The following is a 115,343-nucleotide window of genomic DNA, read 5'->3' as shown; positions in this document are numbered from 1 at the left end:
GGCGCGCTCACGGTCGGCGAGAACATCGGCGACCTCGGCGGCCTGACCATCGGCCACACCGCGTACCTGATCGCGCTCGCGGGCGAGCCCGTGCCCGTCACCGAGGACGGCATCAGCGGGTCGCAGCGGCTGTTCCTCAACTGGGCGTACTGCTGGCGCACCAAGCGGCGCAAGGAGCAGGAGCAGCAGTACCTGACGATCGACCCGCACTCGCCGCCGGAGTTCCGGGCGAACATCGTGCGGAACCTTGATGAGTTCCACGAGGCGTTCGCCACGGAGGCGGGGGACGGGTTGTGGCTCGAGCCCGCGGATCGCGTGCGGATCTGGTGAGTTGATGTGCCGCGGGGCCGGACAGTTCTTGCCGTCCGGCCCCGCCGTTTCGGGGCTCCGCCCCGGACCCCGCTGCCTCTCGTGGAAGAGCGGGTCTAGTTCCGGCTTGACCTCAAGAACCCCAGCGTCGCCGCCCATGCCTTCGCCGACGACTCCGGGTCGTACACCTCCGGGCGGCCGTCGTTGAAGAAGGCGTGGTCCGCCGGGTAGACGCGGAAGTCCGCGTCGATGCCCGACTGCTCCTTGATGGCCTTGCGCAGCCCGTCGAGGGTCGCCACCGGGATCGCCTCGTCCCGCTCCCCGTAATGGCCGAGGATCTCCGCCTTCAGGTGCGAGAAGTCGGGGAGTTCGCCCTGGATGACGCCGTAGAACGGGACGGCCGCGCTCACCCGCGGGTCCTTGGCCGCCAGGTACAGGACGAAGCCGCCGCCCATGCAGAAGCCGACCGCGCCGACGGTGTCCGAGGTGACCTCGGACAGCGACAGGAGATGGTCGACCGCGCCGGACAGCAGCTCGACGCCGCGCTCCACCGGCAGGTCCTGCATCATGCGGAACGCTTCGCCGGATTCGTGCGCCACGTTCCCGCCGTACAGGTCGGGCGCGAGCGCCACGAAGCCCTCGGCGGCGAGGCGGTCGGTCACGTCGGCGATGTGGTCGGTCAGCCCCCACCACTCCTGGATGACGATGACGCCGGGACCGCTGCCCCCGGGCGGCAGCGCCAGATAGCCGTGTGCGGGCGTGCCGTTGCTGTCGAACGTCACGTTCTGATGGGCCGGACGGCCGGTGGAGCGGGGGGTGTCGGGGGTGTCCGCCACGAAGTGCCTCCTGAGCTGACTGGGCTGAGCTCGATGATCGGGTCCCACGATGCCACTGCCCGCGTCCGGACGTGCGCGGGGGCCGCCGTCTCCCTGCGGACGGCGGCCCCTGTGGCGGGATACGGCGGTGGTCACATGTGGACGACCGGTGCCGCACCCGGATCCTGCCGCACGGCCCCGCGCCGGTACAGCAGGAAGGCGATGACCGCGCCGGCGGCGAAGAAGCCCGCCGACCACCAGAACGCGGTCGTGTAGCTCTCGATCGTGGCCTGTGCCTGGTTCAGCTTGTCCGCGGGGTTGCGGCCCGCGAGGTAACTGGTGGCGGCGCTCGCCGCGAGCGTGTTCAGCAGGGCGGTGCCGATCGAACCGCCCACCTGCTGCATGGTGTTGACCGTCGCGGAGGCCACCCCCGCGTCCTCGGCGGCGATGCCGCTGGTGGCCAGTGCCATGGCGGGCGGCATCACGGCGCCCAGGCCCGCGCCGATCAGCAGCAGCTGCGGCAGCACGTGCGTGGCGAAGCCGGAGTCCAGGCCGATCCCGGTCAGCCAGGCCATACCGACCGCGGCGACGGCGAACCCGGCGGGAATGACGATCTTCGGGCCGATCCGCGGCACCAGAACCGTGGTGGAGATCTGCGCCATGACCATCAGAGCGGCCATCATCGGCAGGAACGCGACGCCGGTCCTGGTGGGGCTGAAGCCGAGGTTCAGCTGCAGGTAGTACGTGAGGAACAGGAACACGCCGAACATGCCCGCGCCGGTGATCAGGACGGTGACGAACGAGGCGGCCCGGTCCCGGTCGAGCAGGACGCGCATCGGCAGCAGCGGGTGCTTGGCCCGCGTCTGCCACCAGGTGAAGGCGGACAGCAGCACCGCGCCCGCGGCCAGGAAGCCCCAGGTCTGCGGGGAGCTCCAGTCGTGCGTCTCCGCGTTCGAGAACCCGTAGACGAGGGAGAAGAGCCCGGCGGAGACGAGCACCGTGCCGGGCAGGTCCAGCTTGGCGCCCGCGGCGTCGCGGTGGCTGCTCAGCAGGATCCAGCCGCCCACGAAGGCGGCGACGGCGAAGACGAGGTTCACGTACAGCGTCCAGCGCCAGTCGAGCGCGTCGGTCAGGAGGCCGCCGAGCAGCAGCCCGACCGCGCCGCCTGCCCCGGCGATCGCGCCGTAGACGCTGAACGCCTTGGCGCGCTCCTTGGCGTCGGTGAACGTGGTGTTGAGCAGGGACAGCGCGGCCGGGGCGAGCAGCGCGCCGAAGACGCCCTGCAGCGCGCGGGCCGTCACCAGCATCCCGAAGCTGGTGGACGCGCCGCCCAGTACGGAGGCGCCGGCGAAGCCCGCGACGCCGATGAGGAAGGCGGGCTTGCGGCCGAAGAGGTCGGCGATGCGGCCGCCGAGCAGCAGCAGGGAGGCGAAGGCCAGCGCGTACGCGGTGACGATCCACTGCCGGTTGCCGTCGGTGAAGCCGAGGTCCTGCTGGGCGGAGGGCAGCGCGATGTTCACGATCGTCGCGTCGAGCACGACCATCAGCTGCGCGATGCCGATGATGCCGAGGATCCACCAGCGCCTGGCCGAGACCTTCGGGTCGGGCGGAGCCGACGTGCCGGTGGCGTCGGCCAGTGTCGTCTGGGACATGTGGGGCCACTCCAGGAAAGCGAACTTTAAGAGAACGAAACGGTTTCGTTCTCGGCTTGATGAGCGTACGACTCTCGAAGCGAAACGGCAACGTTTCGCTTGGGAAGTGGGGAGTGATGAGCGCAACACGCATGGAAAGCGCCGGGAAAACACCGGTGCCCGGCGCTCCCACGAGGGGAGGCCGGGCGCCGGGAGGCCGGAACGGTGAAGCGTCAGTCCTTCTGCTGCACCGTCTGCAGGGCCGTGATGCAGACCGAGATCGCCTTCTGGAGCTCTTCGAGACGACGCACCATGTCGTCCTCGTAGATGTCGTCGATCTCCTGGACGTCGTCGAACGTCAGCTCCTCGAAGGCCTTCGTGGCCTTCTGCAGGCTGCTGTAGAACTTCGCGCGCCGTTCCTGCACCCGCAGCTCGGGGTCCGACTCGACGGCTTCCGCGACGAGCGTGCGCACGCTGTCGTAGGCCTCGCGGGCCCACTCGCCCGCCTCCTCGTCCTCGTCGAGCTCGTCGATCAGGGACAGGTGGCGCTCGGCCTCCTCGCGCAGCTGCCGCGGGGCCTCGATCTTCTGCCCGGCGGGCGTCTTGACCTGGCCCTCCTCGACGATCTTGCGCACGTACTCCAGGCGGTCGCCGGTCTTGGACTCCTCGGCGACGGCCTTCTTCATGTCGTCGGTGCGCACGATGTCGCGGGCCAGGCCCGAGCGGAGCACCGGGTCCTCGCCGAGGCGGTCCATCAGCGCCTTGCGCGCGGCCTCCGCGGTGCCCGGGTCGGCGAGGATCGCGGCCCGCAGCGCCGTCGGGTTCTCCGCGACCTCCAGGGCCTTGGTCGGACGGATGCCCTCCGCCTCGGCGGCCTCACTGATCGCCTGGCCGCGGACCGAGGCGGCGCCGGACCGGGAGACGTAGTACGACAGCCAGACATCGGCGTCCGGAAGCTCGACGTCGGCGCCCGGGGCGAGAGCCTCGAACTGCGGGACCACGCCGTCGTCCGCCGCCCTGTCCCACGCCTTGTAGAAGCGCATGACGCGGTCGGCCGAGCAGCCCGCCAGCTCGGCGAACTTCCGCGCCGAGACCTTGGGCGTCTCACCGGCCGGCTGGCCGCCGGGACGCACACTGCGGGCCACCTTCAGGGCGAAGGTCCAGCCGCCGGTGCGGGCGTAGACGCCGAACTCCTGGGCGTCGCGGGCGATGGACTCCGGTACCTCGCCGGAGACGTCGTCGTCCTCGTCCTCGGCCTGGGCCCCGACCTCGGTGCCGGCGGCCGGGGGCTGCCAGAAGTTCTCGGGCGCGGACGTGGCGGCGGCGCTGTCGGTCGTGCCGGTGGTGACGGAGGTGTCAGGTGTTTCGGATGTGCCGGTCGAAGGGGTCCACGTGTCGGCGGTGTCCCCCGGCTCGGCCCTCTCCTCGTCCGCGTCGGACTGGCGCGCCTCCGGCACGTCCGCCGCGGGGGTGGGCTCCGCGACGGTCGTGTCCCCGGCGTCCTCGCCGGACGGGACGGCTGCCTCGGACGAGTCGATGGCTACGGTCACGTAGGTGCTCCTGGGTGATCGGGCGCGTGCAGGTTGACGCGACACTTTACCGCTCCGACCGGGATGATTTACGCGTGTCACACCGCGCCCGGCGTGGCCCCGTCACCGGGCCCGCCGGTCGCAGCTCCCCCTCCTGCGCCCGGCGGGCCCGGGCCTCCACCGTGCGCCCCTGCGGGAGAACGAGGGCACGGGAGGCTCTGTGCGGCAGCATCTCAGTGAGAGCCTTCGGCGGGAGCGGGCCGAGTGACCCTTGTGGTGGGCCGAACGGCCCGCGTTCGCGTGCCCATCGAGTGCCCCTGCGTCACAGCGCCCCCTGCTCCCGTAGTTCACCGATCGCCGCCGCGTCGTAGCCGAACTCCTTCAGGACCGCCTCCGTGTGTTCGCCCACCGCCGGGACCGGGTCCATCCGGGGCTCCACGCCGTGCAGCCCCACCGGGGGCAGCAGCGCGCGGACGGGGCCGCCCGGGGTGGCGACGTCCCGCCAGCGGTCGCGGCCGGCCAGGACCGGGTGGTCCAGGAAGTCGGCGACGGTGTTGAGCCGGGCGTTCGCGACCTTGGCGCGTTCCAGGAGGGCGACGGCCTCCTGTGCGCCGAGTTCGGCGAAGCGGGCGGTGACGATCGCGTCGAGTTCGGCGCGGTGCGCGACCCGGGCCGAGTTGCGGTGGAAGCGCGGATCATCGGCCAGAGAGGCGTCGTCCAGGAACTCCGCGCAGAAGGAAGCCCACTCCCGTTCGTTCTGGATGGCCAGCAGGACCGTCTTGCCGTCCGCCGCGTCATAGGGGCCGTAGGGGGCGATCGTCGGGTGCGCTGCGCCGACCCGTTCCGGCTGCCGGCCCGAGTGCGCCGTGTAGTACGCGGGGTAGCCCATCCACTCCGCGAGCGCCTCGAACAGCGACACCTCCACCGCGCGTGCGGTGCCCGTGGCCCGCCGCTCGTACAGGGCGGTGAGGATGCCCGAGAACGCGTACATCCCGGCCGCGATGTCGGCGATCGCGATGCCGACCTTGGCCGGGGCGCCGGGGGCGCCCGTCACCGACAGGACGCCCGTCTCGCACTGCACCAGCAGGTCGTACGCCTTGCGGTGCGCCCACGGCCCGTCGGCTCCGTAGCCGGAGATGTCGCAGACGATCAACGCCGGGTGGCGCTGTGCCAACTCGCGCGCGGAGAGGCCGAGTCGGGCCGCCGCGCCGGGTGCGAGATTCTGCACGAAGACATCCGCTCCCGCCAGCAGCCGCTCCAGGACCGCACGGCCGCCGTCGGTCTTGACGTCGAGCGTCACCGAGTCCTTCGAGCGGTTCAGCCACACGAAGTGACTGGACTGGCCGTGCACCGTTTCGTCGTAGCCGCGCGCGAAGTCCCCCGCGCCGGGCCGCTCCACCTTGATCACGCGCGCGCCGAGGTCGGCGAGCTGGCGCGTGGCGAACGGCGCGGCCACCGCCTGTTCCAGGCTGACGACGGTGACGCCCTCAAGGGGCAGGCGGGCGGCGCTCATTCGGGGTCCTCCGTGCTCGGGCGGTGTCGTCGTGCTGCACGCTATGCGACGCCCGCGCCCGGGGCGGCGGGCCCCTACCCGCCCTCGGCGACCCGCGCCGACCAGCGCTGCTCGACCCTGGCGAGGCGCCAGTAGGCGATCGCCGCCGCCCACACCACCACGAACAGGCCGACGATGACGTAGCCGACGTTGTCCATATCGAGGCCGGCTATCCAGCCGGTCAGCGCGTCGGTGAGGTCGAGCTTCTCGTGCAGGACGCCGACGAGCTCGATGGTGCCGATGAAGAAGGCGACCGCGATCGACAGACCGGTGATGGTGAGGTTGTAGAACACCTTGCGCACCGGGTTGGAGAACGCCCACTGGTAGGCGAAGTTCATGAACGTCCCGTCGAGCGTGTCGAACAGGCTCATGCCCGCGGCGAACAGCAGCGGCAGGCACAGGATCGCGTACCACGGCAGACCCGCCGCCGCGCCACTGCCCGCCATCACCATCAACGTCACCTCGGTTGCCGTGTCGAAGCCGAGGCCGAAGAGGAAGCCGAGCGGATACATCTGCCCCGGGCGGGTGATCGATTTGGTGAAGCGGCCGAGGATCCGGTTCATGAACCCCCGTGAGGCCAGGTGCTGTTCCAGCTCCCGCTCGTCGTACGAGCCCTCGCGCATCGCCCGGAAGACCTTCAGGATGCCCAGCAGGGCCACGAGGTTGAGGGCGGCGATGAGGTACAGGAACGTACCCGAGACGGTGGTGCCGACGACGCCGAGCACCTGATGGGTGCTGGACTCGTCGTTCAGCAGGGTGCCCGCGAGGGCCGCGCCGCCCGCCACCAGGGCGGCCATCGCGACGACCACGCTGGAGTGGCCGAGCGCGAACCAGAACCCCACGGAGACGGGCCGCTTGCCGTCCGCCATCAGCTTGCGGGTCGTGTTGTCGATCGCGGCGATGTGGTCGGCGTCGAAGGCGTGCCGCATGCCGAGCGTGTACGCGGTGACGCCGAGGCCGATACCGAAGGCCTTGTTGCCGACCTCGTAGTGCTCGGGGACGACGAGGAGGAACAGCACGCCGAACGCGACGACGTGCAGGGCCGCGATCACCGCGATGAGACCCGCGGTGCGCACGGTGTCCTCGCGGCGCCAGCGGAAAGTGGCAGGGGGGTGCGGGCCGGTGGGCCGCGCAGGGGAGTTCCCGGGCAGGGTCATGCCTTGATCACGCTCCAGCACCTCGTGGAATCACTTTGTGAGATGCCGCGGCCGGTCTCCTGGCTTACGGGCGTGCCACGCCGCTCCTGCCTTCCCAGCGGCCCTGCGGCAGCCAGTGACGTGTGGAGCGGTGCGCTTCGCGCCGGCCCGAGGGCGGCGCGAAACCCGATCACAGTGGCGAGGGCCGCTCCGGACTTGACCCCTGGGGGCCGTCACCGGTCTTCCCGAGCACCACGGCCCGACCACCCTAGTCGACGCACTCCCCGGCGCCGCGGGCGGCTATCGCCCCCGGCGCTCGCGCGACCGCCCGATCTCCTCGTAGGCCTTGTCGCTGCCCTCCCAATGGGAGCCCTCCACCGACTTGCCGGGCTCCAGGTCCTTGTAGACCTCGAAGAAGTGGGTGATCTCCAGGCGGTCGAACTCGGGGATGTCCTCGATGTCCTGGATCGAGGCGTGGCGCGGGTCATGGGCGGGGACACAGAGGACCTTCTCGTCCGGTCCCTTCTCGTCGCTCATCACGAACATGCCGATCGCCCGGCACTCGATGGTGCAGCCGGGGAACGTCGCGTCGTCGGTCAGCACGAGCGCGTCCAGCGGATCGCCGTCACGGCCGAGCGTGCCGTCGATGTAGCCGTAGTCCGCGGGGTACTGGGTCGAGGTGAACAGCATCCGGTCGAGCCGGATACGCCCCAGCTCGTGATCCATCTCGTACTTGTTCCTGGAGCCCTGCGGTATCTCCACGATCACGTCGAACGCGTCGCCGCGCGCCTCGCTGCCGCCCAATGTGGCCTCCTTGCCCCATTGCCGCCCGCTCAGATGCCACCGAGTGTGCGCCGTGCGGGGCGAGGGCGGAACCCCTCGGACCGCGGGGTGTCAGATCTCGGGGGTGATGGGGAATACCAGTTCGGGGCGGTCCCATGCGACGGCGGGCGGCCGCGCGAGCGCGGTCCCGGTGCGCAGCGCGCCCACGCTCCGGTAGAAGCCCTCGGCGGGCGGATGCGAGACGACGCGCACGTGGTCGAGGTCCGCGGCGCGGGCCTCGTCCCGCATGTGGGAGACGAGCAGCCGCCCGATGCCGAGGCCCTGCGCGTCATCGGCGACGAACATCAGGTCCAGCTCCGGCGGGGCGACGATCAGGGAGTAGAAGCCGAGGACCCGGTCGTCCGCGCGGGCGGCCGCGACGAACACCCGGTGCGCCTCGATGTAGTCCGGGCCCACCCGGTAGTCCGCGACCATCGCCGTGTACGGGGCCTCGTAGGCGCGGGAGGCGCGCACGAGCCGGGTGAGGCGCCTGGCGTCGCGCGCCGTGGCGCGCCGCACCGTGACGGCAGGGCCGCTGCCGGCGCGCGTAATGCTCGAGGTCATACAGCGAGTATTACGCATCCGGGGGCGGGGTCAGCCCGTGGGTACCGTCGAGTGGACCTGGCGCAGGAACGCGGCGTTGTCGGGGGTGCGGCGCAGCTTGTCCAGAAGTGCCTCGTAGGACGACTGGCCCTCGCGGCCCTGGAGGGCCCGGCGGAGTCCGCGTACAGCGGTCGACTCGGGGGCGGACAGCAGGAGTTCCTCGCGGCGCGTGCCGGACGGGGTGATGTCGACGGCGGGGTGGACGCGGCGGTCGGCGAGCGCGCGGTCGAGGCGCAGCTCCATGTTGCCGGTGCTCTTGAGCTCCTCGAAGAAGTAGTCGTCGGCGCGCGAACCCGTGTCCACCAGGGCTGTGGCGAGGATCGTCAGGGAGCCGGCCTCCTCGGTGTTGCGGGCCGCGCCGAACAGGCGCTTCGGGCCGATGAGCGCGGCGGCGTCGACGCCGCCGGACAGGGTGCGGCCGCCCGCTGACGCGGCGTTGTTGTGGGCGCGGCACAGCCGGGTGAGGGAGTCGAGCAGGAGCACCACGTCGCGGCCCTGCTCGACGAGGCGCTTGGCGCGCTCGATGGCGAGCTCGGCGAGCGCGATGTGGGCCTTGGCGGGCTGGTCGAACGTCGAGGCGTACACCTCGCCGCGCACGGAGCGCCGCATGTCGGTGACCTCCTCGGGGCGTTCGTCGACGAGCACCACCATCAGATGGGCCTCGGGGTGGTTCACGGCGACCGCGGCGGCGAGCTGCTGCAGCAGGACGGTCTTGCCGGTCTTCGGCGGCGCGACGATCAGGCCGCGCTGGCCCTTGCCGACGGGGGCGAACAGGTCGACGACGCGGCCCCCCAGGCCGCTCGCCGGGCTCTCCAGACGCAGGCGTGCGCTGGGGTGGAGCGGGGTGAGGTCGGCGAAGCGCGGGCGGCCGCGGAGGGCGCCGACGGGGGCGCCGCCGACGGCTTCGACGTGGGTGAGCGTGTGCGGCTTCGCGCACAGGCCGTCCACGAAGTCGCCCTTGCGCAGGCCGAGTTGACGGATGAGAGCGGCGGGTACCTGGACGTCGCGGGACGTCGGGATCAGGTCGCCCGCACGCAGGGAGCCCTGCCCGTTCGCGCCGATGTCGAGGACGCCGGCGGCCTGGACGGGGGCCTTGGGTGTGGTGGAGGCGCGCGGCCTCCCGGTGGTGGTGCTGGGCTTGTCCAGCTCTCCCAGAACGGTGCTGGGCTTTTCCAGAGTGGTGCTGGTCATGGTCGGTCACGGTCCTTTCGCGGACGCTGTTCGTACGCGGGCAGATAAGGGGGGAGGGGATCCGGCGACAGGACGGGGCGGTATGTCACGCCCCGTGGGACGGGCAGGACGGCCCGTGGCCGGGAGGGAACCTGGCAGCGCAGGGGCGGGAGGAACCCGCCGAAAACCTGTTGACCAGGGATGACGCACGCTGTGGCGCAGACCGGAAGAGGTGAGCGCTCAGGCGCTGGGAGACTTGCGAGAGAAGGAATCGGCACCGGCGCCGCAGAAGGGGCGTACACACGTGCCACATGCACAGTAACACCCGACCCCGGGTGCGGGGCAAGAGCGGATTTCCGCGGTCTGCCCACCTATGCTGATCCGCGATGTTCACACCCCAGGGCCCCACCCTTCGCGAGCTGGCCGTTCAGGCGCTGTCGTCGGTCGAGCGCGGCTACGACCTGCTCGCGCCCAAGTTCGACCACACGCCGTTCCGCACCCCCGACATCGTGCTCGATCCGGTCGCGCGGGCACTGCGCGAATTCGGGCCCTACGAGAGCGGGCTCGACCTGTGCTGCGGGACCGGGGCGGGACTCGGTGTCCTGCGCGAGGTGTGCGCGGGCCGCGCTGTGGGCGTCGACTTCAGCGCGGGCATGCTGGAGGTCGCGCGCGACGGCGAACCGACGGCCTCCTGCGTCCGCGGGGACGCCCTCGCCCTGCCCTTCGGGCCCGTCTTCGACCTCGTGGTGAGCTTCGGCGCGTTCGGTCACTTCCTCCCGGGGCAGTATCCCGGCCTGTTCACACAGGTGTGCCAAGTGCTGCGCCCCGGGGGGCAGTTCGCGTTCCCGCTGCCGGCGCCCGCGCGGCCGGGGTCCCGCGGCTACTGGGCGATGCTCGGCTTCGACGGGGTGATGCGCCTGCGCAACGCCGTGTGGCGGCCGCCGTTCGTCATGTACTACCGGCCGTTCCGACTGAGCGATGTGCGAAGGGAGTTGGACCGGGCCGGGTTCGACGTCGCGCTGCGCGCGCTGTCCGAACTGGGCGAGCGGCCCGACGGCAGCCCGCGCTGCCGGCTCGTCGTGGCCACGCGCCGCTCGTAGAGGTTTCTCCGCGGCGCTCAGATGCCGCGGACGAACTCCAGCAGGTCGGCGTCGAACCGCTCCTCGTACTCCCCGTTCAGGCCGTGCGGAGCACCCTCGTACACCTTCAGCGTCGCGTCCTTGACGAGCTGCGCGGTCTTCGGCGCGGCCGCGGCGATCGGCACGATCTGGTCGTCGGAACCGTGCGCGACGAGCGTCGGCACGTCGAACCGGCCGAGGTCGTCGGTGAAGTCCGTCTCCGAGAACTGCCGCACACAGTCGTACGCCGCCTTCACGCCCGCCCGCATGCTCTGCAGCCAGAACGCGTCCCGGATGCCCTGCGACACCGTCGACCCCGGCCGGTTCGCGCCGTAGAAGGGGGCGCTCAACTCGCGGTAGTACTGCGAGCGGTCGCGCCGCACACCGTCGCGGATCGCGTCGAACACCGCCCGCGGCGCGCCCTCCGGGTTGGTGTCCGTGCGCAGCATCAGCGGCGGCACCGCGCCGAGCAGCACCGCGCCCGCGACCCGGGCGGTGCCGTGCCGGCCGATGTACCGGGTCACCTCGCCGCCGCCGGTCGAATGACCCACCACGACGGCGTCGTTGAGGTTCAGGTGCTCGATCAGCCCGGCCAGGTCGTCGGCGTACGTGTCCATGTCGTTTCCCTGCCAGGGCTGCCCCGAGCGGCCATGGCCGCGCCGGTCGTGCGCGACGGCCCGGAACCCGCTCTCGGCGAGCAGCCGCAGCTGGTTGTCCCAGGCGTCCGCGTCGAGCGGCCAGCCGTGGCTGAGGACGACGGGCCGGCCCGTACCCCAGTCCTTGTAGAAGATGTCCGTGCCGTCGGTCGTGCGGAACGTGGGCATGTGAACTCCTCTGCGCAGGTGTGGTGTCGTGCTTCACCAGACGCCCCGGATCGACCGCATCCCGCGTGTCATCGGTGGACATGTACGGATACTGGCAGGCATGCGCGGGCGGCGGAAGGAGTCGGCGCCATGATCTGTTCACTCCTCGGGGGCCGGGAACGGGAAGCGCACCTTCGTCAGCTCCTCCGACACCTCCCACAGCCGCCGTGCCACCTCGGTGTCAGCGGCCCCCGGCGCCGGCTCCACCCGGATCGGCGCGCCCCGCATCTCGCCCCGGCCGTCGGGGCCGATGAACTCGCCGCCGCGCAAACCCGGTTCGGTCGCCGCGTACAACTGCGGCAGCGCGCCGTGCTCCGCGGGCTGGGCCAGCGGTCTCGCCAGACATCCGAAGATCAGCCGTGGCAGCCGGGCCGTGCCGTTCGTCTGGAGGCCGGTAGCGCTGTAGCCGGGATGCGCGAGCACGCTGCGTACGGGGGAGCCGCACGCGGCCAGGCGCCGGTGCAGTTCGAGACCGAACAGGGCGTTGGCCAGTTTCGACTGCCGGTAGAACGCCATCGGCACGTAACGGCGTTCACCCTTCAGGTCGTCGAAGTCGACGCGCCCCTTGCGGTGTTCGAGCGAACTCACCGTCACCACCCGCGGATCCGGCGCCTGGGCCAGCAGATCGAGCAGCAGCCCGGTGAGCGCGAAGTGCCCGAGATGGTTCGTCGCGAACTGGACCTCGTGGCCCTGCGCGCTGAGGGTGCGAGGTGGCGCCATCACTCCGGCGTTGTTGACCAGTACGTCGAGGTGCGGATGGTCGGCGCGCAGTCCGTCGGCGAAAGCGGCGACCGAGTCGAGATCGGCGAGGTCGAGCCGGCGCACCTCAAGGCGCGCGTCCGGCTGTTCCGCGGTGATCGTCGCGACGGCCGCCCGCCCTTTGTCCGGATCGCGTACGGCCAGGACCGTCCGCGCGCCGCGCCGGGCCAGGGCGCGCACGGTCGCCAGGCCGAGCCCGCCGCCCGCCCCCGTGACGACGGCCACCCGCCGCGACTGGTCCGGAATCCGCTCGGTGTTCCACGTCTGCTGTTTCATGCGGCACAGCCTGACGTCGGTGGCACTTGGTGTCAAGATGCGCCTGAGTGTCAGAGACGGCATGGGGTGTACGCTGTGGGGGTGAGTACGCGAACCGACCTGAGCCTGGCCCAGCGAAAGCGACAACTCGTCTCGGACGAACTGACCGAGTCCGCCCTGCAGTTGCTCGCGCTGAAGGGCTTCGACGCGGTCACCGTCGACGAGATCGTCGCGGCCGCGGGGGTGTCCAAACGGACGTTCTTCCGCTACTTCGCGTCCAAGGAGGACGTCGTCGTCCAGTTCCTGGCCGACATGGGCGCGGACATGCGCGCCGCGCTCGCGGAGCGTCCGGCCGCCGAGACACCGGCCGACGCCCTGCTGCACACGGTCCGGGTGCCCGTCACCACGTGTGCCGCGGATTCCGAACGGGCGCTGCGCGTGGTCCAGTTGATCCTTCGCACCCCGGCGCTGCACGCCCGCTTCCTGGAGCGTCAGGCCCAGTGGCGCGACGACCTCGCCGCGGAGCTCGCGGCGCGTGTCGGCCTGGATCCCGAGGCCGACCTCTACCCGCGCCTCGCCGCGGGCACGGCGCTCACCGCCTTCCACGTGGTGCTGCAACGCTGGAGCGCGAGCGACGCGGCCAAGGACCCTGTCGCCCTCCTCGACGAGGCCTTCACCGTCGTCGCCCGCGCCCTGGACCGGCCTCAATAGGCCTTCGTCCCCCATGGGCCGGGGCACGGCAACCGGAGCATCTGGGATACCGTCCCTCTCACTTCGCGCAAGTGATCACTCCGCGCGATGCGGTCGTCAAGAGCAAGTGAGAGGGACGTCGTGCAGAGTCAGGGGCGTGGGCGCAGTGCCGGCTGGTGGGTCACCTTCGGGGTGATCGCGTTCGGGGCGCTGTTCCTCGTCATCGGAGTGGTCCTGACGGGCGTGTCGATCTCGTACGCGGCCGACGCCGAGCGGGCCCGGGGCACGGTGACGGACGTCGAGTGGCGCACCAGTCACAGCACCGGCACCCACCGGAGCCGGTCGTCGTCCAGCAGCACCATGGCGTACCCGGTGGTCGAGTTCACCTCGGCGGACGGCAGGACGAGGACGTTCGAGAGTTCGGGGGGTTCCAACCCGCCCTCGTACGAACGGGGGGAGCGGGTCGACGTGCTGTACCGCGCCGATTCCCCCGAGGACGCGCGGATCGACGGATTCGTCTCGATGTGGCTGCTGCCGCTGATCTTCACCGGGATCGGGCTGCTGATCACGGGAATCGGGACGGCTGTGGCGATCACGAGGCGACGGCGTTCCCGGGCCGCGTGAGGATGGCGCGGAGTTCCGCGACGGGGATCTTGGGGTGGCGGTCCGCCGTGAAGAGGCCGTTGGTCTCCTGCTCCGTATCGGTGAACTGGGTGTAGCAGAAACCCGCGAGTCCCGAGTCCACCGCGGCCCGCACCAGAGACGCCAGCCGGTCGGCGAACTCCTGCTGCGTGGCCACCGTGTCGTAACCGAACCACTCGGCGCCTTCGGCCGGTTCGAAGGTCGCGCCGCCGAACTCGCTCAGGACCACGGGCTGTCCTTGGTGACGGACGCCGTCCAGGGTGAGACGTTTCGCGCCGGGCCACTGCTCGACGACTTCGCCGTGCCGCAATGAGACGGGCCCGTACCGCTCGTTCAGGACCTCCGCGCGCTGCGTGTAGTCGTGGACGCCCCAGATGTCGGCGGCGGAGATCTCCCAGCCGTCGTTGGAGACGGCGGGGCGGGACGGGTCCAGAGCCTTGGTCAGGTGGTAGAGCGCGTCCATGAAGTGGCGCTGGGCCGGGACGACCGCGGGGTTCGGGACCGACCAGGACTCGTTGATCGGCACCCAGGCGACGATCGACGGATGGCTGAGGTCCCGCGAGATCGCCTCGGTCCACTCGCCGACCACCCGCTCGATGGTCGTGGTGCCGAAAACGTAGGCGGACGGCATCTCCTCCCACAGCACCAGGCCGAGCCGGTCGGCCCAGTAGAGGAAGCGCGGGTCCTCGATCTTCTGGTGGATGCGCAGCCCGTTGAGGCCGATCTCCTTGGCCAGTTCGGCCTCGCGGCGCAGCGCGTCGGCCGATGCGGACAGATGCGTCGCGGGCCAGTACCCCTGCTGCAGCGCGAGGCGCAGGAAATACGGCTTGTGGTTGAGCAGGAAGACGCCGTTGTCCCAGCCGATGTCGCGCAGACCGAGGTAGGACGTGACGTGGTCGACCGGGGTGCCGTCCGCCGCGTCGCTCAGGACCACCGTCGCGTCGACGAGATGCGGGTGCTCCGGGCTCCAGAGCAGCTCGTCGAGTTCCTGCCCGTGGCGCAGCGCGGGCACCGCGACGTCGAGCGCCGTCTCCTGACCGTCCGTCAGCATGCGCTGCTCGGCCAGCACTTGTTCGCCCCTGGTCAGCCGCACCGTCAGGTGCAGAGGGCGTCGCGGCCACCGGCCGAGGTGCACCCGGCAGCGTACGAGGGCGTGGGCGACGTCGGGCGTCCAGTGCAGGGCCGTCACGTGCTCGTCGGGGACGTCCTCCAGCCACACCGGCTGCCAGATTCCCGAGGTGCGGTGGTACCAGATGACGTGCGGGTCGCGGCGCCAGTCCTGCTTGCCGCGGGGCTGCGCGGCATCGAGCGGCCGGTCCTCGGCCCGGACCACCAGGACCTGCTCACCGTCCCGGTCGACGGCGTCGGTGAGATCGCAGGAGAAGCCGGTGTGCCCGCCCTCGTGCCGGCCCACCGGGCGGCCGTTGAGCCAGACCTCGGCCCGGTAGTCGACGGCACCGAAGTGCAGCAGGAGACGGCGGCCCTCCGCTGGGCGGGGCACGTCGATCGTGCGCCGGTACCACAGCACGGGGTGGAAGCCGGTGTCCCGTATGCCGGAGGCCTCGGACTCGGGCGGACAGGGGACGGTGACGGTACGGGTGAAGGGGGCGGTGACGTCGGGGTCCATCCAGCGGGCGGCCCGGCCCAGCTCCTCGTCGTCGTGGGCGAACTGCCAACTGCCGCTCAGATCGCGCCAGTCGGGATCGCGGACCAGCTGCGGCCTCGGGTGTCCGGCGACGTCCAGGTGGGTGTGGGGCATGCGAAGACTCCGATGGTGTCGTCCATGTTCAGGGCGGGTGCGCGGCGGCAGCTGCTCAGGTTTGCTCGCTGTCCCGCTCGGCGCGGAGCTCCACCACGGTCGCGGCGAACGCCAGCGGGCCCGGCAGCAGCGGCACGAGAAGCGGCATCGACCAGGCGAGGAGTGCGGCCAGGACCACGGCGCCGGCCAGGAGGAGAGTGCCGCGCGGGTCGGCGGCCGAGCGCAGCAGCGCCGCACGCGGGGACAGTCGGTGCGGGGCGCTTCGCGCGGTGGAGCGCAGCCCCACGACCGCGGCGCCCAGCGCGAGCAGGGCCAGGGCGGGTCCCATCAGGCCCGCGCCGGGCAGCGCGCCGCGCACCAGCGCGGCGTCGACCAGCAGGACCGCGAGCAGCAGCGGGGGGAGCAGACCGGCGGCCAGGCCGCGTGCGGTGAGGTGCGCCCGCAGCTGTCCGACGTAGGCGCGCGCACTGATCTGCACGCCGGTACGGGCGGTACCCCTGAGAGTTGCGGTGGCGGCGCGGAAGGCGGCCGGGAGCGTGAGGACGGGCAGCGCGGCGAGGCTGGTGAGCAGCCCGACGAGCAGCATGTCGGCGAAGAGGGCGAAGCCGGAACCGAAGACCTCTCCGGGTTCCCGGCGCTCGCGCGGTGGAGCGGGTGCGTGGGTCATGGCGGCTCAGCCCTTCAGTCCGGAGGTGGCCATGCCCTGCACCAGGTAGCGCTGGAAGACGAAGAAGAACAGCACGATCGGCAGCACGGAGATCACCGACATCGCGAACATGGGCCCGTACGCGGAGGTGCTGGACTGGTCGACGAAGCTGCGCAGCGCGAGCGTGATGGTGTACTTCTCCGGCGCGAACAGATAGATCATCTGCGTGAAGAAGTCGTTCCACGTCCAGATGAACGTGAAGATCGCCGTGGTGATCAGCGCGGGCCGGGTCAGCGGCAGCGTGATCGACCAGTACGTGCGGAAGGGGCCGCAGCCGTCGATCCGGGCGGACTCCTCCAGTTCGCGCGGCAGTCCGCGCATGAACTGGACGATGAGGAAGACGAAGAACGCCTCCGTGGCAAGGAACTTGGGCAGGATGAGCGGCCAGTACGTGTCCACCAGACCGAGCCGGTTGAAGATGATGTACTGCGGGATCAGGACGACGTGGTGCGGCAGCATCAGCGTCGCCACCATGAAGGCGAACATCACCTTGCTCATCCGGAAGCGCAGCCGGGCGAAGGCGTAGGCGGCCAGGGAACAGGACAGCACGTTGCCGACGACGGCGCCCACCGCGATGAGCAGTGAGTTGCCGAGCAGGCGCGTGACGCTGATGCCGGAGACTCCGTCCAGGGCGGTCGTGTAGTTCGACCACTCCAGGTGGCTGGGCCACAGGTCGAGGCTGGTCACGACCTCGTCGGCCGGCTTGAGCGAGGTGGCGAGCAGCCAGGCCAGCGGGTACAGCAGGACGAGCAGGCACACCGCCGCCGCGGTGTGCGGCAGCCACCGCTTCATGGTGATGTTCATCGGCCCTCCTCGTCCGCGTAGAAGACCCAGGACCGGGACGTCCGGAAGAGGATCAGGGTGATCGCGCCGATGGCGATCAGCAGTATCCAGGCCATCGCCGCCGCGTAGCCCATGTGCGAGGCCGTGAAGCCGCGCTCGTACAGGTAGAGCGTGTAGAACATCGTGGAGTCGGCGGGGCCGCCCTTGCCGCCGCTGACGGCGAAGGCCGGGGTGAAGACCTGGAAGGAGTTGATGATCTCCAGTACCAGGTTGAAGAAGACCACCGGTGACAGCATCGGCACGGTGATGGAGAGGAACTGCCGTCGGCGGCCCGCCCCGTCGAGCGCCGCGGCCTCGTACAGGTCGGGCGAGATCTGCTGCAGCCCCGCCAGGAAGATCACCATGGGCGCCCCGAACTGCCACACCGTCAGCAGGACGACGACGTACACCGCGAGATCCGGGTTGCCGACCCAGCCGCCGCCGTGGATGCCCAGCGAGTCCAGGACGCCGGAGATTGTGCCGCCGTCGTTGAACATCGCCCGCCACACCAGCGCGATGGACATGCTCGCCCCGAGCAGGGAGGGCGCGTAGAACGCGGAGCGGTAGAAGGCGCGGCCCCGGCCGAGGTTCTTCAGGAGCATCGCCACACCGAGGGCGAGGCCCAGCTTCAGCGGGACGGCCACGACGACGTACAGCATCGTGGTGCCGACCGACCGCCAGTACCGGGGATCCTCGGTGAGCATCTCGGTGTAGTTGCGCAGGCCCACCCAGTGCGGCGGGTCGAACAGGTTGTAGTCCGTGAACGACAGGTACAGGGACACCGCCATCGGCACCAGGGTCAGCACGACCGCGCCGATCATCCAGGGCGAGAGGAACACGTAGGCGGGCCACTGCCGTTCACGCACCTGGCGCCGTTTGCGGGCCGGCGGGCGCGGGTCGCTCCCGCTGTCGGCGCGCGCGGGCGCCCTCGTCGAGACCGTGCTCATGACCTCAGCTCCCGGTTCGCCACGTCGATGAGTTCGCGTGCACCCTGCCGGGGCGTCGCAAGACCGAACATCACGCGCTCGTAGGCGCGGCCGAAGCCCGACTGGATCGCCAGGTCACCGCGGGGCGGCGCGGTCGGCGGGATGTCCACGCCGTACTTCTCCAGCCGCTGCGCGTAGTCGTAGATCTCCCGCTCCGGGCCCTTGAGCGTCTTGGCGACGCGGGCGGCGATCGTCCGGTTGGGCGGGGTGGACCGGGAGAAGCCGAGGATGTCGCCCGCCCGCGTGTCGTTGAGGAGGAAGTCGATCAACTGGGCCGATTCCTCGGGGTGTTCGCTGTGCGCGCCGATTCCCAGGAGCATGCTCGGCTTGAAGTACACGCCCTGGCGGCCGTCCGTCGTGGGGACCGGGGCGAAGTGGACGTCGTCGCCGAGCAGCGCCGGGTAGCCGGGGAACGGCGCGTCCCAGGTGAAGTCGGCGGCCGCGAGGCCCCGGCCCATCGGGCAGGTCTCCGTGCTGATGGCCTGCGTGCTGTCCCTGGCCTGAGCGATGGCACCCTCGTCGCGGAGCTTGCTGAAGAACGACCAGAAGGCGGCCAAGTCGTCCTCGGTGAAGCCGAGTTCGGTCTGGTTCTTGTAGAGGGCCCCGCCGCGGCCGCGCAGCCAGTCCTCGAACACGTCCTCGTTGCCGCCGCCGTCGTTGGCACCCGTGAAGGGCCGCCCGTCCGGGGACTTCAACCCCAGGGCCGCGATCCTCCGGTTGGTCCGCGCCCACTCCTCCCACGTCCAGCTCGGCTGCGGAGTGGGGATGCCGGCCTTCTTGTAGACGGACGCGTCGTAGGCGTAACCGGTGATGCCGCGCCCCATGGGCAGGGCGTACTGCCCGCCCTTGTACGTGCCCGTGCGCAGGAAGTCCCTGTCCATCTCGGCGGTGCGGATCGTCGCGTCCTTGATGGCGTCGTCCAGCGGCAACAGCGCCTCGCCGCCCGCGTACTGGGAGACCTGCCGGTAGTCGAGCTGGACCACGTCGGGTACGCCGCCGCCCGCGGCCTGGGTGGCCAGTTTCTGCAGGTACGAGCCGAACTCCCCGTTCGAGGTGCGGACGGTGACACCGGGATGTTCCTTCTCGAAGAGCCGCACCGCCTGCTCGGTGCGCGCGGCGCGGTCGTCGTTGCCCCACCAGGAGAACCGGAGGGTGACGCCGCCCGAGGCGCTGCCGCTCGCGGTGGAGCACGCGGAGAGCGTGGAGGTCAGGGCCGTACTGAGGCCGGCGGCGGCCGCGGCCAGGAAGGCGCGGCGGGAGGCCGGTCGGCGCAGGCCGCTCGGGGGCTCGGGCATGAGGACCTTCCAGGGGTGACGGGTGTGTGGACGGGGTCGGTTCGGGGGGATGTCAGATACCGGGGTAGACGTCAAGGCGGCCGCACATGCCGAAGCGTCCGCGGGCCGTGGGGCCGGTCGCGGCGACCCGGGCCTCGGCCAGGTGCCGCTCGTCCTTGCCGCGCAGGGCGGCGAGTTGGGCTCCGGTGGCCGTCGCGGCGGCCAGGGCGCCGTCCCGCCAGCGCTGCTCCCAGGCATCGAGGCGGGGGCGCACCAGAGCGGCTGCGGCCCGCTGGAACTCCGCCAGTGGACCCGGGTCGCCGCCCTCGGTGGCGTCGCGCAGCTCCACGAACCGGCGGGTCGCCAGGTCGCGGCGGGCGCGGGCGACCGCCACCTGCTCCGCCTCGGGAACGTCGGCGGGGATACGGACGGCGTCCGCGTAGGTCCCGGCGTCGGTGAGCAGGCCGGGCGGCAGGGTGAGCACCGCGTCACCCGCCTCGGGCAGCCCGCTGTTCTGCATGACGACGGTGATCTCCAGGCCGCCTTCGTCGACGAGGCGGTGGATCGTGCCGGGCGTGAACCAGGCCACGGTGCCGGGCTCCAGGGGCGTCTCCCGGTAGCCGGAGACGGTCAGTGTCTGCACGGCGCCCCGGCCCGCCGTGACCACGTACCCCTCGCTGCACGCGAGGTGCAGGTGCGGGGTGCCGCCGCCGGGCCGGCCGTCGACCGTCGGCCAGTCGTAGACCCGCAGCCGGGACACACCGACCGCGGCGGGGAAACCGGGATACGTCGCCGGGGTGCTGTCGTGCGGCGCGCTCACCACGCGTGCCCCGCGAGGTGGGCGGTGACCTGCGCGCGGTCCCAGGCGGCGTCGGCGACGGTCACCCGGTAGGCGCGGGAGAGGGTGTCGCCAGGGTCGAGGACGAGCTCCTCGTGGAACGCCCAGGACGGCGCGACCGCGGCGAACGGGTCGCTGCGCACGAACCAGTGCGCCGGGTGCGTCCCCTTCTCGCCCGCGTGGTCGTTGGCCGTGGCGTGCTCGAAGACGACCGTGGCGTGGCCGTCGCGCCCGTCGTGCTCTCCGACATACGCGAGCCAGGGCGCCTGACTGCCCATCAGGTCGCCGCCGTCCGCCTCCGCGGTGAAGACCCGGCCGTCGCGGAAGGCGCGCGGGCCGCGCCAGAACAGTCCGGTGTACCCGGCGGCCGGCCTGCCATGGGTGGTGGGGCTGCCGAAACGCAGCGGCTCGTCGCGCCGGTTGGTCACCGCCGAGGTCCAGGTGAACGACCAGCTGCCGGCCTGCGCGTCGAGGTCGCGCACCTCGATGCGACGCTCCTCCTCGGCCCATAGCCCACCGTCGTACGGGTGCCAGGTCAGGCGCTCGGCGAGCACGGCGCCGTCGCCCGCCGCGGAGACCTCCTCGAAGGCGACGTGCGCCATCGAGCCCACCTTCTCGGGCAGGGCGAGGTACCCGTCACCGTGCACGTAGGTGTTGCCGCCCCACAGGTTCTGGCCCGACAGGTGCGAGGCCGTCATCTGCAGGCCCTTGTGCCACCGGTGGTCGTTGGGGCGGTAGTCCGTGACGAGCGCGCCCGACAGGGTCCTGATCGGGTGGAGGTAGGGCTTCGGCGCCTCCCATGCGGCCTCGGGCCGGTACACGTAGGCGAACAGCTCGGTTCCTGTGGCCTCGTGGGTCACGGTGATGCGGTCACCGTGGGCGTGGGTGAGTGCGAGCGTCATGCGGGGGTCTCTTCCTTGCCGGGGGTAACGGGCGCCCAGCCGGGGGCGCCGCCGTGCAGGTCGGTGTAGAAGGGGTCGCCGGGGCCGATGTCACCGGCGTGGACGGGGGTGTCGGTGAAGGCGGACTTGTACAGGGCCGTGATGAACTCCAGCGTCCGCCGGGCGCCGTCACCGCTGGTGGCGTGGCGGCGGCCCGCGTTGATGTCGGCGACAAGGAAGCGGAGTTGGGCCAGGTGCGAACTGGGCTCGTCGGCGCCGAAGTCCCGCCAGGCGGTCACGGTCTCCTCGGGGACGCCGGGGGCCGGGGTGATGCGCCAGTCCGCGTTGCGGTAGCCGTACAGATGCGTGAGCTCGATCGTGGCGTGCTCGCAGTCGATCCGGATGCGGCTGACCTCGTCCGGGCTCAGCACACTGTTGACGACGGTGCCCAGGGCGCCGTTGGCGAAGCGCACCTGCGCGGTCGACACGTCCTCGGTCTCCACATCGTGCACGAGCCGCGCGGCCATGCCCCGCACCTCGCTCCAGGGGCCCATCAGATCGAGCAGCAGATCCGTCTGGTGGATTCCGTGCCCCATGGCGGGGCCGCCGCCCTCCGTGGCCCAACGGCCGCGCCACGGCACCGAGTAGTAGGCGGCATCGCGGTACCAGGTGGTCTGGCAGTGGGCCACCAGCGGGCGGCCGAACGCGCCGGACCGCAGCAGCCGGCCGACATGGCGCGCGCCGGATCCGAAGCGGTGCTGGAAGACGATGGACGCGTACGGGTCCGCGTCACCGCCCGGCTCGGCCGCCCGGACGGCGTCGAGGTCGGCCAGCGACGGGCAGGGCGGCTTCTCGCACCACACCCAGGCCCCTGCCCGCAGCGCGGCCACGGACTGCTCCCGGTGCACGGCGGGCGGCGTGCACAACACCACGAGATCCGGGCGCACTTCGGCCAGCATGGCGTCGAGGTCGGTCGCGGCGTACGGGATTCCCGCCCCGTCGGCGAACGCGCGCACCGCGCCCGCGTCGACGTCGACCGCGGCGACGACGTCCACCTCGCCCTCGGCGGCCAGCTCGTGGAGCGCCGGCAGATGACTGGAGCGCGCGATGCCTCCCGTGCCGACCACGGCCGCGCGCAGTGGGGTGTTCGAGCGGAGCGGAGACATGCGGACCCTCTCAGGAGTGGGACGGATGCGGTGCTGCGGGCAGCGGCAGCGGGCAGCACCGGCTTGCGCACATGCCCCCGGAGAGGACAGCGACAGCAAGCGCTTGCCACCTGTTCCAACGTTGTAACCGTCGTGTCTCCGTGGGGTCAACCCATCGTCGCGAACGAAATGGAATCCGCCCCAGCTCCTTCAACTGGCCTGCCTTCGTGCATAATCTGGGAAAACTCTGGTGATAGGGGCTGGTCGGTGGCGGCTGTGACGCTCAAGGACGTGGCGGAGCGCGCCGGTGTGTCGATCAAGACGGTGTCCAACGTTGTACGTGATGCCCCGCGGGTGTCCGAAGCGACGCGGGCCCGCGTGATGAGCGCCGTGCGCGAACTCGGCTACCGGCCGAACGCGTCGGCGCGACAGCTGCGGACCGGGCGCAGCGGACTGATCGGTCTCGCGGTCCCGGACCTGGCCACGCCCTACTTCGCCGAACTCGCCCACCACGTCAGGGCGGAAGCCGCCGCGCTGGGACTCACCGTCCTCATCGAGGAGACCCTGGGCGACGCGACCGAGGAGCTGCGGCTCGCGACGGGCGTCGGCGCGTCCCTGCTCGACGGCGTGATCCTGTCACCGCTGCGCGTGTCGCTGGACGAACTCGCCCGGGTCGCCGACACGTTCCCCCTGGTCCTGCTGGGGGAGCGGAACTACGAGCGCGATCGCATCGTGGCCGACCATGTGCTGATCGACAACGTGGCCGCGGCGCGCGAGGTCACCGCACATCTCGCCGGTCTCGGCCGCACCAGGATCGCCGCGATCGGCGTGGACCAGCACGCCTCGGCGACCAGTCGGCAGAGGCTGGAGGGCTTCCAACTCGCGCTGCATGAGGCTGGGTTGACGTACGACCCGCGACTCGCTCCCGGCATCAGGGAGTTCGACCGCCGCAACGGGCTGCTCGCCATGCGCGTGCTCGTGTCGCTGCCCCCCGGATCGCGCCCGGACGCGGTCTTCTGCTTCAGTGACATGCTGGCCGTCGGCGCTCAACAAGCGTTGCACGAGGCGGGGTTGAGAGCACCCGACGACGTGGCTGTCGCCGGGATCGACGGTTCGGAAGAGGGCCTGTACAGCACTCCGCCCCTCACGTCCCTCGTCCCCGACATGTCGGCCATCGCCTCCATGGCGGTGAAGTGTCTGGCCGCACGCATCGTCGCGGAGGAGCCCTTGCCCTTCGAGGTGTACGTCGCGCCGCATTGGCTGCGCGTCCGGGAGTCCACCGACGGGGTGCGGCGGCCAATCTCCGCCTGAGGGTCCTGCCGAGGGCCCTATGAGGGGCACGCGCTGTTCGTGACGGTGACCACCCAGCCGTCACCCGGGTTCCCCTTCGCGGCCGCGTGCCGGTCGGTGACCCGGACCTCGACCGGGTCCCGGGCCGGTTGCGCCTCGCCCGTCGCCTGCGCCGGACAGCGGAGCTCTCCGTCGTGATCCGCCCGCCCGCGGTGTGCCGCGCGTGGCCTTGCAGGCCCGTTCGTTATGCGTACGTGACCTTGTGCGGCTCGTCCCATCACAGGGGCTTCCCAGCCTGAAGCCATGCGCCATGCCAGGACGCCCTCCGCCCAACGCCCCTCGGGGACCGCTCCGTTCGCGACTTCGGGCGGCCGCCCCGCCCCGCCCCGCCCCGTGCCTGCCGCCCGCCCGCCGGATGCGCCTGCTCTGGCTGACCGCGTTCGCGCTCGTGGCGGTGCTGACCCTGCTGGTGGTGTGCGGCAACGACGGCGCCGCCCGGTCGGCCGCGGGGCCGGGCACCCAGCCCCGGAAGACCCGGGAGGCCCAGGAGACTCCGGAGCAGGCCGCGTCGCAGCCGCCGGACGACGTGGCTCCTTCCCCCTCCGCTCCCCCCACCGCGGAGAGCGGACCGGGATCGTTCGTCACCGCCACGGCCTCCGGTGAAGCGGTCGGCACGGGCACCATCCGGCGCTACAAAGTGGAGGTGGAGGTCGGCACGGGTGTCTCGGTGAACAGCGCCGCCGCGGAGATCCACGGCATCCTGGGCGACCGGCGCGGCTGGACCGCCAATGGCCGGGACGGCTTCCGGCTGGTCGCCTCCGGCCCGTACGACTTCGAGGTGAAGAGCGCCACGCCGGACACGGTGGACCGGATCTGCGGTGCGGCCGGGCCGCACACCCGCGGGGAGGTCAACTGCGATGTCGGCGACCAGGTCATCGTGAACCTCAAGTGCTGGAACACGGGCTCACCGCAGTTCTCCGGACCCCTGCACGAGTACCGGGCCCTGATCATCAACCACGAGGTCGGACACCGCATCGGCCACGGCCACGAGACCTGCCCGGGGCCCGGCCTCCCCGCGCCGGCGATGATGCAGCAGATCGACGGGCTGCGCGGCTGCCGCGCCAACACCTGGCCGTACGACAGCCACGGGAAGTACCTCGGGGGACCCCGCGTGGCGTGAGCGGCGCTCTCCTGCCCGCGTCCCCGCCCGGCCGAGCGGGTCCCCGTGACCGCGTGCCGACGGCGTGCTGCCGGGCCGGTGCGCAGGGCGCCCGTACTACGCTGCCCAGGTGACGACCCCCGCCGAGCACCAGGAATCCGAGCCGGCCGCACTGGACACGGACGCCGTGCGGGCCGGCCGGCCGGCCAACCAGGGACGGCGGGTCGCGGCCCGCAACCGGGCCGCCCTCATCACCGCCGCGCGCGAGGTCTTCGCCGAGCAGGGCCTGAACGCCCCGCTGTCCGCCGTCGCACGCCGCGCGGGCGTCGGGCAGGGCAGTCTCTACCGGCACTTCGCCGACCGGATCGCGCTGGCCTCCGCCGTCCTGGACGAGAACGTCCAGCACATCGAGCAGGCCGGTGCCGAGCCCGGCGCGAACCTCAAGAGCGTGCTGGGCGTGGTCACTTGGCACATGACACGTTCGACGGCCTTCGTCGATCTGCTGCGTGTGCGCGGCGACGGCGAGGAAGCCCGCGCGCTGGCCGGGCGTGTCCACGGCGTCCTGGCTCATTGCCTGCCCGTCGGCCACAGCCTCTCCGCCGACGACCTCATGCTCGCGGTCGCGATGGTCTCGGGAGCCGTCGCCGGCCCCACCCTGGCCGAGCGGGAGCGCATCGCCCTGAAGGCCTGGCGGCTGCTCGGCGTCGAGGTGGGGCCGGTGCGGCCCTTCGAGGCCGCGGTCGAGGAGTGAGGGTCAGCCGCCGTTGGACTGGCGGATGCCCTCGGCCAGAGCGGCGAACTTGTAGACGTACCCGCCGGCGGGGCCGCTGACGGTCATGTACGCCGCCGTCCGCCCCGGCGCGATCGCGACGTTGGTGGCCGACCGCAGCCCCTCGGCCTCCTTGGCCGGAATCTCGACGGTGGCAAGCCGCGCGCCGTACTTGCTGTAGACGGCCATGGCGGGGCGGCCGTGCAGCGCTTGGTAGAGGTTGCCGTCGGCGTCCACGGCGATGGAGTCGGTCTGGGCCAGGCCGCCGTCGACGTGAATGGCTTCGTGCCGGGACGTCACCGTCGTCCTGCCGGCGTCGAGCAGCAGGTAGGAGATGGTGTCCTTGGCGAGTTCGCTGATCCACAGGCCGTGCAGCCCGGGGTCGAACATGACTCCGTTGGGCTGGGCGAGTCCGTCGGCCAGGACGGTGGTCTTCTTCCCGTCGCGGTCGATGCGCACGATCCGGCCGTCGGTCTCGTCCGGTTCCGTGCCGTGCGCGTCGCTGACGTACAGGTTGCCGTCGTCGTCGAAGGCGATGTCGTCGGGCGTCATGGTGGAGCCGCCGACCTTGCCGGAGAAGAAGGTGCGGGGGTCCGAGCCGTCCGGCGCGATACTGACGACGGAACCGGTGGCGAAGTCCGTCAGATACATGCGGTGGTCGTACGGGCTGACCTGCGCGGAGGTGTAAGCGCCGGTCTTGTCGGTGTAGACACCCCGGTGCTTGCCGGTGGCCACGTCGACGGAGATGACCTTGGGCTCGCCGGCGGGCGCGGTGACGTCCACGACGTGCAGATCGCCGTGCCCGTCCAGGACCGGGCCCTCCAGCAGGGTCATGCCGGTGGCCTCGTGCACGTCGGTCACGTGCGAGACCTGGGTGGCCCGGATGCTCCTGCCCTCACCGGACGGTGCGGGGCTCCCGGCCGGGGCGCCGGTGGACTCGGTGCCGCAACCGGTCAGCGCGAGGAGACCGGCGGCGGCCAGACCCGCCAGGGTGCGCGGCGCGCGGTACGTGGTCATGCGGAGGTGTGCTCCTTCCTGTCGCCCGGCGAGGCCGGACGGTGTGGCGTGCGGGAGGAAGTGCTGAGGGCGCGGGGTGCGGGCCCGGGGCGCGGGCCGCTCAGGCGGCCGACCAGCCGCCGTCGGACGGCAGGATCGCGCCATTGATGTTCACCGCGTCCTTGCTCAGCAGGAACGTGATCGAGGCCGCCAGCTCCTCGGCCATGGCCAGGCCGGGGATCGCGACCCGCATCTTCGCGGTGCGCGCCGAGCCGTACGGGGCGGGGGCGGGGACCGGGATGCCGGTGGCCACCGCACCCGGGGCGACGGCGTTGACCCGTACACCGGTGCCCGCGTACTGGTAGGCCGACGACTTCGTGAGGCCGACCAGGGCGTGCTTGGAAGCCGTGTAGGCGGCGCCGGCCGCCGAGCCGCGCAGCGCGGCCTCGGAGACGATGTTGACGATCCGGCCGCCGCCCGCGGCGAGCATGCCGGGCACGACGGCGCGCATCAGACGCATGGGGCCGTCGACGTTGACGCGCATGACACGGTCCCAGACCTTGTCGTCGACCTCGTGGACGGCGGCGTCGTCGTCCATCACGCCCGCGACGTTCGCCAGACCGTCCACGCGGCCGCCCGCGGCGGCCAGGACGGCGTCGGCGGACGCGGGCGCGGTGATGTCCGCGGTGACGGGGACGACCGCCTCGCCCAGGTCGGCGGCGAGGGCCGCGACATTTTCGGAGATGTCGACGGCGATCACGCGGCCCCCCTCGCGCACGATGCGGGAGGCGACGGCCCTGCCGATGCCGGAGGCGGCACCCGTGACGACGACGGTCTGGCCGTCGAAACGGCCGGGCGTGACCTGCTCCGACCACGGTTCGGGGGCGCCGATCTCGACGCCCGGGGCGGGCTCCGCCGCCGAGTCGGCGGCGGCCGGGGGAGCGGTGGGCAGGCCCTCCGGAATCACGCCGGTCCTGGCGGCGGTGACCAGGACGTCCACGAGTTCCGGCGGGAACTTCCCGCCGGACATCTTCACGAGCTGCTCCAGCGGCAGGCCTAGGGCGGGGGAGAGGGCCTGCTCGCTCTGGCCCTGGGAGGCCAGCATCCCGCGCAGGATCTGTCCGGCGGCGGGATCCGCCAGCCAGTCGCGCAGCGGGGAGGTGGGGGTGACGTCCGACATCGGGGGCCTTTCGTGTCGAGTCGACTCGTGGCGCGGGTGCGGCCGTGTGGCGCGACCTCATCGCTACCGGACAACGGTGTCCGGTTGTTGGGTTACGGTACCGGGGGCCGTGCGGGACGCCCAGGGCGGGCGCCGCCCACACCCGTGCGGCGCCCGACGTTCGTCCCCCCACGAGAGGAACCCGGCCGATGACCCTGCCGCACTGCGACTCCCCGCCCACCCCGCAGGAGACGGCGGCGCTGCGTGAGCGCTACCGCGTCGAGCGGGACCGCCGGGTGCGTCCCGAGGGTCCGGGCCAGTACCGGGCCACCACCGCCGAGTTCGGCTACTTCGCCACCGACCCGTACATCGGTGAGGCAGCGGAGCGCGAGCCGCTGCACGACGTGGTGGACGTCGCGATAGTCGGCGGCGGCTTCGGTGGGATCCTGGCCGGTGCGCGCCTGCGCCGGCAGGGCGTGGCGAAGGTGCGCGTGGTCGAGAAGGGCGGCGACTTCGGCGGCACCTGGTACTGGAACCGGTACCCGGGCATCCACTGCGACATCGAGTCGCACATCTACCTGCCGATGCTGGACGAGACCGGATACGTACCCGAGTGGAAGTACTCCCCGGGCGAGGAGATCCGGCGGCACGCGGTGCGCATCGCCGAGCAGTCCGGCCTGTACGAGGATGCTCTGTTCTCCACCGCCGTCACCTCGCTGACCTGGGACGAGACCGCGCATCAGTGGGTGGTCGCCACCGACCGCGGCGACACGTTCCGCGCCACCTACGTGATCACCGCCACCGGTACGCTCTCGGAGCCCAAGCTGCCCGGCATCCCCGGGATCGAGGACTACAAGGGCCACACCTTCCACACCTCGCGCTGGGACTACGGGTACACCGGCGGCAGCCCCGAAGGCGGTCTGACGGGCCTCGCGGGCAAGCGGGTCGGCGTCGTCGGTACCGGCGCCACCGGCGTGCAGGTCATCCCGATGCTGGCCGAGGACGCGATGCGCCTGTACGTCTTCCAGCGCACCCCCTCCGCCGTGGACGTACGCGGTCAACGGCGCATGACACCGCGGGAGGTCGACGCCGACCGGCCGGGCTGGGCGGCCGCACGCCGCGAGAACTTCCTGCGCATCGTCTCCGGGGAGGAGGCCGAGGAGGACCTCGTCACCGATCGCTGGACGGAGTCGGCCGGCCTGCTGGAGAAGCTGCTGCCCAGCTTCCGCCGCGACGGCGAACCGGACTTCGAGGCCGCCTACGAAGCCGCCGACCACGCCACCATGAACCGGATCCGCGCCCGGGTGACCGCCGAGGTGACCGATCCCGCGACCGCCGCGGCCCTCCAGCCCTGGTACCGGTACGCGTGCAAGCGCCCCACGTTCTCCGACAAGTACCTGCCCGCGTTCAACCGGGACAACGTCGTTCTCGTGGACACCGCCGGGACCCACGGCATCGAGCGCATGACCGAGCGCGGCGTCGTCGTGGGCGGCGTGGAGTACGAGGTCGACTGCCTGGTGTTCGCCACCGGGTTCTCCGTCGGCGTCTCCGGTGTCACCTCGGGGAAGCTGCCCGTCGCCGGCCGCGACGGCGTCCAGCTCTTGCAGGTGCTGGCGGAGCGGGGCCCGCGCACCCTGCACGGTTTCACCAAAAACGGGTTCCCGAACCTGATCCAGCTGGGCTCGATGCAGAACGCCAGCAGCGTGAACTTCTCCCACATCCTGGACGAGCAGGCCGTGCACGCCGCCGCCCTGGTCGTCGCAGCCGAGGAGAAGGACGCCCTCCTGGAGCCGGCCCCCGAGGCCGAGGACGCCTGGATCGACGTCTGCGCGCGGGACGCCCCCGACCACGCGTGGTTCCACGCCGAATGCACCCCCGGCTACTACAACCGCGAGGGCCGCGGCCGCCCGAACGGTCCCACCGCCTACCCGCACGGCGCCGTCGCCTTCCACGACCTGCTGCGCCGCTGGCGCGAGGAGAACATCGACGAAGTCCTCCAGGCCAAGACCAGGGCCGAGGGCCGGTAGGCGCGGGCCGCTCCCCGTCGGCGGATCGCGCGTGAAGAGGGCGCCCCCTGCACATGCAGGGGGCGCCCTCTTCACGCGTGTGGTCACCCGCCCGAGGCCACCGTTCTGAGCTGGTCCAGCGACTCCCGCAGGAACTCCGCGAGCGGCCGCTCCCCGTCACCGCCGATCCAGCGCTCGAACCCGACCTTGAAGACGGCGACACCCGCCTCGGCGGCGAGGCTCGCGGCCGGCTCCTCGACGCCGCGCCCGCGCAGCGTGGTGGCGAGCGCGGCGGACAGGGACGCGAGCTTGATCAGCTCGCGTTCGCGCAGTTCCGGACTGGCCGCGATGACGGCCTGGCGCTGCCGGGCGTGCTCGTAGCGGTCCAGGAAGACGGCGCCGACGGCGTCCAGGGTCGAGGCGACCGCGTCGATGGGCGCGACCGTGTCCTCGGTACCGGCGAGGGTGTCCACGAACAGCTTCTCGAGGATCGGCGCGCCCCCGAACAGCACCTCGCGCTTGTCGGCGTAGTGCCGGAAGAACGTCCGCTCGCTGAGGCCCGCGCGCTCGGCGATCTGCGCGGCGGTGGTCTGCTCGAACCCGCGCTCGCTGTAGAGGTCGAGGGCCGCCTGCTCCAGGCGGCCGCGCGCGTTCGGTTCCCATCGGCTCATGGCCCCGATCCTATGTGATGACGGTGACTGACATCAGTGCTAGGGTCTATGACAGTCACTGACATCGATAGGTCCTTTGAGGGGTCTTCTCATGCGTGTATTCGTCACCGGTGCGTCCGGCTGGATCGGTTCGGCCGTGGTTCCGGAGCTCATCGGCGCAGGTCATCAGGTGGTCGGACTCGCCCGCTCGGACGCCTCGGCCGGGGCCCTCACCGAGGCCGGCGCCGAGGTGGTCCGCGGCACGCTCGACGATCTCGACACCTTGCGCGGCGCCGCCGCCGAGTCCGACGGCGTGATCCACCTGGCCTTCAAGCACGACATCGCGTTCAGTGGCGGCTTCGATGCCGCCGCGGACGCGGACCGGCGCGCCATCGACACGTTCGGCGAGGCGCTGGCCGGCTCCGACCGCCCCTTCGTCCTCGCCTCCGGGCTGCTCGGACTGACGCCCGGGCGGATCGCCACCGAACAGGACGGCCGGGCGGGGGCCTCGCCCGGCGCCCACCCGAGCGGCCCTGCCAAGCGGATGGCCAACGCGCACGCGGCGGCCGCCCTCGCGGACCGCGGCATCCGCTCGTCCGTGCTCCGTCTCCCTCCCACCGTCCACGGCGACGGGGACCACGGCTTCCTCTCCGCCGTGGTCGCCGCCGCGCGCGAGAAGGGCGTCTCCGCCTACATCGGGGACGGCGCCAACCGCTGGCCCGCCGTACACCGTTCGGACGCCGCGCACCTCTTCCGTCTGGCGCTGGAGAACGCGCCCGCGGGCTCCACCCTGCACGCGGTCGCCGACGAGGGCGTGCCGATCCGGTCCGTGGCCGAGGTGATCGGGCGCCACCTGGACCTGCCGGTCACCTCGGTCTCTCCGGAGGACGCGGCCGGTCACTTCACCTGGCTGGCCACGTTCCTCGGCCTGGACAGCCCCGCCTCCAGCGCGTACACGCGCGAGCTCCTGGGCTGGCGGCCGACGCAGCCCGGCCTCCTCGACGACCTCGACAAAGGGCACTACTTCGCCACGGCGAGCGCCTGACGTGATGCGCCCCGGCGCGTTGGTTCGAGGAACGCGCCGGGGCGATGCGCGTACGCCGGATGTGCAACCAGTCCCGTCGCCACGACGCGTGGGGGCCGACGTACGCGCATCGAGAGAAACGAGTCCCGATATGCCATGTTCCGCCAAGGACGCCCATGCCACCCGGAACGGTTGTGCGCGCCGCGCCCGGCTGACGGTCTCCGCGAGTCCACCATCCGACGCACACCTGGCGTTCACCGAGTTCGCCAACGGGGCCTGTGGCGCCCCTGGTTGATCACGCGGGAGGCGCGTGCGCGGAGCGCCCCGGGACGGCGCGGTCGAACGGTACGTTTCTTTCCCTTCCGTACCAGCGAAAGAGAGCCCCCATGCTCCTCACCGCCGCTCACGTCCTGGCCGGGGCCGACCGCCACCCCCTCGCCGACGGAGCAGTACTCGTCCGCGAGGGCACCATCGCCGCCGTCGGACCGCGCGAGGAGGTCGAGCGCCTCACCCGGCCCGGCGAACCCCGGCTGGCCCACCCCGCCGGCACCCTGCTGCCCGGCCTGATCGACGCCCACGTCCACCTCTGTTTCGACGGCGGCACCGACCCGGTCGCCACACTCCAACAGCAGGACGACGAGGCGCTGTTCACCGCGATGAAGGCCCGCGCGCGGCAGTTGCTGAGCGCCGGCGTCACCACCGTCCGCGACCTCGGCGACCGGGGCGGCCTCGCCGTGCGCCTCGCCGCGTCCGTCACCGCGGGAGAGGACCCCGGCCCCCGGATCGTCTCCGCGGCGACGCCCGTCACGCCGCCCGGCGGCCACTGCTGGTTCCTCGGCGGCGAGGCCACGGGCAGCGACGAGGTACGCCGCCTCGTACGGCGCAACATCGAGGCCGGCGCCGAGGTCATCAAGGTCATGGAGACCGGCGGCGGCCTCACGAAGGGGGGAGCACAGAGCTGGGAATCGCAGTTCACCCAGGACGAGTTGACGGCGCTCGTCGGCGAAGCGCACCACGCGGGACTGCCGGTCGCCGCACACGCGCACGGCGCCGAGGGCATCGCCGCGGCGGTCGAGGCCGGCGTCGACACGATCGAGCACTGCACCTGGATGACGCCCACCGGGATCGACGTCCGTGCGGACGTGCTCGCCCGGATCGTCGAGCAGGGCATCCACGTGTGCCCGACGGTCAGCCCGCACTGGCGGATGCTGCCGCAGATCTTCGGCGCCGAACGCGCCGAGGCCATGTTCGACGCCGTACGGCAGATGGCCGGGGCCGGGGTACGGCTCATCGCGGGCACCGACGCCGGGGTGCAGCGAGCGGGCTTCGACGGCCTGCCGGGCAGCCTCACGTTCTACGAGCACCTGGGCCTGCCCGCCGAACGCGTCCTCGCGATGGCCACCACGGAAGCCGCACACGCCCTGGGAGTCGGAGACGAAACAGGGCAGCTCACGCCCGGTTTCAGCGCCGACCTGCTCGTGGTCGACGGGGACCCGCTCGCCGACCTCGGCGCGCTGCGATCCGTCGCGGCCGTGGTCGCGGCGGGCAGGCACTACGACGCGGAGCCGATCTGAGGCCGTGACCTTCGACCGCTCTCCAATGACCGTGCGTCACGCACGGCCACCCGACCGTGCATCCACGTCGTGCTGATCCTGTGCATCTTTGCAGGCTGCTCCATGGAACCCGGACGAGGCCTCCCATCTCGCTCCGGGCACCGGCCGCCCGCGTGATAGCACGGAGTGATCAGACTCGAAGGAGACGTCGACATCATGGGTATCTTCAGTCGTCGCCCGACCGCGACCCTCGAACCGGCGCAGGCTGTCGGCCCCGATACGCCGTTCCCGGCGTCCGCGGCCGCCGGTGCCGCGCTCGACCCGGCGCTGCGCGCCCTGACCGGGCAGTGGACCGTCGACCGCCCGCACAGCCGCATCGGGTTCTCCGTGCGGCACGCGATGGTCACGACGGTGCGCGGCGCCTTCGCCGAGTACGAGAGCGCGCTGTACTTCGACGGCGCCCGGCCCGCCGAGTCGCGGGCCGAACTCGTCATCAAGGTGGCCAGTGTCGACACGGGTGTGGAACAGCGGGACGCGCACCTCATCGGCAAGGACTTCTTCGACGCGCAGCGCCACCCGGAAATGGTGTTCCGCAGCACCTCCACGGTCCACGAGGGCGGCGAGACCTTCCGCATGGCGGGCGATCTGACCATCCGTGGCGTCACCCGGCCCGTCGATCTGCAACTCGACTACCTCGGCTCGGTCCTCGACCCGTTCGGCTTCGAGAGGGCCGGCTTCGACGGCACCACCACCATCGACCGCACCGACTGGGGCCTGGTCTACAACCAGCGCCTGGAGACGGGCGGCGCCATGGTGAGCGAGAAGGTCCGGCTGCAGTTCGACATCTCCGCGATCCGGGCCACGCCGCTGGCGTAGCACCACGAAGTAACCCCGGGCGCCCCCGGTCATCGGGGGCGCACTGCGTATGCGTTCCGTCGACTGTCCCTGGTCAGGGACAGATTTCATGCGTCCGCAATGATCCGACGTCCATCTGCCTGCTAGACATGGTCAGGTGAGTCCTCCCCGTTCCGTGGCGCACCCCCCAGCTCTCGACAACGCCGTCTGGGCCGCCCTCACCGGCCCGCACCAGCACTTCGCCCAACGGCTGGGCCGCGCCGCCCGCTACCCCTCGGACGTGTACGGGTTCGCCGCGCTCGCCGACCCCGCGGACCCGGCCGCGTGGGCGGACCTGCACGCACTCGTCGGCCCGTCAACGGCCGTACGGGTCAAGGGAATCGACCGGGTGCCCGCCGGGTGGGAAGTGATCGGCGGCGGCCGCGGCGTCCAACTGGTCGACGTCTCCCTGCGAACCGGACCCGCCCCCGAAGCGGTGCCGCTCGGCCTCGGCGACGTACCGGAGATCCTGGAACTGGTCGCCCGCACCCGGCCGGGCCCCTTTCTCGCGCGGACCGTGGAACTCGGCACCTACCTCGGCATCAGGCAGCACGGGCGACTGATCGCGATGGCCGGCGAACGCCTGCGCCTGCCCGGCTGGACCGAGATCAGCGCGGTCTGCACCGACCCGGCCCACCGAGGACGAGGCCTGGCGACCCGGCTGGTCCGCGCGGTCGCCGCGGGCATCAAGGCACGCGGGGAGACGCCCTTCCTGCACGCGGCGGCGGCCAACAGGACGGCGATCCGGCTCTACGAGTCGATCGGCTTCAGCCTGCGCACCCGTACCCGCATCCTGCACGTGCGCACGCCGGGCACATCGCCGAGAACATCGCCAGGAACAGACAGCGGGACGCGGCCGTTGTGAACGAGGAGATGCGCCGGGCAGGTTGCGCCCGGCACGGCGGACGGAGGCGGGGCATGCGACGCGAGCCCTGCCCGCACGTCGTGAACCCGCGTCGCCGCGTGCGCCTTCACACCCGGCCGTACATCGATCTGCAGCGCGTGGCCGCCGCGCTCTGTCGCCCCTGAGCGACGCTCCAACGGCCGCCGACCGCGGCCCCGTCCCACGGCGCTGCTCCCCGCCGCCGCGCCCCGCGCTCGTCACGCGCCGGGCCGGGCGGTCTCGTACGGACCCTTCAGGAAGGCACAGCTGTGTCCTCAGCATCCACTCCTCCGCTGCACCTCGCCGCCGCCCTCGACGGCACCGGCTGGCACCCGGCCTCCTGGCGCGAGCCGGTGGCCCGGCCCCGCGACCTGTTCACCGCCGGGTACTGGGCGGACCTGGTCGCCGAGGCCGAGCGCGGCCTGCTCGACTTCGTCACCTTCGAGGACGGGCTCGGCCTGCAGTCCTCCCAGCGCTTCGCCCTCGACGGCCGCAGCGACCAGGTCCGCGGCCGCCTCGACGCCGTGCTGCTCGCCGCGCGCATCGCACCGCTCACCCGGCACATAGGCCTGGTGCCGACCACGGTGGTCACGCACACGGAGCCGTTCCACATCTCCAAGGCCATCGCCACCCTCGACTACGTGAGCACCGGACGCGCGGGGCTGCGGGTCCAGGTCTCCGCCCGCCCGAACGAGGCCGCCCACTTCGGCCGCCGCGCGATCCCGCTGCTCGACGCCCAGGACATCAAGGACGCGGGGGAGTTGGCGTCCGACCTCTTCGACGAGGCCGCCGACTATGTGGAGGTCGTCCGCCGCCTCTGGGACAGCTGGGAGGACGGCGCCGAGATCAGGGACGAGGCCACCGGCCGCTTCGTCGACCGCGACAAGCTGCATTACATCGACTTCCATGGCCGTCACTTCAGCGTGAAGGGCCCCTCCATCACTCCCCGGCCGCCCCAGGACCAGCCCGTCGTCAGCGCCCTCGCCCACCAGAGCGTCCCGTACCGGCTGGTGGCCCGCCAGGGCGACATCGGCTACGTCACCCCGCACGACGCCGACGAGGCCCGCGCCATCGTCGCCGAGATCCGCGCCGAGCAGCAGGCGGCGGGCCGCGCGGAGCAGCCGCTGCACGTCTTCGGTGACCTCGTCGTCCTCCTCGACGACGATCCCGCCGCCGCGCACGCGCGCCGTGAGCGTCTCGACGCCGTCGCCGGAACCGCGTACACCAGCGACGCGCGCATCTTCGCGGGATCACCGGCCCAACTCGCCGATCTCTTGCAGGAGTTGCAGTCGGCAGGGCTGACCGGTTTCCGGCTGCGGCCCGCCGTGCTCGGCCACGACCTGCCGGCGATCACCCGCGGCCTCGTCCCCGAACTCCAGCGCCGGGGCGCCTTCCGCCGCGCCTACGAGGCCGACACCCTGCGCGGTCTGCTCGGGCTCGCCCGCCCCGCCAACCGCTACGCCGCGACCGCGACCGCCTGAGCCGGACGGAGAACGTACGACATGAGCAAGCCGCTGAAGCAGATCCATCTGGCCGCCCACTTCCCCGGGGTCAACAACACGACCGTCTGGAGCGACCCGAAGGCCGGCAGCCACATCGAGTTCAGCTCGTTCGCGCACTTCGCACGGACCGCCGAGCGCGCCAAGTTCGACTTCCTCTTCCTCGCCGAAGGCCTGCGCCTGCGTGAACAGGGCGGCCAGATATACGACTTGGACGTCGTCGGCCGACCCGACACGTTCACCGTCCTGGCCGCGCTCGCCGCCGTCACCGAACACCTCGGACTGACCGGGACCATCAACTCCACGTTCAACGAGCCCTACGAGGTGGCCCGCCAGTTCGCCAGCCTCGACCACCTCTCCGACGGCCGCGCCGCCTGGAACGTCGTCACCTCCTGGGACGCCTTCACCGGCGAGAATTTCCGCCGCGGCGGATTCCTCCCCCAGGACGAGCGCTATTCCAGGGCGAAGGAGTTCCTGGCCACGACCGGTGAACTCTTCGACTCCTGGCGTGGCGACGAGATCCTCGCCGACCAGGCCGCCGGCATCTTCCTGAACGATGTCAAAGCGGGCTCCTTCGTCCACACCGGCCACCACTTCGACATCCAGGGCCAGTTCAACGTCCCGCGATCCCCTCAGGGACGCCCGGTGATCTTCCAGGCCGGCGACTCCGAAGAGGGGCGCGAGTTCGCCGCGTCGAGCGCCGACGCGATCTTCAGCCGGTACGCCACCCTCAAGGAGGGCCAGGCCTTCTACACGGACGTCAAGAGCCGCCTCGCCGCGTACGGCCGCCGCCCCGACGAACTGAAGATCCTGCCCGCCGCGACCTTCGTACTCGGTGACACCGACGCGGAGGCCGAGGAACTCGCCCGCGACGTGCGGCGCCGGCAGGTCAGCGGAGCCACCGCGATCAAGCACCTCGAATTCGTCTGGAACCGCGACCTGACCTCGTACGACCCGGAAGGGCCGCTCCCCGACATCGACCCGGACGTCAGCGAGCAGCACATCGCCAAGGGGCGGGCCCAGGTCCGTATGTACCGCGACCCGCCTGCCACCGCCCGCGAGTGGCGCGAACTCGCCGCCGCCAACAAGTGGTCCATCCGCGACCTGGTCATCCACACCGGCAACCGGCAGAACTTCGTCGGTACCCCGGCCACCGTCGCCCACGCCATCAACGAACTCGTCCAGGCCGACGCCAGCGACGGCTTCATCCTCGTCCCGCACATCACCCCCGGCGGCCTCGACACCTTCGCCGACCAGGTCGTCCCGCTCCTCCAGGAACGGGGAGTCTTCCGCACCGAGTACGAGGGCCCCACCCTGCGCGACCACCTCGGCCTCGACCACCCCGACGCCGGGTGACGGGGGCGGGGCCGGGTCGCGCCGCACAAGGTTGCGACAGGGCGGCCATGCAGGGCTGTTGACGACCGGCGCGCCTGGCCCCGCGGCCGGGTCCGATGTCTCCGGTGGGCGCGGCCGGGCTCGTCGTCTCCGGCGTCGGCCGCTCCGGTCCTCCCCGGCGCTTTCCGGTGCTGCGTGACGGTTCCGGCTGCCTCGGTCCCGCCTGGTGGGTTCGGTCGCTTCCGGCCGACCCGGCCGCCCGACCCGTGCGTATGGCAGGTCCATGAAGGGTTCGTTGCAGCCGGATGCCAGTCAACCCCATTGTCTTGACCGGGAATTGGCCCGTGGATAGCTTCGACGGCATGTGGATCTGCCGGCGGTTCCGGAAACGACGGGCCATCGATCTGATGCGCGTCGCCACCGCGGTGTGTAGCTGACCTCCGTCCTGACTTTCTCGCGCCGAGGTCAGTCGAGCCGCGTTGAGTCGCGCCGAGTCATATCGAGATCGCCCCGTTTCCCTTTACGCGCCTTTCCGGCCCTTTCGACCCCGTGTGAAGGCGTGCCCCTCGTCCCGTGAAGGCACGAATGATTCCACGTACCTGCATGCCCATGTCCCTGCGCGTCGGCGCACTGGCCGCCGTCGCCGCGTCCTTTCTGCTGACCGCGTGCGTGAGCAATGACCGGTCCACGGCGGCCAGTGCGAATGTCGCGGCGAAGAAGATTCCGGCCAAGCTGTCCGCCGATACCTCCCTCACCGTCGGAGCGCCCGACCTCAAGGTCGCCCTGGAACTCTCCGGACAGATCGACAAGTTGCCCTTCAAAGTGAAGTGGGCCAACATCAGCGGCGGTCCGCAATGCTCCGAGGCATTCCGCGCCGACGCGCTGGACATCTGCTCGGCCGCGGAGATCCCGTCGATCAATGCCCACTGGACCGGCCTGGACACCAAGCTCGTGGCGGTGAAGTTCCGCAAGGATCCGATCGCGGACCCGATCTACGAGCTGGGGATCGCCCCGGGTGCGCACATAAAGTCGCTCGCCGACCTGCGCGGAAAGAAGATCGCCTACAGCCCGGGACAGGCGCAAGGGGCGCTCGTGCTGAGGATATTGAAGAAGGCCCATCTCACTCAGCGGGACGTCCACCTCGTCGAACTCGCCAGTACCGGCGACGTCTATCCCACAGCCCTGGGAAACCGGCAGGTGGACGCCGCACCCATCGCCGACGTCAATGTCAAGCGCTATCTGACGAAGTACGGCAGGGACGGCGGCATCACCATCAAACACGGGCTCCGTGACGATCCGGGGCACTTGTGGGCGCTCACCGATTCCGTCGGCGACGCACAGAAATCCGCTGCGGTCCGAGAACTCATCAAATTCTGGGCACGCGCGCAGATCTGGATCGACGGGCACCCGAAGCAATGGATCGACGGATATTACGTCAAGAATCAAGGGCTGAGCCGTGAGGACGGCGAGTACCTCGTCAAGAGGTCCGGCCAACCTGATTTCCCGGCCGACTGGACCGCAGCCATCAAGCGGCAGCAGCAGACCGTCGACCTGCTGGCGAAAGAGCAGAAGCACAAGACGTTCGACGCGGGAATCCTCTTCGACCGCCGGTACGAGCGCGTCGCCGCCGATGCCACGGCCGGTGAAAGGAAAACTCCATGAGCACCACGGCCCTTGAACAGCGGGCGGCGACCGCGGCGCCGACGGGCGGGGCCGCCCCTTCCCGCCCGCCGGCGCGCAGGCGCAGGAGACTGGGACCCGGCCGCCCCGTCCCGTACGGCTGGGCGATCGGCCCGCTGCTGCTGCTCGTGGTGTGGGCGGCCGGCTCGGGCGCCGGACTCATCGACGCGCGCAGCCTGCCCGCCCCCTGGACCATCGCCGGAACGGCGCGCGACCTCATCGCCGACGGCCGGCTGCAGTCCAACTTCGCGACCTCCGCCCAACGCGCGCTGCTGGGCCTGGTGTTCGGCACCGCGGCGGGACTGCTGCTCGCCCTCGTCTCCGGTCTGAGCCGCCTCGGCGAAGGGATCGTCGACGGGCCGGTGCAGATCAAGCGGGCGATCCCCTCGCTCGCGCTGATCCCGCTCCTCGTCCTCTGGTTCGGCATCGGCGAGACGATGAAGGTCATCACGATCGCGCTCGGCGTCTTCGTCCCGATCTACATCCACACCCACAACGGGCTGCGCACGATCGACAACCGCTATGCCGAACTCGCCGAGACGGTACGCCTCGGCAGGCTCCAGTTCGTCCGCCATGTCGTCCTGCCGGGCGCCCTGCCCGGATTCCTGCTGGGGCTGCGCTTCGGTGTGACCGCCGCCTGGCTGGCGTTGGTCGTCGTCGAGCAGGTCAACGCCACCAGCGGCATCGGCTACATGATGGAACTCGCGCGGACCTACGGACAGACGGACGTCATCATCGTCGGTCTCGTCGTGTACGGACTCCTCGGGCTCGTCTCCGACGCCCTGGTACGGCTCGTGGAGAGGAGGACCCTGTCATGGCGACGGACACTGGCGGGCTGACCGCGACCGGGCCCCGGACCGGGGACGGGACGGATCACCCCACGGTCCGCATCGAGAATCTGGTGCGCACCCTCGGCGGCCGCCACGTCCTCGACGGCCTCGAACTCGCCATCGCCCCGGGCGAGTTCGTGGCGCTCCTCGGCCGCAGCGGATCCGGCAAGAGCACCTTGCTGCGAGCCCTCGCCCGGCTCGACCACGACGTGCCGGGCAGCGGTGAACTCGTCGCCCCCGATGATGTGTCGGTGGTCTTCCAGGACGCGCGGCTGCTGCCGTGGAAGCGTCTCCTCGACAACGTCGTCCTGGGCCTGAGCGGACCCGACGCCGTCCAGCGTGGCCGCACCGCCCTCGCCGAGGTCGGACTCGAAGGCCGCGAGCAGGCGTGGCCGATCGAGCTGTCCGGCGGCGAGCAGCAGCGCGTCTCGCTCGCCCGCTCCCTCGTCCGCGAACCCCGGCTCCTGCTCGCCGACGAGCCGTTCGGAGCGCTCGACGCCCTCACCCGTATCCGGATGCACACCCTGCTGCGGCAGCTGTGCGAGCGGCACAGGCCCGCCGTCCTGCTGGTCACCCACGACGTGGACGAGGCGATCGCGCTGGCCGACCGGGTGGCCGTACTCGACGAGGGCCGGATCGGGGTCGACATCCCCGTGGAGCTCCCCGCACCGCGCCGCAACGGCAGCCCGGAGTACGCGGCCCTGCGCGACCGACTGCTCGTACGCCTCGGCGTGGAGACCGCCGCGGAGGACGACGCGGCCTGACCGGCCGCACCGCCCCGCACTTCCCTCTCAGCCACGACCCGCACCGCACAAGGACACCGCACAAGGACACCGCACAAAGAGGAGAAGACGACCATGACCACCACCGTCGCCCCTTTCCACATCCTCAGGGCAGGTCCGCGCTTCGGCGCCGAGATCACCGGCGTCGACCTGACCGGGCCCGTCGACGAGACCACCGCCGACGCGCTGCGGCAGGCGTTCCGCGACCACAAGGTGCTCGTCCTCCGCGGTCAGCACCTCACACCCGATCAGCACGTCGCCGCCGTACGCCTCTTCGCGCGGCCCTTCGACCACCCGACCGCCGCGAAGGACCCGGACAACCCGCTGGTCTACCCGTACAACGTGCACCAGACAGGCAAGGCCAGCACGTGGCACATCGGCGGGCTGTGGCGCGCCCCCGTCTTCGCGATCGAGTCGCTCACCTACGAGGTGGTGCCCGAGCTGGGCGGGCACACGCTGTGGGCGGATCTGCAGGCGGCGTACGACGACCTGTCGCAGCCGCTGAAGACGCTGCTCGAGTCCGTGGGCGCGGTGTACGACGGCAACGCGGAGAACTACGCACAGGGCAGCAAGAAGACCGCCACCGGCGAGACCATCGAGCACCCGGTCGTCCTCACCCACCCCACCACCGGCCGCAAGGGCCTGTTCATCAGCACCTCCGCGACCGGACTCACGGGCGTGACCCCGGCCGAGAGCAAGGTGCTGCTCGACTTCCTCCTGCGGCACGCCTCCTCGCCGAACTACACCATCCGCTTCGGCTGGAAGCCCGGCGACTTCGTCCTCTGGGACAACCGCGCCACCTGGCACTACGCCGTCGACGACTACGGCGAGGGCGCGCGCGTCTACCGCAAGGTCATCGGCGTGGAACCGGAGACCGGCGTCGGCTCCGGTGTGCCGGGCGCGGAGCGGCACGCCTGAATGCTCCCCGGAAAGGACCGCGCCGCCCGGCGCGTACTGCTGGTCTGCATGGCAGCGGGTGCGACGACCCTGCTCGACCAGGCAGTGCTGAACATCGCCGTGCCGAGCATGCGCCACGCGCTCGGAGCCGACGCCGCGGACGTGCGGTGGATCGTGGCCGGTTACTCCCTGGCCTTCGGTCTCGCGCTCGTCCCCGGCGGCAGTCTCGGCGATCTGTACGGGCGCAAGCGGTTCCTCCTCGCCGGCGTGGCCGCCTTCCTCCTCGCGGGGGTGGCGGCCGCGACCGGCGGTGGGCCCGGCACCCTGATCGCGGCCCGGCTGGTGCAGGGAGCGGCGGCGGGACTCGTCAACTCCCAGGTGATCGGCACCTTGCAGGACGTCTTCCACGGCCTCGACCGCGGCCGCGCCCTCGGCCTCTACGCGGTGACGGCCGGAGTGGCCACGGCGCTGGGCCCCCCGCTGGGCGGCGCACTGGTCGCCGGCGTCGGCCCCGAACTCGGCTGGCGCGGCTGCCTCCTGCTGAACGTGCCGTGCGCACTCCTCACCCTCGCGCTCGCGGCACGCCGGCTGCCGCCGCCCCGGCGCACCACCCGCGACGCCCGGCTCGACCTCATCGGCCTCGCCCTGGCCTGCGGCTGCACGGTGACCCTGATGGTGCCGTTCATCCGCACCCCGGGCAGCTGGGAAGAGGCACTCCTGTGGGCGGCCGCGGTGGGCGCGCAGGCAGCCGCCCTGACCGTGCACCAGCGACTGCGGCTACGACGAGGGCGCCGGCCCCTGCTGCACCCCGCGCTCAGCTCCTCCAAGCCGTACATGCTGGGCACAGGCATCGCCATGGCCCAGTTCGGCGCGTCCCTCGCCTCGTCGCTGGTGCTCACCGTCTTCCTCCAGGAAGGACTCGGCCTCTCCGCCCTGCTCACGGCGGCCGTCGCCCTTCCCTCGGCGCTCGCGATGGGCGTCAGCTCCGCGCTCGCATGGCGGCTGGTGCGCCGCATCGGGACGCGCACGGTGACCCTCGGACTCGCCCTGGGCATCGGCGCCGCGCTGTCCGGAGCGGCGGTCGTCCTGACCGTGCCGTCGGCGCTGCTCCCGGTGGCATGCGCAGCGGTGCAGTTGCTGACCGGCGCCGCCGCGGGGCTCACGGTCTCGCCCCACCAGACGCAGGTCCTGCGGCACGCACCGGCCGAGGCGGCGGGAGTGGGCGGCGCCGTCCTGCAGATGGCACAGCGCATCGCCGCGGCGATCTGCCTCAGCGCGGTCCCGGCCGTGTACCTGCACGCGGCGCCCACGGCCCCGGGCGGCAGTGGACCCCGGGCCGCGTACGCACTCGCTTCGGGTGTCTGCGCCGGACTGCTCGCGGTGGCTCTGGTGCTGTCACGGCTGCGGGGAGCCGCGGCCGCGGACGACGTGAACGCCGCGCGAGGCAGGGCCACTTGCCCCACCGACACCTCCGCCGGCCGGCTCCCTGCCGCGCCGGTACGGACCGAACAGCGATCGGAAGCCTGATGAGCGCGGAATTCCTCTGGTACATCCCCAACACCATCGAGCCGGGTCACCGCGGCGACGACACGACCACCGGATGGGGATCCATCGAGTACTCGACGGAGCTCGCCCGCACGGCGGAGGCGCACGGTTGGGGCGGCGCCCTGCTCGGCACCGGCTGGGGCCGCCCCGACACGTTCACCGTCGCCACCGCGCTGGCCGCGCGCACCACGACGTTCAAGCCGCTGATCGCCGTCCGGCCCGGGTACTGGCAGCCCGCGAACTTCGCCTCCGCGGCCGCCACGCTCGACCAGCTCAGCCGCGGCCGGGTCCTGGTCAACATCGTCAGCGGCCTGGACAACCCGGCCGCGTACGGCGACACGAACGTCGATCCCGCCCAGCGCTACGCCCGCACACAGGAGTTCCTGCATCTGGTGCGGCGTCTGTGGACCGAGGAGCGGGTCACCTTCCACGGCGAGCACTTCCAGGTCACCGACTCGACGGTGTCGCCGAGCCCCTTCGCGACGGAGGAACGGGCCCACCCGACGCTCTACTTCGGCGGCGCGTCCCCGGCGGCGGAGCGGGTGTCGGCGGCCGAGGCGGATGTGCAGCTCTTCTGGGGTGAACCGCTCGACGGAATCGCCGAACGCATTGACCGGCTCAAGGAGTTGAGCGCTCAGGTGGAGCGCCGCCACAAGCCGCTGGAGTTCGGGCTGCGGATCACGACGGTGGTGCGCGACACCACCGAGGAGGCCTGGCGCGCGGCGGAGGAGAAGGTCGCCAAGATGGCCGCGGACGACGGCGAGTCGACCTGGACCGGAAACCGCAGGGCGGCCGTCGGACAGCGGCGGCTGCTCGATCTCGTCGAGCGCGGTGAGGTGCTCGACACCTGCCTGTACACCACGCCCGGCAAGTTCGGCGGCGGGGGAGCGGCGACCACCTGGCTCGTCGGCTCGCCCGACGACGTGGCCACGGCACTGGACAACTACCGCAAGCTCGGCGTCACGCACTTCGTGCTGTCCGACACCCCGTACCGGCAGGAGACCAGCCGTGTCGGCGACCAACTGCTGCCCAAGCTGCGGGAATCGTGAGGACCTGTGGTCGCGCGCGAAACGGCCCGAGCCGGAAGGGCTCGGGCCGTTGCGCAGGTGCGGCGGATCAGGCGGCCACGGTCTCGCCCGCGTGGCCGTGCAGCCGGGAGAGGAGCTCGGTGAGCTGCGCGGCGACCTCGGTGTCGTCGGACGGGTGCGTCTCGGCGAAGCGGGTCAGGGAGCCCGGAATGGAGAGCTTGACGTCCTCGAGCACCTTGCCGCCGGCGATGCCCACGGACTTGCGGACCTCGTCCTGCGCCCACACGCCGCCGTACTGGCCGAAGGCGGTACCGGCCACGACGACGGGCTTGCCGCCGAAGGCGCCGGCACCGTACGGGCGGGACAGCCAGTCGATGGCGTTCTTCAGGACGGCCGGGATCGTGCCGTTGTACTCCGGGGAGAAGATGAGGAACGCGTCGGCGCTCTGCGCGGCCGCACGGAGCGTGGCCGCGGCGGCCGGGACGCTGCCCTCGACGTCGATGTCCTCGTTGTAGAAGGGGAGGTCGCCCAGGCCCTCGAACAGCTCGACCTCGGCGCCCTCCGGGGCCAGCTTGACGGCCGCCTCGGCGAGCTGGCGGTTGTGCGAACCGGCGCGCAGGCTGCCGACGAGCGCAAGGATACGAACAGACATGGGGGCTCCAGGGTGCTGGGACAAGCTCTCTACGATCCGGACCGAGGTCCGTTTACAGGTCTATCACCCTAAGCGGACCGCGGTCCAGTTCTGCCCGGAATGCTTTACGCTGTGTTCATGCCCAGCAGCCTGCCGCACCTCCCGGCGTCGCCCGACCCCGCAGGCGCACCCCAGTTGCTCGAGATCGGCTTCGCTGCGGACGACGAACCGTGCCTGCGCGCCGACGCCGCGCGCAACCGCGCCCGGCTGCTGGAGGCCGCCGGGCGGCTGGTCGCCGAGCACGGCGCGGCAGGAGTCACGATGGAAGCCGTGGCCGTCGCGGCGTCCGTCGGCAAGGGCACCGTCTTCCGCCGCTTCGGCGACCGCACCGGCCTGCTGACGGCACTCCTGGACCACACCACGAAGCAGCTGCAGGCCGACCTGCTCAGCGGGCCGCCGCCCCTCGGCCCCGGCGCACCCGCGCAGGAGCGGCTGAGGGCCTTCGGCGTCGCGGTCCTGCGCTGGTCGGCCGAGCAGCTGGACCTGCACCTGGCCGCGCAGCCGGAGCCGGAGCGCCGGCTCGCGCACCCCTCGCACCGGGTGCTCGCCACCCACGTCACGATCCTCCTGCGGGAACTGGTGCCGGAGGCCGACTGCGCGCTGCAGGCACAGGCGCTGATGGGCTACCTCGACCCCGCCCTGATCCACTACTTGACGAAGAAGTGCGAGATGCCGCTGGAGCGGCTGGAAGCGGGCTGGATCGACCTGGTCGCCCGGGTCACGGGCACCGGGCCGCCCCGCTGATCCGTCACCGGGGCGGTGCCGGATTGGCGATGGCCGTGGTGGCGCAGTACCCGAGGGGACCCGACCTGTCGTACAGCGTGCAGTGGCCGACCGCGATGCCGTCCTCGGCGGTGTGCGCCCCGGCCTCGAAGCCGATCTCGTCGCTGAGCGGAAGCCGGCTCAGGCACAGGGTGTAGTCCGCGTTGATGTAGTGCAGGCCCTCGTCGCTCGCGTGGGCGATCGGGCTGGCGGCGTCGGCGGCCAGCGCCACGCGGACGAAGGGCGAGAGGGACTCCCCGGCGACCAGGGCGCGGGGCTCCCGCAGCCAGGCCCGGCGCCGCTGGTCGCCGGACCACTCCCGCACCGGCCGCAGCTCCTCGTCGAACCGCCACAGCGTGCGCGAGCCGTGCGGCGCGGGGAGTTTCTCCGGCGGCGGCGCGTCCCACGGCCCCGTGCCGGGAATGTGTCCGGGCGGCGGTGTGCCGGTACGCAGCAGCACCGCGCCGGCCCGCGCCAGCGGCACACCGTCACCGCTGAGCACGACCGCGTCGGCGACGCGGATGCGCCGCCCGTCGCGGACCTGCTCGGTCCGGACCCGGACGGGGGCGAAGGGGGCGCTGCGGAACAGGTCGACCGTGAGCCGGGCGAAGTGCATCCCGTCGGCCCCGTGTTCACGCTCCAGCGCCCGCGCGGCGAGGCCGCCGAGGAGACGCCCGTGCACGGTGTCGGGTGTCCACCAGCCGCGGGCGTGCGGCCCGGGGACGAAAGCGCCGTCGCGGAGGGTGAAGTAGGACGCCTCGTCCTCGGTCTGGGCCACGAGTGTTCCTTTTCCGTGCTGTTCAGCGTCGGTCAGCGGACATGGAGCGGGTCGAGTCTGCGGATGAGGACGACGGTCGCGTCCCTGATCGCGTCGGCGTCCCGCTTGCGGGAACAGGTACCGATCTCCCGGCCGGCCTCGCCGATGACCGAGGTGAGGACCCCGACGACGAGCCGGTCCACGGGTTCGCCGCCGGCCCCGAGAAGTACGGCGTTCCGCCGGATCCATTCGCGGCCGCGCCCGCGGCGCATCAGCTCGAAGCCGGGCGGCCCGTCGCCGTCCATCCACAGGCGCACCAGGTCCCGCCTGCGCCAGCAGCCGTCGAGGAAACTCCGGGTGCCGACCAGGAAGAGCTCCAGGGGGTCCGTCTCGCCGGCCTCCTTGGCCTGTGCCACCGCTTCGGAGGCGTCGCGTTCACGGGCATCCTCGTAGTCCTCCCACAGGGCGACGAACAGCTCCGTCTTGCCGCCGAAGTGGTGGTAGAGGCTGCCGACGCTGGACCCGGCCCGGCGCACCACCGCGACGATCGCCGAGTCGGTGAACCCCTGCTCGCAGAAGATCTCGCGTGCCGCGTCGAGGAGGGCCCGCCGCGTCTGCTCCGAGCGGTTCCACTGCCACGCGCTGTCCCTGGCGGTGGTCCGCACTGCCTTGCGTGTCATGCGTGTCGCCACCCCTCGGCCGGGTCTCACGCCAAACCGAATCGCATTCTAAGATCCCCCAACTCGATCCGCCAGAAGCGCGGTTGAAGTTCCTCCGACCTCTTGACCGCCTGCTTCACCAGGGGCACGTTGAACACATTCCTGGATTCCCGTTCCAGGAATGCTCCAGAAATCGCGGCAGCTGCGGAAGGGGCACTGCGATGGTCGACTTCTCGCTGTCCACCGAAGAACGGCAGATCCGGGACACCGTCCGGGCGTTCGTCACCAAGGAGGTGATGCCGCTGGAACAAGAGGTCCTGCGCAACGAGCGCGCGGGCCTGCCCGGCATCTCCGCGCAGGTCATCGCCGAACTCCGCGCCAAGGCGCGCGAATCCGGCTTCTGGGGCGTCAACACCCCGCAGGAGTACGGAGGGATGGACCTCGGCGCGGTGATGTCGGCGATCATCGCCATGGAGACCGGCCGGACCTTCGTCCCCTTCAGCTTCGGCGGCAGCGCCGACAACATCCTCTACGCCTGCGACGACGAGCAGAAGCGGCAGTACCTCCTGCCCACCATCGAGGGGGAGCGCCGTTCCTGCTTCGCGATCACCGAGCCCGGCGCCGGCTCCGACGCCCGCAACATCCGCAGCCGCGCCGTGCGCGACGGCGACGACTGGCTGATCACCGGCGAGAAGACCTTCATCACCGGCGGTAACGAGGCCGACTTCGTGATGGTGTTCGCGGTCACCGACCCGGACAAGGGTGCCGACGGGGGCGTCACCTGCTTCCTCGTCGACCGCGACATGGGCTGGAAGTCCGAGCCGATCGCGACCATGGGCCAGTGGGGTCCTGCCGCTCTCGTCTTCGACGAGGTACGTGTCCCGGGGCGCAACGTCCTCGGCGAGGTCGGCAAGGGGTTCGAACTCGCCATGCAGTGGATCGGCCAGGGCCGCTACCTCATCCCGGCCCGCGCCATCGGATCCGCCGAGCGGATGCTGCAGATGGCGGTCGACTACGCCCGGGCGCGGCACTCCATGGGGCGGCCCATCGCGGACTACCAGGCAATCCAGTGGCACATAGCCGACTCCCAGGTGGAGATCGAGTCGGCGAAGTGGCTCACCCTGTACGCGGCCTGGCGGGTGCAGCAGGGCCTCGACGCCCGGCACGCCTCCTCCATCGCCAAGCTCAACGGAGCCGTGATGGCCAACCAGGTCGTCGACCGCGTGCTGCAGATCCACGGCGGCATGGGTTACACCAAGGAACTGCCCATCGAGCGCTGGTACCGCGAGCTGCGGCTGCTGCGGATCTTCGAGGGCACCGACGAGATCCAGAAGCGCACGATCGCCCGCAACCTCCTCAAGGGCCATGCGCGGCTCGGCGGGATCGGCGAATGAGTCACGCGGAGCGCCGCCGCGGAGCCCGGCACGACCCGCTCACTGCGATGCGCGTCGCTCACCTGGGCATGACCCACCTTCACGGAAAGGGCGGGCACCGCACGGAGCGTCTCAGCACCGGAACGCCTACAGCCCCGTGACCTTCGCGCTCGCCGACAGCTCGTAGACCAGCGTCACCGTCCGGCGGCCCCCCGGCGGCAGGGAGACGTCCCAGCGGGCGACGCCCTCGGTGTCGAGCGTGTCCGGGGCGGGGGAGCAGGCCTCCTCGCGCAGGCGGACCTCGACGTCCGACACCTCGGAGACCGGGAGCCGCTCGCGCAGCGTGATGACCCGGTCGTCGCTCTCGCCGGGGGCGGAGAACCGGGACAGGTGCAGCCGGACCGTGCGGGTGATCACGGTCCGCTGGGTGAGGCCGGTGGTGTCCCGGGACTCCTCGGTCTCCCGCAGCACCCGGTGGCTGTCCGAGCTGCCGAACGCCAGCTCGGCGGGGGCGCCGGGAGCGGTGAAGTCCAGGGTGCCGCGGCCGGCGAAGCCGCTGTCGCGGACCAGCTCCACGGGCCCGGCGAGCAGCGCGTGACCGGAGGTGTTGGTGAACCGCACCACCTGCGTGACCAGCGGGGAGAGTTCGGGCGCGCAGACGTACGCACTGTGGGCCGCACCGCTGCTGGTGGTGAGCGGCACACGATGGGCGCGTCCGTCGCCGGGTACCGAGGCCGGCGCGGGGGCGTGCAGGACACGGACCTCGCCGCCGTCGTCCACGCCCGGCAGCCCGGGGGCCGGGGACGGACCCGGATCGGTGATCTCCTCCTCGCGCAACTCGATCTCGACGGACCGGCGTTCGGTGGAAGACCGGTCCCGGAGGGTGAGCCGGTCCTCGACGAGCCGCGGCGGCACGGTGGCCGAGCCCGACCGGGCCGTCGAGAGCGTCAGGCGTACGCCGGACCAGTCCTCGCCGGTGCGCTGCCACACCACCGCGTCCGTCTGCAGGGCGAGTTGGCCGGCGTCGAGCGTGGCGCGGTAGGCGGGGCGCCACAACGCGCAGGGCGTGAGGTGGCTCAGGCACAGTTCCGCGGTGCCCGCGGCAGCTGCCCGCACCGCGAGTTCGACGTGCGCGGTCAGCTCGGACGGATCCTCCTCGGCGAGCTGCAACGCCTGCTGTGCCTGCGCGAGTTCGGCTGACAACGCGCGCAACCGTGCCTCTACGGTGCCGAGATCGTCCTCGTGTGTATCGCGCTCGGCATCGATGCGGTCCAACTCGGCTTCCCAGCGCGGCGATTCGGGCTCCCCGAACCCGGCGCCCTCGCCGATCTCCCGCAGTAGATCGGAGGCCAGCCTGCCCAGCAGGTCGAGGCGGGCCCGCAGCCGGTCGCGGCGCTGCTCCAGGGCCCGCTGCTCCTCTTCGAGGGCGTGCGCGTGCCGCCGCAGCGCGGAGTCCTCGTCGCCGGGTGGCCGGGGCCCGCGCGGTGTCCAGGCCCGCACCAGGCGTACGTCGAGCACGGTGGCGTCGGCGCCGCCGCCGAGTTCGGCGTGCAGGCTGCGGTCGACGGCGAGCGCGCTGACCGGTCCGAGCAGCAACCGGTGTACGCCGGGCTCCAGTTGAAGGGTGGCGGTCCGCTCGATGTGGGCACGGTCCTCCAGGCAGGTCACCGCGGTGACGGGCAGGGGGACCGGCTCGGGGACAGCGGATGTCGGGGGTGTCGGCATGGCGGGTGTCAGCTCCTCCGGTTGCCGCCGGTGAGGGCCTTGGCGGCCGGGATGCGGATCTCGTAGCCGCCGTCGAACGCGACGGTGCCGCCCGGGGGCACGGCCACCCGCCACAGGCGTGTGCCGGGTACGAGCCGATCGGGCCCGTCGCCGCCGTCCTGCGGAGCGGTCCAGTCGGCCCGTTCGTCGATGCGGATGTCGCTTTCGGAGGTCACGGGCACGCGCTCGCGGACCTCGACGGTGACCGGCGCGGAGAGGCGGTTGGCCAGCTCCACGTGGACCCGGTGATCGAGCACGGTGGTCGAGCCGCGCAGCCCCGCGGTGGATTCGCGCAGCTCGGTGCGGCGGCTGACCCGGACCGCCTCGGCGGGGCCGAGTCCCACGCGCCCGGTGCCGCCGGGGGCGAGGGTGGGCAGGGCCGTTGTCGGCAGCTGGTCGCCGTCGACCGTGACGTCCACGGGGCCCGCGAGGAGCGCCCGGTCGGTTTCGTTGCCGAGCACGAGGGTCGCGTACACGGTCTCCTCGACCGACGGCACGCAGAGGTACTCGGTGCGCAGGCCGACCGGCAGCTCCGTGACGGTGATCGTGTGCCAGGTGCCGTCGGAGGGGATGTCGGCGGGGCCCTCGGCGTCGTACCGGTGGTCGAAGGAGCCGGCCGAGTCGCGCGGCCGCACCGCATACCCGGGCAACGGCAGGGTGTCCACCGATGCGGCGCGGCGACGGTACTCGGCGGCCACCGGGTCGGTGGGGGTCCCGGGCGCGAGGAGGCCTCGGTGGCCGCCGTGCGCGTCGGGACCGCCCAGGACCAGTCCGGCGTAGTCGAGTTCGGCGTCGCTGGGGTGCGGCGGCCCGAGCTGTGGCGGTGGCGGTGGCGGTGCGGGGGCGATGCCGGGTGGCGGGGGCGCCGCGAAGGCGAGCGGCGGGCCGGCCGCCCCGGGGCTCTGCGGCGCACGCGCCTTCGACCTGCCGGCCGCACGGGGAACGGCCATGGACGGGGCGGCGGGAGCGGCTCCCGCCGGCCACTCCTCAGCGAAGCCGGCGGCCGCGACCGGCGCCCCGTGGCGCGGCTCGAACGGGCGCGGCCCCGCCGCGTCGTATCCGGCGAACAGGCCGTCGAGCCCCGCCGGAGGTTCGCGCCAGCCGGACGGCGCGGGGGCGGGCTGGCGGCGACCGATCCGCGTCGAGCGGAGTCTCGGCACGCCGGTGGGACGCCGCAGATCCGCGGTGGACAGGCCGACACGTACGCCGCTCCAGTCCTCGCCGGTGCGCTGCGCGACCGAGGCACGCAGCAACAACCTTCCCTCGTCGTCCTCTTGACGGTACGTCAGCCGATAGGAGGGTACCCAGACCGCACCCGGCACGCGGTACTCGACCTCGACTTCGACGACCTCGGCGTCGGCATGGCCATCGGCGCTGTCCAGCGTCAGGACGGCCGACACCGAGGTCCGCACCGGCGTCGACGGCGTGTCCGTAGGCGCGTTCTCCAGCCGGTCGGTGGCGACATCGAGTTCGTGCGCGAGCCGGCGGAGTTCCTCGTCCAGCTCGTCGAGCCCGGCGTGCAGGGTCACCAGTCGCCCGTCGACGAAGTCCGCGAGTTCGAGCCACGCCTCGACGGGCGTGCGCCGGTGCGGGTCCTCGCGCTTGCGTACGGGCGGCACCGGTCGCAGCGCCGCCACCTCCTCGATCCGCCGGGCCTGCCGGTCCCGGCGGGCCTCGGCCCTGCGCCGCGCCTCGCTCAGCCGCTCCACCTCACGGAGCAGTTCCTGGGGTGCGTCCGGCGGGAGGGGTTCGGCCTCGACGCCGATCCGGGCCTCGGTGACCCGCACGCCGGGCGCGTCCACGACCGTGGCGCGCAGCGACTCCGGGTCCAGCGACCGCGGCAGGCCCGGGACCCGCACCCGGCCGTCGGACGGTACGACGCCCCGGGCCAGCCTTCGGCACACCGCTCCCCGCGCGTACACCACCACCGACGTGAGCTTCGATTCCCACGGCTGCGCCGAGTCCGTCATCACGTATCTCCCCCTGCACGCCGCCGTGTACGGCACCGGATCAGGTCGAAGACTACGCCGTGATCGTCGGCCGGGCAGCCCCCGGGCAGCACCCCTGGAGTGCGTAAAGTCCCCGGTATGGATCGGATCGAACTCCGCAGGGCCGTCGAAGAGGCCTTCACCGTCACCGGGGCGGACACTCCGCCCTGGCCCGATCCGCATGCCGACGCCGAGGTGCGCGACGAGGAGTACTCGCGGTGCCTGCGGCCGGAGAAGTACCGCATCCTCGCCGCTCGCGCGGAGGCGTGGACGCAGGCGCTGTGCGGGCTCGGCCTCGCCGCGGCGGAGCCGGCCGCGGATCCCGCGGCGCTGTGGCGGCGGGCCCCCGAAGCCGGTGTCGGCAGCGCGGTGCGGCTGCGCCCGGTGCGCGCGGACGCCGTACCGCTGGTGTTCGGTCTCTCCGCCATCGACGAGGTGCCCCGAACGCTGCTCGTCGTGGCGGCGGGGGAGCCGGCCACGACGCTGGGGGTGCTGCCCGACTGCGGCTGCGACGCCTGCGACGACGGCTCCGCCAACCTGCTGGAGGTGGTCGACGAGCTGGTGGCCGCCGTGGTCACCGGCACGTTCGTGCACATCGACGCCGGGGGCGGCAGCGAGATCCTCGCCACGGGGGACGACTGGTCGGCGAGCGACTGGGACGACGCGCGGACCCCGGTCGAGGAAGCGGTCGCCGCGGCGCGGGCCGGGCGGTCGCCGTACCACGTGGTGCTCGGCCAGGCCTGGAGCTGACGCGCGCGGCCGTCCGGGCGGGACGCGGTGTGGGCGTCGGCGCTCAGGAAGCAACAGAAAATGACGTTGATATTGTCTCGGTTGTGTTCTCTTTCTAGGGTGGGCGCGGCTCAACAGCTTTCCTGGCCTCACCAGTTGCATGTCCCTGCACCTGAGGAAAGGCACATCCATGCCGCACCCGCACAGTGTGTACGTAAGCCGTCGTCGCCTCATGGAAGCGGGGGCGGCCGTGCTCGGCGCGCTCGCCCTGCCCGGCGTGCTGCCCGCGGCCCGGGCGCTCGGCGCCACGAGAGACGTCACCGCAGGCGGCGACGAGTGGAACGGGCAGATCGACCTCTTCCGGATCGGCACCGAGCCCGCCCACACCACCCTCATGCCGTACGACACCGTCGGCCAGGCGCTTGCCGCCGACCGCACCAGATCCCCGTTCCGGCGGAGTCTCGACGGCGACTGGAAGTTCGCGTACGTGGACCGGCCGGCCGACAAGCTCGACGACTTCTACCGCACCGACCTCGACGACTCCGGCTGGGAGACCACCCCGGTCCCGTCGGCCTGGCAGCTGCACGGCCACGACGCCCCGATCTACATCAACATCACCTATCCGTGGTGGGGGCCCAACGGGCTCGGCGAGGAGGCCCAGCCGCCCGCGGCGCCGACCCGGTACAACCCCGTCGGCCAGTACCGGCGGACCTTCACCGTGCCGGAGGGCTGGGCGGACCGGCGTACCTTCCTGCACTTCGAAGGTGTCAAGGCGGCCCACTACGTCTGGGTCAACGGGCAGTTGGCCGGATACCACGAGGACTCGTACACGCCCGCCGAGTACGACATCACCCCGTATCTCAAGGACGGCACCAACCAGGTCGCCGTAGAGGTCTACCGCTACTCGGACGGCGACTGGCTCCAGGACCAGGACATGATCCGGCTGAGCGGCATCTTCCGGTCCGTGTACCTGTATTCGACGCCCACCGTCCACCTGCGCGACTTCAAGATCGAGACGCCGCTCGGTGACGGCCACACCTCGGCGGAGCTGTCGGTCACGGCGAGCGTGCGGGACTACGCGGGCGATGCCGGAGGAAAGACGTACACGGTCGAGACGCAGCTCTACGACGCCGGAGGGCACGCCGTCTGGGCCCGCCCACTGACGCGCTCCGCCTCCCTCACGGAGACCGAGGTGAGCGTCGAGGCCGCCAAGTCCGTTCCCTCGCCGCGCCTCTGGTCCGCCGAGGACCCCTACCTCTACACCGCCGTCCTGCGGCTCCGTGACCCCTCGGGCAAGGTCGTCGAGACGCTCTCGCACCGCGTCGGCCTGCGTGAGTTCGCCCTCAGGGACGGGCTGATGCGCATCAACGGGCAGCCCGTCTCCCTGCGCGGCACCAACCGCCACGAGATGCACCCGGACCACGGCTCCGCCCTCACCCGCGCCGACCTGGTCGAGGACATCAGGATCATCAAGCGGCTGAACATCAACTCCGTCCGCACCTCGCACTACCCCAACAACCCGCTCTGGCTCGAACTCGCCGACGAGTACGGCCTCTACCTCGTCGGCGAGACCAACCTGGAGACCCACGGCGTCCGGGACGAGTACCCGACCAGCCACGCCGACTGGACCACCGCGTGCGTGGCCCGCGCGCAGAACATGGTCCACCGCGACAAGAACCACGCCTGCGCCGTCATCTGGTCGCTCGGCAACGAGGCCGGCGGCGGCTCCGCCTTCAGCGCCATGTACGACTGGATCCACGCGTACGACCCGACCCGCGTCATCCACTACGAAGGGGACGACCGGCCCGGGGTCAGCGACATCCGCTCCAAGATGTACGAGTCGCCGACCGCGGTGGAGGCCCGCGCGAAGGACACCACCGACACCCGCCCGTACGTGATGGTCGAGTACGCCCACTCGATGGGGAACTCGACCGGCAACTTCAAGGAGTACTGGGACGTCGTCCGCCGCCACGACGTCCTGCAGGGCGGCTGGATCTGGGACTTCGTCGACCAGGCGCTGAACTGGCCGGCCCCGGCGCGCACCCTGCTGACCGAGACCGGCCCCGTGGGACTGACGGGCGAAGTCATCAACCCTTCGGGCTCGTTCAGCCGCGAGAAGGGGATCGGTGGGGCGACCGTCTTCGCCCGCGACGACCGGCTCGACCTGCGGAGCTCGCTCACCCTCGAGGCCTGGGTGACGCCGCATGTCCGCTATTCCGACCAGCCGCTCCTGACGAAGGGCGACACCCACTACGCCCTGAAGCAGTCCGGCAAGACGCTCGAGTTCTTCATCTACGCGGACGGCCAGTGGATCACGGCGTCCTGGACCACCCCGGACGACGGCTGGACGGGGAACGAACACCACGTCGCGGGCGTCTTCGACGCGGACGCGGGGACGCTGACCCTCTACGTCGACGGCGCGGCGAAGGCGACCAAGGCCACCACCCGAAAGCCGACCGGCAACACCGCGCCGCTGTCCCTCGCGGGCGAAGTCGACAACTCCACAAGGGAGTTCAGCGGCACGATCCGCCGGGCCAGGGTCTACGCCCGCGCCCTCAGCGCGGGCGAACTCGCCGACAGCGGGCGGGGCCCGGACGGCGACGGCGTGCGCTTCTGGTTCGACGCGGCCACGGTCGGACACAAGGCGAAGAAAGCCGGGGTCAAGACCTTCCCGGCGTACGGCGGCGACTGGGGCGACAACCCCAACGACGGCGCGTTCAGCGGCGACGGCATCGTCCTGCCCGACCGCGGCCACACCGGCAAGGCGGCCGAGGTCAAGCGGATCTACCAGGCGATCGGCGCGGCGCCCAAGGCAGGCGGCGCCCCCGGCGAGATCACCCTCACCAACGAGAACCTCTTCACCAACCTCCGTGCCTGGGACGGGACATGGGAGCTGGCCGTCGACGGCCGCGTGGAGCGGCGCGGCAGGCTCAGCCGCGCACAGCTCGACGTGGCCCCGCTCAGCAGCAAGGACATCACGCTGCCGGTGAAGCTGCCGAGCAACCCGGCGCCCGGTGCCGAGTACTTCCTGCAGCTCTCCTTCACGACCAAGGAGCGCACCCCGTGGGCGGACACCGGTTTCGAGGTGGCGCGCGTGCAGTTGCCCCTCGACGCGGGAAGCCCCGAGGTCGTACCCGTACCGCTCGCGCAGGTGCCGAAGCTGTCGTACAAGGACGGCGACGCGAACGTCACCGTCACCGGCGACCGCCTCAAGGTCGTCATCGACAAGTCGACCGGGCTCATCACGACGTTCGAGGCGGGCGGCACGAAACTCCTCGTCTCGGGTGCGGTCCCCAACTTCTGGCGCGCCCCGACCGACAACGACCGCGGCAACAGCCAGCACACCCGCAACCAGACCTGGCGGGACGCGGGCGCGCGCCGCGCGGTCACAGGCGTTACGGTGCGCGAACTCGACGGCCGGGCAGTCGAGATCACGGTCAAGGGCACCCTGCCGACGACCACCACCTCGACGTACAGCACGACCTGCACCGTCTTCGGCAACGGGGAGATCAAGGTCGACAACACCCTCCACCCGGGCGCCTCGAACCTCCCCTACCTCCCCGAGGTCGGCACCCTCCTGCACCTCCCCGCGGCCTTCGAGCAACTGCACTACTACGGCCGCGGGCCCGAGGAGAACCACTGGGACCGCAACGACGGCACCGACGTGGGCCGGTGGTCCTCCACCGTGCGCGACCAGTGGACCCCGTACATCCGGCCGCAGGAGAACGGCAACAAGACCGACGTGCGCTGGGCGGCCCTCACCGACCGGCGCGGACACGGCCTCCTTGTATGGGGCGACGAACTCCTGGAGGTCAACGCCTCCCACTTCACCCCCGAAGACCTGTCGGTCGGCGCCCGCCACGACTACCAGCTCACCCCGCGCGACGAGGTGGTCCTGCGCGTCAACCACCGCCAGATGGGCATCGGCGGCGACAACAGCTGGGGCGCGCACACGCACGACGCGTACAAGCTGCTCGCCGACCGGGACTACGCCTATACGTACCGGCTGCGGTTGATCACGGAGGTGGATGAGGCGGTGCGGCTGACGCGGCGCCCGAGCTCGGTGAAGTAGCCCCGCGTCCCGCGATCAGTGGAGTGAGCCGCGGCCCGGCGGCGGCTCACTCCGGTCAGCCTCGCCGGTAGGCGCTGCGTCCCACCGCGGAGAGCAGGGAACCGATGGCCGCGCCGATGACGAGGTAGACCGCGGCCGTCGCGATCTTCGGCCAGAGGTCCGCACCCGTCGTGAACGGCAGCAGCACCATGACCGCGGTGGCGAGGGCGACGATCCAGGTGAAGAACCGGCCCGGCTGCGGCGTCAGGACGATCAGGACGTGCAGCAGCGCCGTCGCCGCGAGAGCGGCGACGGCCGCGCCCCCGGCGAGCACACCGGTGGTGGCGTCGCCCATGGCGCCGTCGCCCTCCGGCGCGAAGACGGGGATGCCGAGGATGCCTCGTACGAAGAGAAGCGCGACGGCCGCGGTCAGAGCGGCGACCAGCGCCGTCACCGCCCCGCCGGCCCAGAGCCGCCCGGCGTCGACCCGCGAGGTCGGCGCGAGCCGGCCGGGATCGGACGAGTAGTACGTCGCCGGGGTGTACGACGGGTCGTGGGGCGGAGGGACAGGGCGGCCGTACGGTCCGTCGGGGGTCTCCACGCTTGGACTCCTCACAGAAAGGGACAAAGGGAAGCGGGCGTGCCCGCCATCCGTACCCGGTGAGGAACGTGAGCCAGCTTTGCGTACCGCCGACAGGGTGAGCGCGCGGGGACGATGGGCACGGAGTCCCGGAGCGTGCGACCCCCGGATCGGTCGGTCCATGAGAGGTGGAAGGTCGCCGATGCCGATCAGCCCGCTCGGCGACTGCCAGGTGGAAGCCAGCAGGAAAAGGCTCTTGCGCTGCCGAAGCGAGTCCAGCATGGAGTTCAGCGTTGCCACTGCCACGGCAGTTGGGTCCGCGCCCTGCCGCCGCTCGCTGGTGTTCACGTCGTGGAGAGCGCGGAAATCGTCGGCGATCACATACACCGCGGCTTCCGCCAGGGCGGAGACCGAAGGACTGGAGGACGTCCGCTGCATGAGGTCGGCCAGTGCGTCCGCGATCGCCCGTCGCGAGCGGGTGAAGCGTGGATCCGCTTCGGCTGCCGGGGGCTGGTCACTCACCTTGGAGCACCCCACTTCGAGAGTGAGCGCCCGGCTTCACCCCTCGGGTCGCGCCGGCCGTCCCGCGTCCCCGCCCGTTACACCCTGCTCAGGGGGCTGAAACCCGCGGGCGGCCCGGAGGCTCCTCCGGGAGCCGGCTCGGCCGGGGGGTGCGCAGAGCGTCCAGGGCCAGTTCGAGGTAGCGGCGCCAGGCTTGTGGCTGCGTGTCGAGGAGTGGCGCCGCCGTCTGGTGGATCCCGCCGAGCAGCAGCACGATGTCCGTTCCCGTGACGTCCCCGCGGATGACACCTTGTTCGCGTGCGCGTGCGGTCAGTGCCTCGACCGCGACGCAGAGGTCGGCGATCGCGTCCCGTACCTCGGACTGCTGCAACGACGGGCGTCCGATCACTTCGCAGAAGGCGCGGTCGGCGGCGAGGGTCTCGACGCCGGCGGTCATGAACTCCCGGAGCGCCGCGGCCGCGTCCGCTGCTTCGAGGAGTTCCCGCGCCGCTCCGGCGAGCCCGTCCAGCAGGCGGAGCATGATCGCGGACAGCAGGTCCTCCTTGGTGGGGAAGTGCCGGAACACGGTGCCCTTGGCGAGGCCCGCGCGCTGGGCGATCTCGTTCATCGACGCGTCGAGGCCCTGCTCGGCGAAGGTCGCGGTCGCGGCGTCGAGCAGCAGGCGCCGGTTACGCACCATGTCCGCCCTCGGGCCGGGGGTGCCTGTCGCTGCCGTCATCAGTGCCTCCTAGCTGACCTGCACCGTAGCACAACATGACCCACGGGTCAGCTTAGGTGTTACGCTCAAGATGACCCAGCGGTCATCTTCTGCTGTCGCCGGTCGTCGCCTGCTCCTGAGGAGGCCGACGGCTCGCACCGCGAACCATGGAATCCCCGGGAGGGAAAACGTGAGCAACACCCTTGAAGGAAAGGTCGTTCTCGTCACCGGAGCCTCATCGGGCATCGGCCGGGCCACCGCGCTCGCCCTGTCGAGGGAGGGGGCCAGGGTTGCCGTGGGGGCCCGGCGGGTGGACCGGCTGAAGGCCCTGACGGAGGAGGCCGGTGGCGGGATGCTGCCGCTCGAACTGGACGTCACCGACCGCCGGTCGGTGAACGACGCGGTCGAGGCGACCGTCGCCCGCTTCGGAACCCTCGACATCCTCGTGAACAACGCGGGCGTCATGCTCAGCAGCCCGGTCCTCGGAGCGGACACCGCGGAGTGGACGCGGATGGTCGAGACCAACCTGCTCGGCTCGATGTACATGGTCCACGCGGCGCTGCCCCATCTCCTCGCGTCGAAGGGCGCGGTGGTGCAGGTCTCCTCGACGTCGGGACGGGCGGCTTCCGCCACGAGCGGTGTGTACGCGGCCACGAAGTCCGGCATCAACGCGTTCGCGGAGGCGCTGCGGCAGGAGGTCACGGAACTGGGCGTGCGCGTCGTCGTCATCGAGCCCGGATTCGTCGCGACCGAACTCGCCGGCCACATCACGGACCCCGCCATCCGGACCATGGCCAAGAGCATGGCCGAGTCGATGCGGACGCTCCGGCCCGAGGACATCGCCGCCGCGGTCGTCTACGCGGTCACCCAGCCCGAACACGTCGCGGTCAACGAGATCCTGATCCGGCCGACCGACCAGGCCCGCTGAAGCCCGACGGCGCACCCGGCGCGGGCCGGTCGGAGGTGGGGTGGGCTTGTGCCCGCCCCGCCGGGGTCGTGCTACTTGCTGAGCCAGAGGTCGGGGCCGAACAGCTCGTAGTGCACGGCCGCGGGGCTGAGCCCGTGGGTGAGCAGGTCGCCGCGGACCGCCCGCATGAAGGGGAGAGGGCCGCACAGGAACGCGGTCGTGTCCTGGGACACCGTCAGGCCGGTGATGTCCGCCCTGCCTTCGCGCACGTGCGCCGCCTGGGCCTCCGGCTCGCCCGGTGCACCGGCGACGGTCTCGTACCACAGGTGCAACGAGGCGCGGGGCAGCTGGTGCACGAGTTCGGCCAGCTCCAGGCGGTGGGCGTGCTGGGCGGGGGAGCGGTCGGCGTGGATGACGGTGACGGGCCGGTCGGGCGAGACGGTGGCCAGGTGATCGAGCATGGAGAGCATGGGGGTGATGCCGATGCCCGCGGAGGCGAGGAGCAGGGGGCCGTCGCCGTCGGGGAGCACGAGGTCGCCGAAGGGCAGGGAGACCTTGAGGGTCTGACCGGCTCGGGCGTGGGCGTGCAGCCAGGAGGACACCTCTCCCTCGGGGACGAGGTCGTCGGTGGAGCGTTCGCGTTTGACGGTGATGCGCCAGGTCTTGTGGCCGGGAGCGGCGGACAGGCTGTACTGGCGTATCTGTTGTGCTCCGTCGGGGAGTTCGACCTGGACGCTGACGTACTGGCCGGGCAGGAAGGGCTCGGTGGGCAGTCCGTCGCGGCGGCGCAGCACGAAGGAAGCGGTGTCGGGGGACTCCTCGGTGCGCTCGTCGATCTCCATGTCGTGCCAGACGACGCCGTTCTCCACGCCGGCTTCGGCGTACAGCCGGGCTTCCATGGCGATGAGGGCGTTGGCCATCAGCCAGTACACCTCGTCCCACGCGGCTGCCACGGCGGGAGTGACGGCGTCGCCGAGGACCTCCTTGACGGCACCCAGCAGATGCCGGCCTACGAGGACGTACTGGTCGGGGGTGATGCCCAGCGAGGCGTGTTTGTTGGCGATGCGGCCGAGCACGGCGTCGGGACGCTTGTCCGGGTGTTCCACGAGTGCCGTGGCGAAGGCGGCCACCGCCCCCGCGAGCGCCTCGCGTTGGGCGCCGTTGGCCTGGTTCGCCCTGTTGAAGAGGCCGCGCAGCAGGTCCGGACGTTCCTCGAACATGTGGCGGTAGAAGAGTTCGGTGATGGTGCCGAGGGAGGCCCCGACCGCCGGAAGCGTGGCGCGGACGATCGGTGCTGACTGTGTGGAGAGCAAGACGACTCCTATCGCGTTCCTGCGACATGCGTGCGGGTGACGCACAGCGGCAGAGTAGTTAATTGGAGTCTGAGATGCCAATTAACAAGGTGTGATTCCGGCCGCCCGGGTACCGGCCGAGAGGGGGGACTCCGGGGGGACTCACACTGCTCGCGACAACACGGTGTTCCGCGCGCGGGCCGTGCCGACCAGGGGTCCGCCCCGCACGAGCGGAGCTGTCACAAAACAGGGATGCCCCTTGTCAATGAAGCAGACGCGATTCAGTGCTGGTTACCCGTAGGAACGGAGACAGACGGATCATGCATCCCGAAACGATCCCCGCGGAAGGTGTCCTGGACGAGGCCGTTTCTGTCTTCCTCGAACTCCGTCCACGGCTCTTCGGCATCGCCTACCGCGTCCTGGGAAGCGCCGTGGAGGCCGAGGACGTGGTGCAGGAAGCGTGGCTGCGCTGGCAGAAGACCGACCGCTCGGCCGTGGTGAGCCCTGTCGCCTTTCTGTCGAGCGCCACCACCCGGCTGGCGATCAACGTCGCACAGTCCGCGCGGCTGCGGCGGGAGACCTACATCGGCCCGTGGCTGCCCGAGCCGATCGACACGAGCAGTGACCCCGAAGTGGGCGCCGAGCGAGCGGAGGCACTGGAGCTCGCGCTCCTGCTCGTCCTGGAGAAGCTGACCCCGACGGAGCGGGCCGCGTACGTCCTGAGGGAGGCGTTCGACTACGCCTACGCCGAGATCGCTGACATGCTCCACCTCACGGTCATCAACGTCCGGAAGGTCGTGAGCCGGGCCCGCAAGCACCTCACGGCAGAGCAGCGCGAGAGCGTCGACGCGGTCGAGCACCGGCGGCTGCTCGATGCGTTCGTCGCGGCCGCACAGCGGGGGGACATCGCCTCCTTGGAAGCGATGCTCACACCGGAAGCCGTCAGCCTGTCCGACGGCAACGGCCTCCGCGGCGCCGCTCGCGTCCCGGTGCTGGGACGTGAACGGGTGGCGAACCTGTCGACCGCGTTTCCGCGGTTCTGGGGCCGGGTGGAGGTGCGTCCCGTCCACGCGAACGGGCGCGGCGCCGTGCTGCTCCACCGGGACGGCCGACCCTCGGTGTTCATGACGATTGCCGCCTCTCGCCGGGGCGTTCACCAGGTCATGTGGGTGTTCAACCCGAGCAAGATCGCCGCGTTCCTCAACTCGCCCTCGCGGTACGAGACCGGGCTCCGAGCCTGATGGGAGCGCTTCCAGTCACGGCGCTGAGCCGTGGCCGGCATCATCGGGGGAGCCGGGTGCGGCACGGTTCCAGGGACGCAGTTTGTCGGGGTTGACGACGACCCAGACCTGCACGACGCACCGGTCGGCGATGTCGAGACTGATGACCGCCGCGACCCGCCGGTCGTACCGCACGACCAGCCCGGTCCGGCCGTTGACGGAATGCGGGTCCACCGTCGTGCGCGCACGCGGGGCCAGCAGCGTCAGCAGACTCCGGGCCACCCGGTCCGGGCCGTGCACCGGCCGGATCTGTGCCCGCACCTTGCCACCCCCGTCGAAGAACGCCGTCGCATCCGACGCCAGCAGCACCACGAGCCGCTCCGCGTCCTGCGCCGCGCACGCCTCGCGCACCCCGTGCACCGCCGCATCCTGCTCCAGCGACGTCGCGGTCCGCCCCTGCCGGGCCCGCAGACACCGCCGCGCCCGCTCCGCCAGCTCCGCACACTCCGACTCGGACCGGCCCACGATGGCGGCCACCGTACGCGGTGTCATCCCGAACACATCGTTGAGGACGAACGCGGCCCGCTCAGCCGGGGACAACGCGTCCAGCGCCCCCAACAGCACCTCGCTCACCTCCCGTTCCAGCATCCGCCGCCGTTCCCCGGCAGCGTCGGCCGGTTCGGGGGCGCAGCCGCCGCGCCGCCTTCGCCCCGGCCGCGCCAACCGCTCCAGACAGATCCCGCCCACCACGCGGGACAGCCACGCCCGTGGCGCGTCGATCGCCCCATGCTCCGATCCCGGCAGCGCGTACCACCGTTGGTACGCCTCATCCACCACCCCGTCGGCCTCACCGGTGCTGCCCAGCATCCAGAAGGCCACGTCGAGCAGGTGCCGGCGTTCGTCGACCAACTCCCCGATCGGCACCGCCTCATCGGCGAACTCCATTTCCTGCCTCCTTCTGACACAGCACCCGCCGGCCCTGCGCGCGGCGTCTTCTCGTTGTTCGTCCGCTCGACAGACGAGACCGGACAGCCACAGCTCTTGTGACATCCGGTTGGCCGCGCCGGGGCGTTGCGGTTCTGGAGCCGGTTCTCGGCGGAGCGGGGTTTTGGCCACCGCTTCCGGTCGGCAACAGCAGCAGCTTCGCGGTACTCGAACGGTGTCGCGGCAGTGCCGCGGGCCCGCCTGCGGCGGCACTGAACACACTGTCTCCCCTTGATGTCACACCTTCAAGGGCTCACCTGTCATGACAGTGAACGCGGCCCACCATCCAGCTGAGAAGAGGAGCAACGCCATGAACCGTCCCGTCCTCGAACCCGCCGCCCAGGAGATCGCCGACGCCACGGCCACCCCGCCCTTCCTGTACGAACTCGGCCCGGAGGGCGCCCGGAAGGTCCTCGACGACCTGCAGGCCGCCCCCGTCGAGAAGCCCGACGTGCAGGACAAGTGGATCACGGTGCCCGCAGAGGCCGGCGACGTCCGGGTCCGCATCGTCAAGCCGCTCGACGCCGGGGACATCCTGCCGGTCGTGCTCTACATCCACGGCGGCGGCTGGGTCATCGGCAACGCCGGAACCCATGACCGCCTAGTGCGCGAACTCGCCGTCGGCGCACGGGCCGCCGTGGTCTTCGTCGAGTACGACCGGTCCCCGGAGGCCGTGTACCCGGTCGCGATCGAGCAGGCGTACGCGACCGCCCGGTGGATCACGGAGAAGGGGGCCCAGGAAGGTCTCGACGCGTCCCGCCTCGCGGTGGCCGGCGACTCCGTCGGCGGCAACATGACCGCCGCGCTGACCCTCATGGCCAAGCAACGAGGCGACGTCACCTTCGTCCACCAGTCGCTCTACTACCCCGTCACGGACGCCGGCCAGGACACCGCGAGCTACCGGGAGTTCGCGGACGGCCCCTACCTCACCGCGAAGGCGATGGCCTGGTTCTGGGACTGCTACACCACCGACCCGGCACAGCGCGCGGAGATCACCGCGTCACCGTTGCGCGCCCGCGTCGAGGACCTGCGGGGGCTGCCGCCCGCGCTCGTGCTCGTCGACGACAACGACGTCCTGCGCGACGAGGGCGAGGCGTACGCCCGCAAGCTGATCCAGGCCGCCGTGCCGACCACCAGCATTCGCTACAACGGCAGCCTGCACGACTTCATGATGCTCAACCCCGTGCGGAGCACCCGGGCCACCGAGGCCGCGGTGCGGCAGGCCGTTCACACCCTGCGCACCGTTCTGCACGAGGGCTGAGACCCCGTCGGCGCCCGTGGCACGGACCCGGGCGCCGCCCGGGATTCCCCGCCCTGCGGTCCGCCCTGTCCGGGCCGCACCCGAACTCTGATCCGAAAGGCACCTGTCATGAATCGACCCTCGCTGCCCCGACGCACCGGTGGCCGCCTCTCCCTTCTCGCGACGGCGGGCGTCGCCGCGGCCCTGCTCGCCACGTCGGTCGCACCGGCGAGCGCGGGCAAGGACTCTCCGCCGCCCGGTCACAAACCCACGGTCGTTCTCGTCCATGGCGCGTTCGCCGACTCCAGCAGCTGGAACGGAGTGGTGAAACAGCTGCGGCGGGAGGGCTATCCGGTGGTGGCCGCGGCCAACCCGCTGCGCGGGCTCGGCGGCGACGCCGCCTACCTGAAGGACGTCCTGGCCGGCATCGACGGGCCCGTGGTGCTGGCCGGGCACTCCTACGGCGGGTCCGTCATCAGCGATGCCGCCCAGGGAGCCGCGAACGTCAAGGCGCTGGTCTACATCGCCGCGTTCCTGCCGGACAAGGGCGAGAGCGCGGTCGAGCTGTCGGGCAAGTTCCCCGGCAGCACCCTCGGCGAAGCCCTCCGTCCCGTCCCGGCGACGCTGCCCGACGGCACTCAGGGCACCGACCTCTACATCGAACAGGCCAAGTTCCACCACCAGTTCGCGGCCGACGTGTCCAGGAGCACCACCGACGTCATGGCCGTCACGCAGCGGCCGGTCACCAGCGCCGCACTGGAGGAGGGCGCGTCCGAGCCGGCCTGGAAGACCATTCCGTCGTGGGTGCTCGTGACCACCGAGGACCTCAACATCCCGCCGAAGGCCCAGGTCTTCATGGCCGAACGCGCGCACGCCCACACCACCGAGGTCCGGGCGTCGCATGCCGTGAGCGTCTCCCGGCCGCACGACGTCACCCGCATCATCGAGGAGGCCGCGCACGCGGTCCGCTGACCGGCCGGCAGGGCCAGGGGCCATGGAACGAAGTGGTCCCGCCCGATCGAACCGATCGGGCGGGACCACAGAGCTGCCTGGACGCGGGCTCGTGACGGGCGCTCAGGGACCGGGGGAGGGGCGCGCGGGCACGTACTCGGCGCCGATGCCCCGGAGCCGGCGCAAGGAGTCGGTCACGGACCACATCTGCAGGTCGACCAGAGCGAGGGCGTCCCGCAGTTCGGTGATGCGGGCCTGGAGCGCGACAGCCTCCGCGGCCAGGGACTGCGCGGCGGCGAGCGGCGATTCGGAGGCAGAAGCCGCATGCGAGTGGCTGATTCTGGGCATGGTGAGCCGCTTTCCTCGTGCGGAGGGTGGCGAATGAGAGGGAATTCCGGACGGGGCAGGTCCGGGAATTGCGCGGCGTTCGGGTTCCGTGCGGCGAAAGGGAAAGCGGCCGTGCCGGGCGGCCCCGCGCACAGGGCCGCCGCGGAAAGCTCACGCCTGCTGCTGGGCGAGCCAGTCGGCGAAGCCGGTGCCGGCGATGTGCGCGTCGGGGCCGGGCAGAAGCGTGGTCTCCCGCAACTCGGTGCCGAAGTACGTCGCGTGCGGGTCGGCCACCACGGTGCGCGGGTCGTTCTTCGCGGCGAGACCCCTCCGGATCAGCTCGTCCAGCTGGAAGGTGTCGGGACCGGCCACCTCGACCACGCCCTTGACGGGGGCGCCGACGGCCGTGCGGCCCACGGCGGCGGCGACGTCGCCCGAGTAGACGGGCCGGATCCTGACGGGCGCCAGACGCACGGTGTCACCGTCGGTGGCCTCGGCGGCGATGCCCTTCATGAACTCGAAGAACTGCGTGGCGTGCACGATGGAGTAGGGGATTCCGGACGCCTTGATCAGCTCCTCCTGCGCCTGCTTGGCGCGGAAGTAGCCGCTCCCCTGCAGACGCTCGGTGCCGACCACCGACAGGGCGACGTGGTGGGTGACACCGGCGTCGGCCTCGGCCCTGAGGAGGTTGGCCGTCGAGGTGCGGAAGAACTCCATCACGTCGTCGTCCGCGAACGAGGGGGAGTTGGACACGTCGACGACGACCTCGGCGCCTTCGAGCACCTCGGCGAGGCCCTCGCCGGTGAGCGTGTTGACGCCGGTGTTGGGCGCGGCCGGCACCGCCTCGTGGCCGTGCTCGTTGAGCTTGGCGACCAGCTTCGAGCCGATGAGGCCGGTACCGCCGATGACTACAACCTTCATGATGAGAATCCTCTCGGGAGATTCGCGTTTCGGTCCGCACTAGATAAAGACCGAGTTGTCGTGAGGGTTGTGACAGCCGACCGGCCGTCCTCCTCGCGGGCGAAGGCCATGCCGAACCGCTCCAGGTCGTCGACGCCGCCCGCCGCGAGCGAGGTGTGGGCGTCCTCCTTGGGGCGCTTGCCGACGGCGAGGACGTCGACACCGGCCTCGGCCGGCTCGATCGCCGCCCGCAGGCCGGCTCCGCCGGTGCCGATCACCCACACCATGGTGGACAGCCGTTTCTCGGTGGCAGCCACGATTGCTCCGATCGATCGGTTCGTCACCGACTCCGACCAGGTCCCCGGCAGGTTTGTGACACCCCGCTCCGGACGAGCGGAGGACGGTGTCGTCGCCACCCGGAAACATGGTGGTGTCACACCTTCACCACGTGCGTGGTCATACGGCCGGCCGACGCCGAAGGAGAGGAAGGTGACCTACGCCCGACCGGACATCGCCGTGTTCGCCATCCGCACCGGTGGCCCCCGTCCTGACCGGGCGCCGGTCCCGGCGGACGAGTGGTCGTGGGTGCGCCTACGGAGCCAACGTGATGGTCGTCGGGGTGCCGCGCCACGCCATCCTGGCGTACGGACACAACGCGTCCGCCTGCTCCAGCAGCGCAGGGGCGATCTCCGGATCCACCCCCGGCCAGTTCACCACCAGGTCGACGCGCAGCAGATAGCCGCCGTCGTCCGGATCGCGGCCGAAGGCGACGGTCGCGTCCACGGAGATGTCGGCGGGATCGAATTCCTCCTGCCGCGCCACCAGGCTCAGCGCGCCGTGGAAGCAGGCCGCGAAGCCCGCGGCGAACAGTTGCTCCGGGTTGGTCGCCCGGCCCTCCCCGCCGAGCTCACCGGGTATGCGCAGGTCGATGTCGAGGGCCCCGTCGGACGACCGTGCCCTGCCGGAGACACGCCCGTGCGAGGCGGCCCCGCCGTTCACGGTCACGGTGGTCGTGTAGATGGGGGAGAAGGCCGTGCCCGCGTAGTCCTTCTGCGTGGACAGGTCGGGCAACGGGATCCGCTCGGTCACAGGTGGACTCCGGCGTTGTCGTGGTACGTGCTCCGGCTGACGCCCGGCACTCGTACGCGAACTCCGGATACCGGACGACTGGTTGACCGACAAGTACCCGCTCGTGTGACACCTACGGGGCTTCAGGCCTCCAGCGAAGCGACGTAGGGCGCCAACTTGGCCGGATTCATGACCCACATGATGCGCTCGATGCCCTCCGCGGAAACGTCCACGGACAGCAGGGCCACGGCAGTGCCCGCGGTGGAGATGAGCACGGCCGGTCGGCCGTTGGCCTCCGTCCACCGCACCTGCGCCTCGGGCCAGAAGCGCGGCGCGAACGCCACGAGGTACCGGGAGACGTGCGTGCGTCCGATGACCGGGATCTTCGAGGCGCCGCGCGCCCCGCCGCCGTCGGAGTAGCTGACGACGTCCGTCGCGAGGACCTGTTCGAGCACCGCCAGGTTCCCGTTGCGCGCGGCGTCCAGGAACACCTCCAACAGACGCTGGTGGTCGGCGGGAGCGACACGTTCCTTGCGCTGCGCGGTCAGGTGCTTGCGGGCACGGCTCACCAGCTGGCGTGTGTTGGCCTCCGTGGTCTCCAGGACCTCCGCGATCCTGCGGTAGGGATACTCGAAGGCCTCGCGCAGGACATACGCGGCCCGTTCCACCGGGTTGAGCTTCTCCAGGAGCAGCAGGACGGCCAGTTCCATGGCCTCGGCCCGCTCCGCGCCCACCTGCGGGTCCACGGTGGTGTTGACCGGCTCGGGCAGCCACGGCCCCACGTACGACTCACGCCGTACCCGAGCGGACCGGGAGAAGTTGATCGCCAGACGTGTGGCGATCGTCGTCAGGAACGCGGACGGTTCGAGGACGTCCGCACGGTTGGTCTTCTGCCACCGCAGCCAGACGTCCTGGACGATGTCCTCGGCCTCCACGGCGCTGCCGAGCACGCGATAGACGATGCCGAACAGCTGTGGGCGTACGGCGAGGAAGTCCTTCGTCGCCCGGTCGAGAGAGTCGGCGTCGCCCTCAGCGTGCATGGTCGCCCCTTCCGGCGTGATCGTCCCCATGCTACAAACCGGCGGAACGGGACGAAGCCGTGCGGGCGCAGTTCGCCCCGGCAGACCGCCGTCGTGGTGACACCACCTCACGGTTGCTCCCGCCGGCCTCCGCACGTGTCACAGGTCGGCATGGTGTCCGGTCAACTCTGCCGAGGGGGCGGGGAGGCGCGCCCCGCCCATCCACGCGGCGACTTACGAGCTGCTCAACAGTGTCGGACAACCCATGAGGCCGCCGCTACCGAGCTGCCCTGCGGGAGAGGGTGCGGCCCGTCCCGCAGCCCCGACGCCGCGCCTCGCGGTCTGCCCCGGTCGGCCGAGGCGCGGGCCGACGCGACGAACCGCGCCGTGTCCCGGGTGGCGGCGCGCACCACGCGCAGGGGAGTCCCCGACGTACGGCTGACCAGATGCTCGTACGCGCGCACTCCCAGGCCGCTGACCGTGCCGGACTCGAACTCCTCTGCTGCCGCGGCGAGTTGGACGTCGATGTGGGCTTCGGAGGGCGGCTCGGCGCGGCGCAGTGCGGCCAACGCCCTGCTTACGTAGACCGGCGGCACGAGGCTGAGCCGCGCCACCTCGGTGCCGGACCCGTCCGTCACGGGCTCCGGCCGGTCGCGGGGTCGAAGTGCCAGTGCACGGCGGCCCGGACGAATTCGTCGGGGTCCACCCCGTCCGACGGGCCGGCGTCCAGAACGTACGGCATGAGCAGGTCCTTTCAGCGTCCGGGTCAGGAGAGTTCGAGCCCGCCGTCGATGGTGAGGATCTGCCCGGTGACGTACGCGCCCCCCGGGTCGGAGACGCGCAGGATCCAGTCCGCGATGTCCTTGGGGTCGCCGAGCCGGCCCGTGGGGATGCGCTCGCGTTCGCCGGTCCGGATCTCGGTGACGGTGTCCGCGGGGAGACCCGCCGCGGACAGGACGTCGGTCTCGGTGGGGCCGGGGGCGATGGCGTTCACCCGGATCCCCTCGGGGGCGAGTTCCAGGGCCCAGCTGCGGGTCAGCTGCTCCAGGGCGCTCTTGGCGGCGGCATAGTGCGCTCCGCCGGCCAGGGGCCGGTGACCGTAGGTGCTGGAGATGTTGACGATGGAACCGGCGGTGTCCCGCAGGTGCGGCAGCGCCGCGTGGGCGAGCAGGCTCGGTGCTGTCACGTGGAGTTCGAGCAGGTTGGTGATCGTCGTGCGGTCCGTCTCCGCCAGGGGCATCAGGGCGGCCACGCCGGCGTTGTTCACCAGCAGGTCCAGCCGGCCCCACCGTTCCACGGCGGTGGAGACGATCCTCTGGGCGGCGCCCTCTTCGCACACGTCGGCCGACAGGACCGCGATGTTGGGGTGGGCGCCGGCGGTCTCCTTCAGGGCACCCTGCCGCCGTCCCACGCCGAGGACGTACGCGCCCGACTCCGCGAGGGCGATGGCCGTGGCCCGGCCGATGCCGGATCCCGCGCCCGTGACGACGGCGACGCGGTCGGAGAAATGCAATGTTGTGAAGCTGGACATGATGTTCCTTCGGAAGGGGGCAGCCTGCACGGGCGGTCGCGGGAGGCTCAGCCGAACTGGCCGGGCCGGTAGCCGCCGGCCGGTGTCCGGTTGATGGCGTTGATGCGGTTGTAGGCGTTGATGACAGCGATCAGGGAGACCAGCGCGGCCAGTTGGTCCTCGTCGAAGTGCTTGGCCGCGTTCGCCCAGACCTCGTCGCCGACCCCGCCGGCGGCGTCGGAGATGCGGGTGCCCTGCTCCGCCAGTTCCAGGGCGGCCCGTTCGGCGTCGGTGAAGACCGTGGCCTCCCGCCAGGCGGCCACCAGGTGGAGGCGCTGCGGGGTCTCTCCCGCGTGGGCGGCGTCCTTGGTGTGCATGTCGGTGCAGAACCCGCAGCCGTTGATCTGGCTCGCGCGGATCTTCACCAGTTCCTGCGTGGTGTGCGGCAGCGTCGAGTCCGACAGCACCTTGTTCGCCGAATTGATGTGCTTCAGAACCTTGGCCCCGAGCGCAGAGCCGAAGTAGTCGAGACGTGCGTCCATGGTGTGTTCTCCTCGCCGCAGTGCTGATCCACCAGTGCTGATTCACACTGATGACCGGGACGCGCCGCGGTTTGTGACACCGCAAGGCGCGTGTCCTGCATCACATGGACAGGCAGTGCGCGCTCGTGGTCACACTGTTCACACGATGGCACGATGTGGTGCGCGAGCCCGAGCGGACCCGGCGCCGAACGCGGAGGAGTGGTCCTGCCCGGCTTCCCTGCGCGCGACCTCTACCGACGAAGGGCCCCGACTCATGCCCGCGATCCTGATCCACGGCGTCCCCGACACCCACCACGTGTGGGACGGCGTACGCCGCCATCTGCACCGGACCGACGTGGAAGCCTGGGACCTGCCAGGGTTCGGCGCGCCACGGCCGGAGGGCTTCACGTCGGCCAAGGAGGAGTACGTCGACTGGCTCGTCGACCGGCTGGAGCGCGTCGGTGAACCGGTCGACCTGGTCGGCCACGACTGGGGCTGCATCCTCACGGCGCGCGTCGCCTCCCTGCGGCCCGAGCTGGTCCGCACCTGGGCCGGTGGCAACGGGCCGGTGAACGCCGGATATGTGTGGCACCCGCTCGCGAAGACCTGGCAACACCCCGCAGACGGCGACCGCTTCATGAGTGAACTGGAACCCGGCGCGTTCGCCGACGACGTGGCGGCCGGCTTCGATGTTCCTGTCGACCTCGCCAGGGAGATGGCCAGCCGCGTGGACGAGACCATGAAGGACAGCGTCCTGAGGCTCTACCGCTCAGCTGTGACCATGGGCGAGGAGTGGGAGCCGGGGCTGGCACGCGTGAGCGCGCCGAGCCTCGTGTTCTGGGGAGCCCTCGATCCCGCCTGTCAGATCGAGTTCGGCGAGAAGCTCGCCGTCTCCCTGCGCGCCCCCGGCGTCGTGCGGCTCGACTGCAACCATTGGCCGCTGCTGCAAAGGCCCGCCGAGGTCGCCGTGGCCATCGAGACACACTGGAAGGCGTCGGGCGAGCGGCAGTAGCAGGACGGTCAGAGGCTGCCCGTTGAATGTTTGTTCAGCCCACACATACTGATGCATGATGGGGACTGCCCGAGCTGATCAGGGTCTGAACCGTGAACTGCATGGTGGTGGGGGATGGCGAGCAGCGCTCCTCGGCGCGGGCTGCGTGGCCGGCGCGGCGAGTGCGGAGCGCTGGACCAGGTGATCGCCGGCGCCCGGACAGGCCGGGGCCAGGTACGTGTACTGCGCGGCGAGGCCGGAGTCGGCAAGTCCGCGTTGGTGGAGTACCTCGTGGGGAGCGCGGCAGGATGTCAGATCCTGCGGGCCGTCGGCGTCGAGTCCGAGATGGAGCTGGCGTTCGCCGGGCTGCACCAGCTGTGTGTGCCCCTGATGGGGAAGCTCGACCGCATTCCGAGCCCTCAACGCACCGCCCTGTCCGTGGCGTTCGGGCTGAGCGCGGGGAGCGCCCCGGATCGCTTCCTGGTCGGCCTGGCGGTGCTCAGCCTGCTGGCCGAGGCGGCGGAGGAGCAGCCGCTCGTCTGCGTGGTGGACGACGCCCAGTGGCTCGACCAGGTCTCCGCCCAGACATTGGCCTTCGTCGCGCGCCGAGTCCTCGCGGAGCGGGTGGCGTTGGTGTTCGCGGTGCGTACGTCGTCGACGCCTGCCGCGGGCGGTGACGCGTTCGGGGCGCTGCCCGAGATCGCGGTCCGGGGATTGCACGACGACGATGCGCGGGCGCTGCTGGAATCCGTGGTCCCGGGGCGGCTGGACGAACGCGTCCGGGACCGGATCGTCGCCGAGACCCGCGGCAACCCGCTGGCGCTGCTGGAGCTGACGCGAGGGCTGAGCGCGGCGGAGCTGGCCGGCGGGTTCGGGCGGCCGGACGCGCGGCCGCTGGCCAGCCAGATCGAGGAGAGCTACCTGCGCCGCATCGGGTCGCTGCCCGCCGCGGCGCAGCGGCTGCTTCTGGCGGCGGCCTCGGAGCCGGTCGGCGATGTGCCGTTGCTGAGGCGGGTGGCCGAACGGCTCGACATCGACGCGGACGCGGCAGGGGCCGTGGAGGCGGCCGGACTGATCGAGTTCGGCACGAGGGTGCGGTTCCGCCATCCGCTGGTGCGCTCGGCGGCCTATCGCGCGGCCGACCCGACGGTGCGCCGCGATGTGCACCGCGCGCTGGCCGAGGCGACCGATCCCGACTTCGACTCGGACCGCCAGGCGTGGCACCGGGCCCACGCGGCGGTCGACCCCGACGAGGCGCTCGCGGGCGAACTGGAGCGGTCGGCCGGCCGTGCCCAGGCCCGCGGCGGGATCGCGGCGGCGGCCGCGTTCCTGAGACGTGCGACCGAGCTGACCCCCGACTCCGCCCGCCGCGGAACGCGGGCCGCGGCCGCGGCGCAGGCCGCGTTCGAGGCGGGGTCGCCCGACGCCGCGCTCGAACTCCTCGCCGCCGCGCAGCTGAGCCCCCTGGACGAGGTGCAGCAGGCCCGGCTGGTCTGGCTGCGTGCCCAGATCGTGTTCGCGCGCAGACGCGGCGGTGAAGCGCTGCCCCTGCTGCTCGACGCGGCCGGCCGGCTGACGCGGGTCGACGGGACCCAGGCGCGTGAGGCCTACCTCGACGCCCTGGGATCGGCCGTGTTCGCCGGGCGCCTCCACGAACGTACAGGCGTGCGGGAGGTCGCCGAGGCCGCCCGCACGGCACCGCCCGGGGCGCAGCCTCCGCGGCCGACGGATCTTCTTCTCGACGGCCTGGTGACCTGGTTCGCCGACGGCTTCGTCGAAGGAGCACCGCTGCTGCGGTCCGCGCTGCGGGCGTTCAGGCGAGCCGCCGCACTCGACGGAGGCGACGCCATGCGCTGGCTCTGGCTGACGTGGCTGGTCGCCGGCGACATGTGGGACGACGAGACGTGGCACGAGCTGACCACGCACGCGGTCCGGTCGGCCCGCGAGGCCGGCGCCCTCAACTTCCTTCCCCTGGCGCTCGGTTACCGCGCCGCCCTGTCCGTGCACGCCGGTGACTTCGACCTCGCCTCCACGCTCATCGACGAGGCCGCCACGATCACGGAGGTGACCGGCCACTCGCCGATGGCGTACCCCTCGCTGCTGCTCATGGCCTGGCGCGGTGAGGACGAGCAGGCGGCGGAGGTGATGCGGAGCGCCGCCGGGGACGCGATCTCATGGGGCGAGGGGCGGGCGATCGGCCTGGGGCACTACTTGCTCACGGTCCTCCACAACGGCCTCGGCCAGTACCAGGACGCGCTGACCCACGCCGAACAGGCCGTGGAGCACGAGGACTTGTCGGTCGTCGGATTCGCCCTCGCTGAACTCGTCGAGGCGGCCGTCCGCAGCGGTGCCCCCGAGACGGCAGCGGCAGCCCTGGGCCGGCTGGAGGAGCGGGCCGGCGCGAGCGGCACGGACTGGGCACTCGGCGTCCTGGCCCGGTCGAGAGCGCTGCTGTGCGACGGCCCGGCGGCCGACCGGCTGTACCGCGAGGCCATCGAGCACCTCGGACGCAGCCGGATAGCCGTCCACCTCGCCCGTACGCACCTGGTGTACGGCGAGTGGCTCCGCCGCGAGAACCGGCGCGTCGACGCGCGCGAGCATCTGCGCACCGCTCACGACCTGCTGCGGGGTTTCGGAGCGAGCGCCTTCGCCGAGCGCGCCCGACGCGAACTCCTCGCCACCGGCGAGACGGTGCGGCCCCGCTCGGGCCCTCTGCCCGACCTGAACCGCGAGGCCCTCACCGCCCAGGAAGGGCAGATCGCCCGGCTCGCCGCCGACGGAATGACGAACTCCGAGATCGGCGCCGAGCTGTTCCTCAGCCCTCGCACGGTCGAATGGCACTTGGGCAAGGTGTTCACCAAGCTCGACGTGAAGTCGCGGAACAAGCTGCGCGCCGCGCTGTCCGGCGCCTGACGGCCCGGGACGCCAGGCCGCCCGGTGATACCCGGGGGTGGACCGGGGGTTCCTCGGGCGCCGTGCGGAGGACCCGGGCGGCAGTGTGTGCACCGCGGCACCAACTGGTGCCCAGCGTGGACGGAGCGCCCCTGAGCGCTGAATCGGGTTCACGCGCGGAGCGACCGCCCGTCAGGCCGTAGCCATCGGGCGGTGGGGACCGAAGGAAGGGTCGGCCAGCTGATGACGCAGGAGCCGGTTCCGGGGCGAAGCCGTGAATGCGAGACGTTGGACGGACTGCTCGACGCCGTGCGCGGCGGGGAGAGCCGTGTGCTGGTGCTCCGCGGCGAACCGGGAGTGGGAAAGACCCGGCTGCTCGAATACGCGGTGGCCCGGGCGCGAGGATTCCGGGTGGCCCGCGTCACCAGTGTCCAGTCGGAGATGGAACTCCCGTACGCCGGGCTGCATCAGCTCTGCGCACCCATGACGGACCGGCTCGACCGGCTTCCGCCCGGGCAGCGCGATGCCGTCAACGGAGCTCTGGGACTGGGCTCGGCACACACTCCCAACGGCTTCCTGGTCTCCCTCGGCGCCCTGGGCCTGCTCTCCGAAGTCGCCCGTGACCAGCCCCTGTTGTGTGTCGTGGACGACGCGCAATGGATGGACCGCGCCTCGATGCAGACCTTGGCGTTCACTGCGCGGCGGCTGCTCGCCGAGTCGGTGGCCCTCGTCTTCGCGACCCGCGTGCCGGACGAGGACCCGCCGGGCGGCACCGAACCCGTCGGCCTCCCGGAACTCCTCGTCAAGGGGCTGTCCGAGCGCGCCGCACGGACCTTGTTGCGCTCCGTGCTCCCCGGTCTGTGGGACGAGCGCGTGATCGGGCGGATCATCGCCGAATCACGGGGCAACCCCCTTGCGCTGCTGGAACTTCCCACCACGGCGGCGTCGGTCGACCAGGCCGGCGGCTTCGGTCTGCCGAGCGCCCAGCCCCTGGAGGACCGCATCGAGCGGGCCTACGTACGCAGAGTCGGCGGACTGCCCAACAGGGCCCGGGAGTTCCTGCTGGCCGCGGCGGTGGAACCCACCGGCGACCCGGCGTTGCTCTGGCGCGCCGTGGACCGCCTCGGCCTCGGCACCGAAGCCGCGCGGGAGGCCGTGGCAGCCGGCCTCGTCAGGCTCGGCGACCGGGTCAGGTTCTTCCACCCCATGGTCCGCTCGGCCGTCTACTGGGCGGCCTCGCCCGACGAACGGCGCAGCACGCACCGCGCGTTGGCGGACGTGACGGACCCCGCCGCCGACCCCGACCGCCGGGCCTGGCACGCCGCACACGGAGCCGCCGGACCCGACGAACACGTCGCGGCCGAACTCGAACGCTCGGCAGGACGGGCGGAGACGCGGGGCGGAGTCGCCGCGACGGCCGCGCTCCTGGCCCGTGCGGTGGAGCTGACCCCCGACCCCGCCCGCCGCCGCGACCGGGCACTGGCCGCCGCACGGGCGACCCACGAATCGGGCAACCCCGACCTCGCCCTGAAGCTGCTGTCCCTCGCCGAGGACGGCTCCCTCGACGAACGCCGGCGCGGCGAAGTGGATCTGGCCCGCGCCCGCATCGCCTTCACCTCGGACCGGGGCGGCGAAGCCCCCGGCCTCCTGCTCCGGGCCGGCGGCCGGCTGGCCGCGCACGATGTCGCACTCGCCCGGGACACCTACCTGGAGGTCATCAACGCGGCGATCTTCGCCGGCCCCCAGGCGTACGACGACGGCCAGTACGAAGCGGCCAGCGCGGCCCGCGCGATCCCCGCGCCGCAACCGCCGCGCCCCACCGACCTGCTGCTCGACGGCCTCGCGGTACGCATCATCGACGGTCACACGGCCGCGGTTCCCGGCCTGCGGCGCGCACTGCGCGCCTTCGCCGAGCCGGGCCTCTCCCCGCAGGAGGGGCTGCGCTGGCTGTGGCTGATCTGCGTGACCGCCGTGGGGCTGTGGGACCACGAGACGATGTCCTTGCTGAGCGCCCGCCACCTCAAGCTCGCACGGGACGCCGGGCAGGCGACAGCCCTTCCCTTCGCGCTGACGATGCGGTGTGTCGTGCACGTCCTCGACGGCGAACTCGACGAGGCCGCCTCGCTGGCGGAGGAGGTGCAGACCGTCGCCGAGGCCGTCGGCACGGCCGCCCCGATCTACGGCGCGCTCTTCGTCGCCGCGTGGCGGGGTCGGGAGACGGAGTGCGTCGAACTGAGCCGACGGGCCGACGAAGGACTGGAACTCCGCGGCGAAGGCGTCGGACCGGTGGTCGACCGGTGGGCGCGGGCCCTGCTCTACAACGGTCTCGGGCGGTACGAGGAAGCGGCACGGGCGGCCGACATGGCCACCCGCGAGTACAGCCAACTGGAGATGGGCATCCCGGTATGGGCGCTCGCCGAGTACATCGAGGCCACCGCCCGGACCGGAGCCCCCGGAGAAGCGGCCGACGCGCTGGACCGCCTCACCGAGCTGACCCGAGCGAGCGGCAGCGACTGGGCGTCGGGCATCGAAGCCCGTTCGCGTGCGCTGCTCACCGAGGGAGCGCAGGCCGAACGCCACTATCACCAGGCACTCCACGCGCTCAGCCGTACCCGGCTGCGCGGGGAGTCCGCCCGCGCCCACCTCGTCCACGGCGAGTGGCTGAGCAGGAACGGACGCCATCAGGACGCCCGGGCCCAACTGCGCACCGCCCACGGCCTGTTCGACACCATGGGCATGCAGGGGTTCGCGCAGCGCGCCGCGCTCGAACTGGCGGCCCTCGGGGAAACGGTCACGAAGAACTCCGACAGCGCGCAGAGCGACCTGACCTCAAAAGAACTGCAGATCGTCAGGCTGGCACGTGAAGGGCTCACCAACCCCGAGATCGGCGCGCGGCTCTTCCTCAGCCCTCGTACCGTCGAATGGCACCTGCGGAAGATCTTCGGCAAGCTCGGCGTCACGTCCCGCAAGCACCTGTGAACGGACAAGGCCGGGAAGCCCGTTGCTCCGGGCCGCGGGACCCGGAACCCTTGTCATTCATTCGGAAATCGGCAGTCAATGGGCACATCGATGCGACGAGGCGGTTCCCATGGCAAGCGGAAGGCCCGGGGCACGCCTGCGCGGGCGGCAGGCCGAGTGCGAGACGCTGGACCAGTTCGTGGCGACGGTCCAGGCCGGTCACAGCGCAGTCCTCGTCCTGCGCGGCGAGGTGGGGATCGGGAAGACCGCGCTGCTCGACCACGTACGCGCCGGCGCGGACGGCTGCCGGCTCGCCAGGGCGGTGGGCATCGAGTCCGAGATGGAGCTGGCCTTCGGAGGCCTGCACCAGCTGTGCGCCCCGTTCGTGGACCGCATCGGCAGCCTGCCGGCACCGCAACGCGACGCCCTGGGCACGGCGTTCGGCCTGACCGCGGGGGCCCCGCCGGACCGCTTCCTCGTCGGGCTCGCGGTACTCAGTCTGCTCGCCGACGCCGCCGAGCAGGAGCCGCTGATCTGCGTGGTCGATGACGCCCAGTGGCTGGACAAGGTCTCCGCGCAGACACTGGCCTTCGTCGCACGGCGTCTGCTGGCCGAACCGGTCGGACTGGTTCTCGCCGTGCGCGAACCGACCCTCGAATCCGAGTTCACGGGGCTGCCTCAGCTCGCGGTGGGTCGGTTGAGCGACAGCGATGCCCGTGCCCTGCTGCACTCCGTGATCCCGGGCCGGCTCGACGAACGGGTCCGCAACCGCATCGTCGCCGAAACACAGGGCAACCCACTGGCTCTGCTCGAACTGCCGCGCGGGCTGAGCCCCGCTGAGCTGGCGGGCGGATTCGGACGCCCCGACGCGCGGCCTCTGGCCGGCCAGATCGAGCAGAGCTTCCTGCGCCGGGTCCAGGCCCTGCCGCACGAGACGCGGCAACTGCTGCTCATCGCCGCGGCCGAGCCCGTAGGAGACGTGAACCTGCTGGCCAAAGCGGCTGCCCTGCTGGGGATCGAGGAGTCCGCCGTGTCGGCCGCCGAAACGGCCGGGCTGATCACCATCGGGACCCGGGTGCGGTTCCGGCACCCCGTGGTGCGCTCGGCGGCCTATCGCATCGCGACCGCGGAGGCCCGCCAGCAGGTGCACCGGGCGCTGGCCGACGCGACCGACCCGGACGTGGACCCCGACCGCCGGGCCTGGCATCTCGCCAACGCCGCCGCCGGGTCCGACGAGACGGTGGCCGCCGAGCTGGAACGCTCCGCCGGCCGGGCACAGGCCCGCGGCGGGGTCGCGGCGGCGGCCGCGTTCCTGGAGCGCGCGGCCGAACTCACCCCCGACCCGGCCGTACGGGGTGCCAGGGCACTCGCGGCGGCGCGGGCCAAATACCAGGCCGGCGGGTACGACACCGCGCGCGAACTGCTGGACGCCGCGTCCCTCGGCCCGATGAACGAGCACCAGCTCGCCCAGGCGGAACTCCTGCGCGGCCAGATCGTGTTCGCCTCCAAGAGCGCCGGCAGCGCCCTGCCGATGCTCGTGAGAGCGGCCGAACGGCTGGAGCGGCTGGACGCGGGGCTGGCCCAGCAGACCTACCGCGACGCGTTGAACGCCGCGCTCATCATCGACCGGCTGCCGAGCGGCGTCCAACTGCAGGACATCGCCCGGGCCGCGCTCGCCGCACCGCCCGGGCCGCCGCCGGAACGCAACGGCCTGCTCCTGCGGGGCCTCGCCGTGATGACCGTCGACGGTTACCGGGCGGGGGCGCCCGTGGTGCTGCGGGCACTGGGCGCCCTGTGCACCGAAGAGGTCTCCAAGGAGGAAGGCCTGGGCTGGTTCCCCCTCGCCGCCCGCATGGCTTTCAACGTCTGGGACTTCGACAGCAACACGGTCCTCTCCACACGACTGGTCGAGCTGGCCCGCACGACGGGCGCACTGTCCGTGCTGCCGTCGGCCCTCCTGCAACTGGTGTCGAACCGCGTACTGGCCGGCGAACTCGACCACGCGGACACCCTGATCGCCGAGGCGCAGGCGATCGGCGAGGCCACCGGAAGCCGCTACCTCGCCCACTACGTGTCCCTGGTGACCGAGCCGTGGAAAGGCCGGGAAGCCGAGATGCTCAAGGCGATCGACGCCATGACCCGGGACGCCGCCCTCCACCAGGGAGGACCGGGCAACATCCTCAGTGCGAGCGAGTGGGCGAAGGCGGTGCTCTACAACGGACTCGGCCGCTACGAGGAGGCCTGCGCCGCGGCCGAACGAGGGGCCCGGAACCTCCGGGAACTGGGCCTCGCGATCAGGTCGATGGTCGAACTCGTCGAGGCCGCCGCTCGCAGCGGCAGGCCCGCCCGCGCCGCCGAAGCCGCCCACCGACTCGCCGACATGGCACAGGCCAGCGGAACCGACTGGGCGCTCGGCACCTCGGCCATGGTCCGCGCCCAGGTGCACGAGGGGCCGGCCGCCGAGGCCCTCTACCAGGAGGCGATCGAGCGCCTGGGCCGTACCGACGTCCAGATCACGTACGCCCGCTCCCACCTGCTCTACGGCGAATGGCTGCGCCGCGAGAACCGCCGCGTCGACGCCCGCGAGCACCTGGGCATCGCGTACCGGACTCTGAGCCGGATCGGCGTCGAGGGATTCGCCGAGCGTGCCTGGCACGAACTGCGCGCCACCGGCGCGACGGCGCCCAGACGCACCGCCGAGTCGCGTACCGCGCTCACCGCCCAGGAAGCGCAGATCGCCCGCCTGGCCGGGGGCGGGATGACGAACCCCGAGATCGGGGCCCAGTTGTTCATCAGCCCGCACACGGTCGAATGGCATCTGCGCAAGGTGTACGCGAAGCTCGGCGTCGCGTCCCGCAAGCAGCTCAGCGGCGCCCTCCTCGAAGGAACCGCCGTCACCGCCTGAGGTCGTCCCCTGGCGTCCCCGGCGGGGCACCAGGGTGCGGACCATGCACTCCCCGGGGCGTCACGGAGGGGGTCTCGGCGGGAGCGTCTTCACAGGGGCATCGACGGATGCCGTGGGTGAAACGGAGCCGTGGTGACCGTGTCCATGAACCTGTCGGAGTCGCGTACAGATCCCCAGCCGTTCCCCGGGGACAGCACCCTCGACGAGGCCGTGTCCGTCTTCGAGGGGCTGCGGCCACGCCTCTTCGGCATCGCGTACCGGATGCTGGGGAGCGCGGTCGAGGCCGAGGACGTCGTCCAGGACGTGTGGCTGCGCTGGCAGCGGACCGACCGCGCGGTAGTGGTCAGCCCCGTCGCCTTCCTGTCGCGCGCCACCACCCGGCTCGCCATCAACGTGGCCCAGTCCGCCCGCTCCCGCCGCCAGACCTACATCGGCCCCTGGCTGCCCGAACCCATCGACACCAGCGGCGACCCCGAGGCCGGCGTGCAGCAGGCGGAGGAGCTGGAACTGGCGCTGCTCCTCGTCCTGGAGAAGCTGACACCCACGGAGCGGGCCGTGTACATCCTGCGCGAGGCCTTCGAATACACCTACGCGGACATCGCCGACATGCTCCACCTCAGCGTCGTCAACGTCCGCAAGATCGCGAGCCGGGCCCGCAGGCATCTCGCCGACGAGCAGCGGGCGAGCGTGGACGTACTGGAGCACCGGCGACTGCTGGACGTCTTCGTCACGGCCGCCCGCACCGGAGACGTCGCCTCCCTGGAATCACTCCTGGCCCCGGCCGCCGTCGGCAGTTAGCGGGAGCGCCGCTGCGGCTGCCGGTTCCGGCCGATCCGGCTGATCAGGCGACAGGGCATCAACCGTTCGCCCGCTCCGCCGCGCTGCGTTCCACACAGAATTCGTTGCCCTCGGGGTCGTGCAGCGTCACCCACCCGCTTCCGTCGGGCCGTCGGTGGTCCCCCTGAAGCGTGGCGCCGAGCGAGAGCAGGCGCTCGACCTCCTCGTCCCGGGTGCGGTCCTGGGGCCGGAGGTCCAGATGCACGCGGTTCTTCACCGCCTTGCGGTCAGCGACCTGGACGAACAGCAAGGCGGCGGCCGCCGTCGTGACCGAGGCTTCCGGGTCCCCGGGAAAGTCGTCATCAGCCAGCGAGCCGTCCAGGGCCTGGGCCCAGAAGCCCGCAAGAACGAACGGGTCGGCGGCGTCGACGGTGACGTGGCGTATCAGAGAACTCATGCCCCAAGCCGATCATGAATGCCTCCCACCGTCCAGAGGCGGTCGGTCTCGACGCTCATCGGTTCGGCCTCCACGCGGCGAACTCCCTGGACGGGGTCGCTGAGGCGGTGCAAGATCCTGCCGTTGATCACCAGCGGCGCGCGCCCGGTGAAACCGCGGCGGCCACAAGTCAGGCGCTCGGCCGGGGAAACCGGCCGAGCGCCTGTAGCCACACCACTCTCGGTGCGCTCAGCTCACCACGGTGGGGAACGGGTCTACTTGTGGTCACCGAGGGGGAGCGGGGGACCGGCCTTCTTGACGACCTCGGCTATCCAGGCCATGGCCTCCGGAACGTCGTAGTTGCCGGCGTGCGGCTGGTTCCAGGCGAGTTGGAAGTCGACGTCACCGACCTGCGGGTCCGCCTCCAGCGCGCGGTCCAGGTTGAGGCCGATGATGAACGAGGTGTCGCGGTCCCGGGTGCCGTTGCGGACGTACCAGTTCGGCGCCGTGTCGGCGTCCTTGGTGCCGATGAAGTCCATCGGGTCGATGAGGTGGAGCTGGTCGTCGACGGTAGTGCTCTTCTTGGCGGTGTACTGCTTCCAGGTCAGCCCGGTGTCGTCCAGGCCGCTTCCGTCACCCGCGACGTTGTTGTTGTCCCAGCTGAACTCGGTGTAGTTCATGTACTTCTGGGTGTACGGGCCGAACAGGTTGGTCTCGGTGCCGCTCGTGGTGTTGCCGTACACGCCCACACCGTCGAATGCGGGCGTCGTCTTCAGCGTGGCCTGGGTGGCGACGAACTTCAGGTATTTCGTCATGTCGACCGAGCGCACCTTGTCCGCGGCGTTGTCGACGTCCAGCCAGTCGTTGACGTACGACTTCGTGGTGGGCCCGCCGGGACCGCCGGAGACGATGACGAAGTTCTCGCCCAGCGCCGGGATCGTGTGGGCCGGATCGGCCGTCAGGTACGTCTCCGCAGAGCGGATGACCTCCTTCTTGATGGTGTCCAGCATGGTGGCGGCCGTCAGCTTCGAGCCGTCCGGGTTGCGCAGGCCGAGGCTCTTCTCGTACGCGGGGAACTTGGCCGCGATCGTCGCCGCGTCCGCCGCCTGCGCGTTCGAGCCCGTCGCGTCACGGGTGCCGAGGATGTTGTAGAGCCACTCGTAGGCGACATCCGCGTTGCCGAGATCGGTGATCGGGCAGTACGCGTTCACCGCGAACACGTCGTCGCGCAGCGTGCTGTGACCCTTGGAATCGATGCCGGCCGCACCGATCGCCGCGAGGTAGGAGTCGTACTCGCTGTCGTTGCCGGAGGCGCCCAGGATGGAGGAGAGCGCGCCGCCACCGCTGGTGCCGTTGACGACGATCCGCTCGGAACTGCCCGGCATCGCGGCGTCGTTGAGACGCAGATAGCGCACCGCCGCCTTCGCGTCGACCGCCGCCGCCGGCGCCTTGCCCGGCGACGAACCATCCGCGCCCACGAGCCCGCGGCTGCGGTTGGCGACGTCCACGAAGACGTAACCGGCCTTCAGCGCCGCACCCACGTTGCTCGTCGAGCTGTTGTAGGAAGCGCCGGCGTTGACGCTCGTCTTGATGTAACTGGCCATCCAGCCCGCGTTGTTCACCGCGAAGTAGATCGGCGCCTGCTGGTCGCCGAAGGCACTCTCGGGCACGAACACGTTCATGCTCTCGTAGCCGCAACGGGTGTTGTCGATGGTGGTGCTTCCGCCCATCCCGGGTTGCTGCGCGGCGGCGGCCACCGGGTCGGCGACGTAGCAGAGCTCCTTGTACCAGCGCACGTTCACCGGCTGACCGTCGACCGTGACGGTGATCGTCGTGTACGTACTCTGGTCGAACGCGAGAGCGGCGTCCTGCGGATCCACGATGTGGCCCCGCTCGTGCGAGGTGGACGCGGCCGCGAAGGAGGCCGGCGTCACGACCGCTGTCAGAGCGAGCGAGCCGACGATCGCCATACCTCGCAGGAGGCGCCTGCGGGCCGGAGGGCGCCCTTCCCGAAGTCTGATGGGGTGAAGAGCGGTGCGTCCCAGGGACGCCGAGAGCCGCTGCATGGAGTCTCCTCGTTGAGTACCGAGTGCTTCGCCAATGCCTCAGGGTCAAGGCGTCGTGCACGCTAGTAGATTGTTAACAATCTGCACAGCGATTTCGCGCACATTTTTGTCGACGATTACCGGAGTCACCTGCTTCTCGGCGGCCTGCTCATCGCTGTCCTCGGCGCGCTGCTGCCCGCCGTCAGGACGGCCGGAACCTCCGGGGCAGGGGCTGGTTCGGGGTGGCCCTTGTCGCGAGAGGGGAAAGGGGCGGGGCCTCGGCCGGGGGTGCAGCCGTGGCCCCGCCCCTGGTAGGGCGGTCCGTGTTACTGGGGGCGCGGACCTTGCTCGGTGTCGTGCGGGGGGACGGTCTCGCCGGGGATGACCCGGGGCGGCGTGGACCCCTTCGTGCCTTGGTCGTCGTTGTCCTTGAGGGCTTTCGCCTCGGCCTTGAGGATGCGGGCCGACTTGCCTGCGCCACGGACCAGTTCCGGCAGTTTCTTCACGCAGAGCAGGAGGGCGATCACGATCAGGACGACGCCGATCTCGCTGATGCCGAACACGTCAGTCCTCGTCTCCCTCGTCGTCGTCCCCTTCGAAGGAGTCGCCGACCTCGTCGATGACTTCAGCGGCGACCATGCCGCCGACGACGCCCACCGCCAGTCCGGCCGCACCCGCCGCGACGACCGTTCCCATGCCGGGGCCCGAGCGGTGGTGCCCGCCGTCGTGGTGCTGGGGTTCCCCGTAGTGGTGGCTGCTGTGGTCGGTGTGGCCGTAACCGGAGTCGTACGACGTGTGGCTGGCGTAGGAGGAGTGGTGCTCGACCAGTTGACGCACCCAGCTGTCGACGAGCGAGTTCCAGTCCTGGTGGTGGACGCCGTCGTGGCCGACGGTGAACCGGGTGACCGCGTCGTGTCCGCCGGAGAAGAGGCCGCCTCGCTTGTCGGCCTCCAGGATCACCTCCATGCCGCCGGGGGTCGCGAGGAAGGTCACCTCGATCTCGTTGACCGCGTGGGCGTACTGCGGGGCCGGGCTCAGTTCGAGCTCCTGGTAGAAGGGGAGTTGCTGCCCGGTACCGCCGATGCGGCCGTATTCGAGGTCCGCGGACTTGAAGCCGAAGCCGAGCCGGCCGAAAGCTTCGAGGATCGCCTCCTGCACGGGCAGCGGGCCGACAGTGAGCTGGTCGAGGTCGCCCTTGTCCTTGGCTCCGGCGATCGACAGCTCGGTGCGTACGCCCAGGACGATGCCGAGGCCTTGTCCGTACAGCTCGGTGATCGGGGTCTCCCACGGCAGCGTCGCCGTGAAGGGGACACTGTGCTCGACACCTTGAGCCAGGCGGAAGCCGCCCCCGGCCACGAACCGGTCGAAGGTGACGACGCCGTGGTCTTCTCCGTCTTCGTGTTCGGCCTCGACGCGAGCGACGAGTTCCAGCGTGATGTGCTCGATGTCGAAGTCGCCGCTGCCACCCTTGAGATGGACCTGGCCGGACAGGGTGCCGCCAGGGGCTGTGGGCCCGGGGGCGAGGACGGTGTCGACCGTGGGGCCGCCCACGCCGAGTGAGCCGAGCAGTCGTTTGAACACCATCGAGGCGTTCACTCCCTTATGTGCGTACGAGGTTACGAAGCCGCGCGGACGCCCGGGAACATCCGGGCGGACATCCGCGTTCTACAGGCGCGTAGAAGCATATGCGTGGCGGCGCTGCTTTGGCGCCTGTGCGGACCCGCTCGGCGGGAAAGTCCGAAAGGCGTCGCCCACGGCGTCCGCGCAGGCGCTTGACGAGCGGGTTTTGCTGTGGTTTTACCTGGACGGTGTGGGGCGGACGTCCCGCTACAGACCCGGGATCGCCCGATCCCTCGAACATGAAGGAGCTGCAGCCCGCGATGGGTGAGCCTCCCAGTAGCCGGCCACGTGCCGTGCCCCGACCGACGACTGCCCAAGCTGCCGAGCACGGGGCGGAGGTGAGGCGGCCGTGACCGAGGTTCTGCTGTTGGTGCCGGCGCTGCTGCTCACGCTGGCCTGCGCGCTGTTCGTGGCGGCCGAGTTCTCCCTGACGACCGTCGAACGTGCCGATCTGGAGCGCGCGGCGCAGGCGGGGGAGCGGGGCGCCGACGGGGCGCTGAAAGCGGTGCGCCGCCTGACGTTCCAGCTGTCCGGCGCCCAACTGGGCATCACGGTCACCTCGTTGGTCATCGGCATGCTCGCCGAGCCGTCGATCGCCGTCCTGCTGCGCGGGCCGCTCGAGGCCGCCGGGCTCGGCGGCGCCGCATCCTCGGTCGCCTCCGTGCTGGGCGTGGCCCTGTCCACGGTGATCCTCATGGTCGTCGGTGAACTGGTGCCGAAGAACTGGGCCATCGCGCGTCCGGTCGCCGTCGCCAAGGTCGTCGCCGGACCGCAGCGCGGATTCACGGCCGCTTTCGGCCCGTTCATCCGGCACCTGAACAACACGGCGAACCGGTTCGTGCGCCGCTTCGGCCTGGAGCCCGCCGAGGAGCTGGCCTCCGCCCGCACCCCGGAGGAACTCGTCGCGCTCGCCAGACACTCTGCGGCCGAAGGGGCTCTGGAGGCCGACTCGGCCGAACTGTTCGTCCGTACCCTGCACTTGGGGGAGCTGAGCGCGGAGAATGTCATGACTCCGCGAGTCGACGTACAGGCACTGGAGGCGCACGCCACGGCCGCCGATGCCGCGAATCTGACGCACGCCACGGGCCTGTCCCGTTTCCCCGTCTACCGCGACAGCCTCGACGACGTCATCGGCACCGTCCACATCCGTGACGTGCTCGCCCTGGAGCCGGGGAAGCGGCAGCTCACCTCGGTCACGGAGCTGGCGACCACGCCACTGCTGGTGCCCGACAGCCTGCCCGCCGACCGCCTCCTGGAGCGGCTGCGGGAGACCCGGACCATGGCCGTCGTCATCGACGAGTACGGCGGCACGGCCGGGGTGGCGACCGTCGAGGACATCGTGGAGGAGGTCGTGGGCGAGGTGCGCGACGAGCACGACCCCGTCGAGACGCCCGACCTGGTGCCCGCGCCCGCTGCCGAGGACGGCCGTGCCGCCTGGGAGGCCGACGGCGGCGTCCGTATCGACCAACTCGCGGCGACAGGACTGACCGCGCCCGAGGGGCCGTACGAGACGGTGGCCGGGCTCGTCGCCACCCGTCTCGCCCGCATCCCCGTCCGGGGCGACGTCATCGGCCTGGACGGCTGGAGCCTGACCGTGCTCGATGTCGAGCACCACCGGGCGGGCCGGATCCGTATCGCCGCACCCGAGGCCAAGCGGAGTGAGAAGACCGAGGGTACGGATCTGATGGAGGACGCCCGATGACCGGTCTGCAACTCGCCATCGGCGCTCTTACCTTGCTGACCAACGCGTTCTTCGTCGGCGCGGAGTTCTCCCTGATCTCCGTGCGGCGCAGCCAGATCGAGCCGCGGGCCCAAGGGGGCAGTAGGCGAGCGCTCTCCACGCTGTGGGCCCTGGAACACATCTCTGCCATGTTGGCCACCGCCCAACTCGGCATCACCATCTCGTCGTTGGTCCTCGGCGCGGTCGCCGAGCCCGCCATCGCCCACCTCTTGGAGCCCGTCTTCGAAGCGGTGCACGTACCGCACGGGCTGGTGCACCCGGTCTCGTTCGTCATCGCGCTGACCGTGGCGACGTACGCGCACATGCTGTTCGGCGAGATGGTCCCCAAGAACATCGCGCTTGCCGCGCCGGTGCGTACGGCCCTGCTGCTCGGTCCGTCCCTCGTGGGTGTCACGCGAGCGCTCGGGCCTGTCGTCTTCGGCATCAACGCCTTCGCCAACACCCTGCTGCGGCTGCTGAAGGTGGATCCGAAGGACGAGGTCGAGTCCGTCTTCGCCGACGACCAGCTCGCCCGCATGGTCCTGGACTCCAGCGAGGCGGGGCTCCTCTCTCCGCAGGATGGTGAACGGTTGCGCGACGCACTGGAGTTGGGCGCGCGACCGGTCGGTGAGATCGTCGTCCCCGCCCGGCGGATGCGTACAGTGCCGGACGCGACCACGCCCGCCGAGCTGGAACGCACCGCGGCGGGGGCGGGCTTCTCCCGTTTCCCGGTCACCGGAGCCCGTGGCGAACTGCTCGGATATCTCCACATCAAGGACACGCTCGGCATCGCCGAACGCGACCGCCCCTTTCCTCGTGCGGCGCTGCACCCGCTCACCCGGGTTCGCATCGACACGCCGCTGGACGACACCCTCACGGCGCTCCGGGGCCAGGGGAGCCATCTGGCCGCCGTCACCGGGGACAAGGGGACGGTCATCGGCTTCGTGACCATGGAGGACGTCCTGACCGAACTCGTGGGGCCGGCGGCGCCCGCGGTCTCCTGACGATTTCCGGACAGAAAGCGGGACCGGAGCGGAACTTTTACCGGGAACCGCTAGTTTCTACAGTGCTGTAGAAGAAAGCTCGGCTTGGTACAACACCGCACCGGAGGAACGCTCGTGGCCCTGTGGGACCGCATCAAGGAGTCCGCGTCGACGATGCAGACGCAGTTGGTGGCAAAGAAGAACGACCTGAAGTCGGGAGCCTTCCGCGACGCGTCCATGGCCATGTGCGCCCTGGTCGCGGCTGCCGACGGCACCATCGACCCGTCCGAGCGGCGCCGCGTCGCTCAGCTGATCGCCTCCAATGAAGTGCTGCAGAACTTCCCGGCGGACGACCTGCAGCGCCGCTTCGACGACAACCTGAACAAGCTGACGGCCGACTTCGACTTCGGCAAGGTCAGCGTGTTGCAGGAGATCGGCAAGGCGAAGAAGAAGGAGGCCGAGGCGCGCGCCGTCGTCCAGATCGGCATCATCATCGGTGGCGCGGACGGCGACTTCGACAAGACCGAACAGGGCGTCGTCCGCGAGGCCTGCCAGATGCTCGGTCTGCCACCGCACGAGTTCGACCTGTAGGGCCTTTCGGCCCCGAGGACGAGAGGGGCGGCGCGGTCTGTCGCCCCTTCGGTGTCGCATTGACGCCGGGGTCACATCCGTGTCTGAGTCACATAGGTGTCTGCGTCATACAGCTGGCGGCGTCACATCGGTGTCCGGGTCACATCGGCGTCGCGGCGTGGAGAGTGGCCGCCAGGGTGAGCGCTGAGTTCGCCGACGACATGGCGGAGGCCGCTGTACCGGCTCCGGCCGTCCACGTGGCGAGCCCCACGGTCGTGAACGCCGCCGCAGGGCCGGGCGCGCAGGGAGGCGGGGCGAGCAGGGCCGCGACCCGGCGGGGCACGGGGCCAGGCGTGGCGAGAGCGGCGAAGGCAGGCTCATCCACCGCCTTGGCGGACAAGGCGACTTTGCTGATGGTCCGAGCGACGACCTTGCGGTCTCCCACGCGCGCGGCCGCCTCCTCGTCGGCCCAGCGCTCGGCGGTGTAGGCCACGGCCGAACTCAGCGGGCGCAGAGCGGGGTTGGCGCGGGCCGCGAGCCGGACCGTCAGCAGGTGGCGGTGATGCCGGCCTGCCAAGTGGGCCCGCTCATGCGCGAACACGACCCGCCGCTCGGCGGGCCGCAGCCGGTCGAGCAGCGCGGTGCTGACGACGATCCTCCCGCGCCGGCCGCCGGGCAGGGCGTACGCGTACGGCTGCGCGTCGGGCAGCACCGCCACCTCGGTGTCGGGCAGCCCGGCCAGCGCCTCATGGGCGCGGCGGCGCAGGGCGAAGTGCCGCCACAGCGTGCGCGCACAGACGGCGACGACGGCGACCAGCGCCGGAATGGCCGCCTTGCCGGCGATCTCGTCCTGCGGCACGGCGGCCCGCACCTCAGGATCCGACCAGCCGTCCGGCAGGGGATTTCCCGGCAGCTGCGCGGTGCCCACCACCATCAGGAGCCCCAGACACAGGGTGCTGCACACCCCCATGACGGCGGCCACGCACGTCAGGAGGCGGGTCGCGGTACGCGGGTGGAGCCGGTGGCTGGCGAGCCGCGCCACCGGCCAGGCCGTGAGCGGCAGGATCAGCGGCAAGAAGACGAAGATGCCCACGGATTCAGCCGGCGGCTTCCTCGTCGGCGCGGTGCAGCAGGTCGCGCAGTATCTGCTCGTCGCTGTCGGGCAGGGAAGTGAGGAAACTGGCCAGGACCGCTTCTCGGTCCGGTCCGGCGTCCAGCACCTTGCGCATCTTGCGGGCGGCCAGCCCGGCTTCGTCCGATGTCGGCGTCCACACGAACGACCGCCCCGCGCGCTTACGGGCGACCGCGTTCTTCGCGTGCAGCCGGGCCAGGATCGTCACCACCGTGGTGTAGGCGAGATCGCCTCCGAGCCGGTCGCGCACCCATCCTGCGTTGACAGGTCCGTCAGCCGCGCGCAACGTGGCCAGGACCTCGGTCTCCAACTCGCCCTGAGCGCGTCGACGGGGCTGATCACGTGGATCCGGCACGCTGCTCCTCCTGCTCACTGGGGTGGGAACACTGTATCCACGCCGACGCGTGGGCCGTCGTCATGGCGGTCCGGGCCGTGGTGAAGGTGGTTCGCCCCCTGATCCGGGTGCTCAACAAGGCCAGCAACGTACCCCGCGACCGCGAGCAGCTCACCCACCTCGTCGTGGAGTCGGAGTGACTCGGCCTGATCGGCATGGACGACTCGGAGCCGATCACGAGTTCGCCGGGCCCCGCGCACGCGCGTGACGCGCTCACCGCACGAGCGAGAGGGCGTATGACCAACACTGTCCGTGAACCGGCGGGTCCGCCCGAGCACGTAAGATCCAATTCCCGTGAGCAGCAACCCGATTCACTTATCCGAGTTCCCCCGGCGGACGAGGTCCGAGCCCGTATCGCAGCGGCGCGCAGGGCCCTCGACGAGTTGGAAGAGAGCCTGACGATGCCTTCCGCGCCCCGCCCGCGCGAAGAGAGCGCACGCGCCCTGCCGGGACGTACATAGTCCGGACTCGACAACTCTGTCGAGGACGTGAACTGCCGACGAGAGGCGTTGGCATCACAGAGATCTCTGGAATCCCGGGTCGGCCGGTCCTTCCTGGCCGGCCGACCACCGGTCGGCGTCGGGCTGAGCCCGGCGCCAAGCGCGGTCGGTCAACAGGCGCAGACCGTTCAGCCCGACGATGACGGTGGAGCCCTCGTGCCCGGCCACACCCAGCGGTAGCGGCAGAGTCCCCGCCAGATCCCAGACGGCCAGAACGGTGATGAACGTCCCGGCGATCATCAGATTCTGGGTGACGAGCCGGCGGGCACGGCGGGACAGGGCGACGGCAGCCGGAATGGCCGCGAGTTCGTCGCGGACCACCACGGCATCGGCAGTGTCCAGGGCGAGATCGGACCCGGCGCGGCCCATGGCGACTCCCGTGTGTGCCGCGGCCAGTGCGGGGGCGTCGTTGACGCCGTCGCCGACAACGAGCACCTTCCGTCCGGCTTGCTCCCATTCCTTGACGGTTGCCGCCTTGTCCTGCGGCAGCAGTTCCGCGCGTACGTCCGTGATACCGACGTCGTCGGCCAGGCGCCGGGCGGCCTGCGGGTTGTCACCGGTCAGCAGTACCGGTGCGCCACCGGTCAGCGCGGTGAGGGCGGCCATGGCGAAGGCGGCGTCCTGGCGTGGGCGGTCGGCGAGGCCGAGTACGCCGATCGGCCGGCCGTCGAGGGTGATCAGGACGGCTGTGCGGCCGTCCGCCTCCAAGCGGCCGGCCTCGGCCAGCGCCGGGTGGTCACGGTCGCGTAGGAGACGACGAGGCGCACCCACTGCGACGCGTCTGCCCTCCACGGTTGCCTCCACGCCGGTGCCCGGGGTCGAGGCGAAGTCCGTTGCGGAGGGCAAGGGCACCTCCCGGGAGTGGGCGGCGTCGACCACGGCGTGGGCCAGGGGATGTTGGCTGGGGTGCTCGGCCGCGCCGGCCCAGCGCAGCAACTCGTCCCCGTCGAGCCCCGGTCCGGGCAGTTCCCGGACGTCGGTGACGCGCGGCACGCCTTCGGTGAGGGTGCCTGTCTTGTCCACCGCGACAACATCGACCTGACCCAACCGCTCCATGACCACGGCGGACTTGATGAGTACACCGTGTCGCCCCGCGTTGGCCATGGCGGACAGCAGCGGAGGCATGGTCGCCAGGACCACGGCGCAGGGGGAGGCGACGATCATGAAGGTCATGGCCCGCAACAATGCGTCCTGCAGCGCGGCCCCGAACAGGAGCGGCACGACGAAGACCAGGACGGTCGCGGCGACCATACCCAGGCTGTACCGCTGTTCGACCTTCTCGATGAACAATTGGGTGGGTGCTTTGGTCCGGGACGCCTCGTCGACCATTCCCACGATCCGGGCGATCACCGAATCCGACGGATCGCGCTCCACGCGTACCCGCAGCGCGCCGGTGCCGTTCAGCGTGCCGGCGAACACCTCGTCGCCGAACTGCTTGGTCACCGGGAGCGGTTCGCCCGTGATGGTGGCCTGGTCGACGTCGCTCGCGCCCTCCGTCACCCGCCCGTCGGCCCCGACCCGCTCGCCGGGCCGTACCAGGACGATGTCACCCACGAGAAGGCGTTCGGCGGCCACCGTCTCCTCGTCGCCCTCCGGCAGGAGGCGTGTGGCCGTGCTCGGCGCGAGATCGAGCAGCCCGCGGACCGAGTCCGCCGTGCGGGCGGTGGCGACGGCCTCCAGTGCTCCGGAGGCGGCGAAGATGACGATCAGCAGCGCGCCGTCGAGAACCTGTCCGATGGCCGCGGCGCCGAGTGCCGCGACGACCATCAGCAGATCCACGTCGAGCGATTTCGCCCGTAGCGCTTTGAGGCCCTCCCAGCCCGGCTCCCAGCCGCCGGCCACGTACACGGCGCCGTACAGGGTTCCCCACGACCAGGCCGGCGCACCGAGAAGATCCAGCGCAAGGGCTACGAGGAAGAGCACCAGCGCGGCCAGCGCCCATCGGACTTCGGCGAGGGCCGGCAGCCGGGTGCGTCCGCGCTCGGGCGGCGACGCGGTTCCGCCCGACGCCGAGGCCGGTCGCTGGTGGTCGAGCACGGAAGGCATGGCGGAGAACCCTTCACGGGCAGGAGGCGGGGACCGGTCCACCATACCGGAACATGTGAACAGGTCTTCAAGTGTCATCGGTATGATGTCCCCATGGGGCACGGAGGCGACACCACGGGCAGCGGGACCACCCGCGAGCGCCTCGACGCGGTCGGCACCGCCGATGTCGCCGCCACGCTGCAGGCCCTGGCCACCCCCTCGCGCCTGCGCATCCTCGCCCGCCTGCAGGAGGGCCCTTGTCCTGTGGGTGAGCTGGCGGACGCCGTCGACATGGAAGCCTCCGCCTGCTCCCACCAGCTCCGCCTCCTGCGCAACCTCGGCCTGGTGACCGGGGAACGTCAGGGCCGGTCGATCATCTACGCCCTCTACGACAACCACGTCGCTGAACTCCTCGACCAGGCGCTCTTTCATGTCGAGCATCTGCGCATGGGCGTACGTGATCTGTTGCCGGAGAAGTAGGACCTCTGGCCCCTGGACGGCGGCAAGGTGCGTCGGTTCCAGGGTGTGTGTCGAAAGTGCTCCGGGTTGGCTGACGTGACGGCCTGGTGGACGGGTGCCGCATCGGCTCGGCGGCACCGAACGTCGGTATCACCGAGCCGGTGACGGGTACGCCGACGGTCGTGCCCACACCGCGCGGAGGCTGAGGCGGCAGGTCATGGCCGGTCGTGGGTCGGGTCCGCGCTCTGCAGGTGGGCCGCCGCCTGTCGGCGCAGCTGCTCGGTCTCGTCCGTCCGCGACGCACCCAGCCGGTCGACCAGGGTGAGCGCCTCCATCCAGCAGGCGCGGGCCCGGTCCGTGTGCCCGACTCCATTGAGCGCGCGGCCGAGGAGGATGAGTGCCCTGGCGCGATGCCAGGCCCGCCCGGGGCCCGTCAGCAGGGAGAGCGCCAGCTCCGAGTCGGACGCGGCGTCCGCGAACCGGTTTCTCGCCATGTGCACCTCGGCGATGCGGAAGAGGGTCTGTCCTTCCCATGTCTGATCGCGCCGGCCCCTGAACACCTTCAGGGCCAGCCGCAGTTGTGCCACGGCGTCGTGGAACTGCTCGCTGCTCGCGAGCGCGAGGCCGAGCTCGTAGCGTGCCTTGGCCCCGCGCAGGGCAAGCCCCATGTCGTCGAAGATGTCGCGACTTCGCCGAGCGAGTTCGACCGCGCTCGCAGCGCGGCCCGTGGCCAGGTGGACGCGGGACAGATTGTTGAGGGCGGTGGCCTCGCCGGTCCGGTCTCCAAGGGCGCGGCAGTAGTTGACGGCCTGTCGCAGGTATCGTTCAGCGTCCTCGTGGCGCCCTTGGTGCGTCGCGATGATGCCGAGATCGTTGGTGGCCCAGCAGCGCGGCAGCGGATCGTCGTTCGCCTCGGCGAGGACGACGGCGCGCCGGGCCTCCTCGTCCGCCCGCTCCAGACGTCCGGAGATCAGCAGCACCGTGGCCAGCGCGGTCCTCGCCCGGCCCTCGGACCGGCTGTCCCCGGCGTCACGGGCAGCCGCGGCCACGGCGTCGGCCACGGATTCGTACAGCCCGGGATCGGCACCCGAATCGGCGAGTTCCCTGGCCGCGAGGAGCAGGTCCACACCGCGGCGCAGGAAGTCCGGTGTCACGGACTGGTGGACGCAGGCGAGGACGCAGTCGGACTCCGCGTGCAACCAGTCCCGGGCGACGGTGTCCTCCCCGAAGCTCAGGCCCGTGCCTTGAGTGGACGCGAAGCGGGCGGCCATGCCGTCGCCGGGGTTTGCCAGCGCGTACGCCCTCGATACCGTCGCCAGATAGAAGTCCATCAGGCGGGACAGCGAGGCGTCCCGTTCGCTCGGCGGCAGCTCGTCGCGCTCCGCGCAGGCACGCGCGTACAGCCGCACGAGGTCGTGGTAGCGGTAGCGGCCCGGCGCCGCCGACTCCAGCAACGACGTGTCGACCAGGGACTCCAACAGGTCTTCCGTCTCCTCGACCGGCAGGTCGAGCATCGCGGCCGCCGCGGTCAGCGAGATGTCCGGGCCGTCCGCGAGACCCAACAGACGGAAGGCACGGGCCTGTACGGGTTCGAGCGCCCCGTAGTCCAGCTCGAACGTGGCCTTGACTGCGAGATCGCCGGCCTGCAGCTCGTCGAGCCGACGCCGCTTGTCCGCCAGCTTCGCCGCGAGCACAGAGACCGTCCAGGTCCTGCGGGCCGCGAGGCGGGACGCCGCGATCCGGATGGCCAGGGGCAGGAAGCCGCACGCCGCGACCACGTCGAGTGCGGAATCGCGTTCCGGAGCCACGCGTTCGTGCCCCACGATCCTGGTGAAGAGCAACAGCGCCTCCTCGGGGGACATCACGTCCAGGTCGACCAGGTGGGCTGCGGGCAGGTCCACCATGCGCACCCGTGAGGTGATCAGCGCCGCGCACTTCCCTGTACCCGGGAGCAGCGGTCTGACCTGCGCCACGTCGTGTGCGTTGTCCAGGAGTACGAGGATCCGGCGGTCGGCGAGCACGGAGCGGTACAGGGCCACGCGCTCGTCCAGCGTGTGCGGGATCGCCGAGTCGGGGGTGCCGAGCGCCCGCAGGAACGCGCCGAGGACCGTTTCCGGGTCGGACGCCCGTGCCCCCGCCCCCTGCAGGTCCACATAGAGCTGCCCGTCCGGGAAGTACCTCCGCGCCAGGTGCGCCACGTGCACCGCCAGCGTCGTCTTTCCCGTCCCACCGATACCGGCGAGCGCCGCGACCGTCATGCCCCGGCCCTCGGCGGAGGACAACACCTCGCTCAGCTCGGTGATGTAGGAGTTCTTGCCGGTGAAGTCCGGTACGGTCGCCGGGAGTTGTTCCGGACGCACCGTCACCGCCACGGATTCCGGCGATGGCGCCGTGGGCTCCGCCAGGCTCGGGTCGGCCCGCAGGACGCGATTCTGCAGCTGTCGCAGGCCGGGACCGGGGTCGACGCCCAGTTCGTCGACCAGCAGGCGTCGGGTGTCTGCGTACACGGCAAGGGCTTCTGCCTGCCGGCCGCTGCGGTAGAGGGCCAGCATCAGCAGCTCCCGCAGGCGCTCCCGCAGCGGGTGCGCGGCGGTCAGGGCGGTGAGCGCCGAGATCGCCTCCCGGTGGCAGCCCAGCTCCAGATCCAGGTCGATGCGCGTCTCCAGGAGCTGCAGCCGCCACTCCTCCAGCCGCTCGCGCTGGGTCTCCGCGTAGGGGCCGGGAACATTGGTCAGCGGCTCGCCCGCCCACAGCGCCAGCGCCTTGTTGAGCAGATTCCTGGCCAGGGTCAGGTCACCCGTCTCGCGCGCCTTCTCGGCCTCGGCCCACAACTGCTCCGAGGCGGCGAGGTCCAGGGCCTCATGGGGCATGGGGAGCCTGATCGCGTAACCGCCCGAGACGCTGGCGAGCAGCCCGGGAGGGAACACCTTGCGCAGGCGTGAGGCGTAGGTGCGTACCGCCGCGAGTGCCTGGTGCGGAGGCTCGGCGCCCCAGATCGCGTCGATCAACTCGGCCGCGGTCGCCACGCGTCCCTCGCGCAGCAACAAGGCGGTCAGGAGCGCCCGTTGTTGTGAGGAGCCGGTGGGCAGCGGTTCCTCACCGTGCCAGGCCCGCACCGGGCCGAGTACCGAGAAGCGCACCGAATCGGCGTCGTGCCCGCGGTGCTCGGGCACCCCGGCAAGCTCACTGCGGAAGTGGCGGTCCGGCGCGGCGGGAGCGGCCGTTGACGTGTCCCGCTGTTCGGCGCCCCTCTGCTCAGCGGTCGTCTGCCCGGCGACCTCCGCGGGCGGCCCGCTCCGCAGTACCCGAGGCGGCTCGTCGCCGCGGCCCGACCGGCCGCCCTCGGTCAGCGCGGTGGTGGCCTCCACCATGGTCCGTGCGTCGCGCACGCGCTGTTCCGGCCCCAGAACTTCGGCCGCCTCGAACTCAGTGCCGGTGAGCGTGCGCACCGAGGACAGCGACTGTGGATGGTGGGTGCCGAGCGTCGCCGAGGTCTTCTGGGCCACGATGGCGAGAACGTCGGCCGCCCGCTCCATCCGGTCCCGCGCACCGGCCGACCGTGCCGACTCGAACTCGGCCGACGCGAGGGCCAGCACTGCCGAAAGGGATCGAGGATGGTTCTCGCCGAGGATGTGCACCAACCGGCGTACGACGTCCTCCAGTTCGCCGAGCAGTTCATCCGCCTCGGCGATCGAACCCTGGTTCCGTATCCCCTCGACGAGGACGGTGAGCGCGAGAAGCCGCACATTCAGCAGGGCCTCAGGGCCCTCGTCCGCGGTCGCGGTGTCCAGGGCGTGCCGGGCGGCGGGAACGGCCTCCTCGTGATCGCCCTTGCGCATCTTCACGGCTGCCAGATTCGCGAGCGTGCGAGCGGCGGCGATTCCCGATGTCCCGCGCGCGCCGGGGCCGTGGTCGAATGCCAGCAACACCGAAGCTGCGGGCAGCTTCCCCCGGTTGGCCAGGGTGACGGCGAGCTGATTGCGCACCCCGCTGTCCAGTTGACGCATCCCCGTGTCCCGCAGGGCGCTGGCCGACACCTGTTCCACCAGCGCCGACGACTGATCCTCGAGGCCGAGCGCGTCGAGCAGGGCGCAGAGGTAAGCGAAGTGCTTGCCCGCCGACGGGGCGAACATCGCGCGCGAGTCGCCGCGCAGATCGTTTATTGCCTCCGTGAGTTCGGCGAGGCTCCCGGACTCACCGGCCAGGGCACGCTCCGCCCGGGAAATGGCCCACTGCCAGGAGCCGTTCACCCGCCACCCCCTCCGAAATCGTTCTCGATGGCGCGTCGTGCCGCGATGAACTTCAGCTCGGCTATCTGCGACGGATCCAGCACTCCTGCCTCGGCCCACTCCTTGAGTCGGTGGAACCAGTCGTCGAGCTTGGCACCGTTCGTCATGACGACGGACTCCACCGCGCTGACCGTCTTCTCGACCTGTGGGCCGGGCGGACGGAGCACGTCGATGAGGTGGGACAGCTGTAGATGGTCGAAGCGGGAGACGGCCTCCGCGATCGTCGCGGCGAACAGGACGTTGGCCGCGCGCCGCCCGTCGGCGCGGTCGAGGCCCTGCTCCAGAAGGATGCCCACGACGATCGGTTCGTGCTCCTGCGTGGCGCTCTCCACCGGGCCGCCGGAGTATCCCGAGTAGTCGCCGAGTACCTGATCGACCGTCAGCTGGAGTGCCTCGATTGCAGCTCCGCCCTGACAGGCGTAGTCGTGCGACTGCGCGTCGATGTTTCCGCGCAGTTTGGCCTCGTCGAGGCCCGGGCGGTACGGCCCTTCCCAGCGGTCGCCGACGAGAGCGCGTCCCGCCTTCCTGATCATCCTCAGTGGTACGTAGTGACGTGCTCCGATCTCGATCAACGCCAGGTCTGCGCTCTCGTCCTGCCTGCACACCCGGCCATCGATCCGGTTGCCGTCGGCCAGGACGATGTGCACGCTCCGGTCGGTCGTGCTCAGACCCCGCAGGCAGTGCAGCGCGGTAAGGACGTACCGTGGCGTCAGCAGGAAGCCTCCGCCGAGGCGCTGCTGAGCCTGGTACAGATCGACCCAGCAGTCCGGGTCCGTCACACCTGTCATGGCGTACCGGAAGCCCGCTCCACGGTCAGCGTGACCTCGAACGATGCCTCAGCCGAAGCCTTCGAGAGGATGACTCCCGCTTCGGCGGCGAGCGTCAGGCCGAAGGTGACCTCCATGCTGGAGACCCGCCAGCCGTCCCGGGACGGAGCCTGTGCCAGGGCCTGCTGTGCGATTGTGGACGCCTGTACGATCGCCTCTTCGACCTCGGCGGAGCGATCGGCGAGCGGCGAGGTCGTCCGGGTCCGGCTGGCGATCTGCCGGTTGCCGACGGCATCGAGTGCCACCGTTTCCACCCTGACCTGAGTCATGAACTTCGTCGCCCCCGTATTCGGCTGCCCCGTACGGCAGTTGAGTGATCCGGCTCGAATGGACCGATCACTATCAAAGCGCGTGGGGCGTTTCAGCGGCAAGGGTTCGCCACATCACACGGGCTCCATACGGGGCAGGGCGGTGACGAACACCTGGGTCGTCATGTAGGGCTCGGTGACGAACTCGGTACCCGTCGCACGCAACCGCGCGGATTCGCCCAACAAGCTGGAGACCCCCGGCAAGGCGTTCCGCTGCGGTGTCGGCTGAGGTGGAGAAGGGGCACAGCGTGCACGAGGACCCGGCGTGGGACGAGGCCGATTTCACGATGACGGCCGCGATCCGGGGAGTGCTGCGCGAGCATCCGTGGATCGGGCAGGTCATCGCGGACATGATCTGGACGAGGACCTGTTCAGCCTCGCGGTGAAGCGGGCAGCGGCCTACGGTTTCAGTTCCACCCGCTTCGGCGCCGGCGCCGAGCTCGGCGGACAGCGGTGGGCGCACGCCGATGCCGGCGGCGACTGGTCTCAAGACGGGCAGGAGCGACAGCTCGGCCGGCTGACGGTGTATCCCGCCACGGACCTGCGCCGGCAGCATCTGTCTGTCCGGCCCATGACCCGTATCCTGACCGATTCCCTGAACCGAGTGGGCGAGTCCGCGCTCACGGGCCTGCGCGTCAGCGCGTCGGCGCAACTCGCCGCGGATGCCCGGTTCGATCTCGTCGGCGACGCCGACTGGTACGCGCTGGCCGCGCCGGACGCCCGTACCCGCACTCCCAGGCTGACCGAGTGTCCTTCTACCACCCGGTACAGGACGTGCTCATCGAGCATGATCTCGCGGTCTACTGACGTCGCTCCCGAACGCGATGGTGCTGAACGCCGCAGCACCCACGCGGCGATGAGGTGACTCCAGGGTCACCTCGCCGCAACGATACGACCGGATGCTGCACCGCCCCGAACCCATGCCGGGTTCGGGGCGTCACAGGGACCGCCGCGCATGGCCGCCCTTCACCGCATTCATTCCATTCCGACCGCCAGCCTTGGGGGCCTCGTGCTCAAGAACACCTTGCCCACCACCACACTGATGGCCGCACTGACCCTGCTCCTCATCGGAGGGGTTGCCGTCGGGTGCGGCCGGGAGAGCGGCGCGGACCATGACACGGATTCACGGGTAACCGAACCGGCGGCACCAGAGTTGAAGCCGCGGGCCCGTGAAGGCGCGGCCGCGTGGGACGGCTCCCGTGCGGCCCAGCAGTGGCGTGGGGGATACCACCCCATGGCGGAGGTGACCGAACTGCCCGACGGCGGGCTCCACAGCGAAGACGACAAGCGCGCATACGAAATCGGCAACTTCGCCCTGGAAGGGAACTTGCCCACCGCGCCGAGGAACGATGTGTCCGTGAAGTGGGCCGACGGCAGCGAGCTGCGACTCCGTCCGGTCGAGGCACGTACGACGTACCAGGCCCTCGCCCGCGCCCGCAGCGCAGATCCTCATCTCGTCGTGACTGGTGCGAAGCTGGGCTCGATGCAGGTGGCAACGAACCGAGGATCGGCAACGGGGCCGGCCTGGCTGTTCGCCCTGAAGGGATACGACCGTCCCCTCAAGCGAGCTGCCGTCGCTCCTTCCGGGCTCCCCGAGCCACCCATCAGCCCAGCGAAGAACGTCTCCACGGCAGTACTGGCGCCGCTGGGCGGTCTGACTCACATGGCCCCCGACAGCTCTGCGATCACTGTGGTCGCCACGCACGGATCCTGCGACGACGGACCCGCGGTGGAGGCCCTGGAGACCGAGGAGAGTGTGGTGCTCTCCGCTTCCGTCGCCAACTCCCAAGAGGGCAATTGCCCTGCTGACATGAGCAGCAAGAAGATCACCGTGAAGTTGAAGCGACCTCTCGACGACCGTGTCCTCTTGGACGCTGCCACAGGCCGACCGGTCCCCTACCGCCAGTGGCCGCGTACCTCGCCTTCCTGGAGCTGAACGTCAGACCGAGGACAACCTCGTGGGCATCGACGAATTGGGCGAGCCGACGAAGCGGTTCCGCCAGCCGAATTCCTTGACCAACTCGGCGAACACGCCAACCAGCGCCTGACCGCAGCGGAACAAGAGCTCAAGTTCTTCGCTGCGCCTGTCTCCCCGAAGTGTGGGCAATGACGGTCCGAGCATGGGAGAGACGGTCCTCGCGTTGCGTCAGCGGAGACACCGGAGCGACTGCCTGGAGTGGACGCAGGCGCGCTCGGGAGGGAGCGGTCAGGGAGCCATGTGGCTGTCGGTGTCGAAGAGTTCCCGCTCGCGGGGGTGCAGTAGGTGTTGCGTGATGAATGAGCGGTCTGCCACCTTCCATAGGCCGCGCCCCTTGGTGAGCGCGGGGACGGCCTGTGTTTCGATGCTGGTCAAGCCCAGTAGGGCTGCCGAGGCGGCGAGTTGGTCGGCTTCCTGGCGGTAGATGATGCGCGTGGAGCAGTCGGTGAGCAGTCCTTCGGCGAGTGCGCGGCCGCGGGATCCGGCGTCGCCTGCGGTCAGCAGGTCGGACAGCCGGTGGATGATCATCATGTTGGCGATGCCCAGGTCGCGGGAGAGCTTCCACTGGCTCTGCATGCGCTCCAGAAGGGCAACGTGCCGCATCACTCGCCATGCCTCGTCGCAGATCACCCGGCGGCGGCCACCGGTGGGGTCCGCGAGCGCGGATTCCATCCAAGCGGATGCGCAGGTCATCGCCAGGACGAGCGCGGTGTCGTCGCCTGCGCCACCGAGCCGGGACAGGTCGATGGAGAGCATTGGTGCGGACGGGTCGAACGCCACGGTGGAGGGGGCGTCGAACATCCCGGCCAGGTCACCGTGCACGAGGCGGCGCAGGGCGTGGGCGAGGTCCTCGGCGGCCTGGCCGAGGCGTCCGGAGAGTTCGCCAAGCGCACTGTCGAGGCGCTCGGGGGAGCCGAGGACGTGCGCGATCTGGCCGAATAGGGGAGTGGTGCCGGTGGCTTCAGCGTCTGTGATGACCTGGCCGAGCGCGATGTCGAGGGCTGTGTGTTCCAGCGGGTGCAGCTCGCGGCGCAGGACGGTTTTCGCGAGCGAGCCGAGCAGGAGGAGGCGGCGCTTGCGGACCTCGCTCGCCCAGTCCTGCTCGTCGACGCCGGTCGGTCGCCGGCTAGGACCTGACGGGGCGTCACGAAAGTCAGCATTGGGTCAGCAGCAGTCCGACCAAAGCTGGCTACAGCTGACGAAACTTGCGACTCGTAAGTGGGGGCTCAGGCATCCCGAGAAGCGTTTGCGATCGCGTTGGAGGGAAGTCGGGCGAGTCGACTCTGCTGCTCGCCCGACCTCACGTGGCTCACGCCGAGAACAGTCCGTTCAACGCACCCGACCTCGGGGTTTAAGCGGCACAGGCGGCAGCTCGGGCGCATCCAGACGCCCGCCGTCGTACCCCTTCACATCCCCAAATCGCGACCCGCTCATCCAGTCCTCCCGCGCCTGGGCAATCTCGTCCTGCGACCTGCCGATGAAGTTCCACCACATATCACGGTTCTGACGGTTCTCCCCAGGTCAGAGGCGTGACAGACCCTCGGCAGTCAGCAAAAGGTCAGCATCGGACGCCGAGGAGTCAGCACCACATGGCAGCACGCAAGCTCACCCGAGGTATGGGCACCTTCTTCAAGGACTGCGACCACCCTGAGGCCCGGTGGTCCAAATGCCCGCACCCGTACAAGATCCGTTACCGCAACGCCGGGGGCCAGCAGACCGAGGAGGCTGGCTTCGCGCGGCAGGACGACGCGATCGACCGTTTGACGGAGGTCTACAACGAGAAGAGGCGTCGGCCGGGGTCCCGGGCGAGGGCGGAGCGCATAGCGAAGTACGGGGCCATGCGGTTCGAGGAGTACGCGGAGGAGTGGAAGGGCGGCCAGCGGCACCTGGCCGTCGGGTCCATTCGCCACCTCGACTCGCTCTTGGAGCATCACGTCTTCCCGGCGATCGGCAGCCGGAAGATGGTGACCTTTGATCACAAGGTGGTCGACGGATTCATCCGGTCCATGGAGCGGGCGCGGACGGGCTTGGCGACGCAGTCCAACGCCTTCGACAAGGTGCGCGCGATTCTCCTCGACGCTCATCGGCTCGGCCTGTACGCGGACAACCCCCTGGAGGGAGTGAAGGCTCCGCAGTACGACCCGGAGCGGGCCGTGATCCCTTCGCTGGGGCAGCTGCGGGTGCACCGGACGGCCGGGGACGACGCCTTCACGGTGCTCGTGGACCTGATGAGTGGCTGCGGACTGCGCAACGGAGAAGCGGCTGCCGTCAACCTCAAGAACATCGTCGCCGACGACGTCTACCGCGTGAAGGAGCAGGTGGTTCAGGCGACGGGCAAGTACGGCCCGTTGAAGCACCGCAAGGCGGGGGAGTATCGCGATGTGCCGCTGCCGGCACGAGTGCGGGAGACGATCGACTGGTACGCCGAGAAGTACGGCACGGTCGACGGGTACCTGTTGCGCCAGCCGACTAACGCAGCGAGGCCGTATCCGCACTGGGGGTTGTCGAACCAGTGGAAGCGGATGAGGGCGTCGAGCGCGGTCGACATTCCAGACGGCATGGTGATCTACGGATACCGTCATTTCTTCGCGTCGAACTGCCTGACCAACGGCCTCGCCATCACGGATGTCGCGGAATGGATGGGGCACAAGAGCATCGACGTCACCTTCAAGATCTACCGGCACTTGATGCCCGGGTCGATCGGGAAGGCGGCCCAGGTGCTCGATGTGGCGTTGGCTGCATGAGGTGGCGGCGGCTCCGGACGAGCGAGCGTAGGAGCCGCCGCTATCGTCATCCGAGTCGTTGCTGTCGAGCCCAGGCATCCACGTCGGAGGTCTTGAACTGCAACTTGGCGTTCCTACCGGCCCCGAACTTGTACGCGGCCAGGCCCAACCGAGGTGCGTCACGATAGACCCAGGCGACGGACATGTTCAGGTACGCGGCGGTCTGCTTGGCATCCATGAACTGCGGGCGCATTGGACCTCCAGGATCGGCGTGGGGCATCAGTGTCGATCCCAGGCGCGGCTTGGCCAGGCCGGGGAGACCTGGGATCGATGCCCCGAGAGGTGGAGGCGCCGCCGGATCCTCCCAGTGATCTCCGACCAGAGCTCTGAACAATGAAGGGCTTGGGCAAGCTCCGCAACGTCGTCGAGCAGAGTTCGTCCCCCTCCACCTCTTCGCGCGCCCTGCCCGTGCGCTGGGAACGTCGCCTTTCGTCTCGTTGGGCTGGAGTTTCGATGTCGTGGGCATCGGGCGCATGCAGTTCGGCGGGCAGGACGCCGTGTCCTGATCCTGATTGCACGAACGTCGGCGACGAGACGCGGTACGGCCTACTCCAGGCCCTGATGCCGTCGTTCAGCTGCGTGGTCCTCCCGCCGGGCATCAGCTTCGTACGACTCTGCAAGCGCTTTGAACAGCTTCTTTGTCCGAGGCCATGCGCGTGCGTGTTCAGCCTGTTCTCGGTAGGACTGGGCCAGCTCCGATTCTTGAGCTCCGCCATCCAAGAGGCCCCGGCTGGTCACGCCTCGTTTGTTGTAAATGCCGATTCTGAGACCTCGTTCAAGATCGCTACTGTTGATCTCTTCAAGAAGGTCTCGGACAGCCTCCGGGATCTGCAAGCCATCCGGGTCGGGCGGGGCGGAAGCAAGTACTTGACCGATCTGCTGGTCACCGATTTGGGCGCGATCTCTGACAGCTAGTTCTGCCCGTGCCGCCATCACCCACGTGCGCAGTGCAACGCTGTCCAGGCTTCCTTCGGCCGTAAGCCCGGGACATGTGTGCAATGCGTGGAGGACTCCGTAGGCGCGGCTTGCGATATTGCGTCTATTTTCCTGTTCGACGGGATCTTTCAGGTCTTCCTCTGCAGTGGTGCTGGGTCGGAAGGACCACGTCACCAGATCTGCGAACGCCTCAGGTTCCTCAACCAGCGTCTTGTGAAGTACCGGAGCCTCAGCATCGACCCCAAGCGCGGGGAAGAAGAGCCACTCCAGACGGAGGATGCGTTGACGCCCGACGTGCTCGTGGTGCCGGGCCAGCAGCGCGAAGAGCTCCCGAAAGCGTGACTCGAGTCGCCCGATCTCAGGATCGCTCAACCCAGCTGCGATGAGGTCTTCGAGCCCGGTGATGACAATCTCAGCAGCTTCAGGGCTGTCCGCCTCTCTCTCGTACAGGAGGATCGCGTCCAGCGCTGCTGCGGGACGGCCGGCGCCCAGCAGTGAACTGGCCGCATCGAGAGCTTGCGGGAAGTCGGAGCCGAGCCCGTAGTAGGAGAACTCACGCCAATAATGTCCTGCTACTTCCGGGCCCAGCTCGGCGAGCTTCAACCAAGCTGAGGCTGGGTCCGGAGCGAGTCGCAGAATCATCGCCTGAGTCTGCGGAACCTCTGTGAGCGAGAGAAGCCTGTCTCGGAGATCATTTCCTTGGTCCCATATACGCCGACGCAGGTACCCCGTCGCGACCTCCCTGGCCGGCGCGCTTTCCTCTCCAAGCCAGGACAGCAGCTCTTGGTCATGGGTCTCGGAGTGCTCTGCCAAAGCGACGCCCACCAGGTATGCGAACTCTGTTTTGGAGGCCAGTGCCATGATGGCCCTCAGTCCTCCGTTCGCGATTGTTTCCCCGACTGCTGCGGCCCGCCGAGCGAGAATTTCCGCGTTGTAGGCCGCGTGGTTGTCACGGCGCCTGATGTCGCCGAGCGTGATCCAGTCAGATTGGAAAAGCCAGGCGTACCGCTGTACTGGAGTTCGAGGCTCCAGCGCTGCGCACGCGTCTTGGAGGGGGCGTAGCTCGTCCGCGGGCAAGGCCCATTCGGTGTCCGAATACTCCTGGTGCCGGGAGATCTGAGCACGCAGCGCATGGTGGAGAACCGAACGCTGATCGTCATCTTCCAGGCCTTCGGCTAGCTCGATCAGCCGTTGGGCCACCTCAGAGCGTTGCTTGGGAGGGAGATCGTCAATTTTGCCGATCAGGTCTACATAGAGCTCGGGCGCGGCACTGAGTTCATCGAGGAGCAGATCGACGACGGCGGTGGTAACGGCCCATCGATCACGGTGGGTGATAGCAGTGTCCTTCTTCCAGTCACGAAAACGCGGACCAGGATGGCCTATTTGCGTCGCGTGGCTGCCAGGAATGAGCTGGAGGAGCAACTTGCGACCGACTATCGGTTGCCTCCGCGCCAGTCGTCGGATCACGCTGATGCGATCTTCGGAGCGGGCGGTCGTGTTGGGAGCCCATGCGCTGAGAATCCCCACCAGACTTGCGAGGGGACGATTCGAGAGTCGACCGCCTGGGTCCAGGACAGCCAGCGCTGTCAGTACGTCGACTGCGTCATCGAGGTGCTCCGGAGACCACGCCAGGATCTCCAAGGACCACAAGAACCTTGTGTGGGGAGAATTCGATCCAAATCCCATGTTGTCAGGCTGGTTGTCGGTGAACATGAGGGCGTGCAGGGGCGTGTTGCCACTGAGGCCCTCGTGCATCGCCTCCACGAACTCTTCTGGAGCGGCCTCAGCCAGCAAGGTGAGCACATCACCCAGGGAACGCCACAAACTGTATGAGTTATCCGTGTTGGCCTGCTCCAGCAGATCGCGGACCACCAGCCGTGCCCATCGATCCCCCGGGATGCCCTGGGGGCCTCGTAGGTCCGCGCCCATGGTGCCCAGGAGGGCGAGTGACTGAGCGAGCCCCGTGCGGAGTGTGTGTGAGAAGCGTCGACCCACACCCATGACCCCGGCCCTCCACCGCTCGCTCGGATCTAGGTCGAGGGTCGGGTCCGTTTCAGTCAATACCTCCAAGGCTGCCGCCCGGAGGGCTTGGAGATCGTCGCTGTTCAGGGATGTGCCGAGCAAAGTCCAGGCGTCCTCCGCTGCGAGCACGTGCCACCTCTCGTCCAGGTGGCCGAGGAAAGGGACGTCGGCCCCGGTGGTGAGTTCCCGGGCCCGTTCCTGCAGCACTTCGTACTCAATTCCCAAGCACTGTCCAACCACACGGCGATCTTCCTGATTGTCCCCGTTCCAGGAATTCAGCAGGAGCAGCCGTCGGCGGACCACGTCAAGCGTCGAGTTCCGTTCCGGCGTGAGTTGCTCCGGGTGGTGCGCCAAGGCCCGCCGCAGCGCGAGCAGGCTGCGGCGACCTAGTGTGCCGAACCGGGCTGCACGCTCGTACGGCATGCCGGTGGACTGCAGCAGGGCTTCGACGGCCTGGCTTTGGATCCTCGGCACGTTCACGTCGCACGGGCCGCCGGGCATAGCCGCCCAAATCAGCTGGTGGTGCTGCTGCGGAATGTCCCGCGCGAGCGCCGCGTCTGCGAGGATCAAGATCAAAGGCTGGTGCTGAGCCACTAGTTGCTCAAGGCTGTCTCTGTCGGAAACGAACAGCACTCGCGTCCCCACATGACTGGAGCCCAGGATCCCTTCCTGCTCTAGGGCAGCGGCGACGAAAGCACAAACCTCGTCAGGGCGCAGATCACCACCTAGCGTGATCACGGACCGCCCGGTTGCTATTACGGCATTGAAGTCGGTGGCAGCCTTCTCTCTCCCGGCCAGCACCACCGTTCGGTCCAGTGGGACGCGTGTCGAACGGAGCCAAATGTCGGTCCACCACGTTTCCAGAGACCGCACGCCCGGCAGTGCCTTCTTCAGTCGGGCAGCAAGCCATGCCGTGGTGGCGGGTGCCTGTTCCAACCAGAGGTCGATCGTGTCGAGGTTGTACCCGCGAACTTCCCGCCACCGACCATTCTTGGTCTGGCGCTCGGTCCAGGTTCGAGCATCTCTCCACGTGTCGAGGATGACCTCTACGTAGGTGATATCGCTGGTGGCGAGCCCGTTCGGCCCTTTCGTTCTTTTTTCGTAGTCGTCCTCGGCCTTCCTGTTGCCGCCGCCAACAGACAGCTCCCAAACCGAGGTTCCCGCTGGCACGAACGCCGATGATCCCGACGCTGTGACAATGCCGTCGAAGCCTCCGACCGCTATACCGGAGCCTCCTGGCATGTCCAAGGACTCCAGGCCGCTTGCTGTCTCGGCTATCAATCGCCTGACGAGCAGCGGGAGCACTGCGTCGAAGCCCGCGTCACCACGTGCCTTGCGAAGATCGTCGCGATCAATTGGCGGCCATGCAGTCATGCCCCGACAGTACTGCCACCCACTGACACTCGTTCTGGAGTCGACGCTGCCGACGCCATGACCCCAAGCGACTCGTGCGAAGCTCTGGAGCCGCCGCAGTGTCAGCCGAGTCGTTGCTGCCGAGCCCAGGCGTCCACGTCGGAGACCTTGAACTGCAACTTCGCGTTCCGACCGGTTCCGAACTTGTAGGCGGTCAGGCCCAGTCGGGATGCGTCGCGGTAGACCCAGGTGACGGACATGTTGAGGTACTCGGCGGTCTGCTTGGTATCCATGAACTGCGGGCGCACCGGACCTCCTGGTGTGGGGTGGGAGTCCAGTGTCGGCCCAAGCCGCAACTTGGTGGGGCTGGGGAAGGCCTGGTACAGCCTCGCTCTACGGCCCCGGTTCGGCCCGAACCGCAGGGCTCGGATTCCTCGATCGGTACCTACCTCAAGCTGAGATAGCCGGCACGGATGGCTGGTTATGCGGAAACGCAGCGACGCTGGCGTCCGGGCAAGGGTGGAGGTTCGTGCGCTCAGGAGTTGACCGAGGTGTTCTAGGTGGATGCCGTATGCCGCACCAGAGTTTGCTGGAAACGACGTCTGTGAGCGTCAACAGTTCGAACTCAGTGGCGGGTTCAACTTGCTGCAGTTGCGCTCAAGGTGTTCCTACGGGCACGTTGATCAACATTCTCACTGGTACCTCCAAGTGACGTCAGCAGGTGGCCCGCTGACCTGCGTTTTTCCTGGTCAGATTGATTTTCATCGGTTTTGGACCTTGGCGGCGATTAGCGGTCGATGGCGAGGTTGGGCGGGGCTGATGCCGACATTCCTGACAGAGCGTCAAGCGGTGTCGGCCGATGCCTGTTGCCCCTTCGCCAGTATCGATCGAGGAGCCGCAACGGGCACCCGCCGCGTCCTGAACGGTGTGCCGTCACGGTTGGCCGGTTGATGGTGTGCGGTCTGCCGATGTTGCCCTTGCGGTGTGCCTTATGAGCCAAATGCGATATACGGAGCAGATGGATCCGGCGAAAGGAACGAGTCAAGCATCTCGGTCGTGACCGTTGTCGAGTGGCGCGCCGGAGGCTTGAATCCAGCACTTTCGTGGAGTGGTTCCTGTGTCAACGGTGCATGAGTAGACAGTGGGGTGCTGCCACTACTTTTCGCCATCGAGGATCAATGGCGGGTAATCGATTGAGTGCCGCGTGTGTAGCTGCGTTGTGCGAGTGGTAGCTCAAAAGCCGTGATTCGGAGACTGCGATACATCTTGGCGCCGGGCATGTCTCGGCGTATTTCTCAATGGCGGCGGGAGAATCCAGAACTCTCTTATCGGGATGCCGTGCACTGGCATTCCGTATGGATTCATCAGCGTTTTCTGCTGCGTGACGTGTATGGCTGGAAGTGGAGATTTAAATCCACCCCCGAAGAGCGTGCTGCAGTTCAAGTAAGGAATTTCCGGCCGACACAGGAGCAGTTGGCGCGATGGACGATGGTTCGGGACTGACGCCGATCGAAACGGCCTGGCGGATGCATGGGGTACTCATCGATTGGACTGGTAAAGCCGACAGCAAGGCGGTGTTCGTGCTGACTCTCCAGTCGTCCGTTCTCGTGGTGACCGGAACCCTGGTCGGATCGAGACACGGAATCGGTGACTTGAATGGTGCTGGGGAGCGCGTGATTCTGGGGGCGGGAGTGTTACTCCTCATTCTTGGCCTTTGTCTCGCGGTGGCCGCAGTCTCGCCCCGGCTCGTTGGGAGGGGTGGTGGTCAGGTTCGGAATCACGATTTCCTCTACTTCGGTCACCTCAGGAGTTGGAGTTCTGATGACCTTGAAACGGCGCTTCGCGAGGAGGATCCATTGCCTGTGCTGACAAGGCAATTGATCGTGATGAGCGATATTGCGTGGTCGAAGCATCGTCGTGTGCAGTGGTCATTGCTTTCGGGCCTTGTTGGGCTGCTCTTGATCGCGGGAGCCATGGCAATCAAGTAGCTCGCAGACAGGGGGACGAGTGAATTTCCGTGACATGGTTCCCGCTGGAACGTGGCAAGAGTTGATCGAACGGGGCAGGCAGATGTACTACCGGCGAGGTGCCGTGCTCCTCCGCCAGGGGGATCACTCGGAATCGGTCATCGCTCTTTCCGAGGGCACTGTGAAAGTAACTCAGGTGACTGAGGCCGGCGCCGCCCTCACCTTGACGCTGCGGGGGCCGGGGGAGGTTCTGGGTGAGATGGGGGTCATCCTCGATCGCCCCAGATCGGCAACCCTCGTGGCTGTCAGTCCATGTACAGGTTCCGTCATCGCTGCGGGGGTCTTCCTCGAGTGTCTCAACCAACTCGACCTCGTCCCGGCGGTCTACCGGCTCGCCGTCGACCGCATGCAGCACACGGAGCAACTGCGCATGGATCTCATCAGTCTGCCGCCGGCCGCCCGGATCGCGCGGGTCGTTCTGCATCTCGCACTTGAAGTGGGCCGCCCTGCCAGCGACGGGATGCGGGTTGATCTCGGCATGCCGCGCGAGGAGTTGGCTGCCATGGCGGCAGTCGGCCGGTCGTCTGCCGTACCGCTGCTGCGCAGACTGCACGAGGAAGGTGTCCTGGAGCTGAACCGAGCGCGGCTCACCGTCCGAGACTTGCCCCGCCTCGAAGAAGCGGCTTGCAGCACCGGACCGTCCGAGCGCGAGATGTGACGCGCCTCATGCCTGAACCGTCCGACGCTGGACGGTTCCACCCTCGGTGTTCCGACAGCGTTGATGAGGCCGGAGATGCCGAATCCCCCTGTTAGTCCAAGCACTTACGCACTCGCGCGCGGACCCGAGAATTGAGGCGATGAACCATGACTCCTACCGAGCCGTCCCCCACGGCAGCCCCTGAGGACTCCGGGCAGGCTTGGAGCCCGCTGTTTCCCTACCGGGCCGTCCTCGCCGTGGACGCCCGAAACTTCAGCGCTCACACGAGCACAGAAATGCAGCAGATCAACGCTGACATTCAGTCCTTGCTCGATCGGGCCCTGCTGAGGATCGGGCTCCGCAGCCCGTGGGAGCGCCGTAGCTTCGGACAGCACACCGGTGATGGCTACGTTGCGGGACTTGAGCCGATGATGTTGCCGGCACTCGTCGGTTGCTTCCCTGAGGCCCTGCAACAAGAGCTGCGGGCCCTGCGGCGCAAGCGGCCCGAGAGGCCACCCTTGCAGCTACGGGTGAGCATTCACGTGGGGCCACTGCCCGACAGTGGCCTCGGCGTTCCCATGGTCCACACGCACCGTCTCCTGGACGACCAAGCGCTGCGCGATCTGCTTTCAAAGGCGGATCCAGAGGTCACCAACACGGCGGTGATCGTCTCGGAGCGCGTGTACGAGGACGTGTTCGAGAGCGGTTGTCAGACCGGGAACACCGTTCCGAGCCAGTTCAAGTCACACTTGGTGCGCGTCAAGACGTTCGAGCGGCCGGCCCGGCTCCACGTGCCGGGACTGGACTGGCGCCTTGCCGACAGCAACATTTTCGACGTGCCGGGCGATGCTCCCGGGAAACCGGGAGCAGATACTGCCTCGCCGCCGGCGGGTCCGACTGTTTCGCCCGTCGCCGGAAGCGTGTCCTTCCACCAGACCGGGAGTGGGCCCGGCGCCATGCAGGGAGTGAACAACCACGTCCACAACGACTTCCGGGGGCAGAGTTGATCGACGACGAGGCGGAGCAAGACGGAATGCGAATCTGGCGACAGAACGGCAACGGGGGCACCGCGGGTGAACGGGAGGACGACGGTGGTGCACGGCCCCCGGGCACCGACGACGGCCCAGCTCGAACTGAACCTGTGAACGCTGCTTCTGAGGAAGCGGCCGCACCCCTGCAGAGACCTGCTCGGCCGGGGGATGGTGGCCCAGCGGGAGCACTCACCGAGCAGTTTCATCAGCGCTCAGATCCGGCAGGAACGCCGGTCCATTCGTCACACGCAGAGTCGACTAGCCCGGTGAACTTCATCGACCCTGGTGAGGGTTTGGCGCCTCAATCCACTTCGGGTTCTCTCTTGAAGTCAGCGCCGCCAGACCGTGTGCCTCACGCCCCTTCGCCTGGGCCAACCGAGGAGCTCGGCCCGGCCCCGCGTATCGAGGGGGCGCCCGATGCGGCCGACATGGTGAGTCGAAGGTACGAACAGCAGGTCCACGGCGGGCAAGCTCTCCAGGGCGAACGCATCAGCGTCACGAACTACTGGAACGGCGAAGCTGTCACAAAGACTGCGGTGTCCGCAGCAGATCTCGCTGTTACTGGGCCAGGCCGCTACGTGCCCCCGCGGGATCCGGGGAAGCTGGGGGAGGCTGAAAGCCGACTGGCTTCGCGTGGCGTCGTCGTGCTCAGTGCGCCGCCTGGCAACGGGAGGCGGATCACGGGCTTGAAGCTGTTGCGGACGGTGAGGCCGTCTGGCATGGATGCCTCGTACAGCGACGGGCTGGTCCTGTATGACTTGGAAGCCGAGTGGGCGAAGGTACGCCTCGGCGCCCTTCCCCGGATCGGATGCGAGGGGTACGTGCTCGACCTCACGGAACTCCCCACCACAGAACCGCCTTCGCTCTTCGCCTCCGAACTGGCCGGCTACGGAGCCGAAGGACTGCGCAACGGCTGGCTGCTCGTAGTGCTGACGACTCCCACCGTGTGGAGGGGTGGTTGGCTTGACGCGAGCCGTGACTTCACGATTTCCCTGCCGTCTCCCGACGCGCGCGCATTGGTCGAGCGGGAACTGCAGGCGCGGGGAGCGGACTCTCGAGTGCACTGGCTGGGCAATAGGGTGTTCGACGACATCTGGCGTACCAATCCGCCCGCCGAAGATGCGCGCCGCCTGGCACGCATTATCGGCGAGGCGAAGAACGCCGATGACACCGTGCCGCGGCAGGCACAACTGGACGACATCGCCGCAGAGTTCCAGGGCTGGCACGACGCCATCGAAGATCTTTTGAACGACGTTCCGAATGGGCCGGGCAAACCCGGCCTGTTGGCCAACCGGATCACGATCTGGGCCGGCGCTCTGCTGCACGGCGGCCAGGTCCGATCGGTCCTCAAAGCTGCAGACGCTCTGATGTCGGACCTTGCCATTCCCCGGGAAGCCGCTAACGTGCTCGGGGACGCCACGTCGTCACAGCGGCTCAAATCCGCAGGGATCACCCCGCGTGCTGGACATGCCTTTCACGACGAAGACAAACACGACCTGGCACCTGCGATCCTGGCCAACTTGTGGTCTGAGTTTCCCACCGAGCGAGACCTGCTGAACAAATGGGCGGTCGCGGTGGCTGCCGCCCCGGAGGTCACGGACGAGGATGCGCGGCACGTCACCACCCGGCTTCTGCAGTTGGCCACGTCTCGTCGCGACGGCGACATCCTCGACGCCATTGCCACCGGTCTGAGTGGATCGCGGCGCCCTCTGGCAGCAGGGGCACTTGCGGACGCCGCCCTTGACCCGCAGATCGGTAAGTACGTCAGAAACCGCCTCTACGGTTGGGCCAGGAAGTCCTCGACCGCACCCCAGATCCTGGCGCTTGTCGCCGAGGTCTGCGGCGGGCGCCTGGGGGAGGTGGAGCCACGTCTCGCCCTCACTCGGCTCCGGTGGGTGGCAGGTAGCAGCGAGCTCGGTGCCACTCCCGTGACACGCGCTTTTCAGAACCTGATCGTGCAGCATCCGCTCCGGGTCCGTGAGGCGGCGAAGGTGTGGTTCAAGGACGGCAATCTCGAAGAGACACGTTCTGTCTTCCTGGCCATGGCCTCCAGCGACGAAGGCGCCGGATTCCTGCTGGAGTCCATCGTCGACGACACCAGTCGCGCCGCATTCGTCCGTGCTTGGCAGCTCCTACTTTCTGACGACGACGCACGCGAGGCCGCGAACGCGCGACTCAGCAAGTGGGGCGCGCTCGTTGAGGAAGGAAAGCTCCCGGCGGACGACCTTGTCGACCTCTTGGCGGAGGTCTACGAGCCTGCCGTGTACCGAAGCGGCCTCGAACGGTTCTTTGCCGCTGGCCCCGACTTCGAGGAGACATTCTGGGGTCGAGTCCTCGCAGAGACCCTTGTGCGTCGCAAGGTCCGTAGGCAGCGTGAGGAACAGGAGCGGGCTGCACAACGATGAATCTGAGTCTACGACGTCACCCGCGCGCCAAGATCATGTGCACCTGGCCGTCACTCCTGCCAGGAGTTCGTTTCACTGCCACTGGGAGACTCGTCTTCATTGCGTCCCCTGAACTTCGACGGCGGGGGAGGGCTGCTGCCCGAGCTGAGGCGAGGCTCGCCCTCGATGCCCTGGCGAAGGAGGTGACGCGGAAGTTCGCCCCGGCCGAGGTCCAGGTGGCGGAAGAGAAACTCACCCTGGCTGCATCAGACTTCACTGAGGTGAAGGATCACCCTCAAGTTCAGGTCAGAGCCCGGCTTGCCCTGTCCTTGACTCGGGAGGATCGGAGCCGGTCCCAGGCGTACGAAGATGCAGTACGCGCGGAGCGACTGCGTCATGCGCAGGAGCGGGACAGGCTCACCTACTTACGTGCAACAGTGCTCGCTGAACCGGCGCTCGCACGCACTTGGTGGTTGGAGCAGCAGCGAGACCAGTTGGCTGCGCTGACGTGGCAGCAGTTCAACGACAAGGTGCTGCCCAGCGTTGCCGATGCAGACGATGCCCACGCTCGCGCCGTGCAGATCGCCGAAGTGCTGGCGGAGGTCGTTGAGCAACTCGGCGATGATGCGGGACGGCACAAACGGTTCCTGGAAACGACACGGTGGGTGCTGCGGGAGATGGGGTGGGCCGCCGCAGCCGACCGGTTACCTGCGGAATAGGCGCCCTCAGAGCCAGGCTACTTCCTCGCGGTGTGAGGCAGACGTCACGCTCTCGATGTCGTTGGAGTGACGCGGAACTGATTGGATCACCCGCATCAGATGGTTCAGCGAGCGAATACGCTTCGGGAGCCGCCACCACGCTGAGAAGTACAGGTTTTGGGCCGTCCGGGGGAGTTCGAGTAAGGCCTTCAGCTTGTCGGCCTCATCCCGCTCGGAGATCCAAACCATGCGTGACGTGAACGCGAACCTGATCGCCACATCACGCAGCACGAACACGAAGGACAGCGGAGCCGTACTGTCTGCCAGCTCCTCGGTGGCTTTGGCCAGCTGCTGCCGCCACCGCGCACCCTCACGTTCGAGACTGGCCCGCACGGGAGCGGCGGCGTCCTGCGGAATCGTCAGGTTACCCAGGAGGGACCCGGTGACGACGACCGTGAGGATAGCGACTCCGGACCCCTCACGTGCTTGGTGTCCAGCCTGAATCCGATGATTCGGGGCTTCGAGGCGCGGCACGACGGTCATGCTCGCATCGGTCGTCGTGAGGACGGCAGTGACGACGGCGATGAGGAGGGGGGCCAGTTGTGCATGAGCGGCAGTGTGGGCGCCTCAGGTGCGCTGCGAGGTCGGTTTCGTGAATCTGCCCTATTCACCCGGCCCACCCGATCTCCCCTACCTCGATCGCGCGCACCACGGGGAAGGGCGGGGGGCTCGATGTTGCAGCACGTGGCTCTCCCGCGCTCGGCGGCGGCCGAGCGCGGGCATCGCGTGGAGGTGGCTCTGTGGCTGGCTAAGAGCTCGTAACACGATCATGGTGAGACGCGGTCTACCCTTGTTGGGGTGTCGTCC

Annotated in this window: 96 protein-coding genes, 4 pseudogenes and 1 riboswitch (1 of these 101 running past the window's edge); of the genes and pseudogenes, 46 read left to right on the top strand and 54 right to left on the bottom strand. The window is 70.4% G+C overall.

Annotation, left to right across the window (positions count from 1 at the left end; all coding sequences use genetic code 11):
* On the top strand, positions 1–330 hold the 3' end of the coding sequence (locus AB0J02_RS23840; RefSeq protein WP_363195764.1) for a M13-type metalloendopeptidase. The gene continues 1,635 nt to the left of window position 1, outside the view; 330 of the gene's 1,965 nt are visible here — the last part of the coding sequence; the start codon falls outside the window, past its left edge; it ends in the stop codon at positions 328–330.
* Between the two features lie 95 nt (positions 331–425).
* Here the strand turns inward: AB0J02_RS23840 and AB0J02_RS23835 are convergent, their stop codons facing one another.
* From AB0J02_RS23835 to rho, 8 genes are all read right to left on the bottom strand, one after another.
* The gene (locus AB0J02_RS23835; protein ID WP_363195763.1) at positions 426–1,145 is read right to left on the bottom strand and encodes a dienelactone hydrolase family protein; all 720 of its coding nucleotides are present in this window, start codon (positions 1,143–1,145) and stop codon (positions 426–428) included.
* 131 nt (positions 1,146–1,276) lie between these two features.
* Positions 1,277–2,776, bottom strand: coding sequence for an MFS transporter (locus tag AB0J02_RS23830; RefSeq protein ID WP_363195762.1), 1,500 nt, complete (start codon positions 2,774–2,776; stop codon positions 1,277–1,279).
* 212 nt (positions 2,777–2,988) lie between these two features.
* On the bottom strand, positions 2,989–4,305 hold the full coding sequence (locus AB0J02_RS23825; protein ID WP_363195761.1) for a hypothetical protein: 1,317 nt from the start codon (positions 4,303–4,305) through the stop codon (positions 2,989–2,991).
* Positions 4,306–4,606: 301 nt separating this feature from the next.
* Positions 4,607–5,797: a CaiB/BaiF CoA-transferase family protein gene (locus tag AB0J02_RS23820; protein ID WP_363195760.1), complete on the bottom strand. Its 1,191-nt coding sequence runs from the start codon at positions 5,795–5,797 to the stop codon at positions 4,607–4,609.
* Between the two features lie 74 nt (positions 5,798–5,871).
* Positions 5,872–6,993: a HoxN/HupN/NixA family nickel/cobalt transporter gene (locus AB0J02_RS23815; protein ID WP_363195759.1), complete on the bottom strand. Its 1,122-nt coding sequence runs from the start codon at positions 6,991–6,993 to the stop codon at positions 5,872–5,874.
* A gap of 31 nt (positions 6,994–7,024) precedes the next feature.
* Positions 7,025–7,244: riboswitch (cobalamin riboswitch) on the bottom strand.
* 28 nt (positions 7,245–7,272) lie between these two features.
* Positions 7,273–7,776 carry an inorganic diphosphatase gene (locus tag AB0J02_RS23810; protein ID WP_363195758.1) on the bottom strand — a complete coding sequence of 168 codons (504 nt, stop codon included), beginning with the start codon at positions 7,774–7,776 and terminating at the stop codon, positions 7,273–7,275.
* A 90-nt stretch (positions 7,777–7,866) separates the two neighbouring features.
* The gene (locus tag AB0J02_RS23805; RefSeq protein ID WP_363195757.1) at positions 7,867–8,358 is read right to left on the bottom strand and encodes a GNAT family N-acetyltransferase; all 492 of its coding nucleotides are present in this window, start codon (positions 8,356–8,358) and stop codon (positions 7,867–7,869) included.
* Positions 8,359–8,388: 30 nt separating this feature from the next.
* Positions 8,389–9,588 carry a transcription termination factor Rho gene (gene rho, locus AB0J02_RS23800; protein WP_363195756.1) on the bottom strand — a complete coding sequence of 400 codons (1,200 nt, stop codon included), beginning with the start codon at positions 9,586–9,588 and terminating at the stop codon, positions 8,389–8,391.
* A gap of 365 nt (positions 9,589–9,953) precedes the next feature.
* On the opposite strand from rho, the gene AB0J02_RS23795 reads away from it, so the two are divergent.
* On the top strand, positions 9,954–10,667 hold the full coding sequence (locus AB0J02_RS23795; RefSeq protein WP_363195755.1) for a class I SAM-dependent methyltransferase: 714 nt from the start codon (positions 9,954–9,956) through the stop codon (positions 10,665–10,667).
* Positions 10,668–10,684: 17 nt separating this feature from the next.
* Here AB0J02_RS23795 and AB0J02_RS23790 read toward each other — a convergent pair whose 3' ends face one another.
* Together AB0J02_RS23790 and AB0J02_RS23785 are read right to left on the bottom strand one after the other, a co-directional pair.
* Positions 10,685–11,509 (bottom strand): alpha/beta hydrolase, encoded by an 825-nt coding sequence (locus tag AB0J02_RS23790; protein WP_363195754.1) that lies wholly within the window; start codon positions 11,507–11,509, stop codon positions 10,685–10,687.
* 138 nt (positions 11,510–11,647) lie between these two features.
* Complete coding sequence (locus AB0J02_RS23785) at positions 11,648–12,583, bottom strand: oxidoreductase (RefSeq protein WP_363195753.1); 936 nt, start codon at positions 12,581–12,583, stop codon at positions 11,648–11,650.
* Positions 12,584–12,664: 81 nt separating this feature from the next.
* Between AB0J02_RS23785 and AB0J02_RS23780 the strand changes: the two genes are divergently transcribed.
* Both AB0J02_RS23780 and AB0J02_RS23775 read left to right on the top strand, forming a co-directional pair.
* Positions 12,665–13,273: a TetR family transcriptional regulator gene (locus AB0J02_RS23780; RefSeq protein WP_363195752.1), complete on the top strand. Its 609-nt coding sequence runs from the start codon at positions 12,665–12,667 to the stop codon at positions 13,271–13,273.
* Between the two features lie 120 nt (positions 13,274–13,393).
* On the top strand, positions 13,394–13,876 hold the full coding sequence (locus tag AB0J02_RS23775; RefSeq protein ID WP_363195751.1) for a DUF3592 domain-containing protein: 483 nt from the start codon (positions 13,394–13,396) through the stop codon (positions 13,874–13,876).
* On the opposite strand, the gene AB0J02_RS23770 is transcribed toward AB0J02_RS23775, so the two are convergent.
* The 8 genes from AB0J02_RS23770 to AB0J02_RS23735 are packed head-to-tail and all read right to left on the bottom strand — an operon-like array spanning position 13,845 to position 22,326.
* Complete coding sequence (locus AB0J02_RS23770) at positions 13,845–15,653, bottom strand: sugar-binding domain-containing protein (protein ID WP_363195750.1); 1,809 nt, start codon at positions 15,651–15,653, stop codon at positions 13,845–13,847. The genes AB0J02_RS23775 and AB0J02_RS23770 overlap by 32 nt on opposite strands.
* A gap of 55 nt (positions 15,654–15,708) precedes the next feature.
* Positions 15,709–16,320 (bottom strand): hypothetical protein, encoded by a 612-nt coding sequence (locus tag AB0J02_RS23765; protein WP_363195749.1) that lies wholly within the window; start codon positions 16,318–16,320, stop codon positions 15,709–15,711.
* A 6-nt stretch (positions 16,321–16,326) separates the two neighbouring features.
* Positions 16,327–17,163: a carbohydrate ABC transporter permease gene (locus AB0J02_RS23760; RefSeq protein WP_363195748.1), complete on the bottom strand. Its 837-nt coding sequence runs from the start codon at positions 17,161–17,163 to the stop codon at positions 16,327–16,329.
* The gene (locus AB0J02_RS23755; protein ID WP_363195747.1) at positions 17,160–18,128 is read right to left on the bottom strand and encodes a sugar ABC transporter permease; all 969 of its coding nucleotides are present in this window, start codon (positions 18,126–18,128) and stop codon (positions 17,160–17,162) included. Before AB0J02_RS23755 ends, AB0J02_RS23760 begins: the two co-directional genes overlap by 4 nt.
* Entirely contained in the window at positions 18,125–19,462 is a 1,338-nt protein-coding gene (locus AB0J02_RS23750; RefSeq protein ID WP_363195746.1) for an ABC transporter substrate-binding protein, read from the bottom strand. The genes AB0J02_RS23755 and AB0J02_RS23750 overlap by 4 nt, the downstream gene beginning before the upstream one ends.
* Positions 19,463–19,514: 52 nt before the next feature.
* Entirely contained in the window at positions 19,515–20,261 is a 747-nt protein-coding gene (locus tag AB0J02_RS23745) for a cupin (RefSeq protein ID WP_363195745.1), read from the bottom strand.
* The gene (locus tag AB0J02_RS23740; RefSeq protein ID WP_363195744.1) at positions 20,258–21,181 is read right to left on the bottom strand and encodes a PmoA family protein; all 924 of its coding nucleotides are present in this window, start codon (positions 21,179–21,181) and stop codon (positions 20,258–20,260) included. The genes AB0J02_RS23745 and AB0J02_RS23740 overlap by 4 nt, the downstream gene beginning before the upstream one ends.
* Positions 21,178–22,326: a Gfo/Idh/MocA family oxidoreductase gene (locus tag AB0J02_RS23735; RefSeq protein ID WP_363195743.1), complete on the bottom strand. Its 1,149-nt coding sequence runs from the start codon at positions 22,324–22,326 to the stop codon at positions 21,178–21,180. Before AB0J02_RS23735 ends, AB0J02_RS23740 begins: the two co-directional genes overlap by 4 nt.
* A gap of 246 nt (positions 22,327–22,572) precedes the next feature.
* Here AB0J02_RS23735 and AB0J02_RS23730 point away from each other — a divergent pair, with 246 nt between their 5' ends.
* From AB0J02_RS23730 to AB0J02_RS23720, 3 genes are all read left to right on the top strand, one after another.
* Entirely contained in the window at positions 22,573–23,616 is a 1,044-nt protein-coding gene (locus AB0J02_RS23730; protein ID WP_363195742.1) for a LacI family DNA-binding transcriptional regulator, read from the top strand.
* 394 nt (positions 23,617–24,010) lie between these two features.
* Positions 24,011–24,775 (top strand): DUF3152 domain-containing protein, encoded by a 765-nt coding sequence (locus AB0J02_RS23725; protein ID WP_363195741.1) that lies wholly within the window; start codon positions 24,011–24,013, stop codon positions 24,773–24,775.
* Between the two features lie 151 nt (positions 24,776–24,926).
* Positions 24,927–25,505, top strand: coding sequence for a helix-turn-helix domain-containing protein (locus AB0J02_RS23720; RefSeq protein WP_363195869.1), 579 nt, complete (start codon positions 24,927–24,929; stop codon positions 25,503–25,505).
* A 3-nt stretch (positions 25,506–25,508) separates the two neighbouring features.
* Here the strand turns inward: AB0J02_RS23720 and AB0J02_RS23715 are convergent, their stop codons facing one another.
* Positions 25,509–26,540 carry an SMP-30/gluconolactonase/LRE family protein gene (locus tag AB0J02_RS23715; protein ID WP_363195740.1) on the bottom strand — a complete coding sequence of 344 codons (1,032 nt, stop codon included), beginning with the start codon at positions 26,538–26,540 and terminating at the stop codon, positions 25,509–25,511.
* A 100-nt stretch (positions 26,541–26,640) separates the two neighbouring features.
* Positions 26,641–27,699, bottom strand: coding sequence for an SDR family oxidoreductase (locus AB0J02_RS23710; RefSeq protein WP_363195739.1), 1,059 nt, complete (start codon positions 27,697–27,699; stop codon positions 26,641–26,643).
* 188 nt (positions 27,700–27,887) lie between these two features.
* Between AB0J02_RS23710 and AB0J02_RS23705 the strand changes: the two genes are divergently transcribed.
* Positions 27,888–29,705 carry an NAD(P)/FAD-dependent oxidoreductase gene (locus tag AB0J02_RS23705; RefSeq protein WP_363195738.1) on the top strand — a complete coding sequence of 606 codons (1,818 nt, stop codon included), beginning with the start codon at positions 27,888–27,890 and terminating at the stop codon, positions 29,703–29,705.
* A gap of 83 nt (positions 29,706–29,788) precedes the next feature.
* On the opposite strand, the gene AB0J02_RS23700 is transcribed toward AB0J02_RS23705, so the two are convergent.
* Positions 29,789–30,355 carry a TetR family transcriptional regulator gene (locus AB0J02_RS23700; RefSeq protein ID WP_363195737.1) on the bottom strand — a complete coding sequence of 189 codons (567 nt, stop codon included), beginning with the start codon at positions 30,353–30,355 and terminating at the stop codon, positions 29,789–29,791.
* A 91-nt stretch (positions 30,356–30,446) separates the two neighbouring features.
* On the opposite strand from AB0J02_RS23700, the gene AB0J02_RS23695 reads away from it, so the two are divergent.
* The 12 genes from AB0J02_RS23695 (at position 30,447) to AB0J02_RS23640 (ending at position 44,305) form a co-directional block, all read left to right on the top strand.
* Positions 30,447–31,379, top strand: a complete 933-nt coding sequence (locus AB0J02_RS23695; protein ID WP_363195736.1) for an SDR family oxidoreductase — start codon at positions 30,447–30,449, stop codon at positions 31,377–31,379.
* Between the two features lie 365 nt (positions 31,380–31,744).
* The gene (locus AB0J02_RS23690; RefSeq protein WP_363195735.1) at positions 31,745–32,932 is read left to right on the top strand and encodes an amidohydrolase family protein; all 1,188 of its coding nucleotides are present in this window, start codon (positions 31,745–31,747) and stop codon (positions 32,930–32,932) included.
* 195 nt (positions 32,933–33,127) lie between these two features.
* Entirely contained in the window at positions 33,128–33,787 is a 660-nt protein-coding gene (locus tag AB0J02_RS23685; protein WP_363195734.1) for a YceI family protein, read from the top strand.
* 136 nt (positions 33,788–33,923) lie between these two features.
* Positions 33,924–34,670 carry a GNAT family N-acetyltransferase gene (locus AB0J02_RS23680; protein WP_363195733.1) on the top strand — a complete coding sequence of 249 codons (747 nt, stop codon included), beginning with the start codon at positions 33,924–33,926 and terminating at the stop codon, positions 34,668–34,670.
* Between the two features lie 287 nt (positions 34,671–34,957).
* On the top strand, positions 34,958–36,169 hold the full coding sequence (locus tag AB0J02_RS23675; protein WP_363195732.1) for an LLM class flavin-dependent oxidoreductase: 1,212 nt from the start codon (positions 34,958–34,960) through the stop codon (positions 36,167–36,169).
* 21 nt (positions 36,170–36,190) lie between these two features.
* Positions 36,191–37,543, top strand: coding sequence for an NtaA/DmoA family FMN-dependent monooxygenase (locus AB0J02_RS23670; RefSeq protein WP_363195731.1), 1,353 nt, complete (start codon positions 36,191–36,193; stop codon positions 37,541–37,543).
* Between the two features lie 588 nt (positions 37,544–38,131).
* Positions 38,132–39,184 (top strand): ABC transporter substrate-binding protein, encoded by a 1,053-nt coding sequence (locus AB0J02_RS23665; RefSeq protein WP_363195730.1) that lies wholly within the window; start codon positions 38,132–38,134, stop codon positions 39,182–39,184.
* A complete protein-coding gene (locus AB0J02_RS23660; protein ID WP_363195729.1) occupies positions 39,181–40,041 on the top strand; it encodes an ABC transporter permease in 861 nt (286 codons plus the stop codon). The genes AB0J02_RS23665 and AB0J02_RS23660 overlap by 4 nt, the downstream gene beginning before the upstream one ends.
* Complete coding sequence (locus AB0J02_RS23655) at positions 40,017–40,796, top strand: ABC transporter ATP-binding protein (protein WP_363195728.1); 780 nt, start codon at positions 40,017–40,019, stop codon at positions 40,794–40,796. Before AB0J02_RS23660 ends, AB0J02_RS23655 begins: the two co-directional genes overlap by 25 nt.
* 93 nt (positions 40,797–40,889) lie before the next feature.
* Entirely contained in the window at positions 40,890–41,732 is an 843-nt protein-coding gene (locus AB0J02_RS23650; RefSeq protein WP_363195727.1) for a TauD/TfdA family dioxygenase, read from the top strand.
* Complete coding sequence (locus AB0J02_RS23645; protein ID WP_363195726.1) at positions 41,733–43,238, top strand: MFS transporter; 1,506 nt, start codon at positions 41,733–41,735, stop codon at positions 43,236–43,238.
* Positions 43,238–44,305 carry an LLM class flavin-dependent oxidoreductase gene (locus tag AB0J02_RS23640; RefSeq protein WP_363195725.1) on the top strand — a complete coding sequence of 356 codons (1,068 nt, stop codon included), beginning with the start codon at positions 43,238–43,240 and terminating at the stop codon, positions 44,303–44,305. The genes AB0J02_RS23645 and AB0J02_RS23640 overlap by 1 nt, the downstream gene beginning before the upstream one ends.
* Before the next feature lie 67 nt (positions 44,306–44,372).
* Here the strand turns inward: AB0J02_RS23640 and AB0J02_RS23635 are convergent, their stop codons facing one another.
* Positions 44,373–44,936 (bottom strand): NAD(P)H-dependent oxidoreductase, encoded by a 564-nt coding sequence (locus tag AB0J02_RS23635; protein ID WP_363195724.1) that lies wholly within the window; start codon positions 44,934–44,936, stop codon positions 44,373–44,375.
* A gap of 99 nt (positions 44,937–45,035) precedes the next feature.
* Between AB0J02_RS23635 and AB0J02_RS23630 the strand changes: the two genes are divergently transcribed.
* Entirely contained in the window at positions 45,036–45,719 is a 684-nt protein-coding gene (locus AB0J02_RS23630) for a helix-turn-helix domain-containing protein (protein WP_363195723.1), read from the top strand.
* Positions 45,720–45,723: 4 nt separating this feature from the next.
* Here AB0J02_RS23630 and AB0J02_RS23625 read toward each other — a convergent pair whose 3' ends face one another.
* Positions 45,724–46,515 (bottom strand): thioesterase family protein, encoded by a 792-nt coding sequence (locus AB0J02_RS23625; protein WP_363195722.1) that lies wholly within the window; start codon positions 46,513–46,515, stop codon positions 45,724–45,726.
* Positions 46,516–46,547: 32 nt separating this feature from the next.
* Positions 46,548–47,174, bottom strand: coding sequence for a TetR/AcrR family transcriptional regulator (locus AB0J02_RS23620; RefSeq protein ID WP_363195721.1), 627 nt, complete (start codon positions 47,172–47,174; stop codon positions 46,548–46,550).
* A 200-nt stretch (positions 47,175–47,374) separates the two neighbouring features.
* On the opposite strand from AB0J02_RS23620, the gene AB0J02_RS23615 reads away from it, so the two are divergent.
* Positions 47,375–48,547, top strand: coding sequence for an acyl-CoA dehydrogenase family protein (locus tag AB0J02_RS23615; protein WP_363195720.1), 1,173 nt, complete (start codon positions 47,375–47,377; stop codon positions 48,545–48,547).
* A 126-nt stretch (positions 48,548–48,673) separates the two neighbouring features.
* On the opposite strand, the gene AB0J02_RS23610 is transcribed toward AB0J02_RS23615, so the two are convergent.
* Positions 48,674–50,251, bottom strand: coding sequence for a mucoidy inhibitor MuiA family protein (locus AB0J02_RS23610; RefSeq protein ID WP_363195719.1), 1,578 nt, complete (start codon positions 50,249–50,251; stop codon positions 48,674–48,676).
* A gap of 8 nt (positions 50,252–50,259) precedes the next feature.
* Positions 50,260–52,260, bottom strand: coding sequence for a DUF4139 domain-containing protein (locus AB0J02_RS23605; protein ID WP_363195718.1), 2,001 nt, complete (start codon positions 52,258–52,260; stop codon positions 50,260–50,262).
* 117 nt (positions 52,261–52,377) lie between these two features.
* On the opposite strand from AB0J02_RS23605, the gene AB0J02_RS23600 reads away from it, so the two are divergent.
* Together AB0J02_RS23600 and AB0J02_RS23595 are read left to right on the top strand one after the other, a co-directional pair.
* Positions 52,378–53,028: a DUF6226 family protein gene (locus AB0J02_RS23600; protein WP_363195717.1), complete on the top strand. Its 651-nt coding sequence runs from the start codon at positions 52,378–52,380 to the stop codon at positions 53,026–53,028.
* Between the two features lie 169 nt (positions 53,029–53,197).
* Positions 53,198–57,079: a glycoside hydrolase family 2 TIM barrel-domain containing protein gene (locus tag AB0J02_RS23595; protein ID WP_363195716.1), complete on the top strand. Its 3,882-nt coding sequence runs from the start codon at positions 53,198–53,200 to the stop codon at positions 57,077–57,079.
* A gap of 55 nt (positions 57,080–57,134) precedes the next feature.
* Here AB0J02_RS23595 and AB0J02_RS23590 read toward each other — a convergent pair whose 3' ends face one another.
* A complete protein-coding gene (locus AB0J02_RS23590) occupies positions 57,135–57,659 on the bottom strand; it encodes a DUF6069 family protein (RefSeq protein WP_363195715.1) in 525 nt (174 codons plus the stop codon).
* A gap of 589 nt (positions 57,660–58,248) precedes the next feature.
* Entirely contained in the window at positions 58,249–58,878 is a 630-nt protein-coding gene (locus AB0J02_RS23585) for a helix-turn-helix domain-containing protein (RefSeq protein WP_363195714.1), read from the bottom strand.
* 169 nt (positions 58,879–59,047) lie between these two features.
* Here AB0J02_RS23585 and AB0J02_RS23580 point away from each other — a divergent pair, with 169 nt between their 5' ends.
* The gene (locus AB0J02_RS23580; protein WP_363195713.1) at positions 59,048–59,785 is read left to right on the top strand and encodes an SDR family NAD(P)-dependent oxidoreductase; all 738 of its coding nucleotides are present in this window, start codon (positions 59,048–59,050) and stop codon (positions 59,783–59,785) included.
* A 71-nt stretch (positions 59,786–59,856) separates the two neighbouring features.
* Here the strand turns inward: AB0J02_RS23580 and AB0J02_RS23575 are convergent, their stop codons facing one another.
* Positions 59,857–61,077, bottom strand: coding sequence for a globin domain-containing protein (locus AB0J02_RS23575; protein WP_363195712.1), 1,221 nt, complete (start codon positions 61,075–61,077; stop codon positions 59,857–59,859).
* A 299-nt stretch (positions 61,078–61,376) separates the two neighbouring features.
* On the opposite strand from AB0J02_RS23575, the gene AB0J02_RS23570 reads away from it, so the two are divergent.
* A complete protein-coding gene (locus tag AB0J02_RS23570) occupies positions 61,377–62,297 on the top strand; it encodes a sigma-70 family RNA polymerase sigma factor (RefSeq protein ID WP_363195711.1) in 921 nt (306 codons plus the stop codon).
* 15 nt (positions 62,298–62,312) lie between these two features.
* Here AB0J02_RS23570 and AB0J02_RS23565 read toward each other — a convergent pair whose 3' ends face one another.
* Positions 62,313–63,221, bottom strand: a complete 909-nt coding sequence (locus AB0J02_RS23565) for a sigma factor-like helix-turn-helix DNA-binding protein (RefSeq protein ID WP_363195710.1) — start codon at positions 63,219–63,221, stop codon at positions 62,313–62,315.
* A 349-nt stretch (positions 63,222–63,570) separates the two neighbouring features.
* Here AB0J02_RS23565 and AB0J02_RS23560 point away from each other — a divergent pair, with 349 nt between their 5' ends.
* Positions 63,571–64,521: an alpha/beta hydrolase gene (locus tag AB0J02_RS23560; protein WP_363195709.1), complete on the top strand. Its 951-nt coding sequence runs from the start codon at positions 63,571–63,573 to the stop codon at positions 64,519–64,521.
* Positions 64,522–64,629: 108 nt separating this feature from the next.
* Positions 64,630–65,472: an alpha/beta hydrolase gene (locus tag AB0J02_RS23555; protein WP_363195708.1), complete on the top strand. Its 843-nt coding sequence runs from the start codon at positions 64,630–64,632 to the stop codon at positions 65,470–65,472.
* A gap of 102 nt (positions 65,473–65,574) precedes the next feature.
* Here the strand turns inward: AB0J02_RS23555 and AB0J02_RS23550 are convergent, their stop codons facing one another.
* From AB0J02_RS23550 to AB0J02_RS23515, 8 genes and pseudogenes are all read right to left on the bottom strand, one after another.
* A complete protein-coding gene (locus AB0J02_RS23550) occupies positions 65,575–65,799 on the bottom strand; it encodes a hypothetical protein (RefSeq protein ID WP_363195707.1) in 225 nt (74 codons plus the stop codon).
* Positions 65,800–65,949: 150 nt separating this feature from the next.
* A complete protein-coding gene (locus AB0J02_RS23545) occupies positions 65,950–66,699 on the bottom strand; it encodes an SDR family oxidoreductase (protein WP_363195706.1) in 750 nt (249 codons plus the stop codon).
* Between the two features lie 80 nt (positions 66,700–66,779).
* Positions 66,780–66,965 (bottom strand): annotated as a pseudogene (locus tag AB0J02_RS23540) (FAD-binding protein); the annotation flags it as partial.
* Positions 66,966–67,269: 304 nt separating this feature from the next.
* On the bottom strand, positions 67,270–67,767 hold the full coding sequence (locus AB0J02_RS23535) for an Ohr family peroxiredoxin (protein WP_363195705.1): 498 nt from the start codon (positions 67,765–67,767) through the stop codon (positions 67,270–67,272).
* A 122-nt stretch (positions 67,768–67,889) separates the two neighbouring features.
* Positions 67,890–68,786, bottom strand: coding sequence for an RNA polymerase sigma-70 factor (locus AB0J02_RS23530; protein WP_363195704.1), 897 nt, complete (start codon positions 68,784–68,786; stop codon positions 67,890–67,892).
* Between the two features lie 224 nt (positions 68,787–69,010).
* Positions 69,011–69,403: a hypothetical protein gene (locus tag AB0J02_RS23525; protein WP_363195703.1), complete on the bottom strand. Its 393-nt coding sequence runs from the start codon at positions 69,401–69,403 to the stop codon at positions 69,011–69,013.
* A gap of 128 nt (positions 69,404–69,531) precedes the next feature.
* Complete coding sequence (locus AB0J02_RS23520; protein WP_363195702.1) at positions 69,532–70,296, bottom strand: SDR family oxidoreductase; 765 nt, start codon at positions 70,294–70,296, stop codon at positions 69,532–69,534.
* Positions 70,297–70,343: 47 nt separating this feature from the next.
* Positions 70,344–70,817 carry a carboxymuconolactone decarboxylase family protein gene (locus tag AB0J02_RS23515; RefSeq protein ID WP_363195701.1) on the bottom strand — a complete coding sequence of 158 codons (474 nt, stop codon included), beginning with the start codon at positions 70,815–70,817 and terminating at the stop codon, positions 70,344–70,346.
* 253 nt (positions 70,818–71,070) lie between these two features.
* On the opposite strand from AB0J02_RS23515, the gene AB0J02_RS23510 reads away from it, so the two are divergent.
* The 5 genes and pseudogenes from AB0J02_RS23510 to AB0J02_RS23490 all read left to right on the top strand — a co-directional run.
* A complete protein-coding gene (locus tag AB0J02_RS23510; protein ID WP_363195700.1) occupies positions 71,071–71,808 on the top strand; it encodes an alpha/beta hydrolase in 738 nt (245 codons plus the stop codon).
* Positions 71,809–71,922: 114 nt separating this feature from the next.
* On the top strand, positions 71,923–74,700 hold the full coding sequence (locus AB0J02_RS23505; RefSeq protein WP_363195699.1) for an AAA family ATPase: 2,778 nt from the start codon (positions 71,923–71,925) through the stop codon (positions 74,698–74,700).
* 222 nt (positions 74,701–74,922) lie between these two features.
* Positions 74,923–77,658, top strand: coding sequence for an AAA family ATPase (locus AB0J02_RS23500; protein ID WP_363195698.1), 2,736 nt, complete (start codon positions 74,923–74,925; stop codon positions 77,656–77,658).
* A gap of 109 nt (positions 77,659–77,767) precedes the next feature.
* Positions 77,768–80,542, top strand: coding sequence for an AAA family ATPase (locus AB0J02_RS23495; protein ID WP_363195697.1), 2,775 nt, complete (start codon positions 77,768–77,770; stop codon positions 80,540–80,542).
* 144 nt (positions 80,543–80,686) lie between these two features.
* Positions 80,687–81,331: pseudogene (locus tag AB0J02_RS23490) on the top strand (sigma-70 family RNA polymerase sigma factor); the annotation flags it as partial.
* Positions 81,332–81,398: 67 nt separating this feature from the next.
* Here the strand turns inward: AB0J02_RS23490 and AB0J02_RS23485 are convergent.
* The 4 genes from AB0J02_RS23485 to AB0J02_RS23470 all read right to left on the bottom strand — a co-directional run bounded on the left by AB0J02_RS23485 (position 81,399) and on the right by AB0J02_RS23470 (position 85,384).
* Positions 81,399–81,776 (bottom strand): VOC family protein, encoded by a 378-nt coding sequence (locus AB0J02_RS23485; RefSeq protein WP_363195696.1) that lies wholly within the window; start codon positions 81,774–81,776, stop codon positions 81,399–81,401.
* 254 nt (positions 81,777–82,030) lie between these two features.
* Positions 82,031–83,725 carry a subtype B tannase gene (locus AB0J02_RS23480; protein ID WP_363195695.1) on the bottom strand — a complete coding sequence of 565 codons (1,695 nt, stop codon included), beginning with the start codon at positions 83,723–83,725 and terminating at the stop codon, positions 82,031–82,033.
* Between the two features lie 401 nt (positions 83,726–84,126).
* The gene (locus AB0J02_RS23475) at positions 84,127–84,363 is read right to left on the bottom strand and encodes a twin-arginine translocase TatA/TatE family subunit (RefSeq protein WP_363195694.1); all 237 of its coding nucleotides are present in this window, start codon (positions 84,361–84,363) and stop codon (positions 84,127–84,129) included.
* Between the two features lies 1 nt (position 84,364).
* Complete coding sequence (locus tag AB0J02_RS23470; RefSeq protein WP_363195693.1) at positions 84,365–85,384, bottom strand: sporulation protein; 1,020 nt, start codon at positions 85,382–85,384, stop codon at positions 84,365–84,367.
* A 385-nt stretch (positions 85,385–85,769) separates the two neighbouring features.
* On the opposite strand from AB0J02_RS23470, the gene AB0J02_RS23465 reads away from it, so the two are divergent.
* From AB0J02_RS23465 to AB0J02_RS23455, 3 genes are all read left to right on the top strand, one after another.
* On the top strand, positions 85,770–87,122 hold the full coding sequence (locus tag AB0J02_RS23465; RefSeq protein WP_363195692.1) for a hemolysin family protein: 1,353 nt from the start codon (positions 85,770–85,772) through the stop codon (positions 87,120–87,122).
* Positions 87,119–88,144 carry a hemolysin family protein gene (locus AB0J02_RS23460; protein ID WP_363195691.1) on the top strand — a complete coding sequence of 342 codons (1,026 nt, stop codon included), beginning with the start codon at positions 87,119–87,121 and terminating at the stop codon, positions 88,142–88,144. Before AB0J02_RS23465 ends, AB0J02_RS23460 begins: the two co-directional genes overlap by 4 nt.
* A 114-nt stretch (positions 88,145–88,258) precedes the next feature.
* Positions 88,259–88,714, top strand: a complete 456-nt coding sequence (locus AB0J02_RS23455) for a tellurite resistance TerB family protein (RefSeq protein WP_363195690.1) — start codon at positions 88,259–88,261, stop codon at positions 88,712–88,714.
* 139 nt (positions 88,715–88,853) lie between these two features.
* Here AB0J02_RS23455 and AB0J02_RS23450 read toward each other — a convergent pair whose 3' ends face one another.
* The 3 genes from AB0J02_RS23450 to AB0J02_RS23440 form a co-directional block, all read right to left on the bottom strand.
* Positions 88,854–89,786, bottom strand: coding sequence for a M56 family metallopeptidase (locus AB0J02_RS23450; RefSeq protein WP_363195689.1), 933 nt, complete (start codon positions 89,784–89,786; stop codon positions 88,854–88,856).
* Positions 89,787–89,790: 4 nt separating this feature from the next.
* Entirely contained in the window at positions 89,791–90,180 is a 390-nt protein-coding gene (locus AB0J02_RS23445) for a BlaI/MecI/CopY family transcriptional regulator (RefSeq protein ID WP_363195688.1), read from the bottom strand.
* 554 nt (positions 90,181–90,734) lie between these two features.
* Positions 90,735–92,765 (bottom strand): heavy metal translocating P-type ATPase, encoded by a 2,031-nt coding sequence (locus AB0J02_RS23440; protein ID WP_363195687.1) that lies wholly within the window; start codon positions 92,763–92,765, stop codon positions 90,735–90,737.
* Between the two features lie 93 nt (positions 92,766–92,858).
* Between AB0J02_RS23440 and AB0J02_RS23435 the strand changes: the two genes are divergently transcribed.
* A complete protein-coding gene (locus AB0J02_RS23435) occupies positions 92,859–93,224 on the top strand; it encodes a metalloregulator ArsR/SmtB family transcription factor (protein ID WP_363195686.1) in 366 nt (121 codons plus the stop codon).
* A gap of 194 nt (positions 93,225–93,418) precedes the next feature.
* Here the strand turns inward: AB0J02_RS23435 and AB0J02_RS23430 are convergent, their stop codons facing one another.
* The 3 genes from AB0J02_RS23430 to AB0J02_RS23420 all read right to left on the bottom strand — a co-directional run bounded on the left by AB0J02_RS23430 (position 93,419) and on the right by AB0J02_RS23420 (position 98,564).
* Positions 93,419–96,376: a BTAD domain-containing putative transcriptional regulator gene (locus AB0J02_RS23430; protein WP_363195868.1), complete on the bottom strand. Its 2,958-nt coding sequence runs from the start codon at positions 96,374–96,376 to the stop codon at positions 93,419–93,421.
* 1,073 nt (positions 96,377–97,449) lie between these two features.
* Entirely contained in the window at positions 97,450–98,280 is an 831-nt protein-coding gene (locus tag AB0J02_RS23425) for a trypsin-like peptidase domain-containing protein (RefSeq protein ID WP_363195685.1), read from the bottom strand.
* Positions 98,277–98,564, bottom strand: coding sequence for a CU044_2847 family protein (locus AB0J02_RS23420; RefSeq protein WP_363195684.1), 288 nt, complete (start codon positions 98,562–98,564; stop codon positions 98,277–98,279). The genes AB0J02_RS23425 and AB0J02_RS23420 overlap by 4 nt, the downstream gene beginning before the upstream one ends.
* Before the next feature lie 281 nt (positions 98,565–98,845).
* On the opposite strand from AB0J02_RS23420, the gene AB0J02_RS23415 reads away from it, so the two are divergent.
* From AB0J02_RS23415 to AB0J02_RS23405, 3 genes are all read left to right on the top strand, one after another.
* Complete coding sequence (locus AB0J02_RS23415) at positions 98,846–99,013, top strand: hypothetical protein (protein ID WP_363195683.1); 168 nt, start codon at positions 98,846–98,848, stop codon at positions 99,011–99,013.
* Complete coding sequence (locus AB0J02_RS23410) at positions 99,010–99,492, top strand: hypothetical protein (RefSeq protein ID WP_363195682.1); 483 nt, start codon at positions 99,010–99,012, stop codon at positions 99,490–99,492. Before AB0J02_RS23415 ends, AB0J02_RS23410 begins: the two co-directional genes overlap by 4 nt.
* A 90-nt stretch (positions 99,493–99,582) precedes the next feature.
* Entirely contained in the window at positions 99,583–100,563 is a 981-nt protein-coding gene (locus AB0J02_RS23405; protein ID WP_363195681.1) for a hypothetical protein, read from the top strand.
* 270 nt (positions 100,564–100,833) lie between these two features.
* Here the strand turns inward: AB0J02_RS23405 and AB0J02_RS23400 are convergent.
* Positions 100,834–101,727, bottom strand: a pseudogene (locus tag AB0J02_RS23400) (ATP-binding protein); the annotation flags it as partial.
* A gap of 207 nt (positions 101,728–101,934) precedes the next feature.
* Positions 101,935–102,099: pseudogene (locus AB0J02_RS23395) on the bottom strand (pirin family protein); the annotation flags it as partial.
* 95 nt (positions 102,100–102,194) lie between these two features.
* On the opposite strand from AB0J02_RS23395, the gene AB0J02_RS23390 reads away from it, so the two are divergent.
* Positions 102,195–103,349 carry a site-specific integrase gene (locus tag AB0J02_RS23390; protein WP_363195680.1) on the top strand — a complete coding sequence of 385 codons (1,155 nt, stop codon included), beginning with the start codon at positions 102,195–102,197 and terminating at the stop codon, positions 103,347–103,349.
* Positions 103,350–103,395: 46 nt separating this feature from the next.
* Here the strand turns inward: AB0J02_RS23390 and AB0J02_RS23385 are convergent, their stop codons facing one another.
* The 3 genes from AB0J02_RS23385 to AB0J02_RS23375 form a co-directional block, all read right to left on the bottom strand.
* Positions 103,396–103,581: a helix-turn-helix domain-containing protein gene (locus AB0J02_RS23385; protein WP_363195679.1), complete on the bottom strand. Its 186-nt coding sequence runs from the start codon at positions 103,579–103,581 to the stop codon at positions 103,396–103,398.
* A 353-nt stretch (positions 103,582–103,934) separates the two neighbouring features.
* On the bottom strand, positions 103,935–107,720 hold the full coding sequence (locus AB0J02_RS23380) for a hypothetical protein (RefSeq protein WP_363195678.1): 3,786 nt from the start codon (positions 107,718–107,720) through the stop codon (positions 103,935–103,937).
* 101 nt (positions 107,721–107,821) lie between these two features.
* On the bottom strand, positions 107,822–107,992 hold the full coding sequence (locus AB0J02_RS23375; protein WP_363195677.1) for a helix-turn-helix domain-containing protein: 171 nt from the start codon (positions 107,990–107,992) through the stop codon (positions 107,822–107,824).
* Between the two features lie 1,188 nt (positions 107,993–109,180).
* Between AB0J02_RS23375 and AB0J02_RS23370 the strand changes: the two genes are divergently transcribed.
* From AB0J02_RS23370 to AB0J02_RS23350, 5 genes are all read left to right on the top strand, one after another.
* Positions 109,181–109,687: a Pycsar system effector family protein gene (locus AB0J02_RS23370; RefSeq protein WP_363195676.1), complete on the top strand. Its 507-nt coding sequence runs from the start codon at positions 109,181–109,183 to the stop codon at positions 109,685–109,687.
* A gap of 19 nt (positions 109,688–109,706) precedes the next feature.
* On the top strand, positions 109,707–110,384 hold the full coding sequence (locus AB0J02_RS23365) for a Crp/Fnr family transcriptional regulator (protein ID WP_363195675.1): 678 nt from the start codon (positions 109,707–109,709) through the stop codon (positions 110,382–110,384).
* Positions 110,385–110,659: 275 nt separating this feature from the next.
* The gene (locus tag AB0J02_RS23360; RefSeq protein ID WP_363195674.1) at positions 110,660–111,370 is read left to right on the top strand and encodes a hypothetical protein; all 711 of its coding nucleotides are present in this window, start codon (positions 110,660–110,662) and stop codon (positions 111,368–111,370) included.
* 743 nt (positions 111,371–112,113) lie between these two features.
* Positions 112,114–113,799, top strand: a complete 1,686-nt coding sequence (locus AB0J02_RS23355) for a hypothetical protein (protein ID WP_363195673.1) — start codon at positions 112,114–112,116, stop codon at positions 113,797–113,799.
* Positions 113,800–113,981: 182 nt separating this feature from the next.
* Positions 113,982–114,497 (top strand): hypothetical protein, encoded by a 516-nt coding sequence (locus AB0J02_RS23350; RefSeq protein ID WP_363195672.1) that lies wholly within the window; start codon positions 113,982–113,984, stop codon positions 114,495–114,497.
* A 6-nt stretch (positions 114,498–114,503) separates the two neighbouring features.
* Here the strand turns inward: AB0J02_RS23350 and AB0J02_RS23345 are convergent, their stop codons facing one another.
* Positions 114,504–115,019, bottom strand: coding sequence for a hypothetical protein (locus AB0J02_RS23345; RefSeq protein ID WP_363195671.1), 516 nt, complete (start codon positions 115,017–115,019; stop codon positions 114,504–114,506).
* Positions 115,020–115,343: the final 324 nt, after the last annotated feature.

The organism is Streptomyces sp. NPDC050264, assembly GCF_040655895.1.
Taxonomy (GTDB): domain Bacteria; phylum Actinomycetota; class Actinomycetes; order Streptomycetales; family Streptomycetaceae; genus Streptomyces.
This window is presented reverse-complemented; position numbering and strand designations above follow the sequence as displayed.

Excerpts from the sequence above, each read along its gene's own strand:
- AB0J02_RS23830 (WP_363195762.1), bottom strand. The coding sequence starts at position 2,776 with ATGTCCCAGACGACACTGGCCGACGCCACCGGCACGTCGGCTCCGCCC.
- AB0J02_RS23820 (WP_363195760.1), bottom strand. The coding sequence starts at position 5,797 with ATGAGCGCCGCCCGCCTGCCCCTTGAGGGCGTCACCGTCGTCAGCCTG.
- AB0J02_RS23815 (WP_363195759.1), bottom strand. The coding sequence starts at position 6,993 with ATGACCCTGCCCGGGAACTCCCCTGCGCGGCCCACCGGCCCGCACCCC.
- AB0J02_RS23805 (WP_363195757.1), bottom strand. The coding sequence starts at position 8,358 with ATGACCTCGAGCATTACGCGCGCCGGCAGCGGCCCTGCCGTCACGGTG.
- rho (WP_363195756.1), bottom strand. The coding sequence starts at position 9,588 with ATGACCAGCACCACTCTGGAAAAGCCCAGCACCGTTCTGGGAGAGCTG.
- AB0J02_RS23795 (WP_363195755.1), top strand. The coding sequence starts at position 9,954 with ATGTTCACACCCCAGGGCCCCACCCTTCGCGAGCTGGCCGTTCAGGCG.
- AB0J02_RS23790 (WP_363195754.1), bottom strand. The coding sequence starts at position 11,509 with ATGCCCACGTTCCGCACGACCGACGGCACGGACATCTTCTACAAGGAC.
- AB0J02_RS23785 (WP_363195753.1), bottom strand. The coding sequence starts at position 12,583 with ATGAAACAGCAGACGTGGAACACCGAGCGGATTCCGGACCAGTCGCGG.
- AB0J02_RS23770 (WP_363195750.1), bottom strand. The coding sequence starts at position 15,653 with ATGCCCCACACCCACCTGGACGTCGCCGGACACCCGAGGCCGCAGCTG.
- AB0J02_RS23765 (WP_363195749.1), bottom strand. The coding sequence starts at position 16,320 with ATGACCCACGCACCCGCTCCACCGCGCGAGCGCCGGGAACCCGGAGAG.
- AB0J02_RS23760 (WP_363195748.1), bottom strand. The coding sequence starts at position 17,163 with ATGAACATCACCATGAAGCGGTGGCTGCCGCACACCGCGGCGGCGGTG.
- AB0J02_RS23755 (WP_363195747.1), bottom strand. The coding sequence starts at position 18,128 with ATGAGCACGGTCTCGACGAGGGCGCCCGCGCGCGCCGACAGCGGGAGC.
- AB0J02_RS23750 (WP_363195746.1), bottom strand. The coding sequence starts at position 19,462 with ATGCCCGAGCCCCCGAGCGGCCTGCGCCGACCGGCCTCCCGCCGCGCC.
- AB0J02_RS23740 (WP_363195744.1), bottom strand. The coding sequence starts at position 21,181 with ATGACGCTCGCACTCACCCACGCCCACGGTGACCGCATCACCGTGACC.
- AB0J02_RS23735 (WP_363195743.1), bottom strand. The coding sequence starts at position 22,326 with ATGTCTCCGCTCCGCTCGAACACCCCACTGCGCGCGGCCGTGGTCGGC.
- AB0J02_RS23725 (WP_363195741.1), top strand. The coding sequence starts at position 24,011 with ATGCGCCTGCTCTGGCTGACCGCGTTCGCGCTCGTGGCGGTGCTGACC.
- AB0J02_RS23715 (WP_363195740.1), bottom strand. The coding sequence starts at position 26,540 with ATGACCACGTACCGCGCGCCGCGCACCCTGGCGGGTCTGGCCGCCGCC.
- AB0J02_RS23710 (WP_363195739.1), bottom strand. The coding sequence starts at position 27,699 with ATGTCGGACGTCACCCCCACCTCCCCGCTGCGCGACTGGCTGGCGGAT.
- AB0J02_RS23705 (WP_363195738.1), top strand. The coding sequence starts at position 27,888 with ATGACCCTGCCGCACTGCGACTCCCCGCCCACCCCGCAGGAGACGGCG.
- AB0J02_RS23700 (WP_363195737.1), bottom strand. The coding sequence starts at position 30,355 with ATGAGCCGATGGGAACCGAACGCGCGCGGCCGCCTGGAGCAGGCGGCC.
- AB0J02_RS23695 (WP_363195736.1), top strand. The coding sequence starts at position 30,447 with ATGCGTGTATTCGTCACCGGTGCGTCCGGCTGGATCGGTTCGGCCGTG.
- AB0J02_RS23690 (WP_363195735.1), top strand. The coding sequence starts at position 31,745 with ATGCTCCTCACCGCCGCTCACGTCCTGGCCGGGGCCGACCGCCACCCC.
- AB0J02_RS23685 (WP_363195734.1), top strand. The coding sequence starts at position 33,128 with ATGGGTATCTTCAGTCGTCGCCCGACCGCGACCCTCGAACCGGCGCAG.
- AB0J02_RS23670 (WP_363195731.1), top strand. The coding sequence starts at position 36,191 with ATGAGCAAGCCGCTGAAGCAGATCCATCTGGCCGCCCACTTCCCCGGG.
- AB0J02_RS23665 (WP_363195730.1), top strand. The coding sequence starts at position 38,132 with ATGTCCCTGCGCGTCGGCGCACTGGCCGCCGTCGCCGCGTCCTTTCTG.
- AB0J02_RS23660 (WP_363195729.1), top strand. The coding sequence starts at position 39,181 with ATGAGCACCACGGCCCTTGAACAGCGGGCGGCGACCGCGGCGCCGACG.
- AB0J02_RS23655 (WP_363195728.1), top strand. The coding sequence starts at position 40,017 with ATGGCGACGGACACTGGCGGGCTGACCGCGACCGGGCCCCGGACCGGG.
- AB0J02_RS23650 (WP_363195727.1), top strand. The coding sequence starts at position 40,890 with ATGACCACCACCGTCGCCCCTTTCCACATCCTCAGGGCAGGTCCGCGC.
- AB0J02_RS23645 (WP_363195726.1), top strand. The coding sequence starts at position 41,733 with ATGCTCCCCGGAAAGGACCGCGCCGCCCGGCGCGTACTGCTGGTCTGC.
- AB0J02_RS23640 (WP_363195725.1), top strand. The coding sequence starts at position 43,238 with ATGAGCGCGGAATTCCTCTGGTACATCCCCAACACCATCGAGCCGGGT.
- AB0J02_RS23635 (WP_363195724.1), bottom strand. The coding sequence starts at position 44,936 with ATGTCTGTTCGTATCCTTGCGCTCGTCGGCAGCCTGCGCGCCGGTTCG.
- AB0J02_RS23630 (WP_363195723.1), top strand. The coding sequence starts at position 45,036 with ATGCTTTACGCTGTGTTCATGCCCAGCAGCCTGCCGCACCTCCCGGCG.
- AB0J02_RS23620 (WP_363195721.1), bottom strand. The coding sequence starts at position 47,174 with ATGACACGCAAGGCAGTGCGGACCACCGCCAGGGACAGCGCGTGGCAG.
- AB0J02_RS23615 (WP_363195720.1), top strand. The coding sequence starts at position 47,375 with ATGGTCGACTTCTCGCTGTCCACCGAAGAACGGCAGATCCGGGACACC.
- AB0J02_RS23610 (WP_363195719.1), bottom strand. The coding sequence starts at position 50,251 with ATGCCGACACCCCCGACATCCGCTGTCCCCGAGCCGGTCCCCCTGCCC.
- AB0J02_RS23605 (WP_363195718.1), bottom strand. The coding sequence starts at position 52,260 with ATGACGGACTCGGCGCAGCCGTGGGAATCGAAGCTCACGTCGGTGGTG.
- AB0J02_RS23600 (WP_363195717.1), top strand. The coding sequence starts at position 52,378 with ATGGATCGGATCGAACTCCGCAGGGCCGTCGAAGAGGCCTTCACCGTC.
- AB0J02_RS23595 (WP_363195716.1), top strand. The coding sequence starts at position 53,198 with ATGCCGCACCCGCACAGTGTGTACGTAAGCCGTCGTCGCCTCATGGAA.
- AB0J02_RS23585 (WP_363195714.1), bottom strand. The coding sequence starts at position 58,878 with ATGACGGCAGCGACAGGCACCCCCGGCCCGAGGGCGGACATGGTGCGT.
- AB0J02_RS23570 (WP_363195711.1), top strand. The coding sequence starts at position 61,377 with ATGCATCCCGAAACGATCCCCGCGGAAGGTGTCCTGGACGAGGCCGTT.
- AB0J02_RS23565 (WP_363195710.1), bottom strand. The coding sequence starts at position 63,221 with ATGGAGTTCGCCGATGAGGCGGTGCCGATCGGGGAGTTGGTCGACGAA.
- AB0J02_RS23560 (WP_363195709.1), top strand. The coding sequence starts at position 63,571 with ATGAACCGTCCCGTCCTCGAACCCGCCGCCCAGGAGATCGCCGACGCC.
- AB0J02_RS23555 (WP_363195708.1), top strand. The coding sequence starts at position 64,630 with ATGAATCGACCCTCGCTGCCCCGACGCACCGGTGGCCGCCTCTCCCTT.
- AB0J02_RS23550 (WP_363195707.1), bottom strand. The coding sequence starts at position 65,799 with ATGCCCAGAATCAGCCACTCGCATGCGGCTTCTGCCTCCGAATCGCCG.
- AB0J02_RS23545 (WP_363195706.1), bottom strand. The coding sequence starts at position 66,699 with ATGAAGGTTGTAGTCATCGGCGGTACCGGCCTCATCGGCTCGAAGCTG.
- AB0J02_RS23530 (WP_363195704.1), bottom strand. The coding sequence starts at position 68,786 with ATGCACGCTGAGGGCGACGCCGACTCTCTCGACCGGGCGACGAAGGAC.
- AB0J02_RS23520 (WP_363195702.1), bottom strand. The coding sequence starts at position 70,296 with ATGTCCAGCTTCACAACATTGCATTTCTCCGACCGCGTCGCCGTCGTC.
- AB0J02_RS23515 (WP_363195701.1), bottom strand. The coding sequence starts at position 70,817 with ATGGACGCACGTCTCGACTACTTCGGCTCTGCGCTCGGGGCCAAGGTT.
- AB0J02_RS23510 (WP_363195700.1), top strand. The coding sequence starts at position 71,071 with ATGCCCGCGATCCTGATCCACGGCGTCCCCGACACCCACCACGTGTGG.
- AB0J02_RS23505 (WP_363195699.1), top strand. The coding sequence starts at position 71,923 with ATGGCGAGCAGCGCTCCTCGGCGCGGGCTGCGTGGCCGGCGCGGCGAG.
- AB0J02_RS23500 (WP_363195698.1), top strand. The coding sequence starts at position 74,923 with ATGACGCAGGAGCCGGTTCCGGGGCGAAGCCGTGAATGCGAGACGTTG.
- AB0J02_RS23495 (WP_363195697.1), top strand. The coding sequence starts at position 77,768 with ATGGCAAGCGGAAGGCCCGGGGCACGCCTGCGCGGGCGGCAGGCCGAG.
- AB0J02_RS23485 (WP_363195696.1), bottom strand. The coding sequence starts at position 81,776 with ATGAGTTCTCTGATACGCCACGTCACCGTCGACGCCGCCGACCCGTTC.
- AB0J02_RS23480 (WP_363195695.1), bottom strand. The coding sequence starts at position 83,725 with ATGGCGATCGTCGGCTCGCTCGCTCTGACAGCGGTCGTGACGCCGGCC.
- AB0J02_RS23470 (WP_363195693.1), bottom strand. The coding sequence starts at position 85,384 with ATGGTGTTCAAACGACTGCTCGGCTCACTCGGCGTGGGCGGCCCCACG.
- AB0J02_RS23460 (WP_363195691.1), top strand. The coding sequence starts at position 87,119 with ATGACCGGTCTGCAACTCGCCATCGGCGCTCTTACCTTGCTGACCAAC.
- AB0J02_RS23440 (WP_363195687.1), bottom strand. The coding sequence starts at position 92,765 with ATGCCTTCCGTGCTCGACCACCAGCGACCGGCCTCGGCGTCGGGCGGA.
- AB0J02_RS23435 (WP_363195686.1), top strand. The coding sequence starts at position 92,859 with ATGGGGCACGGAGGCGACACCACGGGCAGCGGGACCACCCGCGAGCGC.
- AB0J02_RS23425 (WP_363195685.1), bottom strand. The coding sequence starts at position 98,280 with ATGACAGGTGTGACGGACCCGGACTGCTGGGTCGATCTGTACCAGGCT.
- AB0J02_RS23405 (WP_363195681.1), top strand. The coding sequence starts at position 99,583 with ATGGCCGCCCTTCACCGCATTCATTCCATTCCGACCGCCAGCCTTGGG.
- AB0J02_RS23390 (WP_363195680.1), top strand. The coding sequence starts at position 102,195 with ATGGCAGCACGCAAGCTCACCCGAGGTATGGGCACCTTCTTCAAGGAC.
- AB0J02_RS23385 (WP_363195679.1), bottom strand. The coding sequence starts at position 103,581 with ATGCGCCCGCAGTTCATGGATGCCAAGCAGACCGCCGCGTACCTGAAC.
- AB0J02_RS23380 (WP_363195678.1), bottom strand. The coding sequence starts at position 107,720 with ATGACTGCATGGCCGCCAATTGATCGCGACGATCTTCGCAAGGCACGT.
- AB0J02_RS23375 (WP_363195677.1), bottom strand. The coding sequence starts at position 107,992 with ATGGATACCAAGCAGACCGCCGAGTACCTCAACATGTCCGTCACCTGG.
- AB0J02_RS23370 (WP_363195676.1), top strand. The coding sequence starts at position 109,181 with ATGGACGATGGTTCGGGACTGACGCCGATCGAAACGGCCTGGCGGATG.
- AB0J02_RS23360 (WP_363195674.1), top strand. The coding sequence starts at position 110,660 with ATGCAGCAGATCAACGCTGACATTCAGTCCTTGCTCGATCGGGCCCTG.
- AB0J02_RS23355 (WP_363195673.1), top strand. The coding sequence starts at position 112,114 with ATGGATGCCTCGTACAGCGACGGGCTGGTCCTGTATGACTTGGAAGCC.
- AB0J02_RS23345 (WP_363195671.1), bottom strand. The coding sequence starts at position 115,019 with ATGACCGTCGTGCCGCGCCTCGAAGCCCCGAATCATCGGATTCAGGCT.